This window comes from Coprococcus eutactus (assembly GCF_001404675.1).
GTDB classification, from domain to species: Bacteria; Bacillota; Clostridia; order Lachnospirales; family Lachnospiraceae; genus Coprococcus; species Coprococcus aceti.
The window spans coordinates 1-115343 of the sequence record NZ_CYXU01000003.1; the positions used below are offsets into that span (position 1 = coordinate 1).

The window sequence follows — 115343 nt, forward strand, 5'->3', positions numbered from 1 at the left end:
TCAAACTCTCATTAAAAAGTTTGTAAATCCTATGTCAGAAATCATACTAGCTTGTATTTTTCCTAACCATCTTTACTGTTATTGGTTTGTTAGATCTTTGATATCATCTCTGATCCGACGTTCTTGAAATTCTTTTTTTGGAATTTCAGGGTTGTCATGTTGTTAATTTTTCAAGGTTCTTTATGTTTTCGCCTCTCAGCGACAACTTCTATATGTTATCACATCTGAAGTTCTTTGTCAACAACTTTTTTATCTTTTTTCAAGACCTTTTCGGTTGCTGATGTCTGACCTCTTCGGCGACAACTTCTAAATATTACCACACCGAAGTGTGTATGTCAACAACTTTTTCAGGTAATTTATAATCATGTCTCAGTGACATATCATGTTGTATACCTATAAAAGCTGTCGTCTGCTGCCTACTCATGCGACAGCTTTTATAAGATACCACCACTGCAATCTTATGTCAAGGACTTTTTTTATTTATCTGACAATTGTGTGCAATTGTTCTAAACAGCCTCCCCTACATATGACAATCTACCTATTCTTCCTCTGGATATGTAAATCGCCATGATCTTCTGAACTCTGTCATCATATCCATGACATCCTTTGTATATTCCAGATACATATCTCCATCACCGGATATCGCACTCTCCATGTCCTGAAGCTCATACGCAAGGGCATCCGCATTTTCTCCAGCTGCAACAGTCTCAGTTTTGCCTGTATCTGTGTATGTGACCTTCGCCTCCCACGCTCTTGGATACTCCATCACCTCTATATATCCGTTTTCACATGATACCATTCCACGTTTCGGCTGCTTCGAGTGAAGGGACAGCATAACGGTTGCCATCTGTCCTTCCTTATTCATAAGCAAAAGTCCTGCCTGCTCATCCACTCCAGTAGGCGCAGGCTTAACCTGTGAAAGAAGCTTGTCTGGCTTTGAGTCCATGAACCACCTTATAAACGACAGGGCATACACACCTATATCCAGCATTGCCCCTCCCGCAAGGTTTCTGTTGAAGAATCGATTGTTCATATCATAGTCTTTGAAGCTTCCAAAATTCATGGTTATGAGATTGACTTTGCCAAGTGCACCCGAGTCCAGTAGCTCCTTAAGTTTTCTGTAAATAGGCATATGATAAATAGTCATCGCCTCTCCTATGATCACATTGTGCTGCTCCGCCAGTTCCAGCATCTCTTCAAGCTCACCGCTGTTCAATGTTATTGACTTCTCCACAAGTATATGTTTTCCATTCTCTATCGCTCTTCTCATAAACTGTATGTGTGTATTGTGTGGAGTCGTTATATATATCACGTCCACTTCCGGATCCGTGAACATCTCATTGTAGTCTGAATAAACCTTACCTATGCCATACTTCTCAGCAAATGCCACCGCTTTGTCATACGTCCTGTTACCAACCGCATAAATGTTCCTGCCATTCTTTTTGAGTGCCACTGCCATCTCATTTGCAATAACTCCTGTTCCGAGAACTGCCCATTTGATATCCTTCATATCTGTTTCCTCCATATATAATTATGTATTTGGATTGTATATACACTTTTATTCGACAGTATTCCTCTCAGAGAACCTTCCATATCATCCACAGATATATGTCCAGATATCTCTCCGTCATCCTTGGCATCCACGAGTTCTCTCGCCAGCGATATCTTGAGATGGTGAAATCCCTTCAGCTCTATTCGTTTGCAGAATCTCGACACCGAGGCCTCGCTGACACCGCACTCCTTTGCCAGCTCCCCGACTGTCATATCCACAACCTTCTTGGGATTCCTAACGATATAATCGCCTATTTTCTTTTCTGTATCAAAGAATGAATCCATAGATGCGCATATCTGATTTATAACTGATCCCTCTATATTTTCCTATTTCCTTTCTTCTTTCGAAAATAATCCATCATATAGTGTCTTCTATACAATGCCACTAATAGTTTTCTTAGTTAAATTTGTTTTCATATTTGTTGCAGACTTTAAATCTATTTTCATGCCATTTACAACTCTACCATTCTTCTCCCATCCAGTCAAACAAATGTATTTTCGCTTGAAACTCATTTATCAAATAAAAACAGAGTATCTGGAACCCCTATCACGATACTCTGTTTTGAATGACTTTCTTCTATATAAATATCTATTCGTTTTATTCGCCATGTGCAATATTTCTTGCTACGTATACACCGCTTGCAGATGCGTGCGAAAGGGAGTGTGTTATTCCGCTGCCATCTCCTATGATATACAGCCCCTTGTATCTTGTCTCAAGCTTATCATCTACTTCAACCTCCATGTTGTAGAATTTGACCTCAACTCCATACAACAGTGTATCTTCATTTGCCGTTCCTGGGGCTATCTTATCAAGAGCGTAGATCATCTCGATTATTCCATCCAGAATTCTCTTTGGAAGGACAAGGCTCAGATCTCCCGGTGTGGCATTGAGCGTAGGTGTGATGAACGCTTCCTCTATCCTGCTCTGGGTGGAGCGCTGTCCCCTTATGAGGTCGCCAAATCTCTGCACTATTACTCCGCCGCCCAGCATGTTGCTGAGTTTCGCTATGCTCTCGCCGTACCCGTTGGAGTCCTTGAACGGCTCTGAGAAATGCTTTGCCACAAGGAGCGCAAAGTTTGTATTATCCGTCTGTTTTGCAGGATCCTCATAACTGTGGCCATTTACCGTTATGATTCCATTAGTATTCTCAGTAACCACGGCGCCCCTTGGGTTCATGCAGAAAGTTCGCACCTTGTCTCCATACTTCTCCGTTCTGTATACTATCTTGCTCTCATAGAGCTCATCCGTCAAATGTGCAAATATGGCTGCAGGAAGCTCCACTCTGACTCCTATATCCACTCTGTTGGATTTTGTGGGTACATTTAGGTCTTTGCAGACAGCCTCCATCCATTTGCTGCCGCTTCTTCCCACGGATATGATACATTTGTCACAGAAAAATATACCTTTCTTGCAGCATACACTATATGTTCCATCCTCCATCTTTTCCACCGTTTGTATAGGAGTGTCAAAATAGAAATCCACCTTGTCCTGAAGATATGCATACAGATTCTCTAGAACTATATAGTTGATGTCCGTGCCAAGATGTCTGACCGAAGCATCAAGCAGATGAAGCCTGTTCTGCAGACACACTGTCTTGAATCTTGTGCCGGCAGTGGAATAAAGCTTCGTACCCTCTCCGCCGTACTCCATATTGATATCATCCACATACTTCATGAGGTCTATGGCCTCGTTCTTGCCGATGTACTCATACAGACTTCCGCCAAAGTCATTTGTAATATTGTACTTTCCATCGGAAAATGCACCTGCACCGCCAAATCCGCTCATGATCGAGCAGCTATCACATCCCACGCAGCTCTTGATCTTTGTGCCGTCTATCGGACATTTTCTTCTCTTAAGCTCATGTCCAGCCTCAAACACTGCAACCTTGAGATCCGGAGCCTGCTTTGTCAGCTCATATGCAGAAAATATTCCTCCTGGTCCTGCTCCAATAATTATCACGTCATACTTCATGCACTCGCCCTCCAATTTAATTTTATAATTTTTATAAACCTATAACGTCTCAGATATTTTTGCATAAAAATATAGTTGACCACGGCATTCATTGTTGTAGTCAACTATTATTGGTAGCTGGTAGATACGCCCAACCATATTATGGGCTTATACATATATAATTGTAATTCTTTCGTCATAAAAAATGATTGCACTATTCATATTTACTATATCTCACGCAAAATATCTGTGCTCATGTGGATGCCACAAACTGATCGTCCACATTGCATCCTTAAAAATTATAGCATATTACATTTAGTTTGCGCAAGCGCCCCGTCGCAATGCTCATTATATATATCATAACGATGCTATGATTGCCGCGATGAATGTTCCAAGCAGGATTAATATGCTTATTACCAAAAGCACTTTCATAAGTGTTCTTTTTCGCTTCCTCATGTTTTCTAAAACTCCGGTTGAATAGAACACCGCAACCAGCAACGCACCTATAGCAACTCCCATAAGCGTCCCCATCAAATAATCATAGACTGGAAGATTGTTATCTCTGCTGATCACCATCATCGTCAATCCTGCAATCAGTGAAATCAACCCCACTATGCTAAATATGCGCAACCTCATCAACAATGTATTCTTCTCAGTTTCTGCATAATCCGCTACAAGCTGCAATCTCTCTTTCTCTTCCTTATTCATGTCCTCACCCTTCCTTTCTCCATCAATGATATCCCTGATATCAACATCATAGAAATCTGCCAGCTCCACCAGAATACTGAGATCCGGCATGTTTGCTGCCCGTTTCCCACCTTGATACGCTACGATTGGTTACTCCAAACCGCTCTGCAAGTTGTTCCTGCGTAAGCTGTTTTTCCTTTCTCAGTTCTCTTAGGAATGAACCGGTCTTTTTCTGATCCATATCTGTTGCCTCCTTTCTATTGAACATCAGCCCATTTTAAGTTGCCTTCGGCAAGGGCTGATGCTACATGTCAAGCTTTTGCTAAAAACTTGACACATTCATTGACAGAATAGTGTTTTTCGGGTGTTTTTTACAAGACATGATGCGGGAATTGGCTATTTTCAGCTAAATATGAGGTCAAAACCCATTTTCAAGCAGAAAAAAAGACCTCCGAGGGCGAACCCTCGAAGGTCTGAAAATCCTTTATTTATGCGGTTTATCAAAGATTACTCGATGATAGATGCAACTCTTCCTGAACCTACAGTTCTACCACCCTCACGTTTTATTCATGTGTCAAATGTCGTCAAATATGTCCATTTTCCGTGGGTTTTGTCCATATATCACACGCATTTTACACCCATTCCATGAGGTTTTCAATTTTTTAGGGTCAATATAGGGTCAAAGGCGCTAAATAGATGGGGCTTTAGTCGTCAACATCATGACCGTAATACTCCTCCCAGCTTCCAGCACCCGACTCAATCACCGGGTCATTCAAAAAACATATCTCATCGTCTTTTGCTTTCTTGCTGAGAACTTCCGCAACCAGTTCTTCGTCTTCTATATAAATATCATTATAGAAGTTATACAGGGAAGCGTAAACACCATTTGCTTTTGCAAGAAAAGCGTTTTGGGAAATCAAATCTTCTGCTGCCTTCGCCTGACTATTAAGCTTCTCAAGTTCTCCCGGAAGATGAGAGAATATTATATCCGTAACATCATCTATATCAAGCTCTGGAATAACGAACTCCTTCATTTTCTGTCTCAGATCATTGAAGCTAAATGAATTATAGGCAATATAGTTAAACACAAGCTTCTCCATGCGCTTGTTGTCCTCTTCTTCCATCTCACGTAAAGCATAATCCATATCGTCTTCCGACATTTCTGTATCTGCTTCACAGCAGCCCGTACCCTCATAAATATTTAAATAAAACCTGTGAAGCATATTAAATACGTGCGCTGCCTGTTCTAAACCCATCGCCTTATCAAGAGGGCTTGCCTTTTCATCATCAGGACTTGTTATAAGCTCTTCTATTTCAGATGGTAAAATGGAATATATGATCTCGGTGATCGCATCCAACTCCATCTCCGGCAAGTCGCCGCTTTCCATCTTTTCACGAATTTCTTTATAGTCAAGCCCTATGTATGCTACATACTCAAACAACTTCCGCTCGGCGGTATACTCTTTTTCTTTACTCATCGCAGGTATCTCCTTTCACAGTTTTTCTTAAAATACCTCTTACCTGTGTTTTACCGACTGGAATACACATAAGATAGATATTATCCTGCGTCAGATCCATGAAATCTCTGACATCGTACATGTATGTTAAAATCTCTGACTTTGACATCATGTCGCCGGTTCTGTAACGTTTCCCCTTATCTTCACAGTAAAACAGTGAGTCTTCTTCCTCATCTAAGATATCAAGCAAGTCATCAATAAAGACGGAGCGGTTTAATGGCTTTTCGCTTGGGTAGTTTTTCCTAAGAAAACCCTTGTACACCTCGAAAAGCCATGAGAACGGAACAATATCCCAGACAAGTACAGGTTCAATCTCCTTCCAAAGCTCACGGATCGGATCATTCAACGTCTTGATATCATCAAGCTCACGAAGACAGATATCAGGGATATGGTAGTCCTCGTCACAGTCCACACACATAAGAGCATGATTTAAGATGTATCTTAACACACGCTCATCCACAAGCACTGTAGACTTTAAATATTTGTTTTCTTTTCCGACAAAGCTTCTAAGAAATGGGATTGACAGTATTCTTCTGTAGGCAGATCCTGTTGTGTCTTCAAGCTTCAAGTTATCATTTAAGCAAAAGATACAGCGACCAGAAAATCTAAAATCAAAACTATCTCTGTACTTATATTCAATTCTGATGATATCGCCTGTTGCAAGGAGCTTCGCACGTTCCAAACCTTCAAGCTTCTTATTCTTTGATACCCTGTTCTCATCGGACAAAATAACAAGCTTGTTGAAAATGGCGGGGCCTATGTATTTATCCTCTGATAACTCACGGAGAGATATGGAACTTGTCCGCCGTTCTCCGCACAGACTGCGAATTGCTCTAAGGAGTGAGCCTTTACCATTTGCACCTGTATTTGAAACGAAAAATATCAATTTATCAAAGTGTGCAAATGGGCGGCATACAGAAGATATGACTTCCCACAAAAGGTCGTAGAGTTCTTTTCTGTCATCTGCGATCTCCATAAGCCACTTATCAAAATTGAAGATGAACTTTCCATCTTCTGTATCAAATTCAAACTCAGGATTAACAGCAGTTGCATCAAATGGCACAGACATTTTCCCAAGAAAAACATATTTGTCCGGGTCAAATGGATAAAGTTTCTTTGTGGAATAATCGAAGACGCCATTTGCCACAGGCACAAGGTGCTTATCCATAGTAAGGTGAGCAATCGGAGCTTTAAGCTTGATTGAAATAATTACCTCTTTAATATCGCTCTGCTTGGCAAGGTAATTGAGCTTTCTCACAGCATCCGCAATCAGATCATCAGCAGGAACATACAAGCCGTAATCTCTGCTGCTTTTGTCGTTATCGTATATGGCTAACATCGTCTCAGAGTCGCCGTCAGGGTTACAATCAATATTCACAACATTGAACATGTGTACAATTACATCCGCCATGACGGCATTATCGAGACGATCTGGAGCCTTATAAGCCGTATGGTAAATATGATTGTGGTTATAAATTTTGTTTTTAATAAAAGCAACAAGCTCCTCTTCCACATCCTCAAGCGGAGTGGTAAGTGAAACATGTCTGAGATATTCCGCAGTTGTCTCCCTTAAAATAGCATTTCTAGTCATCATAATATCCGCCGCCTTTCTTTACTACTGATAAATACCAGTCTTCATCCCATTCCGAGTCGTCCATCTCATAAAAGCTTATGATCTTAAACAACCTGTCAATCTGCCTGTCAAGAAGATTTATCTTCTCGTCTTTCTTACGTGAACTGCTTAAGATATTGCGCGTACGTTCACGCTCTCTTATAAGGCACTTTTCAATAATACCTTCTGCGCTCTTTTTGCTGACATTTGCAACAACCCCAACATGGGACTCTTTGTTAAAATGTGTCATATCTACGATGCCAGTTGTGACAAAGTTTAAAACAAGTTCATCAATCAGCATCTGTTCTGTTTCATTGTCTAACATTTTATTCTCTCCTTTTTTTCTGGCTTTATATAAACCAGTTATTTTTTATATCCGTTTCAGGCACCACCCCACGAGGTGCCTATTTGAAAATATCAAGGAGATAAAATAAGATGCTAACTATGGTAACTTATGAATATCTGGCAAATAACTCCCGGCAGTAAAATCAGATGGCAAAATATATCTTATAAGTCAAGCGACATTACGCTCGTCATCAGACGAGGCAGCGCTTGACCAGACCAAAGAGATACCACAATAAAAAAAGAGGTCTAGGTAATGACCACAGTCATCAACTAGACCTCGTAACTATAAAAAAAGGAAGCCGGACGCATCCAACTTCCTTAGGCATAGTCCGCAGACGTCCGCCGCAATTCTGTAATATATTATGCCATACCAAAAGCTTCTATACAACAGTTCTTTATGTTTAATTATAAACTTGTAATTTAAAAGCTTAATTACTATCTATACTGCTTGGCACGTGCAGCCGCTGCATTCGCCCGGTTTCTTGCAGTCTTAGCCTGATAGGAATTTCTATTGTAGGCTTCCTGTTTCCTTGCGTAATATTCAAGGTATGCGGCTTCTTTCTTAGCCTGTTTCTCTTCATAATAGTAATTGTTAGTGTTTTGATATTTTCCTGTACCCCAAAACCTGTCAATACTATCTGTCATACCTTCAACATTCCACTGCCGAAGCTTCTCCTTAACCATCCTGTCTATATCCTCTTGATCCTTCTTCTTCTGTTTCTTTCGCCACTCAATAAACCTTTTAAGATAGGACTTCTCATTTTTAGCTTCCACTTTCTTTGGTGGATTTCTCTTTGCTTCAAGTATGGCTATTGCCTGCCCTACTGAAGAAGCCTTCCCCCTTTTCAAAAGCTTTATTATCTGGTTTAAGGATGAGTTATCGTAATAGCTGATATAAAAGTTGCCAAGACATTTACTAATCACAGCCCAATATCCCTTTTTCGCACCTGAGCGCCAGATAAGTTTATATACCGGCTTCCTTGTAAGAAGAAAGAGAAATATAGTTCCAAAGATAATCGTATATGATATGCAGTCTTTTTCACCAAAGTAAGCATTAAGCCCAAACCAAAAAGCTGCCGGCGCAGATATCAGAAAAGCAAGCGATCCCAGCTCACCTTCTGCGAGCCAGTGGTTTAACCACAATCTAAAGAAATATAGTTTATGCTGCCTCTTAAACTCCTTCACCTTTTTCACCTGTGCGATCTGCGCATCATTTTTTCCTGCCATAAAAAACCTCCCTCTATAACCCATTATCATATGTACTACTTACCGTACATATAGTAAACTAATTTGTTATCTTTGTAAATATATCTCAGCAAACAAAACCCCTGACATCTGAGCTAGGTTGACTGTTTATGATACTGAAAAGTGTCAGTAGATCAGGGGAACTGACAAGTGAACTTTTCGATAAGGCATGCTTTAGAGTGTCGGCATCGATTGGTCGCATTGGGATGATACTCCTTTCTGGATGAGAAATGTGGTAAAAACGTTGATAATGTTATATAAATCAACTGATTTGTATGGAAATTAATGGTATTTTATATAAGCCTAGTAGATTTCCTTCAAAATAAATACAGGCATCACAATAATTGTTGTGATGCCTGTATGTCTATTTACTTTGTTTTACCACATTTTGAACAGTATGTTACAGACTTATATTCTGCATCATGATGAACTGTATGAGTCTTAGCCGGAATTGTCTTAGTTGTATATTCAGCATCATAGACAGGTGTGAGTGTACAATTACCTTTACATGGACCATTACCAAGGAAGTGAACTGCACAGTCGTGTTCTTTACACCATTCTATACCTTTTCCTGTGACGTCTTCACCAGTATCGTTCTGTATAGCACGATCTCCAACGTATACTTTTTCATCATAAGCATCCTTAACTAATACTTTTTCATCCCATGCGTCTTTCACCTTAACTTTCTGAGTCTTCTCAGGCTCATCGACGATGGTCTCATCCCAGGCAGCCTTAATAGTCTCAGTTACCCAGTTATGTGAGCAACCAGTCTTTTCAGTTGTTGGCTCCTCAGTTGGCTGTGGAGCAGGTGCCTCGGTTGTCTCTTTGGCTGGCTTATCTGTGTTAGGCTTAGGTTCCTCCGATACGTTTTCTGATGGCTTCTTATCTGTCTTACCGGCAGTTGCCTTATCAGTCTTGTCTGACTTTGCTACCTTATCAGAAGTCTTATCAGACTTAGATCTTGTGTTCTTATCCTTGGATGTGATAGTTACGTTATGGTCGTCACCTACAAGGTTCTTCCAATAGTCCTTATCTACATCCTTAGTGTTGATAGTTACCTTTGTTTCAGTGGTTGCATCAGTGCTTGATGCAGTGGTACCGTTAGTACCTACGTTTACGTTCTTGTGGTTGCAAGCAGCGAGTGAGATAGCACCGCCTACGAGCATGAGTGTGAGTGCTGCTGCAGTTAATATTTTCTTATTCATGATAGATCACCTTAATTTACCTTTCTGTGTTATTGCGACTTTTATGTAAGTCACGGATGAAGCTTAAAAATGTTATTAGTGACAGTTGAGTCTTTTTAGAATTTGCCTATAACACTGACTACATAATTAAATCCCTCCCCCATAAAAATATAGAAATTTTATATCTCTACCGAACATCCGACTGAGGATGTATAATAGAACCAAATTATATCTACGATAATTTATAGGGCACTCGTGAACAGATATTCAGTTGCTGTGCAACTATATATCTGCTCATGAGCAAGCGGAAAAAAACACCCTTAGTTTTTTTCCGTGCAGTAAGAGCTTTCACCGAAATGAAATGGAGATGAAAGTGTGTCTCAGACACAACACCGTCGGCTGTGCCGACCATATCAGACAATATATATATATATATATATTGTCTGATGTGTCAGTGTCTCTTATGCCCTTTATACTTTTTTCTCGAAAAATATAACTTTTTAACTCCAAATGGCGATATGCCTTATTTATCAATGCTTGCGTAGGGTGCAATTCGATGCCTAAAAGGGGGTGCAATTAAGGTAACCTTCGTTACCTTAGGGCTCATAAACCGCATCAATGCTAGTGCAGGTAGTAACCTGCTCAGGCATGTCGATGACACAGGGGTGCAAATGATAAAACCCCCGAAAAAAATAGCTTTTGTCACCCTATTTTCACTACATCATTGATGTACTATATTGTGGTATATTCATACTTTATGGAGCAGCCATAATTACAAGATCGACTAACTTTTCATACCAAAATCTTTAATACCTGCTACGTCAATGTAACCCAATATGCTATAAAGCATTGATAATATCACCCATTTCGAGACTCCAGAAAGTCCATTTTATAATTAAATAACCCATTTCGAGACTCCAGAAAGTCCATTTTATAATTAAATAACCCATTTCGTGACCAGTAAAAGTCCATATACCGGTTAAATAGCCCATTCGGAGACCAATATAAGTCCAATTACTAATTAAATAACCCATCTGGAGACCAATATAAGTCCCTTTCCATAGAATATAACCCACTTGGAGACCAGCAAAAGTCCAATTACTAATTAAATAACCCACTTGGAGACCAATATAAGTCCCTTTAATTTAGATATAGCCCATTTGTGGGTCAAATTAGGGCTATATAATTTTTATATCGACTTTGTTATATCATAGTTTCTTCAATATGTAAAGGTTGCCGTACGCACGTTATCTCTTACATTTTCATTTACCGTACACAATTATAGAATTTTGTTATATATAATTACGAAACGGAGGAGTAAACTTTGATATCATATAAACCTCTTTTTAACACCATGAAGCAGCGAGGAATAACCTCTTACCGTCTTGAAAAGCTGGGATTTTCAAGAACTAATTACTACAGTATCAAACACGGCAATCCAGTCAACACAACTACTATCGACTCCCTCTGTAGATTGCTTAATTGTAACGTGTATGATATCCTCGAATACATACCTGATGATAAGATAGACGAATATCAATAAAAGACCGGGAAGTTAATTTAATGAGACACGAGACACTCAATTTTTTAAACTTTTAAAATTTACATACATGTAAAAAATAAAAAAGTATATTTTTTGCGTGTCTCATGTCTCACCCTACTTTTCCCTTGTAAAAAAAAAAATGTGGACTGACCGAGCTTTACGCTCGGCACGTCCACATTTTTTCGGTTATATAATTATCTTTAATCTCTGTTTCTCTCTTATAAACTCTCTCCATACCTTAAGAGCAAAGGGTAAGGAGTCAGTAGGGGGGAGTGTCAAGGCTTTCGTCAGGAGCTTCCATATTATATAACTCCTAACTTCTATAATGAGTGTACAATCTTATCTGCAATGCCAAGCTTTACAGCTTCATCGGCATTTAAGAACCATTTACGATTAGTTATCTTGCCACGAACCGTTTTCTTACTTAACCCTGTTCGCTCAGATATAATGTTGAGTGCCGTTTCTTTATGGTTCTTTAGATCGTCGCAGATATAATCTATTCCCTCTATGCTCTCATCTGAGATACTACCACCTGAAAAACACGGCTCATGGAACATCACACGGCTATATGGCATGAGGCATCGCTCAGAACCGGCAAGGAACACCAAAGCAGCAGCACTGTACGCATATCCTGTCACAACTGTTCTGATTTTCAACGGAGTGTGAAGCAGATAATCATACAGGTTAAGTGATGTAAGGCTGCCACCGGGACTGCTTATGTAGATCGTCACATTAACATCAGTCTGATTGATGATACCTGAAAAGGTGTAATCTTCTTCGATAATTATAAGCTGACTAAGCAGGGAGTCCACTGTATCAGGTGTAATTCTCCCCTGAAGCCAGAGTTTTCTACCGTTAAACATGTAATCTTCCATCGTGACAAGTCTGCTTCCATCCTTGCCACCAATACCTATACTTGGGTCTCTAAACATATATATTTCCTCCTTAGAAATCTGATAATCTGTAGTGACAAACTGTGTCTTTCCTCTCTGAAATCTTTAGCCGGACAGAGACCGCTGTTGCTTTCGGACTGTAGACGCTGCAACTGCATCTTCGCTATATGCTATTGTCAAAGAGCATATTTCACGCTCTTTTCTTGCAAAAGAAAAGGCACCAGAGGGTACACTTCTAGCGTGAAATACTCTCTGATGCCTTAAAAAGGTCTTTATAAACTTGTAATCACTCCCATTTATGGGAATGGATTACAATATAGCACAGTTCAAAGGATGAAGTCAACACCTATTTGGTAATATTGGATATCTTATTACTCGAAGCGTCATACATGAAAACATCATCAGACAGATAGCTTCCAGAGTCCTGCAAGGTCTTGTTCGCAGATCTAACTATCTCTAACATACCTGTTTTATCAACAAAAGCGTCCTCCGGGATAAGGAAAAGCTCATGTATACTTGATGGCAGGATGTAAACTCTGTCACACCTATGATCTTCGCAGAACGCCTTTAACACATCATCATACAGAATAACAGACGCTCCGTTTATGCCTACGATATTTGTGATAATGTATACCTTGTCATCTATGTTGATCTTTTCAACTGCATCTTCGCCGCACATACGCTTTATCCAACTAGCAAGGCTCCTTACACTATACGGAAATTTCATTTGCGTATTACGCTTTGCTATTTCGTACACAGCTTCAAGCGGCATGCCTATGACTTCAAGCATCTCTTTCGTGAGCTTTGATGTGTAAATCCCTTTGTCACTTATACTTACAAACACATGCAGTACAGCGACAAGACCATCTGCTACAGGCACATAGACACAGTTAGATAAATACTGCTCATTGTTATCTGTGCCGGTCAGCTTTACAATGACTCTTTTCAAAAGCTCCGATTTATTTAAGAACACAAACGGATCAATATTTGCTGCCATCGCATCCTTTGTATTCTCATCGACTATCCTCTGGACTTCGACACTTACATCCTGTATGGACATGCGATTGTCCATGTAGCGTCTGTAGTAGTCGTTTAGGTAGACATTTGGCGATACACGGTTATTCTTAGTGCGGACTGTAACCCCTACAAGTATCTCATCGTGGTTCTTCACTACCTTCTGAACTTCTACATCGTCATACTTTCCAAGCAGGAGATCCCTCACTTCATTTGCAAAATCTGTCAACTCTTTCAGGTCGTTTGCCATTTTTACTTTACCTCTCTTTCGATTTTTGTTCTTCGATTGAGCATCACAAGATGCATAAAAGCCATTTGCAATTTATGCAACGGCTTTTAGAGGCAAAAAAAATGCATCAACAGATACTATCTGTCAATGCACTGTATAACGTTATTTTGCAGCATCAAGCATATTGGCTAATTCTCTCTGCTTGTTCGGATAGAGGTGTCCGTATGTATTCAGCGTGATCTTAATATCCTTATGACCTAATCTTTCCTTAATTCTCATCGCATCAACACCCCGATCTATCAGATATGATGCATGGGAATGCCGTAAGTCATGAATACGGATGCGCTTAACACCGGCTTTTTCAATATCACGCTTAAACTTATTTTCTACTGCCTTAGGTACGACAGGAAACAATCTCTCATTCCTCGGGTACTTGTACAGCCGGTTATAGTAGTCCTTTACCTCTTCCAGTAAGAAATCCGGCATACTGATTGATCGTATGGAGTTCTCAGTCTTAGGAGCAGTGATAATATCCTTTCTTTCAAGCCTGTAGTAAGTCTTAGTAATCCGAAGCTCCTTCCTGTCAAAGTCAAAATCTGATATTGTAAGCGCAAGAGCTTCACCAATTCGTATACCTGTCCAAAACAGCAATTCAAAAAGCACGTAATACTTATCAGACTTATCTACAACAGAGATAAACCTGTCATATTCTTCCTTTGTCCAGAAATCAATATGGTCTGCATCTGATTTTCCCATCTTCTCAACACTTACACAGGGATTTTTAAGACCATATATCTTTGCAGCGTGCGTATATAATGCTGTAAGCTGGTTCTGTACCATGCGAAGATATGTCTGTGAATAGCCTTTCTCTTCCATGGCATTCTGCCACTGAATGATATCCGATGATGTAACCTCATCAACTTTCTTGTTCTTGAAGTATGGAAGAATATGCTTGTCAATCATGTACTTTTTATTATAGACAGTACGTTCTTTAAGCTTGTTCTTCTTGTCTTCAAAGTATATTTTGACATATGCTTCAAATGAAATATGCATGCTTCTATTTTCTTTTGCAATGAAATCAGCCTGCCAGCGTAAAGCATCCCTTTTTGTCTTAAACCCCCGCTTAGTAGTCTGGTGTCTGTCACCTTGCCAGTCTTTGAAATAGAACTTACAAAACCAACTTGCGGTCTTGTCGTCCTTATACACACCCATTAAATCAACCCCTTTCAACAAACAAAGGTGTTAGCTAGGCTAACACCTTTGCTCAGAACTTATGCACAACTCATACCGTACCATCGCTCATTAAAATAAGCTCGTGATACTTTTCCGGGAATGGTGATGTAATTATTTGCTTCAAGCTCTGCATTCAGGCTTCTTATCATCTGATATGCTTTTGAGCGACTGATCCCAAGTAAGCCTATCAAATCATCAGCAGAATAATATATTTTCTCCATGCCATCACATCCTTTCCTTAAATTTATGTTGGGGCATTTATGCCGTTTGGTGTATGTTTTTTCCTCTCTGTATATATAATACCTTCTCCTCTATACACAGTCAAACGACCACAAAAGGCTGTAAATCTCCTCATAAACGAGTAGATTTTTCTTATCTCAAAAAAAAATCTGCTCATTTATGAGCAGAAAAAATAATTATAAAATTTTTATAAATTTTTATTTTTCGACGTTTTTCATTGCAGTAGTGGGCTTCGGCATCACCTGCTTTTGTGCCGGATACACATTCGGTAAAGATAGTAATAAACCACAAAAATAGCCGCCCACGTCTGGAAAACTAAGCGGCATTTTTGTCAAACTAATTTTCTTGGGCTAACCGTCTATCAGTAGCACATTTTTCTGTATTCAAATTAACACGCATCTACTGTATGTCAAAATATTTATCCCCTGTACCCTTAATATCCTATCTGTAAATCTCCTATCCTTAGATCTTCCCTCTGAGATTTTTATGTCATTTGTAGGGTCAGAGCTTATTTTTACTATTAATTAGGATTATTCTCAAACTTTTATTCATTTATTAATAAAAGTAAAGCCAGCATTTATCAACACCTTTTCTTATTGGTCAAAAATAAAGGGAATGTATTAATTATTTTACACGCCCTTTTTTATTCTTCCATATATTCCTTATTTATTACTTTTGCCAAATAAAGCCTTTGACTCTTATTTAATAGAACAACTGTATCACTACTATGAATCTCCGAATGATACTCATTCGTACTTGATGGCAAATATTTTACTACAGCATTCACATCTCGACAATTTTGCACACTCAAAGAGACTATACAACCTGAAAACGTCTTTTTCATTTTTTCTACTATTTCTTCCGGTTTTCTATAGAAACCTCTTTCAACTGAAAATCCATGGGGATCTGCAAATGCCGCTGGAGAAATTTTTCCATCTTTTTTCCAAAACAATCCTGGATGAGAAGGAGGATATACTGCACGATATAGCCTTTCTGAACCTTCAAATGTACTATCCATAAAAATCACTCACCACCTTGTTTATCCCCTCAATACTAGCGCTAACATTTATAAATCTTTCACATCCACAATCATCCACTATAAATACTTCTGCATTATCGCTTTCATTAAGTTCAATTTCCAAATGCGCCCCATCTGCCTTATCATATTCTAACTGTATAGATTCACACGCTGTAGGAAAAACCTCTGGTTGAATTTCTAAAAACATCACCAAATTTCTCACTTTAGTTATCAATCTATCTGAAAAAGCTTTTGCCCCATTTGCATTCCAATTATATTCCAGACTTGCAATTACTTCCAATTTCTTTAAATTTTCCAATTTTTCTTCACTTATTATCACCTTTTCTACACCTGAACTAGCACTTTTAGTACTACTATATCCAGTTACATCATAGGATATGCTAGGGGCTGCCATAAAAGATGCATATACATTTGTTTTCTCATCGTTTGAACAAATTATTGGTCTTGTACAGTCCTGAGTATTTCCTACAGAAACTGCTCCATTTCCAAAAACAATAATAGATGTCGCTATTACACCCCCAACAAGCGTACTACACACCTTACTTATATTTGTATCTGATAAATGCTTCACTGCCATCATTATCTATCACCTACTATAACTTGTATCTTATATTCACCTATTTGTTCACCATTTATCATTACCTTAGTTGAATATAATCCAACCTCACTTAATACTAAATTCCTCATATCTAAATTAAACTGCATAACTCCCAATTTATCCTGTTTAAATTGCTCCGCAGGCAACTGAAACTTAATATCGCCAGTATCATTCACTATCTGTCCATTAGGCGATATAAACTGTATTCGTACACAGTTTTCTTTCATCGCATCAAATCCTGCTATATTACAAGCAATCGCAAATGAATAGTTTCCCGGTACAGCTATCGGTGCAAGGACTTGTAACGGATTCACAATCTGATTTCTCGGTCCCTGTGGGGTCATTTCCGTCTGAATACTATCGCAATATGTAAATGAAGAAATATATACCATAGTACTTCTCCTTTCTATAATACATCTAAGTAGTTTTATTATACACGTCCTTTTTCATTTCTGCAAGCTATTAAGAACTGTGATATAAGTATACAACTAGCACTTGACCGGAATTTATTATACAATATTCTTTCCGCTTATTTCAAGATATAGAAAGGCTTCCCTGTTATTCATAAGTTCTTTAAATTTTAGATTTTTATGTCATTTGTAGGGTCAGAGCTTATTTTTTGCTCTAAAATAGGGTCAAAATAGGGTCAAAAACCATTTTCAGGCAGAAAAAAAGACCTCCGAGGGCGAACCCTCGAAGGTCTGAAAATCCTTTATTTATGCGGTTTATCAGCGATTACTCGATGATAGAAGCAACTCTTCCTGAACCTACAGTTCTACCACCCTCACGGATAGCGAATGTAAGACCCTGACTCATAGCGATTGGGTGGATGAGCTCGATTGTCATCTCTACGTTATCACCAGGCATGCACATCTCTGTACCAGCTGGAAGGTTACATACACCTGTAACGTCTGTTGTTCTGAAGTAGAACTGTGGACGATAGTTGTTGAAGAATGGTGTATGACGACCACCCTCGTCCTTTGTCAGAACGTAAACCTGTGCTGTGAACTTTGTATGACATGTAATTGAACCTGGCTTACAAAGAACCTGTCCTCTTACGATGTCCTCTCTCTTGATACCACGAAGAAGGGCACCGATGTTATCACCAGCCTGACCTTCGTCAAGGAGCTTTCTGAACATCTCGATACCTGTTACTGTTGTCTTCTGGATCTCTGGCTTGATACCAACGATCTCAACTTCATCATTGAGGTGAATTACACCAGCCTCTACTCTACCAGTAGCAACTGTACCACGACCTGTGATTGTGAATACGTCCTCTACAGGCATGATGAATGGCTTATCTGTATCTCTCTGTGGATCTGGAATATATGAATCAATTGTATCCATAAGCTCCATGATCTTGTCTCCCCAAGGTCCCATTGGATCCTCAAGAGCCTTAAGAGCTGAACCCTTAACGATAGGACAATCATTGAATCCGTACTCCTCGAGCTGCTCTGTAACTTCCATCTCAACGAGCTCGATAAGCTCCTCATCGTCTACCATATCACACTTGTTAAGGAATACAACGATGTAAGGAACACCAACCTGACGTGAAAGAAGGATATGCTCCTTTGTCTGAGCCATAACACCATCAGTAGCAGCAACAACAAGGATAGCACCATCCATCTGAGCTGCACCAGTGATCATGTTCTTAACGTAGTCAGCATGTCCTGGACAGTCAACGTGTGCGTAATGTCTCTTCTCTGTCTCGTACTCAACGTGAGCTGTAGAGATAGTGATACCTCTTTCTCTCTCCTCTGGAGCCTTATCAATGTTCTCGAAATCTGTAGCTGTGTTACCAGCAACTCTCTCTGAAAGAACCTTTGTGATAGCAGCTGTAAGAGTAGTCTTACCGTGATCTACGTGTCCGATTGTACCGATGTTACAATGTGGCTTACTTCTATTAAACTTTTCCTTTGCCATGATATAAAATCCTCCTTAAAAATTATACCCCACGCGGGTTACTCGGCTAAAAATCATTATATAGAAAATACTAGAGATTTTCAACCATTTTTTATCTCTTTATACCAGCAGGCTAACGATATGTAATCTTTAACCTGCCAGCATATATAATTTTTTATTTATATGACCTGAAAGACCAGGAAAATGTCTTTCGTCAAATATCTTACTTAGAATGCTCTGCGATAACCTTCTCCTGAATGCTCTTTGGACACTGAGCGTACTTCTCAAAGAACATTGAGTAGTTACCACGACCCTGTGTTGATGAACGAAGCTCTGTTGAGTATCCGAACATCTCTGCAAGTGGAACGAATGCTCTGACGATCTTACCACCGCCGATATCATCCATACCCTCGATCTGGCCTCTCTTAGCATTTAAGCTTCCGATTACATCACCGAGGTACTCCTCAGGCATTGTAACCTCAACCTTCATGATAGGCTCAAGAAGAACTGGGTCAGCCTTAGCCATAGCCTCCTTGAATGCCATAGAACCAGCGATGTGGAATGCCATCTCTGATGAATCGACCTCATGGTATGATCCATCGTATACGTTAGCATAAACACCAAGTACTGGGTAGCCGCCAAGGATACCAGCCTTAGCTGCCTCTTCGATACCCTCTCCAACTGCTGGGATGTACTCCTTAGGAATAGCACCACCGACAACTGTTGACTCGAACTTGAATGTCTCCTCACCGTTAGGATCCATAGGCTCGAACTTAACCTTACAATGACCGTACTGTCCACGACCACCTGACTGCTTAGCATACTTGCTGTCGATATCAACTGGCTTTGTGAATGTCTCCTTGTAAGCAACCTGAGGTGCACCAACGTTTGCCTCAACCTTGAACTCACGGAGAAGACGATCAACGATAACCTCAAGGTGAAGCTCACCCATTCCGGCAATGATTGTCTGTCCTGTCTCTTTGTCTGTATGAGCCTTGAATGTAGGATCCTCCTCAGCAAGCTTTGCGAGTGCCTCACCCATCTTACCCTGATCATTCTTGGTCTTAGGCTCGATAGCAAGCTCGATAACTGGCTCTGGGAATTCCATTGACTCAAGGATAACTGGATGCTGCTCATCACAGATTGTGTCACCTGTAGTTGTAAGCTTGAAACCTACAGCAGCTGCGATATCTCCTGAGTAAACCTTATCAATCTCTTTACGAGCGTTGGCATGCATCTGTACGATACGTCCTACACGCTCCTTCTTATCCTTTGTTGCATTCAGTACATATGAACCTGAGTTCAGTGTACCTGAGTAAACTCTGAAGAATGCAAGCTTTCCAACGAATGGATCTGTCATGATCTTGAATGCAAGAGCTGAGAATGGCTCATCATCTGATGAATGACGAACAACCTCGTTACCGTCTGGATCAACACCTGTGATATCAGGGATATCTGTTGGTGCTGGCATGTACTCGATAACACCGTCAAGCATCTTCTGAACACCCTTGTTCTTGTAAGCTGAACCAAGGAATACAGGAACTGCCTCACATGCGATAGTTGCTCTACGAAGAACCTTCTTCATCTCATCGATTGATGGCTCCTCGCCCTCAAGGTACATCATCATTAAGTCGTCATCTAACTCGCAGATCTTCTCGACAAGGTTCTCATGCCACTTGTCTGCAAGCTCCTTAAGGTCATCAGGGATAGTTGTGATCTCGATGTCCTCGCCCTTATCATCTTTGTAGTAGTATGCTTCCATCTCGAACAGATCGATCAGACCGATGAAGTCTGACTCTTTTCCGATAGGGATCTGTACTGGAATTGCATTCTTGCCCAGACGATCAATGATTGTCTGAACTGAGTAGAAAAAGTCTGCACCCATTTTATCCATCTTGTTGATGAATGCCATACGAGGTACATTGTATGTGTCAGCCTGACGCCATACGTTCTCTGACTGAGGCTCTACACCAGCCTTAGCATCAAATACACCTACAGCTCCGTCAAGTACACGAAGTGAACGCTCAACCTCAACAGTGAAGTCAACGTGTCCCGGAGTATCGATGATGTTGATTCTGTGCTCTAACGCGCCAGCCTTTGGTTTGTGATGATCCTCAAGTGTCCAGTGACATGTTGTAGCAGCTGAAGTAATTGTTATACCTCTCTCCTGCTCCTGCTCCATCCAGTCCATGGTAGCTGTACCGTCATGAGTATCACCAATCTTATAGTTAACACCAGTATAGTATAAGATACGCTCTGTAAGAGTTGTCTTACCTGCATCGATATGAGCCATAATACCAATGTTTCTTGTTCTGTCCAATGGATATTCTCTTCCAGCCAACGGATTGTCCTCCTTTTGCTAATTTTCGTAACACATCTATTGTGTCCCATATACACATAAGCATGCATGCAAATGCATTCTCACACAGATAACTAGAATCTGTAGTGAGCGAATGCCTTGTTTGCCTCTGCCATCTTGTGCATGTCTTCTTTTCTCTTTACAGATGCACCTGTGTTGTTAGCTGCATCCATGATCTCCTTCGCAAGTCTCTCTTCCATAGTCTTCTCACTTCTTGCACGTGAGAAAGCTGTTAACCAACGAAGTCCGAGAGCCTGTCTTCTGTCAGGTCTTACATCGATAGGTACCTGATATGTTGCACCACCGATACGTCTAGCCTTAACCTCGAGGAGTGGCATGATGTTGTTCATAGCCTCTTCGAATACCTCTAATGCAGGCTTACCAGTCTCTTCTGCGATACGATCAAATGCACCGTAGACGATCTTCTGTGCTACACCCTTCTTACCATCTAACATAATGTTGTTGATAAGCTTTGTAACGACCTTATTGTTGTAAATTGGATCCGCTAATACGTCTCTCTTTGCGATATGTCCTTTACGTGGCACGGTTCTTCCCTCCTTAATTATTTATTAAATCTTCGGTACTCACATTCTCTATATAATTATGGAATGTGTTCGTGCTGTTATCTGTCTTAATTGTTTCTATCTGAATTATTATCTATATAAAAACATGACCTTACCAGCACAAATTAGAATTGTGTTCTAGCATGTTTTATTTTGCATCCTTAGGACGCTTTGCACCATACTTTGAACGAGCCTGACGTCTCTTTGCTACACCTGCTGTATCAAGAGTACCTCTGATGATATGGTATCTTGTACCAGGTAAGTCCTTTACTCTTCCACCACGGATAAGTACAACGCTATGCTCCTGAAGGTTATGACCCTCACCTGGGATATAACTTGTTACTTCGATTCCGTTTGAAAGACGTACTCTGGCGATCTTTCTAAGAGCTGAGTTAGGCTTCTTAGGAGTAGCTGTCTTAACTGCTGTACAAACTCCTCTCTTCTGTGGTGAGCTTGTCTCTACTGGCTTCTTCTTGAGTGAGTTGAAACTTCTCTGAAGAGCTGGTGCAGTTGACTTCTTCTCTACTGTCTGTCTTCCTTTTCTAACTAACTGGTTAAATGTTGGCATGTTTTCACCTCCTGTATATAAATTAAAAATGATAAAGCATGTTTTTACGCATGCTTTATCATTATATAGTCGAGTATTTTCTCTGTCAAGCATTTATTTGACAAATATTTTCTTAACGAACTCAAAGACTCTCTCTGTTTCCATTGCCAGTCTGGCTTGATCAAATTCTGTATAACCTTCATTTACAAGAAACGCCTGTCCCATTATATATTTGTGCATTTCCTCATTTATCTGATCTGCAACAATCTCATCACAGTGAAGTGTCTCAACTAACATCTTCTCTGTCCTGGTATCCTTAAACAGTCCATGTCCCGAGTCATTGTCTGCAACGAGCTGTCTGAACAACACCCTCTCACTGTCTGCAAACTCACAGACAATAGTGGTCTGGCTGACATAATCCGCATTCTCTTTCTTACACAGACTTGTCTTCAGGGAACCGTAAACCTCATTTATACGCTCTGTTGTAATCTCTATAACAGCTCCCATATCAACAAAATTCTCATATATTGGTTGTGTTGAACAGGAAATCTCTTTTGCCAGTTTTCTTGCTGTTATTGCGGCAATTCCTTCTCTTCTGGCAAGGTTATACGCCGCTTCTAATATACCTTCTTTATTGATTTTCTTTACAGCAGCCATATTATTCCATTTCTTTCTTACTAAATATTTCCAAAAAGAAATCCGGCATATCCTATTTCTCACAGGTATATCTGAATACCTTTATGAGAAATTGACATATCCCGGATTCCCCTTATATCCTTCATGTCGAGCAGCTTCGCAGCCACTACTTTTTTATATACATCCAAGCAAATGAGTGATTACTCTTCGTCAGCATCTCCGGCTGTATCGAGGGTCTCAAATACGATCTCCTCTGAATTTACATTCTCTAACTCTTCGTAATCATCTGTATCCTCATCTTCATCAAAGAAGTTAAGCTCTTCCATATCAGTGTCAAGCTTTACTGAACGATATCTCTTCATTCCTGTACCAGCAGGTATAAGCTTTCCGATGATAACGTTTTCCTTAAGTCCGATAAGTGGATCAACCTTACTCTTGATCGCAGCATCTGTAAGAACCTTTGTTGTCTCCTGGAATGATGCAGCCGACATAAATGAATCAGTTGCAAGTGATGCCTTTGTTATACCAAGCATTATCTGTGTTCCAGTTGCAGGCTCCTTGCCCTCTGCGATAAGCTTCTCATTTGTATCTTCAAACTCAAGCAGATCTGCCTGTGTTCCTGGAAGATAATCTGAATCTCCCGGCTCATCAATTATGATCTTCTTAAGCATCTGTCTTACGATGATCTCAATGTGCTTATCATTGATATCAACACCCTGAAGTCTGTAAACCTTCTGAACCTCACGGAGCATGTAATCCTGAACTGCACGAACACCCTTTATCTTAAGGATATCATGTGGATTAACTGATCCCTCTGTAAGCTCATCACCAGCCTCAAGTACCTGATCATCAAGAACTCTGATACGTGAACCATAAGGAATAAGATATGCCTTTGACTCACCTGTCTCATCGTTTGTTATGACAACCTCTCTCTTCTTCTTGTTGTCACGGAGCTGTACCTTTCCGCCAAACTCTGCAATGATCGCAAGTCCCTTTGGCTTTCTGGCCTCGAAAAGCTCCTCAACTCTTGGAAGACCCTGTGTGATATCGCCACCGGCAACACCACCTGTATGGAATGTTCTCATTGTAAGCTGTGTACCAGGCTCACCGATTGACTGTGCAGCGATAATTCCAACTGACTCACCAACCTGTACAGGCATTCCTGTTGCCATGTTCGCACCGTAGCACTTTGCACACACACCGAGGTGTGACTTACATGTGAGGACTGTTCTGATCTTAAGCTTTGCATCTGATCTTACAACTTCGTTTCCATCGTCATCCTTAACGGTGAATGGAACGCCGTTGGCATCGACACCCTTCTTAACAATGAGCTCAGCTCTCTTAGGAGTTACCATATGATTTATCTTGACAAGCATGTTGCCCTCTGCATCATATACAGACTCTGCAAGGTAACGTCCTGTGATTCTCTCCTGAAACTCCTCGATCATTTCCTTGCCCTCTCTGAAGGCCTCAATGACCATACCCGGAATTGAATCTCTTCCTATACTACAATCAGGCTCTCTGATTATAAGATCCTGTGATACATCTACAAGTCGTCTTGTCAGGTATCCTGAATCGGCTGTACGAAGAGCTGTATCTGACAGACCCTTACGAGCACCATGCGCTGAAATGAAATACTCCAGAACGTCAAGTCCCTCTCGGAAGTTAGACTTGATTGGGAGCTCAATGGTCTTACCTGTTGTATCTGCCATCAGTCCTCGCATACCTGCAAGCTGCTTGATCTGCTGATTAGAACCACGGGCTCCAGAATCAGCCATCATGAATATATTGTTATATTTATCAAGACCTGCGAACAGGAGATCCTGCAGATGCTTATCTGCCTTCTCCCAGATCTTAACTACTGCCTGATATCTCTCCTCGTCTGATACAAGACCACGTCTGAACTTCTTGGTGATTTGGTCAACGAGCTTCTGTGCATCCTCAAGGATATCCTTCTTCTCATCAGGCACCTTCATATCTGAAATAGATACTGATATAGCACTTCTTGTTGAATACTTATATCCTATTGCCTTGACATCATCAAGAACCTCTGCAGTCTTTGTTGCACCGTGTGTATTGATACACTTGTCAAGGATTGGCTTGAGCTGCTTCTTTCCTACATGGAAATCTATCTCAAGCTTCAGAGCGTTCTCACGAACAGTTCTGTCTACATATCCGAGATCCTGTGGAATGATCTCATTGAAGAGAAGCTTTCCAAGTGTTGTATCGATAACACCTGTAACTTCCTCGCCCTCGAACTCACCGGTTCTTCTTACATGGATCTTGGTGTGAAGTGTAATTCCACCATTCTCATATGCAAGTATTGCCTCATTCTTGGACTTAAAATATCTTCCCTCTCCGATCTCGCCTTCCTTTTCCATTGTCAGATAGTAGATACCAAGTACCATATCCTGTGAAGGAACGGCAACAGGCGCACCATCTGATGGCTTCAGCAGGTTGTTAGGTGAAAGCAGAAGGAATCTACACTCAGCCTGTGCCTCTACTGTAAGTGGAAGATGGACAGCCATCTGGTCTCCATCGAAATCGGCATTGAAGGCTGTACATACGAGTGGGTGAAGCTTTATAGCCTTACCGCCTACAAGCACTGGCTCAAATGCCTGGATTCCAAGTCTGTGAAGTGTAGGGGCACGGTTAAGCATAACCGGATGCTCCTTGATGACATCCTCAAGAATGTCCCAAACCTGTGGCTCAAGCTTCTCTACCATCTTCTTTGCCTGCTTGATATTGTTTGCCTTACCTGTAGCTGTAAGCTCCTTCATAACAAATGGCTTGAACAGCTCGATAGCCATCTCCTTAGGGAGACCGCACTGGTAAATCTTAAGCTCTGGTCCAACTACGATAACTGAACGTCCTGAGTAGTCAACTCGCTTACCAAGAAGGTTCTGACGGAAACGTCCCTGCTTACCTTTCAGCATCTCTGAAAGTGACTTCAGTGCTCTGTTACCAGGGCCTGTTACCGCACGTCCACGTCTACCGTTATCTATAAGTGCATCAACTGCCTCCTGAAGCATTCTCTTCTCATTTCTCACGATGATCTCAGGAGCACCGAGATCAAGGAGTCTGCGGAGACGATTATTCCTGTTGATAATTCTTCTGTACAGATCGTTGAGGTCTGATGTTGCAAATCTTCCACCTTCAAGCTGTACCATAGGTCTGATATCTGGTGGGATAACAGGTATTACATTCATGATCATCCACTCAGGTCTGTTCTCTGATGTTCTGAATGCCTCCATTACCTCAAGTCTCTTGATGATCCTTGTACGCTTCTGGCCGCTGCATGTCTCAAGCTCTTTCTTAAGCTCTGCGCTCTCGGCATCAAGGTCTATTGCCTTGAGAAGCTTCTGTATAGCCTCTGCGCCCATCTCTGCAACGAATGAACCGTAACCATACTCCTTCTCTGCCTCTCTGAACTCCTGCTCGTTGAGGATCTGCTTGTAAGCAAGCGGAGTATCCTTTGGATCTGTTACTATATATGATGAGAAGTACAGTACCTTCTCAAGCACTCTTGGTGATATATCAAGGATCAGTCCCATACGGCTAGGGATTCCCTTGAAGTACCATATATGTGATACAGGAGCAGCGAGCTCAATATGTCCCATACGCTCTCTACGAACGTTGGACTTTGTTACCTCAACTCCACACTTATCACACACGATTCCCTTGAATCTGATCTTCTTGTACTTACCACAATTACACTCCCAGTCCTTCTGTGGCCCAAATATTCTCTCACAGAACAGACCGTCCTTCTCAGGCTTAAGTGTTCTATAGTTGATAGTCTCAGGGCGCTTTACCTCACCATGTGACCATTCTCTTATCTTTTCAGGAGATGCAAGTCCGATTTTTATTGCGTCAAAGTTCAATGACTTTTCCTGTTCTGCATTGTCTACATTGTATTCTGGCATCTTACAAAGCTCCTTTCTTATTCTTCCTCATTATTATCCATATAATCTGAATCGCCGAGGTCTTCCATATCACTTATATCGTCGTTCTCATCAACCTCTGAGAATCCGCTTGCCTGAAGCTCATCTGCGTCATCGCCTCTGAACACCTCAGGTGCATCGCTCTCATCCATATCATCGTCTCTGTCTGATGATCTGTCGCTGAGAAGTCTCTTGATACTTGTGTTGTAATCATAAGCTTCCATGGTCTCGCTGAGATCAACTTCAACCATCTTCTTGTTGCCTTCCTCGTCCTCTTCCTCTCTTACGACTCTTACATCAAGTCCGAGAGCCTGGAACTCCTTGAGAAGTACCTTGAATGACTCAGGCACACCAGGTGCTGGTATATTGTCGCCCTTGATAATAGCCTCATATGTCTTAACACGTCCTACAACATCATCAGACTTAACTGTCAGAATCTCCTGCAGTGTGTATGAAGCACCATAAGCCTCAAGAGCCCAAACCTCCATCTCTCCGAAACGCTGTCCACCAAACTGAGCTTTACCACCCAGTGGCTGCTGTGTTACCAGTGAGTACGGACCGGTTGAACGAGCATGGATCTTATCATCAACCAGATGGTGCAGCTTGAGGTAATGCATGTAACCGATAGTTACAGGGGCATCAAAGTTCTCACCTGTTCTACCATCACGGAGCTGAACCTTACCTGTTCTGTTGATAGGCACGCCCTTCCACTCTGCTCTGTGGTCTCTGTTCGTGTAGAGGTAATCCATAACCTCAGGCTTTACTGTATCCTTGTACTTAGCCTCGAAGTCTTCCCATGTACCATTTGCATAGTCATTGGCCATCTCCAGTGTATCCATGATGTCAAACTCTGTAGCACCATTGAATACAGGAGTGGATACCTTGAATCCAAGAACCTGTGAAGCAAGTCCGAGATGGATCTCGAGGACCTGTCCGATGTTCATTCGTGAAGGAACGCCCAGTGGGTTAAGCACGATATCAAGAGGACGTCCGTTTGGAAGGAATGGCATATCCTCAACAGGGAGCACTCGTGAAACTACACCCTTGTTACCATGACGACCAGCCATCTTATCTCCGACCTGGATCTTTCTCTTCTGTGCTATATATACTCTGACCTTCTTGTCTACGCCTGCCGGAAGATCGTCTCCATCAGCACGTGTAAATACCTTTGCATCTATAACAATACCGAATGCTCCGTGTGGAACCTTCAGTGATGTATCTCTTACCTCTCTTGCCTTCTCACCGAAGATGGCACGAAGAAGTCTCTCCTCTGCTGTCAGCTCAGTCTCTCCCTTTGGAGTAACCTTTCCAACGAGGATATCACCGGCACGAACCTCTGCGCCGATTCTGATGATACCATTCTCATCAAGATCCTTGAGGACATCATTTGACAGACCTGCAAGATCTCTTGTGATCTCCTCCTTACCAAGCTTGGTATCACGAGCCTCACACTCGTATTTCTCTATATGAATTGATGTGTATACATCATCCTGTACAAGTCTCTCGCTGAGAAGAACCGCATCCTCGTAGTTGTAACCTTCCCATGTCATGAAACCGATCAGTGGGTTCTTACCAAGTGCGATCTCTCCGCCAGATGTTGAAGGGCCATCTGCGATAACCTCTCCAGCCTTTACGTGGTCACCCTTGAACACGATAGGTCTCTGGTTCATACAGTTACCCTGGTTGCTTCGTGCAAACTTGATGATGTGATATACATCCTTTGTTCCATCCTCATCTGCTCTTACACAGACCTCTGTGCTGTTTGAATATTCTACAACACCGTCTCTCTTGGCAACGACGCAGACACCTGAATCTACAGCAGCCTTTGCCTCCATACCTGTTCCAACCACTGCTGACTCTGTCATCATAAGAGGAACCGCCTGACGCTGCATGTTTGATCCCATGAGGGCACGGTTAGCATCATCGTTCTGAAGGAATGGGATCATCGATGTAGCAACTGAGAATACCATCTTAGGTGATACATCCATGAGATCAACCTTTGACTTAGGGAACTCGGTTGTATCAGCTCTGAATCTTCCTGATACATTGTTCTTGACAAAGTGTCCATTCTCATCTATAGGCTCATTAGCCTGTACTACTCTGTATCTGTCCTCCTCGTCTGCTGTAAGGTAAACAACCTCATCTGTAACAACAGGGTTAGAAGGATCTGTCTTATCAAGCTTTCTATATGGAGCCTCAACGAAACCATACTCGTTGATACGCGCATATGTAGCCAGTGAGTTGATAAGTCCGATGTTAGGACCCTCAGGGGTCTCGATAGGACACATTCTACCGTAATGTGTATAGTGTACATCTCGGACCTCGAATCCGGCTCTGTCTCGTGAAAGTCCACCAGGGCCAAGGGCTGAAAGTCTTCTCTTATGAGTCAGCTCTGACAGAGGGTTATTCTGATCCATAAACTGTGACAACTGTGAACTTCCGAAGAACTCCTTAACAGCAGCCGTTACAGGCTTGATATTGATAAGGGACTGAGGTGTGATAGACTCAGCATCCTGTGTTGTCATTCTCTCTCTTACAACTCTCTCAAGTCTTGAAAGACCGATTCTATACTGGTTCTGAAGAAGCTCTCCAACCGCTCTGATACGTCTGTTGCCCAGATGGTCGATGTCATCGTCATTACCAATGCCATACTCGAGGTGAATGTTGTAATTTATGGAAGCAAATATGTCTTCCTTTGTAATATGCTTTGGTACGAGGTCTGACATGTCTCTCTCTATGGCAGCCTTGAGCTTCTCTGTATCATCACCATACTCCTCGAGGAGTCCCTCGAGAACCGGATAATATACTCTCTCCACAATGCCAAGCTCAGCAGGATCAAAATCCACATAGTTGGCAATGTTGACCATCATATTAGAAAGAACCTTAACGTTTCTCTCCTCTGTCTGGATCATAACATAAGGAACTGCTGCATCCTGAATTGTGTCTGCAAGCTCCTCTGATACTGTTGTTCCAGCTTCAGCGATAACCTCTCCTGTGCTAGGATCGATAGCATCCTCAGCAAGGACATGTCCTGCTATACGAGCCTTGAGAGCAAGCTTCTTGTTGAACTTGTAACGTCCAACCTTTGCAAGATCGTATCTTCTCGCATCAAAGAACATAGCATTAATAAGGCTCTCTGCATTCTCAACTACTGAAGGCTCGTCTGGTCTGATCTTCTTGTAAAGCTCTACCACGCCCTCTGCATATGACTTTGCAGGATCCTTGTTAAGACTCTCCATGATCTTTGGCTCCTCGCCAAATAAATCTATGATCTCCTGATCTGTTCCAAGACCAAGTGCACGGATAAGAACAGTCACAGGTACCTTTCTGGTTCTATCCACACGAACATAGAATACATCGTTGGAATCTGTCTCATACTCCAGCCATGCACCTCTGTTAGGAATTACTGTACATGCATACAGCTTCTTACCAACCTTATCATGTGTTATATCATAGTAAATACCAGGTGAACGCACTAACTGGCTTACTATAACTCGCTCTGCACCATTGATAACGAATGTTCCTGTCTCTGTCATAAGAGGAAGATCACCCATGAATATCTCATGATCTGACATCTCCTTAGCATCTCCGACTCTGAGTCTGACCTTGACTCTGAGAGGCGCCGCATATGTTGCATCTCTCTCCTTGCATTCCTCGATACTGTACTTCAAGTCATCTTTACAGAACTGAAAATCTACGAACTCAAGACTATACTGTCCAGAGTAATCAGTGATAGGAGAAATATCCCTGAATGCTTCCTTCAGACCGTCAGTTAAGAACCAATTGTATGAATTCTTCTGAACCTCTATGAAGTTAGGCATCTCCAGGACGTCCTTCTGCTTAGCGTAGCTCATTCTGTAGCCTTTTCCAGACTTGACAGGACTAATTCTGTTCTTTTCCATCGACACATTCACCCCTTGGAATTTATTTTTATGCTTTTTAAGACAAACCTTAGTTTAAATAAGTGTTTTAAAGCCATTTATCACCATATTATGATGTGTATGCACACGAAGCCATAATAGTGACAGTTTACTATCCTAACAGCAAATGCAATATTTGTCAACTATATTTTGGAAATTTTTTAGATTTTTTTATTAATTGAGAAAAGATGTATAGAAAAACCGGCCCGGCGGGATGAGATCCATCTCCGCCAGGCCGAATAAAGTCTGATAATAAAATAAGGATCAAATTACTTTAATGTAACCTTAGCGCCCTCAGCCTCGAGCTTTGTCTTAGCTTCCTCAGCCTCTTCCTTAGTAGCGTCCTCCTTGATTACCTTTGGAGCACCATCTACAGCGTCCTTAGCTTCCTTAAGACCTAAGCCTGTAAGCTCACGAACAACCTTGATAACCTTAACCTTGTTAGGACCAACCTCTGTAAGCTCTACGTTGAATGAATCCTTCTCCTCGGCTGCTGCTGCACCGTCTGCACCTGCTGCTGCAACTACAACACCTGCTGCTGCTGATACGCCGAACTCCTCTTCACAAGCCTTAACTAAGTCGTTTAACTCTAATACTGATAAACCTTTGATTACTTCAATAATTTCCTGAGTTGTCATTATGTTTTTCCTCCATATAATATAATTTGTTATTTTGTAATGCATCCGCACATCATTCTCGTATCATGCGGATACCATTTGTCCATGATATAGACAGTTGAATATCTGACAGCATATGATCCCGGCAGTGCCGATATATACATCAGATGTTCTATCAGGCTTAATATTAAGCCTCCTTCTGCTCTGCGATCTGCTTGATAACACGAGCGAAGTTTGCGATAGGTGACTGGATACTTCCAAGGAACTTGGAAATAAGCGCGTCTCTTGAAGGGATCTTTGCAATAACCTGGATTCCTTCTGCATCGTAGAATGTACCTTCTACAACGCCGCCCTTAAGCTCAAGAGCTGGGGCATTCTTTGCGAAGTCTGCAAGAACTCTTGCAGCCGCTGTAGCGTCATCCTTGCAGATTGCAAGACCAGTCGGTCCCTCTAAACAACCCTTAAGGCCTTCGAACTCTGTTCCCTCGATAGCGAAGTTAACCATTGTGTTCTTGTATACCTTGTATACAACACCAGCTTCTCTTAAATTCTTACGGAGCTGTGTATCCTGCTCAACTGTAAGACCACGATAGTCTACAACTACTGCAGTAGCAGCGCCTTCAAGATTTGCCTTGATCTCTTCTACTATTGGCTTCTTTAACTCTACCTTTGCCATAATGCGCCTCCTTATTTTACTAATGACTGCACATTCCAAGATATAAAAAAACTCTCAAAGCCCTAAGACCTGAGAGTAGATTGTTAATTCAATAACGATATCTTTCCTCGGTAGGTGATATAACATCTTACGCCCTAAGGCACCTACTGTCTTCGGCAGTTCATCGTTGCTTAATGTAACACACTGCAAATGCAATGTCAACAATTTTTTTATTTTTTACCCGACCTGACTCAAATCCGTTTATTGCCAGGCTCACGCTCACGCGCCGATCGTCTCATCCACAGCATTTGCTATTGCGTCTGCTATGGCTTCAAAATTGTAATCATACAGGTAATTGTCGTAATCGTTGTTGATAAAGCCTGTTTCTATGAGCACTGCGGGCATTTCAGTCCGGCGCAGCACCGCCAGCCCCGGCCTCTCCTCAACATTTATATTTCGAAAGCCCAGCTTTTCAAGCTCGCTGTTGATTTCCTGTGCAAGATTGTATTTCACTCCGCTTTTATCGTAGACAAGGGTCTGCACTCCGCTGTACTTGTTGGCCTCCGGTGCAGAGTTGCGGTGAAGCGATATAAAATAATCTGCTCCGCTCTCATTTCCCTTCTGTGCTTTGCGGACCGGAGAATCGTATACATCCTCCGTTCTGGTGTATACCACATCATATCCCCTGCGGGTGAGTTCATCCCCAAGTGCCAGCGCCAGGTTCAGGTTATCGTTTTTCTCAAGCCTGCCCTCATACGATGCACCGTTGTCATATCCGCCGTGCCCGGCATCTATCATAATTTTTGTTGCCATATAAAACATCCAGCCCCGGTTGTTTATTCCATTTATAATATGTAACAACCGGGGCTGTGATAACACGTTTATTCAAGGTTTATCATTTGAACCAGAGATCCAGATCCACGTCTCCGGATATACCGTCAACGGTTCCGGACTCGGTGTACTGCCATCCTGTATATTTGTATGGGAAATTAGGAACATTTGCATAGTGTGCAAGCCACAGCTCGTAATCCCCAAGTCTGTCCATGTCAAGGCACTGTGCGAACATATTCCTGCTGGCATATATCATCGGCGTGTAGCCTGCCGCCTTTATCGTCTCACAGAAGCCGACTATGCCATCCGTTCTCTCATCATTCGATGCGTTGTCGCCTCTCGCCTCACTGTCGCCGATAAGCTCCGAGTCGATAACTATAGGATACTTGACGTTCATCTTGCCTATCTGTTTGAGGACAAAATTCGCTTCCTCTACACCCTCGTCATATGTTATCGCCTGGGTGAAGAAGTAAAGCCCTGTCGGTATTTTGTATTTGATGACGGCCGCCTTGCTGTCCTCAAAGCTTGAATCCAGCATCAGTCCGCCCTGCGTGTAGCCTCTGTAACCCACTCTGAGCATAACAAAATCTATGTCTTTGTTCTTCGCCAGAGTCTCCCAGTCTATGTCTGACTGGAATGTTGACAGATCCACACCCACCAGTGTGTCCTTTATATTGTCATCGCTGTAATGCATATATCCATCGTCGCCCGTGTAGAACTTCTCAACATCGAGATTGTTTCTCTCCACCTTGTCGCTGATCTTGTACAGCAGCGCATCAGGGCCGAGTTCTCCGACATTGATGTACGCTGTCGGTATATAGTTCCAGTAATTGTCATATATAAGACTGGTTATCTCCGTATCCTCGAGCGTATATCCCGATTCATAGGAAAGCCCCGGAGATGCCTTGGAGTTGGTAAATCCTCCCGATCTTCCTATAAATATTCCTATAACAATTCCAGCAATAAGACATACCGATCCAACCAGTATGCACCAGTTTCTGGTAAATTTCTTTATCTGTTGTGTGTCCATATCTCTACCTGTCTCTTCCTTCTTAGCTTAGTCCGCCTTAGTCCGCATACACTGATTACATATTATCAAGGAAATGTTCCGTGCCAAGCCGCAAATGTATGACCTTGTCATACTTCTTCTTTATGGCATGTCTGAACCTTCTCGCCTCACTGTGTGAGAACATTCTCTCAAGATCCGCTTCTCTGAGTATCGGTTCATCACAGAGTATCTTGTACTTGATGTTCCAGTCATACATAAGACTTGTACAGTTATCTATGCTCACCCGCAGCATCGTTCCTTTGTTTTTACCCATGAACACTCTTCTGTTCCATCTGTGTTTTGCAACCGAATTCTTGGCATCAAATACAACCTCAGCCCCCGGATACTTCTTCCATATCGCATCCAGGAACAACTTCAGCTTGTCCTTGTCAAAATATCTCATCATATCGTATACAACAAACAGGATCGCCACATCCTGAGGCTTCTGCACTTCATCAAGCCATTCGTAATCAAATATTGAACTTCCTATGTTGACCTCTCTGTCCCGGATCTCCATGTATTTTCTTCTTATATCTATGCGCTCTGGGAGATCAACATTGTACCACTTTATACGGCCGTTATCCACACGGGAAAACATGGTATCCAGTTCGCATCCGACATTGACGATAATTCCGTCCGCATATCTATTTATGAAGTTTCGAACTCTCTCGTCCACAGCGACCAGCCTCTCCATCATGACTGTCCTGTCGTAAAATGTGTATCTGGCATTCCTCTTCTTATGCTCGATGCCTAATTTGTCCGTGAGCTTTATGGCCTCGTTGTCCTCATATAACTTTGGATAACGCTCAGCCATCATCGCCCTGCACCAGATGTCATTCTCTATGTCAGCAGGTACAAAATCCGAATCTCCCTTGATGCATCCGGCGATCTTCTTCATGATGGTCTTGCACTCCGGTATGAGGGGATGCTCGAGATAATCGTGTGTCACCGCATAATACTGATAGTAATGCACCTTCATATTCGTCCTGCTCGCGTTATCATACAGCCTTCTGGCATAGCAGTTGAGCATGTCGTCATTTGTCGTGAATATATCCATCTCATCGCATATATCCGTTATGTCGTAATACACGGGACTTGTCATATCCGTCCTGCCTGCCGCATCCTTCACCCAGTAAGCAGAGAGGAAATGCTTTATCCCCGGCGTGTAGTAATATCTGTACATAAAACGGCTCTTGTCACTCATCTTCTGTTCAAGCTCCGTGTCCTCAAATTCCGTGTCAAGAACCGGGGAGCACAGTATGAGCTTGTCCGGTCTTCTCCTGCCCTTCTTCCACAACTGTATGGCAAGCGATAACGCCAGACAGCCTCCGGATGAATGTCCGAGAAGCACCAGACGCTGGACATCCTCCGAGTCACACAGCTTGTCATACGCACCCGTAAGCATATCCAGTGCCTCTGTCACCGAATGCTCCGGCGCAAGCGGGTATATCGGAACCACCGCCCCATAGCCGGTTCTCTCCACCGTGTCGAACACAAACTTCCATTCATTGTGTGTTATCCTCGACACAAATCCTCCGCCGTGTATATACATGAAGAACTCCGTCGCCCTGCCGTCTTTAGGCATCACATAAAAGCACAGTCCGCCCTTCTCAAACACCGATCTGACCTTAAACTTATCTTCATTATAAGAAGGCGGATTATAATCCTCTTTTTTGTGAAGCTTAACCGCTGTTTTATATATGTCAGAGGCTTTCATATGCCTGTCATCAAGCATGACGTGCCCCATCTTTTCTATTGCAATAGTTAAGTAATTCTGACTCTCCATTGTCCACCTTTCCAAATGTCCGGTCTACAACTCTCTTTCAGTTATTTTTGCACATGTCAATAATATAATCAAGAAATGATTTTATTTACTGTTGCAATATTGTCAATTTATGATATTATAATTGCGGTAAACAGGATGCATACAGCATAGAAAGGCAAATCTTATGAATATTACGATGTTAAAGAGTAAGATACACCGCGCAGTTGTAACTCAGGCTGAGCTCAATTACGTCGGCAGTATAACTGTAGATTCTGAGCTTTTAAAGGCCGCCGGAATCCTTGAGTATGAATTAGTACAGATTGTTGACATAGAAAATGGTAATCGTTTCGAGACATACACCATAGCAGGAGAGCCGGGATCAGGAGTTATGTGCCTCAACGGTGCTGCTGCCCGTCAGGTCCAGGTCGGAGATCACATCATTCTCATGTGCTACGCATCAATGACACCTGAGGAGGCAAAGGAGCACACACCTAAGGTCGTATTTGTAAATGATGACAACTCCATCTCACGTATTACCGATTACGAGAAGCACGGAGAGCTTTTCAGCTAGATCATATATAGAATAAAAAGAACTATTCGTTTTAACTAAAGACGAATAGTTCTTTTTTATATTCGGATATGACCGGTCTTATCTGTCGGCATCCTCAAGGATAAGTCTGCACATCTCCGGCACATTTACCTCATCCATAATTATGTCTGCTTTTATGTCTCTGTCGGCATCATCCACCGGGGATATATTGGAGTGTACATAACAGGTGTGGAGTCCGACCTGCTTCGCCGCCAGCACATCACATACCGCGTCATTTCCCACCATTATGGATCTGTTCGGATTGATATGATTTCTGTCCAGGAGCTGCTGATAGAACGCTGCATCCGGCTTCATTGCACCGAAATCCGAAGAGAGCGATATATCTGTAAAATATCCCTCTATGCCAAGTGACTGAACCTCAGGGAAGGTGAAAACTCTCTGTGCATTTGACAGGATGTATAATTTCTTTCCGGCCTGCTTGAGCTGTTCGAGCATATCCGTCACGCCGTCATACAGTCTTATATATCCTGTAGACGCCTTGCGGAACTCCTGAGCCGCAGCCACTGTCAGCTCTGCACAATCGGACGGTGTCTGATCTTTTTTCAACGTGAGCTGCTCAAATACCTCAAGTATCTGTATCTCAGGGAATTTGAACCTCTTCTTTGCCATGGCCTGTTCTGCGCGTCTGATCTGTCTCTTGTACCTTGATCTGAGTCCTGCCGGATTGTATTTCACTCCGTGCTGCGCATAGAACTCACACATATGTTTCCACACAGCGATGTCCTCCTCATCAGTGTGAATGTCTATCAATGTTCCATATAAGTCAAATATAATATTGTCGTACACGTCATACCTCCGGGTAATTCTTTATTTTTTAGCGATAGCAGGCTCTCGCACCGCCAATGTATTTTGCACGGGTTCTCGCCATAACCACATGTGCACTTCCAACCATGCTGTGCTCAGATCTGACCGGAACGGCCACCGGCGCAAGATGCATGCCTATGAGAGTATCTCCTATATCAATGCCTGCCTGTGCCTGTATAGCCTCGATAGCCACTGGCTCCTTCATATCTGCGTATGCCGCTGTGGCAAATGAACCGCCCGCCTTGAGCTGTGGCACAACATTGACTATCGGTATCCTGTTCGCCTTTGCATATTCCTTCTCAACTATTATTGCCCTGTTCAGATGTTCACAGCACTGCGCCGCCATGTAGACACCTGTGTCTTTGAGTTCATCGAGTATTGCTCCCGCTATACATTTGCCGATCTCCTCACTGGAGAATGAGCCTATCCTCATATTTGCAACTTCGCTGGATGAGCAGCCGACCACCAGCGCATCGCCGGGTTCAAGTCCCGCAACTGCAAGAAGATCCTTCACAGCGCCACGGACCTCATCTTCGATCTCCTTCAAATGGTCAAAGGCTTCTGTTGAAACGCCCTGTCCCGCAGGTCTGAGTCCTTCCTCAATGCTCGTAGGTTCAGCTTTCTCCGGCTCAGAAATATCCTGAACCTCCTCATATTCATCCTTATCTATGGACACCGGCACACCGGTCTTGCCGAGCACAGTCACGCCGCCGTACCATGTGCTGTCCACCTTGAGCACATCGCCCACTTCATATTCCATTGAGTATTCATCTTTCTTTTTTATTATCTTCACCATCTTTGCCATGTCACAGATCTCCTTTCCTGTACATTTGCATTTACATGCGCTTTATTATCTTATATAGAAGAGAGCCATACATAACTCTCATAACCTCTTCGTATTCGTCCCGTGTCACGTACTCTCCGTAGGTCATCATCTCATATGTAACACCGGCTTCTCTGACCTGGTAATCCAGGCAGGACAGGCCATTGCGCTCGTAGAACGCCTTTCTCCGGCACCTCTGGTCGTAATTCGGCGCATTCTCATCAAGGGGCTCGATATTCAGAAACAGCTTCTGATCCGGATACTCTGCTCTCACCTTTTTTAATATTGCAGAGCCGTATCCACCATCTCTTGCCGATTCATCTATCGCAAGGAACATGAGCGTTTTCACCCTGTCATCACCTATCACATATGTCAGTCCGACAAATCTGCCCGAGTCCACAACCGCACGAAACCTCGCCTTTCCCTGTCTGCATCTTCTGGTGAGCATCCACATAGGAGGTCTTTCTTCCCTTGGGAACGCAGTCACGAACAGGTGCTTTACCTGTTTTCTATAATCATCAATATCAACAAATTTTAATTCCATATTATAACCTTCTAAGCTCAGTCGTCCTATCTGTCAACATATTTTATCTGAACATCGCCCGATGCGGTATCGACAATGCACTTGTTTTCATTTGCCATATGGGGCTCAGGTATGTCCACCTCTCCGCTCTTGCTGTTCACAAGGAAACGTTTCTCCGACAAGAATGATATATCCACGTTACCACTCTCCGTCGCAAACCAGAGCATATGTCCATCGCACGCATCTACATTTATATCTCCTGAAGATGTCATGAACTGTCCAACCTTTGCCGCCTTTATATTATACCCCTCAAGCAAACCCTTGCCCGCGGATATTATGACATTGTCGCCGTGGACGTTCATTATCGAAAAGTCGCCGCTGCTGCCATTCACCTTCACACTGTCCGCATCCACAGAAGCCATGGTGACCTCACCGGAATCTGTGACGACATTTACATTTTCTGCGGTTATATTGGACAGATACGCTCCGCCATTCACCTCAGTTACTTCAAATGTCCCACAGGATATCTGCACACTGGACACCAGAGTTCCCGTCTTCGAGGTCATGGATATATCTCCATACTCTCCCTCCGGTATACTCACCACGACATAAGGATCGTCTCCAAAGCCCATGTCTGAGCCAAATGTCCTGTTGTCGGCACAGGTCATGACCAGTGCATCATCCTGCACCGTCACGGAATGTATGACGTCGGGCGAATCGAAATATGTGACGTGACATTTGTCATCGTCGGATTCCACCAGTTTCACATCCATGTCGTCTGCCACCTGTATGTTAATGTCCCGGAACTTCTCAGTTATGGTCATCTCTTTTTCTGTGTAAGAGTTTTTCGCTTTTGCCTTTTTTTCTTCTTTCATCGTCATACGCGCCTGTCTTCCAAGCCCAGCGGATATGATCACCGCAGTCAGCATGACTCCGACCACCAGAACAACTATGGCACGCATGATCCATTTTGCAACTTTCAAATGCATTTACCTCAATACAAATATGTTTTTCATCCAACCCATTATATATACAAAACGGATGTATTGCAAATCCTGCAATACATCCGCGTGTTGTAACTCTATAATTCTATATATCCAGTGCCTTGTGGTTCATTATTTCTTAACCACAATATTTTTTGCAGCACTCCATGTTGAATAATATGTCACCTTGCCGGTATCCTGTGCCCAGGCGGTCACTTCCGGCATATTCACCGAGGTCAGCATCATAGCCGCCGACAGTACAAATGCCATAAATCATTTCATCCTTCTCATAAGCCTCTCCTTTTATTCACATAATTTTTTTGACAACATTCTGGAAAAATTATACCGCCGATGGAACCAGGCCCCTCCACTATCTCTGCCTAAAATAGAAAAAATCCACAGGTCGGCTGACATTTGCCAGATATCCTGTGGATCCTTAGACTTCATTATCACTATACAATTATTTCCCCAGCGTGTTCGCCCTGTTGTCGATATTCTTCTGGAAGTTGATGACCTTATGGTCGTATGGCTCATCCATCAGCTTGGACTGGATCATGAAGTCCGCTGTGGCTTTGTTGTTCGCCATCGGTATGTCGTACACCTGAGCGATACGGAGCAGAGCCTTCACATCCGGATCGTGTGGTGCTGCCGTGAGCGGATCAGAGAAGAATACCACGAAATCTATCCTACCCTCCACTATCTTGGCACCGATCTGCTGGTCTCCTCCAAGCGGACCGCTGTTGTAGCCCTTCACCTGAAGGTTTGTCCTGTCTGTTATCATGCGGGCTGTAGTTCCCGTTCCACACAGCTCATGCTGGCTCAGTATGTTCCTGTTGTCCTCGCACCATCTGATGAGCTCTTCCTTCTTCGCATCATGGGCAATAAGAGCTATCCTTTTCTGCTTTGGTATGGTCATTGTGATGTAATCTGCACTCATGTCTGTACCTCCTGTTCCTGCTATTTGCGAGCATTACTCCCATACCCTTACTCTACCCAATCCATCCATCATTTTCAATATAAAACACTATAATATAGAAAAAATTTACTGCATTATTACATTTGCAATTTTGCCGAACTTTCCTCTGTTTTTTCTCCCATCTGTGTGGTATTCTCTTATAGGACGCTTTATAAATTTAAGTATTCTTACTTATTACATTATTTCATAAAGAGATACACAGACAAAACCATATGTCTGTTCAATTATAGTTTAAGGAGATTCACAAGATGAGAAAAATTGGCTTTGACAATGACAAATATCTGTCCATGCAGTCTGAGCATATCAGAGAGAGGATCGGACAGTTCGGAGACAAGCTGTATCTGGAATTTGGTGGAAAGTTATTCGACGACTATCACGCATCCAGAGTCCTTCCAGGATTCGCTCCGGACAGTAAGCTTCAGATGCTTCTCCAGCTTGCAGACCAGGCTGAGATGATCATATCTATAAATGCTGCCGACATAGAGCGCAACAAGATCAGACACGATCTCGGCATCACTTACGATCAGGATGTCATCAGACTTATAGGCGTATACAAAGAAAAGGGACTGTATGTGAGCAGTGTGGTAATCACCAGATACGCTGGACAGTCTTCTGCGGATGTTTTCCAGAAGAAGCTTGAAGCAATAGGGATCAAGGTTTACCACCACTATTCAATCGACGGATATCCAAACAACGTAGAAAAGATCGTCAGTGATGAGGGATACGGCAAGAACGAGTATGTTGAGACTACCAGACCTCTCGTCATCGTCACAGCACCTGGCCCTGGAAGCGGCAAGATGGCTACATGCCTCTCCCAGCTCTACCATGAGAATAAGCGCGGTGTGAAGGCTGGCTATGCAAAGTTTGAGACATTCCCTATCTGGAATATTCCTCTCAAGCACCCTGTAAACCTGGCATACGAGGCTGCAACTGCCGACCTCAACGATGTGAATATGATCGATCCGTTCCATCTGGAAGCATACGGTGAGACCACAGTCAACTACAACCGTGATATAGAGATCTACCCTGTCCTTGCGGCTATGTTCGAGGGAATCTACGGACACTGCCCATACAAGTCACCTACAGACATGGGTGTCAACATGGCAGGAAACTGCATCGTTGACGACGAGGCTTGTCAGGAGGCTTCAAAGCAGGAGATCATCAGAAGATATTATCAGTCCGTGAACAGATTTGTCAGAGACGAGGCTACAAAGGATGAGGTCTACAAGCAAGAACTCATCATGAAGCAGGCAAAGATCACCGTGGATGACCGCGCCGTTGTCCCTGTTGCTAACAAGCTTGCCGAGGAGACCGGTTCTGCTGCCGCTGCACTTGAGTTGCCAGACGGAACCATCGTCACAGGTTCTACCTCAGACCTTCTCGGACCTTCATCAGCAGTCCTCCTGAATGCCATCAAGATACTTGGCGGCATCGACAAGAAGACACACCTGATCTCAAGAACATTTATCGAGCCTATACAGAAGCTCAAGACTCAGTACCTTGGCAGCAAGAATCCAAGACTCCACACAGACGAGGTTCTCATCGCCCTGTCCATGTGTGCAGTATCAGATCCAAATGCCAAGCTTGCTCTGCAGCAGCTTCCAAAGCTTGCCGGATGCCAGCTTCACACATCTGCCATACTGTCGGCGGTTGATATGAACACATTCAAGAAGCTTGGAATCGAGTTCACGAACGAAGCGGTGTATGAGGGTAGGATGTAAGCGCATAATATTTTCGCATTTTTATGAAAAACGGCAGAAAGATACAAAATAATTTAAAATTGTATCTTTCTGCCGCTTTTTTGCTATTTAGCGATAATTTTGTGATATTTTGAACATCCAGCTACTCTTCAGATAAAAACAGTGTGTTATCTCTTCTCCTTATACATCATGAGATGTGCCACCATAAGAAGTGCACTGGATATCCAGATCGACTTGAACCCCAGATGCAGCGTGCACACGCCGCCAGCTCCGGCGCCAAGTGCGAATATGATGATGATTCCATAATAGTGCATGGCCTTTCTGAGTGCCCCAGGCTCTTTGTCCCTGAGGTATACCGACAGACTCTCCGTTCCGCTTCGGAGATTTCCTATACACATCGTGCTGGCATAGCCGTAGCCATTTACCTTTCTGAAAGTCTGAACCTGCATGGAGCAGGCAAATGACACAAGCATCGTGGCGAGCAGATTGAACCTCACCGGTATGAATCCAACCGCAAACAATATCACGATCTCCACCAGCACAACTATCTGTCTCCAATGTATGCGGGATGCATTCTTGTATCTATGGCTTATCCTCTCCGCCACCAGCACGCCAAGTGCAAATGCGATCAACGGAAAAAGGTATCTCAATGCAATCTTAAAATCTCCCATCATAAGATGCTGGCTCATGAGAACCACATTTCCTGTCTGGGCGTTGGAGAACACCTCATCTCTGGCATTGTATGTATATGCATCCTGAAATCCCCCCGAAAGCGCAAGTATCGCACTGAGCAGGAATGTTTCGGATGTCTGTCTGAGTTCTCTGTTCTTTCTTAGCATACGCATCGTCTCTTTTCTATCTATATTTAATATTTGCAGTCTGTCTCATGCAGTAGGTAGTTCCCTGATACAAACTGCAATCCAATTAAACAAGATAACACAAATTCTTTATTTTACAATATGTATTCTTTTATAAACATTCTGTTAAATATCCTTGGCTGTTATTGCATTTTTTACCATAACAAATTATTATACTTACACAACTTGACAAATGCTGGTTCTATGCTATTCTATAGTCATATGGAGAGTCCTACCAATTATATAAGTGGACATTCAGCAGAATAGCGTCACCTTTCAGGTGAACTATAAAAAGGACTATGTACGCATAGTCCTTTTACATTTTATAAGGAGGCATATTGAAACACGAATTAAAATTATATTGGATAGATATGAAATATATCCGCAATCTACACGCCAAAGATGACAGAATATACAACTCAAGTCCACAACTAGCTAAACATACTCGACCATATATCGGAATTATAGTCACTTGTAATGGTCAAAAATATTGTATACCATTAACATCCTTCAAACCAAAACACGAAAACATGTCTGATAGGATTGATTTTTCTCGAATTATTATAAATAGCAAAATCATCGCCGCTCTCAATTTCAGCAGAATGATTCCAGTTGAAACATCCCAATTATCAAGAATAGATACCAAAATAAGAAAGCACGATACCTCTGAAATTGCCAAAAGAAAGCAACTCTACAGGCAGGAGCTCCAATGGTGTAATGAAAATTACGACAAAATAGTCAACAAAGCCAACGTTCTTTACAACAAATACATGTCCGGCGAATATTTTAAACGAAGGCATGATTGCTTAAACTTCGCAGAATTAGAAAAGATATGCAAGCACTATAATTCACAATAAAAACCGCCACAGTCGGAAACCCATCCGGCTGCAGCGGTTTGCTATCCTTTATATTACAATTTACATTGCCTTCTTATATATCTCAGCGATCTCCTCCTGTGTGAATACCACAGGGTTGTTAGCTATGCTGGCTGCCGAAACCTTCATACAGTTCTCAGCCATCCAAGGAATATCCTTCTCCTCTATGCCGAGGTCTGAAAGCTTGACGTCAAGATCAAGATTCTTCAGAAGAGTTCTGATCTTCGGTGCCAGATCATCCGCCGTGATACCTCCAAATATTCTGGCGATCTTCGCGAACTTGAAGTGATCTTCCTTGTAGGATGCCTCGATGATAACTGGTGTCAGAGCTGCAAGTCCCTTGCCGTGAACTATATCCTTAAGTCCGCTGGCTGGATGCTCCATTCCGTGAGCCAATGTGACTCCGGCTGTGTTGATAACCATACCGCCTATGGTGCTGGCCAGTGTTATCTTCTCCCAGCTCTCCTGGGTTCCTCTGCCCTTATATACATCCACAAGATTGTGGGCGATAAGATCGATCGCATACAGTGCAAGCGCATCTGTAAATGGCTGCGAGATCTTTGATGTGTATGCCTCCATGCAGTGGCACAGTGCATCAAATCCAACTGCCGCAAGCACATGCTTTGGCATGGTCTTCATGCAATCCGGATCCACGATGGATACCTTTGCCACGATGGCATTGCATCTGAGCGACTTCTTGTCGCCATTTTCCGGATTGGTGAGAACCGCAAATCCATTTCCCTCTGAACCTGTTCCACAGGTTGTAGGAATAAGCACAAGCGGAAGTGCCGTATCGCTGACCCAAGCGAAAATACAACCTCAACCTGATATCCGGCGGAAAGGGAATGGAGAACATCGTAAGCTGGGTATACATATCAGAGGATATATCCACATCCACATTCTTGAACGGAGGGGAACCTGCGGACTTATTCTGAATACCGGCAGATATATATTTGAGGAGGACATAACCGATGAGATCGTCAGGCTGTGTCACCTATATTCGTTCCCGCTGTTCACCATGCCATGGGACACAAGGATATTTGATATAACCCACGACTACTACAACAGGATATTTGAAGACTCCAGGGATGATGGCAACATGACCGCAGCATTCCAGAATATTCTCATGGGGAATTCTCTGACCGACGAGCAGACTGACACACTAAGAGGCTCCGGATTCAACAATGGCTGCTACAACGTTCTGTCCATCGATACAGAAGCAACAGATGATTTCATGTATATCCTGCAGAAGGTCTGCAACAATACAGATCTTGTCTTTCATGCATTTGTATATGATGGCAGTCCGACAGTTATCCTGAGGTGCCCTTCCTCTGGATCCATCGCAGACAAATGCAGTGACATCGCAGAGCAGCTCGGTGGGGTCATAGAGTACGACAAAACCCATCACTCAGCTCTGACGGACACTCTGTACGAATATCTTAAGTGCAGCGGCAGTGTTCAGCACATCTCTGAGAAAATGTTCTGCCACAGGAATACGATAAATTACAGGCTTCGGATAATAAAAGAAGAGCTGGAATATGATCTCTCCAATGCGGAGGTCAGATTCCAGCTCATGGCTGCATATAAGCTCAGAGAGATACGAAAAGTATAACTCTCTCCAATTATATCTATTACATAAAATGTGCATACACCGATGCAAGTATAACCGTAAGTATTCCCGTAACTGCAATCGACAGACTGCTCATGGCTCCCTCAACCTCGCCGATCTCCATCGCCTTGGCAGTTCCGATGGCATGGGCTGATGATCCCAGGGCAAGTCCCTTTGATATAGGTTCTTTGATACGGAATATCTTGAACACGATCTCTCCGATTATATTGCCGATCACTCCGGTCACAACTATGACTGCAACCGTGATGGTCACATATCCGCCAAGCTCTTCCGAAACACCCATTCCGATAGCTGTGGTTATGGACTTCGGAAGAAGTGTCACATAATCTTTATGGGAAAGTCCCATGACCTTGCACAACACAAGGACTGTAGTCAGACTCGTTATAACTCCGGCAACTATACCGCCGAGCACAGCCTTATAATTGTGCTTTAAAAGCTCCCACTGCTCATAGAGTGGGATTGCAAGACACACTGTAGCCGGTGTGAGGAACCAGCTCAGATACTTTGCGCCTTCATTGTACACATCGTAATCCACATCAGCCACAACCAGCACCACTATAGTCACTATGATGGACACCAGCAGTGGGTTAAGTATAGCTATCTTAAGTTTCTTTTTAAGTACACTTCCAAACATATATGCCAGAAGGCTTATAGTCACCCCTGCAAATATGGACGATTCAAACAGATCACTCATTTTCAGTCTCCTTCTTCTTGTCTCTCCTTATTATAAGCTGTGATACCCAGCCTGAAGCAAGCATGACCGTGATGATGACGACCACCGTTATGACGCTGACTGGCACAAGCACAGGCTTAAGCGTTCCCCACGACGACATAAGGCCCACACCAGCTGGTATGAACATGACCGGCATGATCTCTATGAGAAACTTGCCCACACTCTTCACATCGTCCAGCTTGAGGATCTTGGTCTGTAGGCAGATAAACATGATAACCATACCATATATACTCGCCGGAATCGGTAGTGGAACTATGTACTTAAGTATCTCACCGATAAAGGATATGGCGAGGATTATAAGAAACTGCTTCAAATATTTCATCTTTTTTGTCTTCCTTCTATATATTTATCATGCACATATGGAGCAACGATTCACAACTTTGGTATACATGCCTGTATACAACCTCCACATATCGGGCCTTTTTCATAAAAAAGGAGGTTCGATACACAGATATAATTACTCTGTATATTCAAACCACCCTTTAACCCTTTGATTATTATATTCTCACTCTAATTTTATTCAATAGAATATTCTGCTTTTTCTAATTTTTGATAAATATAACAAATTTTTTAATTCAATCTGAAAATATTTCGTAAATATTTCTATTGACTATTATTTTTTGCAGGAATCTCATCCTATGAATTTTTCATGATCACTGTGTTCACAATATCCGCCGCATGCTCGCACACATCCATACAGTTCTCTATGCAGGCATATATGTTTTTCCACACGACCACAGTCCTAAGGTCACTCTCACCGTACAGTCTGTGCATATTCTCCACATACAATCTGTCTCCCTGCTCCTCAAGATCATTTACCCTGATTATGCTCTGCCCAATGGTCTTTGAACTTTTGAATCTCTTCAATTCTCCGATCACATCCTGCAGTGCCTTGATGCACTCGAGGAGCAGTTCTACCATCTGGGGTACATCCTCTCTGATAGTATCCACATTGCACATATAAATCTGTAGGAACACATCCTCAACAGCATCGGTAATATCATCCAGATAGTTAGACAGGGCAACCAGATCCTCCCGTTCAATCGGTGTTATGAACGCCTGACTGAGCACAGTCATCATCTTATGTTTCTTGCCATCGGCCTTCTGCTCAAGCTCATGCATACGATCAAGATTTTCCTTGATGGTGTCCACCGAAAAATCCACGACTACGTTCTTCAGAAACTCCGCAGCCTGATACGAGATCTCCACACATGTATTCAGATTTTTAAAATAAAACTCGTCCTTTTTCTTCTTCATAGTTTTTCTCCTTATAATAAAAACTCTGTGTTTGTAGGTGGTTGAAAAACTCATACGCTGCAATCGTGTAAGTGATTTTTGCATTACCAAATCAGGGGAATACGCAGCCGCCGGTCCTTAGGTGGAGCCTCAAGCGGCACCTTAGTACCGCTGCAGGCTAAGTTAAGTGGGAACGACCCCTGATTGGTATGTCAAAATATCACTTGCACTTCTCAGCCTGCATTTTCAACCACCTACAAACTACCCCAGCCACACGATCAGCAGCTTTGCCATGCCATATCCTATGACACCGCAGCCAGGGAATGTGAGCACCCAGGCGAGCACCATATCACGCACCACCTTGAGGTTAATCGCAGATGCCCTCTTCTCAGCACCCACGCCCATGATGGCTGTCGTCTTCACATGGGTGGTGCTGACCGGGATTCCACATACCGTCGAGAGCAGGATACAGAGTGCCGCCGACAGATCAGCCGCAAATCCCTGGTATTTCTCAAGCTTTACCATATCCATTCCAACAGACTTGATGATCTTCTTTCCTCCAATTGATGTTCCAAGTCCCATGACAACCGAGCAAAGTATCATCATCCATATTGGTATCATTACATTTTCTGCACTGCTCTGTCCATTTACGAGAAACAGCCCAAGCAGGAGAACTCCCAGGAACTTCTGACCGTCCTGGGCTCCGTGCATGAATGCCACCGCCGCCGAGCCGGCCACCTGTGCTTTTGAGAAGAAAGCATTTGTCTTTCTTCTGTCAAAGCGGTAACAGATAACCGCGAGCAGCTTGCACACCACAAATCCGACTGCGAATCCGAGAACGGTTGACAGCACAAGACCATATATTACTTTTATCCACTCTGAAGGATTTACACCGTCCAGTCCTCCCTGAAGTGCTATGGCTGCGCCCGTAAGTCCGGCTATCAGTGCATGGCTCTCACTTGTTGGTATGCCAAATGCCCATGCACCGATTGCCCATATTACGATCGCCGTCATTGCCGCACACAGAGCGATCATAGCTGAGTCTGTGTCACCGCCGAAATTCACCATGTTCTTGATAGTCATGGCTACCTTTGAATTGACAAGCGACATGATAAGCACCCCAAGGAAATTGCAGGCAGCCGCCATAATTATCGCCTTATCCACATCTATACATCTGGTAGACACACACGTCGCTATGGCATTTGGTGCATCCGTCCATCCATTTACCAGAATTACTCCAAGTGTCAGCAGGACGGCGATCAAAAGCGCCGGATGGCTCACAACCTGCTCTGCAAAATATGAAAATGTAATATTCTCCAGCATGTCTATCTCCTATTATCCTGTATGGCCTTAATGATCTGTATTATCGCAGTTGGTGCAAATGCAAGTCCTGCTATCTTCAGCACATCCGCTGCTCCAAGACTTACCACGCTGAACAGACTGTGAAGTCCCGGTATGAACAGGACCGCAGCCAGAAATGCCACTCCGGCTAAAAATGCATATACGCTGTATTTATTTGATCTAAATCCAAGCTTAAACATCGACTCCTCACTTCTGCAGTTAAAACCATGGAACAGTCTGGCAAGTGTCAGTGTTGCAAATGCCATGGTAGTGGCTTTTGCCGGACTTACCGGCAGTCCAAGATGGAATGCTGTCATGGTCGCTACAGCGATGAGAAGGCCCTCCGAGAGCATCTTTGCCATAAAGTCAGATGTCAGGATTCCCTTCTTAGGATCCCTCGGTTTTTCTGATAGCAGCGATGGGTCAGCCGGCTCCATTCCTATCGCGAGCGCAGGAAGAGAATCTGTGAGTAGGTTGATGAACAACAGATGTACCGGTGCAAACGGAACAGGCAGGGCGGCTATCGAGGTGTAAAGCACCGCCAGTATTCCAGCTGTGTTTCCTGACAGCAGGAACAGTATCGCATTCTTTATGTTCCTGTATACATTTCGTCCATTTGACACAGCCTTGATGATGGTTGCAAAGTTGTCATCTGAGAGGATCATGGCCGCCGCGTCCTTGGACACCTCCGTGCCGGTTATTCCCATGGCAACACCTATGTCTGCCTTCTTGAGTGCAGGGGCATCATTGACACCATCGCCTGTCATGGCTACTATATTGCCGTTCTTCTGCCATGCATCGACTATCCTTATCTTATTCTCCGGTGACACCCTGGCATATACAGATATCTTTGTTATGTCACGTGCAAGCTCCTCATCAGACAGAGCGTCAAGCTCCTCTCCCGTGAGTGCCATGTCCCCATCTTCGTATATTCCGATCTGCTTCGCTATGGCAACCGCTGTGATCTTGTGGTCTCCAGTTATCATGACCGGCTTTATGCCCGCACGCCTTGCATCGGCAACCGCTGCCATAGACTCCGGACGTGGTGGATCCACCATGGACACAAGTCCAAGAAATGTAAATCCATACTCTGTATCAACACCCAGTACCTCGTCACTTTCCTTATATGCAAATGACAGTACACGGAGGCCATTCTCTGAGAATGCCTTGTTCTGAGCCTTGATCTTCGCTTTTTCTTCATCTGTCATAGGCTTTACGCCATCGCTATATCTCACGCTCACGCATCTGTCAAGCAGCACATCCACAGCACCCTTGGTGAGTATGGTCGGAACCCCATGAAGCAGATACTTTGTACTCATAAGCTTTCTGTCCGAGTCGAACGGAACCTCCTCCATTCTGTCCATGCAGTCCCTGAGTACATCCTCCTTCAGACTCCATTTTACAGTCTCCGCAGGAACAGAGATACCTGTACCATCCGTCTCCATGCCTGGCATCATGTGGACCTGACGGAACATCTCAAGCAATGCATATTCCGTCGGATCTCCTATTCCTTTTCCATCCACTATGCTGGAATCATTGGTGAGAACCGCATCATATAGCAGATATCTGTGGAGCTGGTTATGGGAATCAAGCTCCTCCGGCTTGTAAAGTTTTCCATCCAGATATATCTCCTGCACGGTCATCTTGTTCTGTGTAAGTGTTCCGGTCTTGTCTGAGCAGATGACTGACACACATCCAAGGCTTTCAACCGCCTTGAGGTTCTTGATGATCGCATTCTCCTTCGCCATCTTCTGGGTGCCAAATGCCTGCACGATGGTAACTATCGAACCAAGAGCCTCAGGTATAGCTGCAACTGCAAGGGCGACTGCGAACATCATGGAATCAAGCACCGCCATCTTCCTGTATATACAGAGGACAAATACCAGCGCGCACACGATCATGATGAATGCCGCAAGCCTTGCACTGAACTTGTCAAGACTCTCCTGAAGCGGAGTCTTTCTCTCCTTTGCCGCATTCATAAGTCCTGCGATCTTACCGAGCTCCGTATCCATTCCTGTTCCGGTCACAAGCACCTCTGCTCGTCCGTATGTAACAAGACTTCCTGAATACACCATATTTGTCCTGTCTGCAAGAGGCACGGAACCTTCTATTATTGCATCATTCTTTTCCACATTTGTAGATTCTCCGGTGAGTGAACTCTCATTTACCTGGAGTGAGAAGTTCCTGAGTATCCTTCCATCGGCAACTATCATATCGCCCGCCTCGAGCAGCACGATATCACCCGGAACTATCTCGCGGGACGGAAGCTCCTGCTTCACACCATCTCTCATAACTTTTGCATTTGGGGATGAAAGCTGTTTCAAACTGTCAAGCGAACGCTCGGCTTTCACATGCTGCACCGTTCCAAGCACAGCATTCATGACGAGTACCGCCAAGATTACTATGGTACTCTCGATATTGTCAGAAAACATAGAAATGACCGCTGCTATGATCAGTATGATCACCAGCAGGTCACAAAACTGGCTGAGGAACACCTGTAATGTGCTCTTTCTCTTGCCTTCCTGGAGAACATTTTCTCCCTTTTCACTGCGGATCTCCTCTGCCCGCTCCGTCGACAGTCCGCGGCTGTCTGTCTTGAATTCTTTTAGTAATTCATCACCGGAACAGTTCCAAAAATTTTTCTCTGTCATACACACCAGACTCCTTTTCTTCTTAATCTCTGTAAACAGGTTGTGTGTGTCATGCAAAGAAAAAGGAACGAGACCTTCATTGCATGATAAACACACAATAAAAGTCTCGTTCCTTTCAAGTTCTATATACGCTACTATATATACTCCGAAAGCGTGCGTCCCGGTTCCCTGCACAGGTATGTCCCAGCCAGAAAACGTGATGACGAGATCGCACAACATCTTATAACCGATGTGAACTACTCCCTGATATTTCCGACATAATAACACGGGAACCCTTTGATTGTCAAAGGATTCCCGGCTAGTATTTGGTAAAGAATTTATAAACTTTTAATTCAACGCATCATATCCGCTCTCCTTTGTACGGATCTTAGTTGCAGTACGGATCTCGTAGCTGAATATCTTGCCGTCTCCAACCTCGCCTGTATATGCCGCCTTCTGGATAGCCTCGATGGTCTTCTTCTCCCATTCCTCAGATGACACAACTATCTCAAACTTGATCTTCGGCTGCATCACCACATCTACCTCCGTACCACGGACAAGCTTCTTATATCCTCTCTGTGCTCCGCATCCCATAACCTGAGATACTGTAATTCCATTTACATCTATGGCATTCAACGCTTCCTTGACGTCCTCAAAGACCTCCTCGCGCACGATAGCCTCAACCTTTATCATCATAATAGATCTCTCCTTCCTATATCTTTGCTGTCCTACGAATCAAGTCCATTGAATGTTGGATATGCACTCTCGCCGTGCTCTGAGATATCCAGACCTACCTTTTCTTCTCTGTCTGTTACACGGAGCGGTGTGAAAAGTCTCACAATTCCAAGACAGATAAGTGTTCCGACTACGGCAACTACGATCGTAACCACAATGCCAACAAGCTGCATCAGGAACAAATGTACATCTCCGAATACCAGACCATCCCAACGAGCTACACTGTTGATCGAGCTCTTTGCAAATAAACCTGTTGCGATACCTCCCCAGATACCGCCGATACCATGACATCCAAATGCATCAAGTGCATCGTCTATCTTCAGCTTACCCTTAAGGAATGATATTGTAAAGCAGCAGATCGGGCTGACAAGCGCACCGATGATGAATGATGACCAGATCGGCACAAATCCAGCGCCAGGTGTTATAGCCACAAGACCGACAACAAGACCTGTCGATGCACCGACCAGGGTAGGCTTTCCATCCTTTATCACATCTATTATCATCCATGAGAGCATTGCGCTGGCACTGGCAATTGCCGTTGTCATGAATGCATGTGCTGCAAGACCATTTGCGCCGAGGGCACTTCCGGCATTGAAACCGAACCATCCAAACCAAAGGATGAATGCACCGAGTGCTACAAATGGAATGTTGTGAACTCTGTATGCTGTGTTCTCATATCCCTTTCTTCTTCCAAGGATGATAGAGAATACAAGAGCGCTCACACCTGAACTTATATGTACTACATTTCCTCCCGCGAAATCAACTGAACCGATCTCTCCGAGGAAACCACCCTGGCCCCATACCATGTGAGCCATCGGATAATAAACGATGATCGACCAGAGCATGATGAAGAAGAACAACGCCTTGAACTTCACACGTCCGACCAGTGAACCGGTGATAAGCGCCGGTGTGATCATGGCGAACATCATCTGAAATGCAACGTATACAAGATGAGGTATATTGTCCGCATAAGGACCAGCCTCATCCATCTTTATCCCGTTAAGTGCAAACCACTTGAGATCTCCTATAACACCTCCGTGATTAGTGCCAAATGAGAGTGAGTAACCGAACAACACCCACATGACAACTGAAAGTCCCATGATGGCCGTACATGCCATGATGGTATTTACAACATTTTTCCTCCTGACGAGGCCTCCGTAGAAGAATGCAAGTCCGGGTGTCATGAAGAACACCAGAGCCGCACAGATCATAATAAAACCAGTATCTCCCGTATTCATAGTTTCTTCCTCCTTAATTATACTCATCTGGGGAACGCGATATCTCATTCTCCCATGGGGACGGAGGTACCTGTCCCCTCCGTCTCCATTGTCGAAACAAAAAAGGCGCCAAACGAATCTTTTCGATTCATTTGACGCCTTTGTCGTGATTTATAATAGCAGACTTCAGAAAATAATGCAAGGGGTAATTTTAAATTGTTTTTCGCAAGCTATTATGTTGTTTTTGTGAAGTTTCTTAACTAAATCTTTATCGTGCACTCAATTTAGACATATCAGATTTTTTACGGCTGCTATTTCTACGCCACCCCTGTAGACTCCATTCCAGTCTTGCCAGCTGCTGCCATACTTGCATTTGCCGTAACCGGGATATGTTCCTTATATGCAATTACAACATCCCGCATGGATGGCACTGACACACTCTCTGTCTGCCAGAACCGCTCTGTAACCACGGATATTGCATGTGTGATATGTCTGTAATCATTCTCGCATCCCAGAGCCTCACTGACATACCTGTCATGCATTTCTCTGAGATATTCCACTATGTCTCGCCCATCATCTATGCTTTCCATATTGACACCTACTGAAGATATCGTCTTATTCACATAGTCATGCAGCTCTGTCTCGTACTGGCAGTGTTCTCTAAGATTCCCAGGAAATATACTGTTGTGCGGATATGTGAATGAATCTGCCACGTAGTGAACAAGCTTTCCGAGAAGAAAGCTCTGTCTTATAGTTCCCATTCCGCCTTTTTCAAGTTTCTTTGTAAGTTTTTCCATATACTTTTGGACATTTTCATAGTTGTGTCCTCTAAGCTTCTCCTCGCCATGGATGCTGCCCCTGAAATAAGTCAACATATTGATATCCGGCTCTATGCTGCCAAATATGAACGCCGCCTTCTTCAGCTTAGATGCGCCGGCATCCATATGATCCATAATATATCTGCTCAGATTCATGTGGTCTGCTGTTCTCATATTTAACGCCTCCTGCCTGTTCTGCCATCAAGCACAGCTTGATAAGCTTCTCATGTACAAATGTATCCTCTATACCTTTTTCGTTGTATATAGTGTAAACGATAGATATAAAATCCACAGGAAGAAACTATAAATACTTTCTAAATAGACCGTAAAATATTCAGAAATTCATGGCAATTAAGAGAGTTCCAGCAGTGATGCATACCACGCCAACAGCCGCTTTCTTGGTCAGCTTTTCATGGAACACGATTCCTGAAAATGCAATGGTGATGAGCATGCTCAGCTTGTCTATCGGTACTACCACGCTTGCCGGTCCGTCCTGAAGTGCCCTGTAATAACACAGCCAGGATGCTCCCGTGGCTATTCCGGAGAGCGCAATAAACAGCAGCTCCTTCATCTCTATGCCATTTATCTCATGCTGTTTTCCTGACACAAACACCATAAGCCAAGCCATGACAAGAACCACCGTTGTCCTGATCGCCGTGCCCAGATTTGAGTTGATATCCGATATCCCTACCTTGCCGAGTATCGCTGTCAGACTGGCAAAAACAGCTGAGAGCACGGCGTACAACAGCCAGCTGCCATGCAAAAGTCCCATTCCCCGCTGTTTCTGTGCCACACTGCCACCGTCTGTTGACATATGTTCGACATCTTTCCCTGACAGCTCCTGATCATCTGCAGTTTTCTTTTTGGTGATCATAAGCATAGTGCCCACACCTATCATAACTATTGAGATACCCTTAACCCAGGTGATCCCCTCATGTAGGAATATAAGGGCAAGCAGAATCGTGAGCACGGTGCTTGATTTGTCTATGGGAACGACCTTGTTGATATCCCCTTTCTGCAGCGCCCTGAAATAACACAGCCAGGATGCGCCGGTTGCAAGGCCGGAGAGGACCAGAAAAAGCAAAGTCTTGCCGCTGATATATGTGTCTGCAGTCCAGGCTCCTGTGACAAGAACCATCAGCCAAGCAAACAGCAGAACCACAACTGTCCTTATGGCCGTCGCCACATCAGAATCCGTCTTTCTTATACCGCATTTTGCAAGTATCGCCGTGATTCCCGCAAAGAACGAAGAACCAGCAGCAAATAATATCCACATTTTACGCGCCTCCCATTTATATGTGACCGTAAGACACACTTACATTTATCATTTTGTATCATCTTTATAGCTAACAGGAAAATGATTAGAAAAAATTTTGATCTTTGATTAAGGTTGCGGGCGTAACAGTTACTGCAAAGTGATTTATTCTACAATGGCGGCGTCCGTCAGTCTGGAATAGTGAGCAGTATATTTCCGTAAAAACAGCAAAGCCGCCCGGTTTCGGACGGCAAATTGGCACAGGCTGTGTTTTATACTCCCCAAAGCAAAGCCAAGCACTTTTCTATTGCATATAAGTTCAAATCCTTGTTTTCTCGCTTTTCTCAGTCTACCCGCAGCATACGGTAACCGACGCCGATATGCGTCTGAATGTATTGCGGACTGTCCTTTTGCGACTCCAGCTTTTTGCGCAGGGTCGCCATAAACACCCGCAGAGAAGCAATATCTTTTTCCCAGCTGCTGCCCCAAATCTGCTGCGTGATATAGGTGTGCGTCAGCACCTTTCCGACATTATGAGAGAGCAGACACAAAAGCTTGTATTCAATCGGGGTCAGGTGCAATTCCTCCCCATTTAGATAAGCACAGCCGGCAGCATAATCAATTTTAAGCTTGCCGTTTTGGAAAACGGGTGAGTCGGCGTCGCCGCTTGCCTGAAGCAGCAGCAGCCGTCTTTGCGTGACCCGAAGGCGTGCCAAAAGCTCCTCTATGGAAAAGGGCTTTGTCAGATAGTCGTCCGCCCCGGCATCCAGCGCCGTGATTTTGTCTTTATCCTCGCTGCGCGCACTGATCACAATAATGGGCATATTTGACCATGAGCGGATGCTTTCGATCACCTGTGTGCCGTCGATATCCGGCAACCCCAGATCCAGCAGAACGATATCCGGGTTATGGGAGGTCGCTTCTATAATAGCGCTGTGTCCGTTCTCCGCGGTCAGGTAGCGGTAATCGTGCGCCTTTAATGTTGTTACGATCAGATTGCGGACGGGACGGTCGTCCTCCACAACGAGAACAAGGGGTTTATTCATTCAGAGTCACCTCGCTGAGCGGTAAAGTAAAGGTAAATATGCAGCCGTGCGGTACGTTATCCGTAAGCGTCAGCGTTCCGCCGTGCAGCTCTACGATAGATTTACACAGGGTAAGCCCGATCCCGAAGCTTCTGCGGCTGTCTGCAACGGTATTTTTCCCGGTGTAAAACATCTCAAAAATATGCGGTTTCATATCGTCTGCAATTCCGTTTCCGTTATCGGCGACTCGGATTACGGCATCCCCGCCCTGTTTTTCGGCACTTACGCAGATCTCGGAGCCTTGTTCGGTATATTTCAAAGCATTATCAATAAGGTTGACAATGACCTGCACGATAAGCTGTGCGTCCATACGGGCAAGGATCAAATCGTCGCACCTTACCGTCACCTTGTGTCCGACGGATTTTTTCTTCAAGTGCGAAACGGCTTCGTTGACCACTTCGTCTACAAGCTGGTCGGTAAGCTCCAGCTTCAGGCGTCCGTCATTCAGCCGTGTAACATACAGCAGATTTTCCACCACGCCGATCAGCCATTCGGAATCGTCATAAATATCTTTATAGATCTGCTGCTTGGTTGCTTCGTCCAGGCAGTTTCCGTTATGCAAAAGCGTGTCCGCATTACCCGAAACGGAGCAAAGCGGCGTGCGCAGATCGTGTGAGATCGACCGCAAAAGGTCGGCGCGCAGCTGCTCGCTTTTTGCAAGATCTGCCGCCCGTTCCTTTTCGGCGGCGTTGTGAGCATTATCCATTGCCAGCGCACATTCGTTCACAACCGAAAGTACGATGCTGCTCTCAAATGAATCGGGCTTTTCGGGTTTCATCGGTATCCCGATTACACCGTATACTCTGCCGCCTGCACGGATCGCAAGATAAAGACATTCGGATTTTCCAAACTGTGCTGTCGCTGCTCCTGCACGGCAACCGTTTTGAAGCACCCATTCTGCGGTCTGCCGCTCTGCATCGCTTAGCAGCTTTTCAGCGTGTGTATCCTTTTTTTCGGCATACAGCCGCCCGGACAACATTCCGTTTTCGCCTTTCGTATAGGCAACAATGCTTCGGTCAAGCAACCGCGAGAGCTGCATACAGGTCACGCTTAAAACATCATCGTTGCTTTTTGCTTTTTGCAGCAGACGATCAGTGTCGAACAGCACCTGCACACGGAACGCGGAGCGAGCCGAGAGCCTTGCATGATCTTTCAGCTTCGAGGCAAGCGTGCCGGTGAGAACGGAAGACGCCAGCATGACTGCAAAGGTAACGGGATAGCCTACGGCATATGTCTGAAAGGACAACCTGGGTTCGGTAAGGAAAAATCCGAACAATACAACACTTAGAAGTGAGCCTGCCATACTGCAAAGGTATCCTTTGGTCAAAACGGAGATCATCAGCACACCTAGGATGTATACCGTAACGATATTGGTATCGGGAAAGTCGAGATGGTCGAACAGAAACCCGATCGCCGTACATACGGCAAGCGCCAGGACGGTCACGGCAATATCCCGCAGCGACGGTATCTCTGCACCTAAGAACAGACGGCGTCTGTGCGGCTTTGTGTAGTTCAGTGCATCGGGAATAATATGAATGTCAACATCGGGGGCGGAGGAGATCAGCTTTTCAGTGAGAGTCGGTCTTCCGAACAGCCATCTGCGTCTGGCACTGCTTTGCCCGATCACAATTTTTGTGACATCGGAAAGCCTGACATATTCCGAGATCTGCAGCGGTACATCCTCGCCGTGCGTCATAACGATCTCAGCGCCGAGCCTTTGCGCGAGCTGTATGTTCTGGGAAAGTCGGGCCTGATCCTCATCATTTATGACCGTATCCGTCTGCACATAGATGGCGGTAAATCTTGCATGAAGGGTCTTAGCCATCTTTGCGGCGGTGTGTATGATCCTTGCATTGGACGGAGAAGAGGATAGGCAGACAAGGATATGCTCGTCTGTATCGAATTTTGACTGTTCGTTTTGTACTTTCATCGGTTTCACCGCCATTTTTATTTTATTATTATACAGTAAAACTGTAAAAAAATCTACCGCAGTCTAAAAATCATTCTTCTGCCCATCGGAAAGAATAATATCGACATTTCCGTGCGTTTCACGAAAACGGCGGATCTCACATAATATTTCACTTTCGGACAGCCCCTGCGGCAGCAGAATTTCGGAAGGCTCACGGGATTCGTTTTCCTTTAACAATGCTTTTCTGTTTTCTTCAAGAAATCGATCCAGCCTGCTCATAAGATAAAATCCGAAAGCAAATATGCCAAGCAGGCTGACGATCAGCAATAGTTCAGCCATCCTCACTCACCTCTGTTAAATGCGAAAACACTTTTGCAGTTCTTTGTAAGCACCGAGAACCAAAAGAGTGGTCTTGTTCGTAAGAACGGTTTCCGGTGAAACTGCCATATTGATTTTTCCGTTCTCCTTGGTCGCCATGATATTGATGCTGTATTTTCTGCGGATATCCAGCTCTCCGACGGTTTTTCCGATCCACCCCTCCGGAACCTCTACCTCAAAAATGGCATGAGCCTCATCGACCTCGATGTAATCCCGTATGTGATCGGCGGTGTACCGAATAGCAGCCCAATTTGCTACCTGTTTTTCTGGGTAAACGACCTCGTCCGCTCCGTTACGCAGAAGAAATTTCTCCTGCACATCACGCTCGGCACGGGATACAACTAATTTTGCGCCGAGTTCTTTCAGCAAAGAAGTGGTTTCCAGCGAATTTTGAAAATTTCCTCCTATGGTGACTATGCACACATCAAAGTTTCCGATTCCGAGCGACTTTAAAAATTCCGTGTTTGTGCTGTCACCTATCTGTGCGTTAGTAACGATCGGCAGAATTTTATTGACCCTTTCTTCGTTGCTGTCTACCGCCATCACCTCATGCCCGAGCTTATTCAGCTGCAAAGCGATATGCCTACCGAATCTGCCGAGACCTATCAACAATATGTTTTTCATAATATAGTAACTCCTTTATCCGACTGTGATATTTTCGAGCGGCAGCTTTGCACCGCTCTGATTTTTATTGGAGATCGCCGCGTAAATCAGGGTAAGTCCGCCGACTCTGCCGAGATACATCAAGACGATCAAAATAAGCTGAGAAAGAACACCGAGTTGCGGTGTGATCCCAAGGGTAAGCCCGACCGTTCCGACAGCGGACGCCGTTTCGTAAAGGCAGGTGCTAAGCGGCAGACCTTCTGCCGTGCTGATAACAATGCCGCCGACAAAAAACAGCAGGAAATACATTACGGCAACGGCTGCGGCGTTTTTCACTGCCGAACCGTCAATGCGCCTGCCGCAGACTTCGACATCGTCCTTTTTGCAACAGACGGAGAATGCACTCAGAATCAGAACGGCAAGCGTGGTCGTTTTCATACCGCCTGCCGTGGAGCCGGGCGATCCGCCGACGAGCATCAGCAGAATCATAATTGCCTTGGAGGAACCGGTCATAGCGGGAAGATCGGCGGTATTGAAACCGGCGGTTCTCGGTGTGACAGACTGAAAAAGCGACGCAAGAATCCTTTCGGCGAGCGGCAGCCCCGTAAAATCACAGAAGAAAAAGAATACTGCGGGAGCGATAATGAGGATTGCCGTTGTTACCAATATGACCTTACTTTGCATACGGTATTTTTTGAAATGCCACTTGTTTGTGTAAATATCATCCCAGGTCAAAAATCCAATACCGCCCACAATAATTAAAAGCATAATTGCAATGTTTATTGTAGGCTCTCCGATGTATCCCGTAAGAGACGGGTATTTGTTTTCTGCGGTGCCGAGTATGTCAAAGCCGGCGTTGCAAAAGGCGGAAATCGAATGAAATGCCGCCATCCAAATTCCCTTGATACCGAAGTTTCCGCAAAATGTCGGCAGCATGACGATCATTCCGATAAGCTCGATCAAAAAAGTTCCCCGTACAATAAAGCGGGTTAGGCGGACGATCCCGCCGACCTTCGGGGCAGAGATGGCGTCCTGCATGGTACTGCGCTGCATCAGCGATATTTTTCTGCCGGACAGCATGGCGAAAAATGCCGCAACTGTCACAACACCGAGCCCGCCTATCTGGATCATCAGCAGTATTACCGTCTGCCCGAAAGCGGACCAATAACTGCCCGTATCCTGCACGACCAGCCCCGTAACGCAAACGGCCGAGGTCGATGTGAACAGCGCCTCGTGAAACGGCGTAACAACTCCGGCAGTCGATGAAAACGGCAGCATCAATATCAGTGCTCCGAGCAGAATAACCCCGGCAAAGCCTAAAACGATCAGCTTAAAGGATGACAGTCGCTTTTTTCTATGTGTAATTTCAGACATATATACTTCTCCTATTTTTGTTTGTTTACAAAGAGTATATCATGAAATATAAAAAAACGGTGTAATGATCCGGTGTGCTGTATTAAGATTGCATTAAGGCTCTCGGCTTTGACAAAGACACCGCCGAAGGAGCCATATCAATTCTGACAGAACTCGGCATCATATCATGATCAGACATTTGAATAAAATATCCCCATATAATTTCTGGGAATAAATAATTTCAGAATTATATGGGGCATTTTATGTCTGTTCTATATTTCTACTAATAAATTATTCATATAAACATATCTATCATAGATAATCATATACTTTACAACAATCCCTTAACGTCCTCTGCGATCATCTCCGCATCAAGACGATTATCCTTAAGAACCTCTTCGACATCGTACCTGTCAAGGAATTCCTTCTTAAGACCATAATTCAGTACCTTCATATCCGAATCACCATAGAATCTTGCAATCTTCTCGCCAAATCCGCCGTCCAGTATACCATCCTCGATGGTGACGACAACCGAGTGATCTGCCTTGAGGCTTTCGAGAAGCTCCTCGTCAAGCCCTGTGATATAGTAAGGATTGATGACAGTGGCATCTATTCCAAGCTCACTCTTCATCTCGTCTGCAACGGCATTTGCCAGACTGTAGAAGGTTCCAAGGCCGAGTAGGGCAACCTTGCTTCCCTTCTGTGTCACCTCATATTTATTCAGATCTCCAAAGTTCTTCGTAACAGGTCTTCCACTTACCATCGCACCACCTGGAAGCTTGATGGCCACCGGATGCTCATTCTGCTCTATGCTCCAGTCAAGCATGGCAATATACTCTTCCTTTGTTGTCGGAGCAAGATATACAAGATTCGGGATATTTGAAAGCATCGGGATATCCTGAAAGCCCAGATGTGTCACATCGTTCATTCCATATACAGACCCTGCAAATGTCACTATAGTGGCTGCATTGTTGTTGATACAGAGATCCTGGGATATCTGGTCAAATGTTCTCTGCACAAATGAGCTATACACACCGAACACTGGCTTTCCGCCGCCTGCTGCAATTCCTGATGCAAGTGCCACCGCTGTCTCCTCTGCGATTCCCACGTCAACAAACTGCTTTCCGGCCTCACGTCTCTTATCCTCTGTAAATCCTATAACTGTCGGTGTTCCCGCTGTGATGGCAACGACCTTTGGATCCTTCTTCATCTTGTCAAGCAGGTAATCACAGGACACGCTTGAGTAGTCCTCCTCGTCACCTTCAAATAACGATCTTCCTGTCTCTATGTCAAACGGTCCGCTGTAGTGCCACTGCTCCTTGTGCTCCTCGGCTGGTGCATAACCCTTTCCCTTGAGGGTTCTGATGTGGACCACAACAGGCTTCTTTGAATCTTTTACCTTCTGGAATGTGTCTATGAGGGCTGCCACATCATTGCCTTCGTGCACGTAATAATAATCAAGTCCCATGGCGCGGAACAGATTGCACTCTGCTGTTCCCTTAGTATCTCTGAGTAATTTGAGATTTGTATAGAGTCCTCCGTGGTTCTCAGCTATGGACATATCGTTGTCATTTACAACTATGATGAGGTTGCCATCCAGTTCTTTAGCGTAGTCCAAGCCTTCAAGGGCCTCTCCTCCTGACAGGGAGCCATCACCTATCACCGCTATCACATTTCCCTCTGCGCCCTGAAGGTCCCTTGCCTTTGCAAGACCTGCAGCCAGACTGATGGATGTTGAGGTATGTCCAACCGTGAAGAAATCGTGCTCGCTCTCATGCGGGTTGCTGTAACCAGTCACATCATCATAGTGCTCCTCATAGAGGTATGCATCCTTTCTTCCAGTAAGCATCTTGTGCGGATAGCTCTGGTGTGACACGTCATACACAATCTTATCCTTAGGTGACTCAAATACATAGTGAAGTGCTATGGTTGCCTCAACCATACCAAAGTTCGGTCCAAAATGTCCGCCGTGCTTGCTGGCTCTGATGAGAAGTGCATGTCTCATCTCGTCTGCAAGTGTTCCCATCTCGTCTACTGTCAGTTTCTTTACATCCTGTGGTCCGTTGATATTTTCAATATACATTTTTTCTTTATCCTCCTGTTTTTACATAGTGCATTCGCCATCGGTAATTTTCCCGTCCCATACAAGCTTGCCGGTCTTCACGGCCTCCTCATATTTGGATATCTTGTAATGTAATCTATCCATGGTGGCTTCAATCTGTTTTCTCTGCTCCTCAAGTTTCTCATACTGCTCCTTAAGGAGATCCAGCCTCGCGCCAAATGTAGCATCTCCCATCTGGAACAGTTTTACATATTCAATAAGCGCCTCTATCGGAACACCAGCATTTCTCATGCATACAGTGTGTTCAACCCAATCGACATCCTTTTCCTGATAATCTCTGTTGCCACTGGCATTTCTCGCTACAGGAGGGATAAGCCCGACCCTCTCGTAATACCTGAGCGTATCAGCGGTGATATCAAACTTTTCACTTACCTCTTTGATAGTCATATTGCCACCTCTTTCCTAATTTCAAGAAAACCTTTCTATTTATAGCTATATGCACTCACACAATACCTATATGTTACATTGAATATATCACTTGGAGCTCACTCCAAGTCAACCCCCAATTTTCACCCCTTATGGGGACGGAGGTGCCTGACCCCATACAGGATATAAAAGAGGCGGGCAACGTAGTTACCGCTGTCCGCCTTTATATACATGAATATGTAAATTTTTATGCTACGCACTGATTCCAACTGTCGAGCAGATGTTTACTGCAATGATATCATCCACTGTTACACCAAAGATGGCGGCCAGAATGATCAGGTTGTCTACGGTTGGCATAGCCATACCCTTCTGCCACTTGTATATCGCATTTGGAGTGGCAAATCCAAATATATCCTGCAGATCCTTTACAGAAAAACCTGCATTCTGTCTAAGCTTCACAATATTTCTGCCTGTTCCTGTCATGTCAATTGTTGGTACATTACACATAATACTTCCCTCCCAAAATTCTCATCTCATCTGCATTGCTACAATTGTGACAGATTTCTTCTTCACAAAGACGAGTTAAAAAACACGCAAAAAACGCCCATCCACATGAATACTTCTATAATACTCACATGGATGGACGCTTTTTCGTACATCATGATTCCAATCTATAAATGCTGATAGATCTGGCTGATCTCAGTCTATCGAAACCTATCTGATCTGTTATGTATTTGCTCAGATCATTCAGGTCAGCATATTTGTATGATCATGTTCCGTACGCTCTCGCCCTGTACCATATGAGTACATATGTTCACGCAGCTTATCATCTGTATATAAAGTATTCCCTGCCACATCACTATTAAACTCTCGGGTTATGTATTTAGCGAAAACTATACTTAACATGATTCTTTCCTTTCCTGACTACCCTTCCGGGTTCCTTTTCCTAAGTCATTTTTTATTGGTGTGTCCTGATTTTCTTCTTTTATTTGACCACCTAAACTGTACTCTACCACAAATATAATTATTTGTCATTACACCGCTGGTATAAAATCATTTTATCCCCGGACCGACCTTTATCCCCGGCTGCTTCAAGCTCACTCACTATCCAGGTCATGATAACATCCACCAGATACTCCTGCTGTCTTGGACCAAGCTCCACTCCCGGGGCAAATGTATGCCACTTACGTATGCATTCCCGGCAGCATGTAGCCGTCGCATGCTGTGCCACAAATACCGGATGTCCCCGCATGGGAGTCTGCTTTCCGTCATTTGGTATGAATGCCGGAGCTTCCCTCTGCGCTATGAAATCCCGTGCATGCTGTCTTATGGTATCCAGCCCCTTTTCATGTATATAGTCGATATCTTTCTGTGTCAAATGAAATCCACTGCGAAATTTCGACCTTCCCAGACGTTCAAAAAGCCGGGCGTACCATTCTTCCTTTGTCAACCCTATCATCTCCATGTAATTCTATAACAGAAAGTCTCTACAACTCTTCATCATTTCTCACAGAAAAATTCTATCTCCTCGCCAAGCGGTCCTCGGCAGAACGCGATCCTTGCCGGAAACCTTGGATCCGACTGGATCTCTATGTCCTTTGGCTCTACAAACACCTCATATCCTGCCTTTCTCACTGCCGAAACACAGGCATCCACATCCTCTGTGGCAAATGCAAAATGTCTTATATTTCCCTGCGGAAGCGGTGACTCACCATCCTCAAACACCTCGATGATGCCATCTCCAGTGTCAAACATGATCCCGCCATCCCATTTTCTCGCAACTGAAAGTCCCAATATATCACCATAAAACTCTGCTACATTCTTATACTCTTCGCTGCTGCAGCACTTAAGTGCCACATGATGTATTCCTTTTATAAGCGCCATCGTATTGCCTCCTTATGAAAACTGATTCTAAAAGCTGATTGAACCTTTATGATTAATATATATCTAATCCGTGCATTTTCCAAGTTCATTGTTCACTATCTCACGAATCTCATATAAAAACCTCTCATATAAAAATTTGTTGAAAAAGTCCACAAAAAAGCTCTTGATACTCGTATATATATTGAGAGTTAATGATATACCAGTTACAATAAGTCATCGGGACGATACGATGGGCTTTACAATAAGGAGGTTTCAACTATGAAAAAACGAATGACAGCTTTACTACTCAGCGCCTGTATGTGTGCAGGTCTTGCCGGCTGCGGCACAAATACACCGGGGAATAATCCCGGTCACACCAAAACTGATTCGTCGGTCACTTCCCTCACTGACAACATCACTGTGACTCCGGTCAAAACGGATATAACATCATTTGACCAGCTAAAGAACGGAATCAATGAATTCTCTATGAATATGTATTCTGCACTTCCAGCTGACGAGAACATATTTTACTCGCCTTACAGCATTGCAAGTGCACTGTCCATGCTGGATGTAGGTGCCGGCGGTACAACAAAAAATGAGCTAGAAAACGCTCTCGGCATAACAGATCTTGACGAGTGGAATGCTGAAATGAAGACATATCTGTCAAAAGACTGGTCACAGAATACATTTGTCAACACAGCAAATTCAGTATGGATGAACAAGGATACATCCTGGTCAGCTGACATAGAAAAGGATTTCCTTACACCTGCCAAAGATTACTACTCAGGTGAGGTGTATGAAGCAGACTTCAACGGTCAGCCGGACAAAGTTGTACAGAATGTCAACAATTGGGTCAGCACAAACACTAACAAGATGATCCCTGAAATCTTAAAGGAGATTCCTGGTGGAACCGTGATGATGCTCATAAACGCAGTTTACTTCGAGGGGAAATGGGATACTCCTTTTACCGAGGATAAAACTTTTCAGAGCAGCTTCTACGGAACCGACAAGGAAAGCGTTGTTGATATGATGCATCTCTACGGTGAGCACTTCACATACATGGACAACGGTGAGATCAAAGGAATCACTCTTCCATACGACGGCGACAATGTTGTCATGAAGGTGTTCATGCCAACCGCCGATGACGGAGACATAAATGAACTCTTTGACAAACTAAGCAACGAAGAAAAACAGAAGCTCATCGACTCTCTGGATAATGCCAACAACGTAGAGATCGATACACTCCAGCTCCCAAAATTCACAGATGAGCAGAGCATTGACGGTCTCGATGAAATTCTTCAGAACATGGGAATAAGATCTGCATATTCAGACAGCGCAGACTTCTCCAAGATTGCCGACGGAATCGCAGTCTCATCTGTAAATCACAGGGCAAAGGTTATCGTGGACGAGAACGGAACCAAGGCCGCAGCAGAGACAGACATCATGGTCAAGGAAACAGCAATGATGCCAAGTGAAGAAACATATAACTTTATTGTGGACAAGCCATTTGTGTATGTGATTGAAGATCAGAGCACAGGAATGATCCTGTTCATGGGCAGGGTGAATTCGCTGTAATTTTTGATTATCGACACATACCAGGACTTGCTTCAGCAGCTTTTACTCGCAAAAAATGGAACATTTTCACTTTTCTTTGCGAATATCAAAAAAGCACACAAGATCTCAAAATCTTGTGTGCTTTTTTCTATAGGCCCGCTATTCCGACTTTCTCTCTGAATTCTCATTGGATTCTGTCGTGTCACCTGTTTCTCTGAGATTCTTCTCTCTTATATACTGAATAGCCTCTTTTACGGCTGCTTCCTCCTCATCCTTTGCTATCTTTCTTGCATAGGATACAGTCTTTACTAGGTTGGCTATGAGTATAATGGCAAGCGGAACAAGAATTATGGGTACAAATATAAGTGGGTTAGACACAAGCCTCACTATCTTGCCAAGTATGAGTGACGACCACACCACCCTGCCAAGTAGGTCTCTTGAGTCCACATCATAACGGTCCACCACATTATTGGCGTCGCCCTTTGTAATATACCTATAATTATTACCATCCGTCTCTATCGAGACAACTCTATGTGTATTTACCGCACCAGAAAGAGCCGGATCCGATGAATAAAATGATATGACATCATTCTCCTTTATGGCTGATGGATCTGTCTGCTTAACAATTGCCTAGTCTCCCCCATTTTTCAAATAATACAATATTGTATATCATAATGACGTATTATTATATGGGAAAATGTCAAGTATTCATGTATTAGTAATCTGTTTTTGTGCATATTGCAATATTGCATATGTGCACTATGTTCTACATTCTATCGTCTTGTGAAAATATCGGACCTACTGAGCGGTTGTCACACGGCACCAGTCAAGTACAGCCGAGTAAGAAGCCATCACACTCTCATGCATCTTGCAGATCATATCCACATCAAGTTCTTTAACCGCATTCTCCAGCTCCTGCGCCTCATCGCCCAGCTCCATGGCTCCGATCGTTCTGGATGTACTTTTTACCGTATGTATCAATATCCTGTAACCGTCCCAATCTTTTTCATCATAAGCCCTCTGTATCTCTGCGCGCTTGTCGTCAGCTGCATACATTGATATGATTTCTTTCAAAAAGTCTTCACTGCCCCCGCAGTATGTAAGACCTTTCTCGTGGTCAATGTGAACTTCTTTCCAGGATGTGTCTGAATTCTGTTTTTCCATAACACCTGCGGTGTCGTCTACGGTTCCGGCACCCATTGTTGGGCTTTCCCGATCTTCATCACATACCGTCGGATCCACCAGCTTATCCTCAGGTATATATATCATCAGGATATCTTCCAGCACCTCCGGCTGCACAGGCTTGCTGATATAATCCTTAAATCCTTCCGCCAGATACATCTCTCTTGCACCCATGACAGCATTTGCAGTCATGACTATATATGTACTCCTGCCACACAGGCTGTCGCGCATGAGCATAGCACGGTGAAATGTCTCCATGCCATCCATCTCAGGCATCATGTGATCCATAAGGATGATATCATACCTGTACTTTTTTATAAGCTCCAGACACTCGGCACCGCTGGCACAGGTCGAAACCTTCATACGTGTAGGCTTAAGCATCATCTTGATAACTTTCAGATTCATGACATTGTCATCTACAACAAGAACACTGACATCCGGGGCACACAATTTGCTCTTATACGTCTTTCTCTCCTTCATATACTGTCTGTACCTGTCCTTAAAATCGCCTATTCTCTCATCGGACAGACGTTCCTGGCTGATTTTTACCACAAATGTAGTTCCATGTCCATACTTACTATGGCAGGTTATACTTCCACCCATCATTTCCACAAGGTGATATGTGATGGCCAGCCCGAGTCCTGTCCCCTCTATAGATCGGTTATTCGACAGATCAAGCCGCTCAAAATCTTTGAAAAGTCTCTCCTGATCTTCCTCTTTTATTCCGATTCCAGTATCACGAACAGCCATGACCAGTTCCACATTACGGGGATCTGCACCATGATCCTCCATATGGACGGTCACTCTGATCGAACCTTTCTTCGTATACTTCACAGCATTTCCAATAAGATTTATCAGGATCCGGCATATTCTGGCGGAATCGCCTTTCAGATCATTGTACAAAATCTCCTGAACCTCGGCATCAAGCTCCAGATTCTTCTGTCTTGCTCTGGACTCCATAACAGACAACACATTGCTGAGCAGCTGGCTGAAATGATATTCCTCATTGACTATCTCCATCCTGCCCGATTCTATCATGGAGAAATCCAGCACATCCCTAACCAGATCTACCAGGATATCACTTGAGCTCTGTATATCCCTGGCACATTTCATGGTTTGTTCCTCGTGTGTCTCTCTCATTATTATCTCATTCATCCCCACTATGGTATTTAGCGGAGTCCTGATCTCATGGGACATATGCGCAAGGAACTCGGATTTGGCATGGTTCGCCACATCAGCATCATCCTTCGCCCTGGTAAGCTCCTCATTTATCTGCTCTATCTCCTCTAGTTTACACTTGTATACGGCATTCTGGAATCTCACTATGGATCCGATAACTATGCCGAATATTATAAGGCTCTGGAGCATGTCTACATACACACTTCTCTCATTTGCCAATGGGATCACCAGTTCTGGGTATTTATACGAGACTATGTAACATGCAACCACCATTATGATCTGGACAGCCAGCATGACATAGCAAAACACGCCATCTATCAGAAGGAATGAGAATATCATGCCTAAGCCAAACCAGAAACCCATACCGCTGTACGCTCCGCCCGAGGTGAAGAACATCATCGGAAATGCCATCAAAGTTATAACAAAAACGATCACTATAGCACTCTGTCTCACCATCTTTTTTGCATTTGCAAGGTAAATGCATATGCCGAGCACAGCCAACGCGCTCAATATGGCAACATCTTGTATAAGTGGAGTTTTGATGATCAGGCTCGCTATAAAGCTGATGATTCCGCCAACGGTGCCTCCACCTGTAATTATATTAAATAGAAGCAGCTGCATGTCCGTATCATTGTTGAGCATCTTCTTCCAAGGTACAGCCTTTGAACTTTTTTTATCTGATTTCTCATTTACTATCTTCCCCAAAGTGTCCCCCCATCTGTATTTAACCGATAACTCCGTACAAGGTCTCAAGGAAAACTATTGGAAGGAACGGCTTCGTAATATAATCCTCAACCCCCATCTGTCTCGCTCTCTCTATCAGCTTATAATCCTTATAAGCTGTTACGAATATGACCGGTACGTCTGTGATCTTTCGTATCTCTTCCAGCGTCTGGAATCCATCCATGTCTGGCATCTCGATATCGAGCAATACTAGGTCTATCTGCTGATTTCCCACTATGTCTATGGCCTGCTTTCCGCTCTCAGCCGCAATGACCTTGTAGAGAGGCTCGTTTTTGCAGATATTCTCTATAAGTCTGATATTTATCTTCTCGTCATCTACAACAAGGATATTGCTGACCATCTTCTCGACCTGTCTCATGTTGTAGTCTTCATCCTCATCAATCATACTGAGCATGACTTCTGCAATGTCCGGATCAAACTGACTGCCCTTGCCCTTCTCCATCTCATCGCGCACTATCTTCTGTGGCAGGGCGTATCTGTAGCTTCGGTTGGATGTCATGGCATCATAGCTGTCCGCCACCGCTATGATCCTTGCACACCTCGGTATATTTTCTCCCTTCAGCCCACTTGGATATCCTGTTCCATCGTACCTCTCGTGGTGATACTTTGCGCCCACCGCCAGTTCCGGAAATGCATTTATATTCTTGAGAATATGGTATCCATTTACACAATGAAGCTTTATCATGGAGAATTCTTCATCCGTAAGTCTTCCCGGCTTGTTGATTATGTTGTCCGGAATACGTATCTTGCCCATATCATGAAGCAGTGCTATCTGATATATCTCGTCCTGCTCCCTGATTGTTCCGCCCATCCGCTTCACCAGCTCACGGCTGTATCTGGCAACACGCACGGAGTGGCCTTTTGTGTATTTGTCCTTTGCATCTATCGTCTTGGCAAATGCCTGCATGACCATATTATTCAGGTCTGTGAGTTCGTTATTTGTCTCATCGAGCTGGCTCATGATTGCATCCGTACTATTCTTGGATCTGGTACAGAAGAACACTATAATTATATATAAAACTATTCCAACGCCTATATCGTAGCCTATCAGGTTTCTTATTCCGTGGTACAGCTTCTCATTTGTGATGACCATGACCACATACCATTCATCAACTATGGAACAGCTGAAAACCGTCACCTTCTTGTCATCAACAACCGCTTGAAATGGTTCGCCGTCATTGTCCGTTATGCCCTTCATGAGTGCAGACATTTCACCCTGAGTATAGTCCTGTCCTACATCTTTCTTGTCTGAATGGGTTATCACCAAGCCTGACTTGTCGCAGACGAATGCATATCCCTGACCATTTAATTTGATATTTTCCGTCTCAGCCTGTATTTGATCCAGAGTTACATCCAGAGATATTACGCTCACACCATCATAGAGTAACTGGCTGACTGACATCAGAATATCACCTGTCTGCGCATCGATGTACGGCTGGCCCAGGGTTGGCTGGCCGTCTGCCGCCACTGCTGCCTTGTACCATGCCCGCTCCTGAGGAACATAATCATCGTCGGGAACCCAGCCTATACCATCCAGGTATTCGCCGTTTATAAAGCCATATACGCCTGTGAATGCAGCATCTATATCCTGGAGATAATAATCTGATTCATTTGTGAGAAAGTTCAGTATATCCTGCTCCGGCCTGCCTTCTCTCATCATATGCTCCACAGTGATCTTCGTAACTTCCACCGCATCCACGGCTCGATTCAGATACGAATTCATATATTCCTGCTCCTGCTTAACAGTCTCTGCCGCCAAAGCCAGAGTATCATTCACTGACTTCTTATAAAATGTCATGATCGTACACAACGACAGTACCACAATTGCCACAAAACTCACTATCAGCGTCAGTATATACTGCCTCTTGCTTGCATTCTTCATACCGAATCCCCCATCTCACGTACATTATTCCGGTCCCAGATCAGCTCAAGTTTATACTTACATATAAATATAATTGTAACACACTACCACCATTAATCAAATATTTAATGGGGACGGAGGTCCGTCCCCAGAGATAAATGACACCCGTTAGAGCGCGCCCATGGCGCGCAAACAAAAACAACCTCCTGGCGGTTTCCCACCAGAAGGTCGTCAATCCCTACCCCGAATAGGCAGGCCATTGCATACATGTTGTCAAATGTAGGAAGGCATTCGCCCCTCTGCCACTTGTAGATCGATACAGGTTCATTGAACCCGAGAAATGCCTGCAATGCTTTTACGGTGATTCCTTTCTGCTCTCTCACTTCTTTGATCCTCTTGCCTGTTGCACAAAGGTCGATCATTGGAAAATTGTTCTGTGTCATAAATGATACCTCCCATTGTAAATGCTATAAACTATCTGACTACCAATATCTCCAATAGTCTTATAACTGGGTCAATATCCCGAACACTAATAATAAAATATGTCAGAAGGAATCTACAGATACTATAACACAAATAAACCACAGGTTAAAAGTAAACCTGTGGTTTAAAATTTTTTATTCAGTTTTCCCGTTCTGCTTCGCAAGCTTGTACTGGGTCATCTTCCTCTTGGAAGCTATGCGCTTATGCTTCTTTGCCTCAGCCCGCTCCGCAGACCGGTCAGGAAGAATGCCACAGGCCTCAAGGGCTCTCGGCCATGGCCCAAGGTAGGATTTTATCCAGCCAACCTGCTCCGGTGTAAAGTCTGACTTTTTCGGATATCTTCCAAGTGAAATATATGCGTCCAGAAGCATCTGACAACATTCTTCACGTGTATAGCCAGCTCTCTTGTTCTCCATACCTCTTTCCTCCGGATCATCTCTGCGTTTCTATGGCCTGAGAATTATTTTACTTTGACAGACTTCACTGAGCTGCCAAGTCCCATGTATCTCTTGCCATTTATTGTTTTGTAAGCTCTTACTCTCACATAGTATCTCTTGTTCTTTGCTAGATTCTTGATAGTTGCACTGCCATACTTTGCGCTCACATACTTTGTCTTTGCAGACTTAAAGCTCTTGTTTGTAGCATATGTTATCTGATATCCGGTAGCACCGCTTACCTTCTTGTAGGTCACCTTAAGACTTCTGCTGCTGTTTGATGCAAGCTTTGTTATTGATGACTTTGCAGGGGTAACTATCAGAGTTACGATTCCGCTTGCCTTGTTGTAATTGCTGTTGCCTGAGACAGTGATCTTTATCTGTACTCTGCCCGGCTTCTTGGTTCTCACAAGACCTGACTTGCTGTTTACTATCGCAATATTCTTGTTTGTTGATGAGTAAGTTACAGTTCCCTTACCAGCAGCCTTAACAGTTATATATCTATTGTATACATATAATGTGTTGCCTGTCACTGTCTGGTCTGCCTTATTGATCTTGAAGGTCTGCTCAACACTGCCTGTATAATCGTTCTTACCTGTTATAGTTACCTTGGCTGTTCCGGCGTTCACGTTATTTGCATACGATGCTGTATAATCAGCCGCCTCAAGCTTCTTACCGTCAACTGTTACTGTAACCTCAGGCTTCTGTGCCTTGCCTGTATATGTCACATCTGCAACTTCTATAACTGTGTTGTCCTTTGTGAGTGTAACCTTTGTATCCGGCTCCTCTGGCTCTACAGGAACCTCCTTGACTGTTATCTTGATAACGATCTGTCCAGCCTCGTAGTTCTCTGTTCCCTCAGATGAAACTGTGATCTCAGTCTCACCGACAGCCTTGACTGTCACACGTCCTGTCTCAGGATCTACCTCTGCCACCTCTGGTGCAGATGATGCAAATGTAAGTGTACCCTGTCCTGTAACCTTGAGATCAAATGGCTCTGCATTTTCAAGAACCTCGATCTCAGTCTTTTCTGTAGTTATCGTCTTTGTAGACTTCTTTATCTCGAACTCGCCCTGAATTGTACCAGAGAACTTACCAGTTCCCTTTACTGTACAAGTACCCTTTCCGGCATTTACGTTATCACTGTATGTAACCTCATAGCTGCTTGGATCAAGCTTCTTGTCATTTACATATACGGTAACTTCCGGTGTGAGCTCCTCTCCAGTGTACTCTGCGTCTGCTATCTCAAGCTTTGTATTGTCCTCAGTGAGTGCTGTCACTGCCATGATCTTGTACCATGCAGTTCTTCCACCTCTTGATGTGATCCTGCACACAACATCATTTGTCAGGTTGATCTTGGCTGAAAGTCCGTCAACCACAACATAATGGCCATCCGCAGTTGTCTTGTATGTCATGTCAAGCTTTACAAGATCTGCGCTCTCCGGCAATACAACACCGACCTCAAATGGATCAGCCTTTGTTCCTGTTCCATTCAGAACCTCTCCATTTGCCTTGTATGTGTAGATAGAATTCCAATTCTCATCGGTTTCTGTCTCTGTGGTAAATGTTATCTCTGTTCCATCTATTGTCATGGACTCAAATGTAGGAAGTCCTGAGAATGATGCTGCTACATCTGCTCCTGTGAGCTCATAGTGAAGCTCGATAGTGTCGTTATCCTTTGCATCCAGTGAACCAAGCCCACCGTTGTCAAAGTCGTCTCCGTTGTATGACAGCATCCATCCTGACATTGAGTAGTCAGCAACTGATGCAAGTCCGTTTACAGATACGATATATGGGCCATAAGCTGACTCCTGAATATCGTAGGCTATTCCGGCATTATCCAGTGCACGCTTTACAGCGTCAACCGCGGAAGCTGCCTCAACCTTTGTGTTCTCAAGGATAACTCCATCCTTTGATGCACCATTTATTCCGGCTGCACTTGCTGTGTAGTCATATACACCTATGTTGAAGATAGTAACTCCGTCAATTACAGTTCTTACCTTCTTGTATGTCTCTACAAATTCTCCATCTTCTGCTGTCAGAGGAACATTTGCCATGATCTCTGCTGCAGGTGCCACGTTCAAGATGGCCTCTCCGTCATTGATCTTGGTAACTGTGTCAACTGTGAGCTTCTTGACTGCCTCTATATTAGCAGCCGATACATATGAAGCCTGATCCTCTGTGATGCTCTCATCTGCTGCGGCTGTGCATGAATATGCAGATCCTGATATTGTCAGATCCTCTGAATAGCCTGCAAATACGCCTGTTGTGGCTGTGTCGCTGCCATTTACAGTTCCTGCGCTGTAGCAGTCTGTGATCTCCACGCCTGCGTCATTTGACGTATTACCCTTGAAAACACCTGCAATACCGCCTGCATTTGTCTGGCCTGTGATCGTTCCTGCATTGTAGCATGAAATGATCTTGCATCCAGGATCCTGCGGATAGTATTCATTGTGGCTTCCGAGTATTCCACCAACATTTGTCTTGGCTGTGATGTCACCATAGTTTGTCGAATTCTGTACGCAGATATTTCGGCTGCTCATAGATCCTATGATTCCGCCGACGGTACCACCGTTTTCTGCCTTAATAGTTCCATGATTTACACAGTTCTCAATCACTGTGTTGCTTATTTTGTTCGTGTTACAGTATCCTACCAGACCACCTATCGAAGCTGATGTATTTGTGCCTGTGTAAGTGATATTTACTTTAGATGTACAACCTGCTACTCTTGCCGGTGCATCTGTGGTTCCCTGATACAGGTATCCCACAACCGCTCCTGCTGCAGTCTTGGTGCTCATGATGATAGTTCCCTCTACTGTGAGGCTGCTGATCCTTGCACCCGCCTGTCCAAATATTCCTGAGTAGCCTATATCATTCTGATACAGATTGCTGATAGTATGTCCCTGGCCGTCAAATGAACCCATGTATATGGCACCCGATGTACCTATTGGTGTCCAGCTATATCCTGCAAGGTTGATATCCGCTGTGAGCACTGCATTAATGTCGACCTTCTTATTGACATTTACCTCATTTTCAAACCAGTACAGCTCTGCACCTGTGCTGATCTGGTATACTCCGTCAACCTGTTCGGGCTCGGTCTTGCTCTCGCCATCCCAAGCAGTTGCACTTGACGCTGTGAGGCTGATGGTCTGTGACATCTCGCCGGAAGTATCCTCCGGGATCTCAAATGTTCCCTCGGCATACATGTATCCGGCACACTTCATAGTGTAATTGTACTGTCTGCCTGCAAGACCATTGAAGCTGCCGTCCTTTACTGTTACGGGATTTCCTTCAGTATCCTTTATGCTTACCTTATATCCTTCTACTGCTTCGTTTGTAGCACCATCCACTACATCAAGCTTTACCTGGACAAAGTCTGTCTTTGCCAGCTTAAATGACATATCCGGGAGACTTCCAAGGTATGCCACACGTACGCTTGCTGCCATCTGTACAGGCTTTCCTGTTGCATGGCGGACCTCTCTGTGTGAACCGTATGGCGAACCGAATCCGCCCTCATACAGAACTCCGCTCAGCGTGTACTCGTCACCTGCAAAATACTGAGGTATCTTGACTGTAACTGTCTGGGCAGCAGGATATGATGCAAATGCATACTGGTTGCTTGCTCCTGAGAATTCATTTCCCTCACCATCTGACAGTTTTATAGTTCCGGCCATGTTGTAAATTCCTGCAAGCTTGTTGGCCGGAATATACAGACCGTCGTATGCCTTCTTGCCATCCTCTGTACGCTTACCATATGAAACCTCTATGGTATCACCGGCTCTGAGTTCATCTGCTGAGATCTCGTCACCATCAGCGTTCTTATATGTGTATGATACCGGGACTTCCTTTGCACGTACTACCTGATATGTGCTAACTCCGTCCTTTGTCACCTTTATTATGTTTGATCCCTCTGTGAGACCGCTTACAGTGTAGCTTCCATCATCATTCTTCTTGACATCTGCTGTTGTAAATCCACTGTATGTAAGCTTGTTTCCCGTGATCTGTGGATGAAGAACTGATACTGCCACTCCATCCTCCGGTGTAAATGTGTACTCTGCACCGGCTGCTCCCTCAAGATAATACAGAACATCGATCTGTGCATCCAGATTGTCTACAGCAGTCTTAGCAGTCTCTGTGTTGCGTCCTGCATTTAATGTCATATTTGTCTGAATGTCTGAGCCGTCATTTCCTACAGTGAATACGACTACACCTGTGTTTTCAGGCCAGATCGCACTGAAGAATGAACCGCCCATACCAGGCTTGTTGATCTCTGCATCATAGGTTACGAGAAGTATCGCTGTTCCCTCTGACTTTGCCTCGATCTCTGCTATCTCTGAATGCTCGCCAGGTACAACGCTGATCACATCACTTGATGGGTTACCATTCTCATCGATAACTGTGTAGTGATAATCAGGCTCTGCTGATTTTGCATTCATGATACCCTCTATTGCCTGCCAGTTACGGAAGCACTCAAGGTGATACTTGTCACCCTTCTGCATTGACACGTAGCCCTTCTCATTTGAAGTCATATAGATATCAGCTACATCTGAGCTATTGGCTGACATGTCATGTACAACTGTGCCAGGGCCATATGTGCTGTCGCCGATGTACATATCCTCGGCTGTTACCTTGTACTCAGCATCTGTGGTTGTGGAGAACCAGTTCCAGTATGTCACTCCCTCTCCACCAGTTACACGGTAGTAATATGTGATACCACTTCCAAGCTTATACTTGTATGTGTCATATCCGGCATCCTTGCTGTCTATCTTGATGCCAGCCTCATCCTTATATATATAGTATGTTGAAAGTGTACCAACTCTGAGCTCAGTTCCCTCTGGAACTGTGAACTCTACTGTCTTTGCCGCTGCAAGAGCTACTGAATAACCGTAGCTTCTGTTGGATGTAAGTGTGTTTGACACAGTCTTAGAGATATAGTCATCTGCTCTATCTCCAACCGGATCATATGTCACTGACACCATATCAGCATAGTAGAACAGTCCTGCATACTTTGCCCAGGCGCCATCTGACCCCTCCCTGGTCTTTACAAACTCTGCATGTCTGTCCACATTGTCAGGAGACATAACCTTACCTGTGACGGTATAGTCAACGTCTTCCTTCCAATATTTTTTGTTGCCATCTACAGTGTCATAACCTGTACATGCTATATCTGTGATACTGTATATGCTGTATGACTGCTGTGGATCGTCTGTGACTACGAGATCTATAGATCCCATATCTGTCTTCTCGTCACCGCTCTTCTGATATGCTGACAGACGGTATGTACCCGGCTCAAGCTCAAGGGTATACTTGCTGCCATCAGGCTCTCCAACTTCAATCTCATTGCCCTCTGAATCAGCCAGAGTCATGTAAGGAGCAGAATAATTCATGGTTACAGATACTGTATTTCTCTTGTCGCCCCTGATCTTCTTCTCAACTGCCTGAACCTCATCTGCAGTTGCAGTGAGATCTGTCATGACCGCCTGAACCTCTTCACGTAGAGCCTCGTCCTTAGCTATCTCATCTGCATGCTCTGCATAGAGCACATAGAGCTCTGTCTTGTCCTGAGTCTCATAGTATGCATACTCAGAGTCAAATGTATTCTTATCCGGATTGTAGCCATATCCCAGATCTGCGCCATAATCTGCGAGTGTGAACTGCCAACGGATAACGTGTGTATTGTCTACTCCGGCTGCAGAATCTACCTGATATTCTCCTGCGCCGACATTTCCCATTATATTGTCAACTGTGTTCATCCAGCCAGACATGCTGAAATAGTCAAACTGGCCAAGATCTTTTCCAGTCTTGTCCTTAAGCTCAAGTGCCTTTCCATTCTTCTTCTGATAAGCATCCTTAAGCTCCTGTGGAACATTTGCAGCTCCCTTATCAATGCCCTTTACGTTGGCAAGATAATAACTGGAACTGTTGTATTTGTCTGTTCCTGAAGGTTCTGTTTCAAGTCCCTCTTTCTTGAAAAACGCGTAAGTTGCCTGTGATACGGTAAGCTTAGACAGGTCGATGTCTATGCCTTCCTCTTTCCAGACTTCACCGATCTCTTTGTAGGACATTCTCTCTGGCTCGATATAGAATCCCTGGCCAAGAGTAAATCCCTCAAGAGACAGCACAACGTACTCAGTGCTGTAATCAACTTCGCCATCACTCTCTGCGGCAGCAGCCTGAACATAGCCCCAGCTTGCATTTGAAGCAAATGGTGCCACTAAAACTGCGCATGCCAATAAGAATGAAAGCATCAATGTCCTGATTCGTTTCATCTCCTATTTTCCTTTCTTTATTTAATTGTAGGTTATAAAGCAGGGAATATGTATTCTGCTTTTCCCACGCCCAAAAGCTAACAGATGAACTGTCATGTCATCCGCATCCGGGTACTCCGCATATCCCGGCTGTCTGTGTCTGTCAGACGCCGTCACGCGGCCGGAAATCTCATAAAATCTGCGGGCATTCTGACTGAAAGACACAAGTCTTAACACAGTAATGGCGGTTGCACCGGAATCTCACCGAATTTCCCCCTGATCGAATGCTTTTCAGGACGGCATCCGAGCAGATTTTCACTATGAAATCACAGGGTTTATAGTAATTGTGAATCGGGAAATTGTCAACTCCAAGCCATGATAACATCAAAAAAAGATTATCAGGGAGGATGAAGTTCGACTCTACAGGATCATAGATATATCACTGAACCGTACACTCGGTCAGAGAATGTTCGGTCTCGGAACTATCAAATGCTGCTCAGCAGACAAGACTCTCGGAGATTTTGAGATCAAAAACATCAAGAAATCGAAGGGTGTCAAAGAGATGCTATCAGAGATGGTTGAGGAAGAGAGAAACCGTAAGAAAGTCACAAGCCGGGTATCCCTATTTTATAGAGATATCCGGCTTTTCTTCTGGCTCTTATTCTGATTACTTTTTAGTTACGGAAGCCAGCTTATTCTGACCTCTTTGAGCTGTCCTGTTGTATCGTCAAACTCAAATGTATAGCCGCTGCTTCCCATATAAACCTCAGAATCTACACTGTACTTGACTATCTTGCCATCTACTTCTGCATTCTCGCTGCACTTTTCAAGCAACTGATCCTTGGTGATAGTTGTTGGAAATGAGAAGTTCACCTGCTTTGCACCATCAAGCATCATCTCACTGATCTCTGCATTCATGCTGGCATCATAATCCGGGTTTGGCACAAAAAGGTGTGAATATCTTACATATGAGAGAACGCAATCCTCTGCCTTCTGCTCACTGTCAGTAAAATTGCCAAACATAAACTGCATCGTTACGTAGTCATTGATGTCTGCTGTGTATCTGTCAGTTTCGTAATTTTTATTTACATTGTTTCCACTGTTATTGAGTGAATTCTGCTCAAATGGTATTCCGCCATCTATAAGATCCTTCAAGGTGGACTCACCTAAAGTGAATTTCTTTCCATTATATACAAATGACCTATTGTCAAGATCTGCGTAATTCTCGCTGAGTCCCGATGCCAATGTGAAATCCTCATATACAGGCATCGTAAATTCTGTGGATTCCTCACTGTCATCACTGTAATCGGTTTCATCTGCATATGAATCATCAGATTCAGTATCACCTGTATCCTCAGCCTCAGATTCCTCCTCCGTTGCCATTCCCGTTTCGGTTACCTGCTCTGTTGACTCCGTCTCTCTGGTGGATTTGCCATCATTTCCACATCCAACTATAGAAATTCCCATCACCACCGTGATAAGTCCTGCAATCAACATTTTCCTGTTCCTCATATAATAATCCTCCTTAAAACCTAGTGGCTTTATTATTGAGAATGTCACTATATTTTATCAAGCCGTAATCGGTTGCAACCAGGCAACTATGGGTAGCAAACCGGAATTATAGGGATTTTCGTCACTTTTTTGCAATCTATAGTGCTTATTTCTCCGTAATGTTCATGAAACTATAATAAGTGTCTCTGTCCATGGCATCCGAATTATCATCGGCAAATCCGCTGACTGTATATATGTTCCCATCCTTCAGATCAGCATATGCATTAAAATAGTATGTGATATTTCTCTTGCCGTCCTTTATATATAAGGTCGAATATGTGTAGTAATAAAATGTCACACCATTTACCTCACACTGACCTTCCTCTGTTACCTTTGATATTCCGGCCCCGGTCTTTCTGTCTGCCATATCAGATGCTGTCATCCAACTATACGGTACGATCGAAGTCACAACCGTGATCTTATCACCGTCTGAATAGTATGTCTTACCTGACAAATCCTCATTCTGAAGGCTGTAATTTTCAGGGATTTCATATGACACGGTAGTATCTCCATTCACGACACTGTCCACCACTCCCGTCTCCATAGCTTCGTCCTCCTGCCAGTATGAGCCTGTCATATCATTTGTCTCATCTGTGGGAACGGCCCCCGCAACAATGGCCACAGCTTCATCGGCAGCCTTCTCATATACCTCAGCTCTCTCCGACCCGCTCAGCGCATCTATATCTATCTCATCAAATCTTATCGAAGTAAAGAAACGCTGCCCTTCCCCGGCATCACATATAAGCTGATAAAAATATGATCTGTCGAACTTCGCACCTCGTTCATTTGCAAGACTCGCTATGTATCTGATATATTCCTTCCCCTGTATCTCGAACTTCTCAGGCTCCAGCTCCATCACATAACCTGCGTCCTCAATATTTTTCTTGCGTTGCTCTCTGTTGTCCCAGAAATCCGCCATCGTCTTATCCTCCACATCGATCTGTATCAGATAATCATCACAGCTTCTTATATTAAGGCAGCCACTCTCATGTATGATTGCCAGTCCTACCGGATTCACAGAGAAGGCATATCCCTTGAACACTATATGCCAAGGCTCTGTCTCATCGTCAGCTATTTTATTTCCATCCTGTTCAGTTTCACTTTTTTCTTCCGTCTTCCGCGCACTGTTCAGATCAATAACGCCCATAAACTCAAGAGCGACAAATGCAGCTCCCGCCAGTATACATGCTATTACGATCGCGCAGACAATTTTTTTACATTTTTTCATCGGCTGTCTTATCCTCAAGTATGATCTGAAGTGTATCTTCTTTCTTCATCCTTCTTATCTCAAGCCCAATGAGGATCAGAAGAATAATAAACACCAGCATGACAAATGATGCGGCAACTATGGTTGATGTCTTGTAATTCAGAAACAGACCATCACCGTCCACCCCTGTGTACAACTGTATGTAATCTCCATCCCGTACCCCCGGTACATCAAGCCACACAGTATCCATGATCTTTCGGCCATTGTCATCCAAATATGCCAGATCAGCTTTTGTATACTGCTGATACACCTTCTCCACGCGCACATTTCCGTTCTTATCTGAATGGCTGATCCACTCGTTCCTCACAAACAGCACCGCCACCACAATTACACAGAAAACGCATATGGCTGCCATCACGCAAAATAATATTTTCAATCTGGCAAGCCTGCCTTTTCCCCTGAGATTCTTCAGATGGACAGCATTATTCGCTGAAGTTCCATCCCCGGACACCTCTTCCGGCGCCTCCGGCTCATCACCCTTTCCATATATAAGTTCTCCAACCTGTACATCCAGAATCTCACATATACACACAAGCCTGTCCAGATCAGGATACGCCTTATCCCTCTCCCACTTGGACACAGCCTGTCTGCTGACTCCCATCTTTTCCGCAAATTCCTCCTGATTCAGACCGGCTTTCTTCCGGTACTCCTGAATCCTGGATCCTATAAGCAGCATTTGTTTTCCTCCTTATCTCCATCTGTTATACTGTTTTTTTCAAACAATTAATCCATGCTTTTGCCAAAGTTATATGCCCCTCTTTTGTAGGGTGTGATCCGTCTAATGTTTCATAACGTAAATTCTGTGATGCCAGATCTGCAACTTCAATTCCCGCAATTTCTGCAGCAATTTTTATTGCCGCATTGTATTCATATATCGATACACCAGCCCATTTATGTGGAAATTTCCAACTATTATCGCCTTTCATATAACTTTCCATCAATGTCCCGCATATAATTCTGCTTTTCGGATAATTCATCTTTATCTTTTGCAACATATTATAATAGGACGAGAAAAATGAAGGGCTTCCCAACTTATCATTTGTAATATGAACACCGTTTCCAAAATCATTAAACCCTAAATATATTAGAATCATATCAGGTGTGTACTGCTCTGTATGCAAATTTGATGTACGCTGATCACAATTTCCACTAGGGAATTTTTCACCTGTAACCTTACTTCCAGAATAAGAATTATTAACACAAATGTAGGCGTTAATGAACTGGTTTACCTTTGCCCACCATGTATCATATACCGATGTCATGTCATTTCTTAAAGAGTTGTACTCATCATAAAACACCTTATATCCAATCGGATTATATCCTGAATATGTACTTATAGAATCACCCAAAATAGATACAAATTTTACTTTATTTTTCATTGAAGTCCCCTCTACTTTCCTCTCTTCTTCAAAGTTTCTCGACGTTCTATTTTCATATACTTAACTCATCCACTATACTTGAATTAGATGCTCTTAATCAATCTATTCCCGAATATTCGGATTGACATTCAACTTTTATTATAGTATTATCATCACATAAAGAAATGGGGTTTTTGTCGTGTACAGCCTTATGGCTCAATCGGGTTGCTCGTTTCTTTTTTTATGTCTAAAATATCATATAAATATAATTGCAATAAAACAACTACATTATAACATTCATATTGTTAATAAGTTCTTTTAGAGAATTGGCAATTGGCTTATCTTCCACGTCTCCATCTATATCCATATTTTTCTTCAAATACAGACAAATCTGTTTCATCTTTCCTCTTAACAAGAAATACACCCTTATCAATTTCCTTTTTAATACCATCACAAATAGTACTAAAATCTTCATTTGAGTACTATTTAGGATATTGCTTCGTTTTTTCAAAATAATTTTGAATAGTTTCTCTCATGTCTACATACCTCAATTTAATAAATCTTGTAACAGTAAAAGGTGTCAGGTGTTACAGATCCGCCATGAGAAGCCATTTCCAGATTGGTATGACCTCTATATCTATACCGTCATATTCAAGATTTGTCTTGCGTGCAAGACAAAAACATAATTAAATTGTTCTCTATTAAAGATAATATATATAGTTGCGCCTGTAAAGTATCCCCCCATATCCGCAATTAGCATTCGCAACATCGTGCAAACCTCACCACTAAAAAACACCCCACAGCCACCGAAGCAACCATGAGGTGCAAATCATCTCAGCACATACCATTCTTCACCAAATTCTTCATAAATTTGAACCGCTGACGGATCATCAAGTCTCTCTGTAATACCTGTTTCTGATTCAAGGAAAACAAACTCTTCATTGTCATCTATAACCCGAATTCCATATAATTGCTTTAACGGATAATCCATGATAGTTGTCCCTTCCGTTTTACGCTCTGAATCAATATTAACATGATACAAATATTCCTTTTCAATCGATTCGAACGGTGCCTGTCCATACAATCCGTAAATATGTTTTTTCCCTTTTGTATCAATAAAATAGCCTTCGACATATGGCTCAGAATAAGAAGATACCGGCATGATAAATACTATTTTCTGTTTCTCCAAAAGATTATCAACATCATACTCAAAACGCCCTCCCGGCATAATGCAATCCACTACTTAGTTAGTCTATTCTTAACCTAATCCGCCCTGCGCATTTTCACGATGGTTTCTACGTGCATCGGTTGTCGAAGAAGAACACAATTCTTCAGTAGTGTCTGATGAAGAAGAATACATATTTTCTTCCTGTTCTTTCACATTTTTCATCTGCACATTATCGTTTAATTTCATCTCATCACTAACATTCAAAATTTGTGTCTGATTAGCCATAATCAAGCCCTCCTTATGAATGTTTTTATATCAGGGCACCTGTCCCTACCATATAGAAACAAGTGCCTTGTTACCTTAGTATACCACAATCTACGCCGGCTGTATTGCACTTTTTTCAGCCTTAAACCACTCCTTCGCATTAGGAACAACACTGTTCCCATTCCCTTTCATAACAAAAGTCAGCTTGTAAGGATCTACTGTGCCATCTTCGTTTGTCTCTCCCACGATGACCTTTTCCACAATACTTTCAAATACTACTCTGTCAAACTCATCCAGAATATCACCATCAGCAAGTGCTTTCTTAAGAGAAGCCATTCTCTTGCCCACATCCTTCTGATTGGAAACATTATTCTGAAGGAGTTCTATAGAGTCCTTCGACTTCTGAATTTTCACGGTAAGCTCTTCATACTTTTCATCATATGCCTCTTTGGTAAGACCATCATCAAGGTATATATCCGTAAGTTTCTTTCTTCGCTGCTCCAGATTATCAAGAGTTTTCTGCTCTTTTTTGAGTCTTGCAATATCATCATTATTCGCACCAATGCTTTCAATCGTTCCAATCACAGAATCAATTACATCATCAAAGCTTCCTGCCAACAGCTTATATGCCTCAAGGAAAGCATTTTCCAATATAGATTCATGAACGGATTTACTATTAGGGCAGTTATGCTTACCTCTATTGGCTGCATTTCTGCAATACCAGACCGGTGTTTCATACTTGGAGCTGCTATGAAGGGTACGTCTGGTCAGCTTCGTACCACAGAAACCGCACTCACACATACTGGAAAATGCATACTTTTTCGTATACTTTTCTCTCTTTCCATCTGCCTTTTTATCTGACTGATGGTTGCGGGATAAGCGAATTTCTTTTGCCTGTTCCCACACCTCTCTGCTTACAATAGGCTCATGATGGTCACGAACATAATACTGCTCCTCTTCACCAAAATTCTCGATTCGCCTCTTGGAAATCGGATCAGTGGTAATGGTTTTCTGCAAAAGCAAATCACCTTTATACTTCTCATTCTTGATAATGCCCCTCACACCACTGTCCGTCCATTTTGCCACACCTTTTTTATTGAGTTTCCCCAGTGCCTCCAGACGCTTTGCTATGGTATAAGTTCCATATCCTTGCAAATACAGTTCAAAAATCAATCGCACGGTTTCTGCCTCTGCTTCATTAACTGTAATTGTCTTATCCTCCGGATGATAATCATAACCAAGACAACCGTTAAAGCCCATCAGTTCTCCACGCTTCATCTTCATCTTAATGCCCAGCTTCACATTTTTTGATGTGGATTCCACTTCATTCTGAGCCAGCGTTCCCATAAGTGTAAGCATCATTTCTCCCTGTTCCGTCAAGGTATTGATATTCTCTTTTTCAAAAATCACTGCAATACCTCTTTCCTTTAAAAGGCGCACATACTGCAGGATATCAACCGTATTTCTGGAAAATCGTGATACTGATTTTGTCATAATCACATCAATCTTTCCATCCATACAATCCTGTATCATCCTCTGGAACTGCTCACGCTTGTCCACCTTTGTTCCAGTAATGGCTTCATCTGCATAAATACCCACCATAACCCAGTCCCGGTTTTCTGATATCTTGTCCTGATAATACTGCTTTTGGGACTGGAAACTCTCAAGCTGCTCGTCACCATCCGTACTTACACGGACATATGCCGCAACTCTCTGTCTTGTAATAACAAGTGGTTTACCCTCATAATCTCTCTTGCGGAGTATAGGACCCTCCACCGCCTTGATAACTTCTACTTCTGCCATAAAAATCCTCCTTCTTAAACCCGTGCTTGGTTTATCCTTCATACCAAGCATACTAAAAAATGAAAATATGAACGAACATACAAAAGGAGCCTGCATATACATTTTCATGCATATACAGACTCCGCCATCTCCCCAATACTGATTATGGTTGCTAAGCAACCTTATTTCCTGCATTGGATTTGAAATATTCCGACTCCAGAATATGATACGAACTCATAATCTTATTCTTTGCCAGAATATATTCATTCTCTGAAATCAATCCAAGACGAACCAGTTTTCTAATCACTGCCATCTTCTTGCTGAATTCCAGACATTTCTTTGCATCTAACTGACACCATTCCATAGCAAAACCTCCCTTCATAATTCCTACTGTTTCGTTCCAAGTCTGCACGCATGCTCCAAAATTCTTATAAAAAGTCGTAGAACATATGTTTGTTTTATGTTATAATTCTTCTATAAGAATCAGCTAGCGCACAAAGTAATCTTTTTAATTTCAAAAAGATTACCCTTTCACTAATAGGAGAAACAGAAGTGGTTTTGCGGAAGTGTTTTTGAAACTTTTTGAAAATAATGCAATGAGGAATGATATAAATTGAAACCAGACTACGAAGAATCAATAGAAAATGAAGACAATATAGCCTCTGATGAGCTCCTGTATATGGAAGAAATGGAACAGGCACGAATCATTGAGCAGGCTGCACTTGCAGAAATAGAATTAGAAATGGCTGCTTACCCTGAACCGGATGCTGATGTACCGGAGGAAGAAGCTACAGAAGCAGCCTCACGCACAATGTTAAAACGGGAGCTTCGTGCACAGGCTCTTTTAAGACTGGAAGATGGTGCGAGAACCGAAGAAGATTTTAAGGAAGTCATAAAGCAGTGGGATCACTTAGATGATAACCGGGAACGAAAGGAACGCTATCACGAAATAGGCAGGGAAATGAACCGGTTAACAGAGGATGCTCCAAAGAATCCGGTGGTAATCCCCTATCCAATCCACCACACCTACTGGCGGCAGATGATGAAAGGTGATTTTCTGGATGTAATATTTGACTGCCCCTTTGAAATGCATGAATTTCTTACGGATGAGGATTATTCCAAGATTATTTATGACTTGAAAGACAGTTACAAAGAGCTTATCTATTATCTGTATATTCGAGATTACAGCACTCTTTATGTTGGAAATCTGTTGGGACAGACTGACCGTAATATCAGAGGTGTGAGAAATACCATCTTAGGTCAGATAACCAAAAAGGTAATTGCGGTGCTTTTAGAACGACAAGAATTTGATATCCCTCTATGGACAACAGAACAGGAATTTATGGAAAAGTACAAAGAGAAAATACCTGACATACAAAGAAAAGCTAAAAAAGAAAAGGAAAAGATTATCCGTGAAATCGGTGTGCTGGCAAGAAAGGTATTAAAGCAGTACCAGAAAAGCATAACAAATCAGACCAACTGCTAATCTATTATAAGAAAAGCCACAGAATAGAAATAAAGTAATTACATTTCCCTTTATCTGTGCTATGATAGTAATAGTTTTGAATTTTATTCAATTACTTTTATATAGAAACGAGGAAGTATATGATGAATTTATTTGCAAACTCCAGTTCCAACTGGGTAAAATATGATAAATACGAATGGAAAAAGGCAGACAATGGAACTCTCTATATCACTCCCACAGAGGATGCAAAGCCATCCCTTTACAATCCGGTTAAAGAATATCAGGATATGGTTCTGGCTGCCATTAACATAGGCACTCTTGCCATGAAGGAAGAACCGAAAGAATCCCTTCAGGCTTCTATTATTGATTTTGCCTGCAATTATGGTTTGCTCGGACTTATGACCGCATTACCTACCACACCGGAGTTTATTACATATGAAGCAGTATATTTACCAAAGAACCATTTTATCAGGGAAGAAAGTCTTAGCACAGAAAAGTACCTGTCCTACTTTTTTCCTTTTGATAATATTGATTTTGTAAAGCATGGTGTTGAATCTTCATGGAGTACTGACAGTTCGGAAATGATTGCATTGATTATGGCGATGAAGAACAAACCGCAGGCAGTTCTTATGAGCTTTCAGAAAGAATATGCAGAACGCTATGACTGGCTTGTGACAGTATTCAGAGATTGGGCATTTACCTTTTTCTCAAGTTTTCTGTATTATCAGGATTATGACCGGTTAGATGAAAACGAAAGAAATCTGTACCGACAGGGAATGGCTGTATTTGGCGGTATTGCACCAACTTATCACATAGAACTGCTGGACAAACCTACTATTGTGTGGGAATTCCACTCATTACTGCTTGGTATCCAAATGATGTTTTCATTTATGCTTACCGATGATAACTCTACTCTGAAAGTATGCAAGCACTGTGGCAGTGCCTTTGTAGCAACCAGAAGCAATATGGAATTCTGCTCTCCTCAATGCAAGAACCAGTACAATGTGTATAAGAGCAGGGCGAAGAAAAAGGAGGATTAAGTCTATGAATAACTCAAATATCATTATGTACACAACCGAAGACGGACTGACCAAGATAGAGACAACTTTTGAAGATGATACAGTATGGCTGTCACTTGACCAGATGGCTGAATTGTTTCAGCGTGATAAATCAACCATATCCCGCCACATCAAAAAAATCTTTGAAGAAGGGGAATTACAGCGAAATTCAGTTGTTGCAAATTTTGCAACAACTGCCGCAGACGGTAAAATCTACAATGTAGATCACTATAACCTTGATGTCATCATCTCCGTTGGATACCGTGTAAAATCCCATCGTGGTACACAGTTTCGTATCTGGGCTATGGGAATTTTAAAGGAATATATGAAAAAAGGATTTGCTCTGGATGATGATCGCTTAAAACGATTGGGTGGCGGCAATTACTTTGATGAACTGCTTGCCCGTATCAGAGACATCCGTTCTTCTGAAAAAGTATTTTGGAGAAAAGTGTTAGAAATCTATGCGACCAGTATCGATTATGATCCTCATGCTGAAGCCTCTGTCCAATTTTTCAAGCAAGTTCAGAACAAAATGCACTGGGCAGCCCACAAACACACCGCTGCTGAAGTAATCTATCAGCGTGCTGATGCAGAAAAGGAAAATATGGGACTTACTTCATGGAGTGGTGATACCATACATCGTTCTGATGTGGAAGTTGCCAAAAACTATCTCTCGGAAGCAGAACTGGATGCCCTAAACAAAATCGTTACTGCGTACCTTGACATTGCCGAAGTCCATGCCCTTAATCAGGAGCCTATGTATATGAAGGACTGGCTGGAAACCATTGACGATTACTTGAAAATGACCAGAAGGGATATACTTACCACCAGCGGTCATGTCAGCCATAAACAGGCTATCGAAAAGGCTCATGCTGAATATGATAAATATAAAAACCGACTGGAGGATAGCCTTTCTCCGGTGGAGAGAGATTTTATTAAAAACATTGGAACCTTGGAAATGATTGCGGATTCGCAATCATAATTCGAAAGGTGGATTGCCCCACACTCATTTTAGGGCAATCCATCTCATTTCTCTGTATCCTTTCAATTTTCCACGATTTATCAACCTCAAATAAATGCGTGCTTATTTAATCATACTTTAAACGAATCTATCCACTTCTGGGCTTCTATTCCTGGATCATAATCTTCAAGTGCACTCAATTCTTCCCCATATCTATAATTTGAATCAAATGCACCGGAAGCAACATTATATACATACCTAAATTCTTGAGGCATAGGCATATCGTATTCTTTACATATATCTTCAAGTTCAGGTATAATTTCATCCTCTATCACATCAAATATCTCTAATATATCTTTATCCGATATACCCGCTTCAAGATTACCAAGTATTGAGCCTTTTACTCCGAAGGCACATGTTTCCATTGCTGACCATTCATCCGATTGAATGAAAACATATATTGTATCTACATTATCACCTATAACCTCTAAAAACATTGATATTATTTCTGATTGTTTTTCTGTAAATGCATCTTCAAAAATCATAATTGCCCCTTCAGCAAATTTAGAATTTCAGCTTTCCCTTACCAAGTAAGACAAAGTCTGTTCCCTTTGTCATCATATTCTGTATTCCAATAATGCGGAGCATTCACTTTCGTATAAATTAAAGCCTACTCCCATATTATTTTTGTCCTGCCTATACTTTTTTCCGGTGCAAAATAGAATTTTACAAAATCGCCTTCCTTTACGTTGTGTTCTTCCTGTTCTGATTTTGTTATTGCTACATCTGCAATTGTAATTTTATTATATTCATTATTTTGCAGTACCTCGTTAAACCATAATAGCCTTATGTCTATTTTATTTCCTTTATCCTTCATTTTCGCTACCATTGCTTTTTGTACCCATGCATTTTTCTCAACAAAATTCACTTCTGTTGACATTAAAATATTTCTCTGCTCCTCTGTTAATTTAGAAACCATATCTATGCGTTCTTTACTGTCTTTTCCTGCCACTATAAAAACTACGGCAATAAAAATAACTACTACAACTGCTACAATTAAGTATGGCATAAAACATTCCTCCTGCTTAATTCCATTTCCAAGCTTTAATAACCTGAATAAAGGAAATTTCATTTTCCCTTATTTTAACACATCAATTACAGATATTCTATCCTCAAAACTTGTAAATTTTATCTTTTCATAAAATTCTGCTTCATCGAATCCGAACAAATTCTCTGAATTCTCATATTCTTCATCCGTCGGTTCTATGATGAATGCAGGAGTCAATGACACCCCTTTTAGGAATTCATCTTTTATTCTAAGCATAGTCACGCACCCTTTTTTGTCATTCTTACCTAACTCCATTGCTTCCCTTAATCACAATCAACATTCAATCTAAATTTTCCACAATGAATACATCTGAACAAATATCCAGCCAGGGAACCGCCCTTTTCTAACATTTCATTATCAAAGTCCATTCCCTCTACTTTTTTGTATTCTTCAATAATACTTACTAAATTCATCTCTTTTAATTCCGCATATCCTACATCACCTAAATACTCACAATAGTCATCGCAACATGCCAACCAATATTCGCCTTGCCAAGAACAATATCCCGGTGTTCGCCTAAACAATTCAGTCCTTTTCTCCTCATCTGATATTTCCTCTGCGTATTGGATAAATTCACCATCATACTTTTCTGCTGCCTTACCATTTGCCACACATTCCATGCAAATACAATCCACTTCTCCACTGCAGTACATAGTTGACACATACACATCTGTTTTGTTGCCACAACACTGGCATACATTATTATCGAACTGAACTGCATCTAAAACTTTTTCTTTATCGTAAACATTAGGATGATATTTAAATTTGGGTAATTTCAAAGAATTATCATTCATTTTTGTATCCTCTTCATCTTCACAACTACATCAACTCCGGACAGTTCTCTACATACTCAGAAAACAGACCCCCACCAATCTCATAATCTCTTAATGCAACTTCCTTGCTACTCATAACCTCAGGGTTCAGTTCGTCAGGCAGAATACAAAGCAGACATTCTTCATCCGACATCGGTAAGTCATATTTGGAAATGCCGTACTTTTCATTAAAAACCCTGCCATTTACCACATAAATTTTCAGATGCTCATTCATAAGCAAGCGCTTCTGATTTAATGTTTCACTATAAAATCGGTTATATAAAAAATCAAGCATCTCGTCACTTGGCTTTGAAAAGTAGCAAAGTGCAGTCTGGGAATTGAGCAAATCAAGAAATGCTATATCCTTCACATAAATAAGCTCACACCGTTTTGCACCATCTGGTACTTTGTAAAATGTGCGCTTTACGTGGTTTTTCCACAGACAGTAAATCCAGACATCGACATAAAACAATAAAAATGCCAAAAAAGGTAAACCGAAGTATGTCAGGACACACGTACCACCAATAAACAAAACGATCATAGTTATAATAACAGCCACACCTTTTGCCGAGCCATATATATGTATATACCATTCTTCGATGTATTTGTACCGATAGGATTCTTCTATCTCTGCAGGGTCTTTCATTTTTTTCCTGCATTTAATTACAAAAGGCGACAGAGTTATAATCGCAAAGGCAAGCATTGCCGAAAGTACAATAAATGCATAGCTTACCTGCTCATTTTCCAAATTAAACCAAACATACAGACAATCAACCGCCAATATGAAAAAACCAATGTATTGCCAAAATAAATACGGATGCTTTTTTATGAATTTCATTCTATACTTAAATTCCCTTTCCACTCCAATATACCTATTACAACTTATCCCACACCCAATCGGGTGCTGAATAATGAATATTCAAATTGATAGATTTAACCCCCTGTAACTATGTCGTCCAAATATCTTCCAAACACCATATGCTCATACGAAAACTGCTCCGTATTTTCTGCATTGATATTCAGATCGCCCATAGCGATACATAAAATCTGCGTATCATCATTTACTTTGCAGGCAAATCGCTGATTCCACAGCTTTCCTGTAAGGTAATACAGTTTAAGTTTGCCTTCCGGCAATGCATTCATGCCGATTAACCAGTTGTACAGAATATTGAAAAATTCTTCATCCGGAATAGCTTCCATTCCAATAGTAAGTGCAGATTCCTCGTACAGTTGATTCAGAATCTCTACCTGTTTAACATCTATCTTTTCTATATTTTCCGCTCCCACAGGCACCGAATACAGCAGCTTCATAATACGTTTTTTCCTTAGCAAAGCATATGTAACAGCTGCTCCAAAGCATAAAAAAATTACAAGGAGCATGATAACTCCTGCTTTTACGTTCGCTCCCATCAAGCCAAATGCAGCTATAGTCAAAATGAGACACAAAAAAAATATTGTTCCAAATATCACATCAAAACGTTTCTGATTTTTGTTGTTTCTGTTTCTTGTGTTATAGGCTCTAAACAGGGCATCTTTTATACTCTTGTTAATTGTGTTCATAATCTCACTTACTACTTTCTATCATTATTCTGTTCAAAAAAACTCACCAATTCTTACACAAATAAACGGCTTTCCAATACCATTTGGACATTTCTGTGCTTCAAAAAAGCAATCTATACTTTTGCGAATTTCCTGTGCAAGTTATTTTCTAAAGCCGATTGTTGTACAGATTGCCAAGGCTGTTATCTATCTCATATCCGCACACACCATTTTGCCCTTAGAATCCACATCTACATCAATCTCATGTCCGCCAAATACATAGCCATCATCATATCCTATAGTATAGGAACCATTTTGATTCACAAAGATGTATTTCATGCGTTCTTTTAATGCGTTTGCAAATTCTTCCGGTGTAGAAAAATGAATTTCACATTCATCTTCATAGTCTTCCAAGCACTCCAAAGCAGCGTCATACAATGCTTCATCAGCTGCAATATATTCTCTAAATGCTTCATCTCTTGACACAATATGCTCCACAAAATCTCTTGCAACAGCCAAAGGCTTTTTCCAGGTTGCTTTACTGCTCCACTCTACCTCAATATAAATCGTAATATCATTACCTAAAAAATGATACGTTCCTTCAAACAGCCCTTCTGATTTCTCTAACACCAATTTCCCCAAAACATCATCTTCTAAAACAATCGGTGCCAGATATTTTTCCTGCTTTTTATCAAGCTTTGTTCCGGATACATTTTCTTCTAATACCTCTTTTACATACAAAAATGCAAGTTCCCCAAAGGTACTATACTGTAATCTTCCCAAAACCTTATAAATCACACCATCTTTAAATCTGTTAAAATATTCGCTGTTTTCATTCTGTGCCTCATACTCCTGATTTGATATAGGCCATGTCATAATCTTTATCTTCTTTACCACACAATCAGCATTTATATCATATATTGCAACAGCAGAACATGTAATAATATGATACTTTTCATTCTTGCTCAAACGTGAAGAACCACCGTTTCCAACAAGGACATAATACAAGCTCTCCTCGCCATCAAATTTATTATCTTTCTGATAGATTCCATTCATATCCATACACATTCCTCCTACTTAATTCCCTTACCAAGCAAGGCAAAGTCTATTCTCTTTGTCATCATATTCTGCATTCCAATAATGCGGGTCATTTACTTCCATATAAGTTATACCCGGGATATCCGTCCTAACCTTCGTCTTTAGTGTCTTATTTAGAAAAATAAATGTTGTTTCATCACTATCACTGAAACGACCTCTATAGGTTTCACGTATTGTATTTCCAGCCTCAAGCTCTGCCAGCAAAATATCATATAGTTTACTATGAGATTTTTTAAATCTCCGGATATTATTCCATTCATAAAGAAGCTTCTTAAGATCTTCGGTACTTACGCAAAGAGGCTCGTAATCGTCAACCAAATAACATGTTATAACGGTAATTTCCTTTTCTATGTCCGCAGAAAAAACATTTCCAGCCGTATTATATATTTCAGCTTCACCGTCAATCACTATGTCTACACTTCTTTCCATCAAATCCGGAAAATCAATAAGACAGCCAAGCAGTGCTTCATACTCATTCGAAAGAGCAGGGCGAATTATTTTGTTTCCATCATCAAAGGTTTGCACATCATATGTATGTTGAATCAATTTCTTCTTTCTCCTATCACATTTCTTTGGCACAGGCTCAATATATAAACTTCAAAATGTCACGTGCTACATACTTTCTTTAATTTCTCCATACCAGCTCATCAATTCTGACACAGGGGATATTCCACTTTTGGTATAGTCATCATAACGATAGGACGCATCAAATTTATGAGTTGCAACATCAAACTCCAGCTTATATTCATTCGGACATTTTTGTTGGTACATATCACACAACTCAACTAGCTTACTAATATCTTTTGTTCCAATTGATAAAAATTCATCAGAGGCTTCATCATCAGCAAAATTACCGGCAGGTATGACCCTATCTCCTTTGACAAAAATAGCATTGAACATTTTCTGTGATGCATCCTGATAAATATAGATATATATTTTATCAACGCATCCGCCCGTATATTCCATACACAGAGAAACAAATTCTGACTGTAAATCAGTGAACGCATCTTCAAAAACCATATCAACATCTCCTTCATTAGCCGCAAAGCCTGTACATCTTATCTTTTCATTAAATTCTGCTTCATCGAATCTGAACAAATTCTCTGAAATTTCATATTCTTCATCCATCGGTTCTATGATGAATGCAGGAGTCAATGAGACTCCTTTTAGGAATTTTTCATATACCATTCTGTTATCCAAATCAAGATGTTCAGATTGTAAAAAATCATTTATAAGCTCCGATGTATTCGAACCGTATTCATCTCTCTGGTAATCTTCTATAAACTCCTCAAAACCATCAAATACTTTTTTCGTAATTGGAATATATTTGTACCATAATAGTATATTTATAAAATCATCTACAGAAGCTGCGATATATCCGGCTCCACCTTCCGAATCAATCATGGAAACATATTGATTATCCACCAATACACATACTCCACCATCACCATCACTGGCAAATGGAATAAGTTCATAATTCTGTTTACAGCCACCCTCCATTAGAGATTCCAAGTCATCCTGTAATTCGTTAGGTTTCCATATTTCCAATCCACATTTCCAATATATTTCATCCTTAAGCTCGGTGCTATTATTTATCCTGTCCAAGTAGTAAAATAGTTTTTCTTTCTGTGTCATTTTTCAATCCTCCTTTTCTGCTGCAAAATCTACTGCTTAAATGCGAAAGTTTCTTATTTTTTAGACTTCAAATGAGCAGAGTACAACATATCCAAAAACAAAGAAAATGAATCCGCAATCTAAATTATAGCAAATCCGATGCTATATATTTTGAATCGCAAAGCTTTCTCCTATTCCATCCTTTTGCGTATTTCCCTTGCATTTTCCATATCCTGAACCAATTAATATAAGCCATTTTTCATGGGAATAGACAGCCTCTTGGAAATCCGGATACCTCGCATAATCGTCTCTTTTATTTTGTTGAGAATAAACTCAACCTCTTCAGTAGGCTTGTGACAAAAAATAACTTTTATATTTGGAGTCTTGCCACTTCCACCGAAGTCTTCGTATATCTGCCCCGATGCAATATAGTCTAAATAATCGTTTACTTTGTCCTGAAGAACCTCTAAGTGCGCTTTTAATATCTCTGAATCCCATGGAATGTGATCACTAATGCATACTGTAACTTTGTCATCGTCTTCATGACCAAAATCTACAACATTTCTATCCAATACAGACATCTTTATCAACCACCACCTACTTTTTTATTGCCAACCTATTCATTGAAGGTAAATATCATTATCCACAATATACTTCAAATTACACCGATTTAGCATCCACGTCTTATTCCTTGCTCCATTTTGATATTGAACAATCTGCTCTTTTACCTCATCTGACAGTCCAACATATATTTGATGTGCTTTATCCTTAATTGCTTCCTGTCCTAAATGTTCTGCTATAAAATCAAGATGTACATCATACTTTTCAAACCCTTCAAAGAAGAGATATTGTACAGCCGAATGATAATTATTTTCAAATCTATGTACTAAGTCCATTGCTGTCTCTTGAAATCGTTTTTCTAATATATTCCTTGTTTCAAGCAACCTGCTTTCCGTTGATATATCATACCAATATCCATTCTCTGGCTGGTAACTCATAGATGCCACAACATTATCGACTGGTAATTTTCCATACGTTTTATAGATAAGTCTCAACTCTGCATTTATCTCGATGCTTTGACCGGATTCATTCCATTTTGAAGAAAAGAAATTAATTTCAAACACAATATCTTTCACGGTCTTCTTTAACACACCACTTTTAAGATACTTGAAACCAGTTATCTCCGACAGCTCCTGAATTAATCTTGTTTTTGCTTCTGCAACATTTAACATATCTTCCATCTTCTTCTCCTTAGTATTTTAACACCAACATTAAGACAGTTCTATTACAACTATCTATAAAATACTCGTATATCAATTCAGACAACGCATCCCTGCCAAGCTTAATAATCCGGCATTCATTTTCTTTCATTTCAACCATCTAGTCACAGTACATTTTCGTCTACATGTTTTTTTAATGCTTCTGAAAAATCCTCTAATAGATTTATCCAGTCGCCATATTCAATGCCGGCAATATGTAAATCTCCCCATGCCCGAATATGACAGTTACATACCATTCTACGTATAAGTTTCTCATCACACACATGCATATGCTCATATTGTTTCAGAAAATCATCTACTTCCTTCCATTGAGCATGATTACTCTCCTTTAACAAATCTCTTATTCGCATTGCCATAGTTTTTAGATTTGATTCCACATTTGCCTCCTCTGAACCTAACCATTCTCCGTAAAACCATATATATGATTTTTCATACCAATCTTCATCATGAAGCTCTTCCATATATCCTATCTCTGGTAACTTTGTCACGATTGCATTATCCTTCAAATAGTAATATTCACTTTTATCTGCCAGATCCAGGTATTTTTTCAAGTTCGACTAATACATTAACTAAGATATTATTTTAATCAATTTTTATAAAATATTTTTCATTACTATATTTGTCGTTATCCGATTCGATATACAAAAAAATTTCATCTTCGGATTCCCATTCAACCTTAAAGTATACTGTTTCATTATATCCTGGTTTATTTGTTTCGAAAACCAATGTATCATCTTTAAAAATATATGGACGACTTACATAGTCATATCGTAGAGTTATAGAATAGTTACCACTAGGTGAATATATAACTTCATCTCTACTTGTTTCATATTCAATTTCACTTGTCGTACATCCGGTTAATACAAATAATACTAATATACATAACACAGCGTTTTTTTCACCAGTTCTACCTCCAGTTCTGAGCTATAATTATATTTCGTACGGTCCATATACTATATTCTCATCCCACATCTTAGCAAACACACACTCCCTTAAAAGGATCCTTGTCCATATATTTCGCCTTCTTTAATTTCTCCATTCTCTACTATCATCTCCACATTTTCAAACACGTTCATAAACACATGCTTTGCTTTTTCTAAAAGCCTATGGCACAGCTTCGGTTCCTCAAACAGAAAGCTTACACGCAATTCTATCCTTCTAACATTTGGATACTTTTCCTCATATTGTCCTGAATCTATGTACCAAATATATGTATTGAGTTTCTCCTGCAATAACAATAAATGTCGATTTATATCTGACCAGTCCATTCCATCTGCAAGAAGAAGTATCAAGCTGGAAGTATCCTGTTCATATGCCATGCCATCAATGGTGTCTGTGTTTTCAATATTCAACTTCTCATCGTTATTATCTAACTCCATAGCTTCTCCTATTCCATCCTTTTGCGTATTTCCCTTGCATTATCCTTCAAATAATAATATTCGCTTTCATCCGCCAAATCCAGGTACTTTTCCAGCTCGGTTGAATGAATCATATGCAGTACATGAAGCACCATTATTTTCTGATGCTCATGCCCAAAAGCATCATCCTTATATTTATCTCTCCATCAAAATTCTATTGCGTGCTCTTCTGCTTTGTCCGGATGGATATATGCTAATGACTTTAGTGCCATACGCTGTGTATACTCATCATCAACCTGCAGGAAATCGAAGATTAAAGCTTTTATTTCATCCTTGCCATGATAATCCTTTAGACTCTCTTCAAACTGCCACTTTGCATTTATATATTCAGTAAACAGCACCTTTTCACACAGTAAAGCATACCAATCAGGATATTTTAATAACACCTCTATAATACGACTGCATTCATTATCTCTAGCAATTCCAAACAAGATATCATCAAGCATTTGCTCCGTAGCCTCATCGCAGGATGTATATTCTATTATTTCGAGAATAACCTTATACATATCATCAAATTTATCTAATCCGATTCCCCATTCCCCGTTATCATTTCTTTCGCTCCAGTTGGGATATTTTTTATCTGCTTCTTTGACAAATTGGGCAACTGCTCTATGTAGTTTTCTTTCATAATCAGCAGACATAATGTACCCCTTTCATTTACCGATAACTTTTCATAAATGACCTGCTATTGCACGTTTCATAATGTTCACATCATTTTTACAGCAGATCTATCATATACAAAATTATACTAGGTAAGATTTCTTTCTTCCTAAATCTGTCACAAGGTAAGGATTATCCTTTTTCATGGCATCAACAAGCGGCTTAACTTTAGTCGGATCTGCCTTAAGCATTTCATACTCTTCACTGGTTATACCTACGAATTGTAGGAAATCAACGCGACCATATATTGTATCAATTCCCGGCACCTCTGTATCCTCTACTGCAAGGATGGCTGTAATCAGTGAGTCTGCACCTACTTTTATAGGGGTTCCCATATTTGACATAAAATGTCCGGGCTCAAACCAGCTTTCCTTTGTATAGGTGTATCTTCCAAGATTTCCAAGGAAATTTATCGCCCACATACAATCATCATCATTATCCGCTTTCAGTTTAAAAGTCATCTCGTACCCCCAGCGACTATATTTTCCACCAAAAGCTTCCTCATCAGCATAAAGCTCTGTCATGCCAAAGGTTACAATATGCCGGTGTCCATGTGGCGACTTGTAAATTGAATATCCATCAATATATTCCGAACCGCCAAACATTGCTCTTGCCTCAATATTAGTTCCATAATGATTTGGCTCCTGACCAGGATAACATTTAGCAAATGCTTCCTCAATGGCATCCCATCCAGGTGCATATTCTTCATCCTTAACCTTCTCTCTGAATTCTTCTATAGTCATTTCTTTTTCCCCCCATACAATCATGAAACTTCAAATTAATTAAGCATGAATTTCCACATACTCATATTTATTATAACTTAATATCTGCTATTCACAATCTGAAATCCTATCAATTTACCATCCTCTAACAAGGGTTAGGAGCGATTATCTCGCTCCTCTGCTTCTATCTACAGTTCTGGCTTCCTCGACCTTATGACAACGATTGCGGTAATCATACTCTTCCCGAAACTCATCATAAATTTCCATCTTGTACTGAATACTTGCAAGCTTAGCACCCACATAACCCAAACGTTCTTTAAATGCTTTAAACTCTGCTTCAAAATCATCCGTAGGTGCGGGAAGGATTCTTGCACGCTCCTCCAAAGAAAGTTCAGTGTAATCAATCTGCTCAGATTTCTCTGCTTTTACTACAACATCCACGATTTGCTCCTCAGCCTTCGATTCCTGTGACACTGCATCCGTTTCATAAAAATCAGCAACAACTTCTTCCACACTTATATCATTTATCTCAACCACAGATTCTTCATTCTCCGCAACCACTTCGTCAATAACAGGAGTCTCCGTATATGATGAAACAGCCTCTTCTCTCTTAGCCTGCTTTTCCTGCATTGCTTCAAATTCCACTCTGGTCATAATCGGTGTAGAAATCATTTCTGCTTGTAGCTGTTTTCCAGTCCACTATTTCCTGACCTTCCAGATAGTCCAGATAAGCATTATTCCACTCTTTTCTGTCCATTTCATCCAGATAAAGATTGAATCTACGGCTATTGCGTTCAGCCACACGATTTCTTATGGCTGATATCCCTTCCCTCTTTTTCAGTTCTTCTGCCTGTTTTCGCTTCTTCTCCTGCTCTGACTGAATCAATGCCTCAATCTCTGCTTCCATCTGCTTCATGGCAAGGTCTTTTGCTTCCCTTTCTGCAACAAAACCTCTAATCCTGTCCGCAAGCTCTGCCTTTCCGTACCCTTCTCCCAGCTTATTACCTCGGATTCCTTTCTTCATATCCGGCATGGCAAAAGTCACAGTTTTATTCGTAACTCTAATCGTCCAGTGGTAAATTGCACGCAGATACTCTATCAGCTGTTCAAATGAATTTACCGTCGGCAGAATCTTGTCAATGGTATTTCTTATAAGTTCCCGGTCGGAAGTAACTCCCACACCGTCTGATGCATTCTTATCCATAAGGCGTTTTTCCACCCAGTAATTATCCTTATGCTTTCTGGCAAGTAAATCCGCCTGCCCCAATCCCAGACGGATACACTTATCCATTACCCACTTTTTTGCATGATACATCATCTTACCAGTGCTTTTATGCTTACAGCACTGCTTCCACTCGCATGGTTTATCGTGCCATATGCTTTTCCTGCCGGGGAATTTCCGCACGGAATTAATAACCATGTGAATGTGCATATTCCGGCTGTTATTATGACCGTCTGGATGCACTGCAACTACTGCCTGATGCCCCGGAGCAAACTCTGCAAGCCACTTCTTTCCAAACTCCATTGCCTGTTCCATTGTAATATCATCCTCCGGTTCAAAGCTGATAATATAATGATGTGCCTTTACATCATTCACAGAATTGTTCTTTCCATAAAATCTGTTGGTTTCAATACACTCTGCACCAAAACTGTCCACATCACAATTCACGCCATCAATCAGATAGTTTTCACGCTCCATAATCCTGCCCTTTCCATCCAGAATGGGCTTATTAGTATATTCATCAAACTGACAGGTCAGATACTCCACTGCATCAGAATAAAATCTGTTCTTTACTGAAATATGCTTCAATATCGCCATTAGCTCTCACCATCCTTTCCGCTTTTACGCCTGCGTTTTTTACCACAAGCCACATCTTCCAATGCCGGCAGAATCTTAAACTTCAAATCAAGCAGCTCCCTTACGGCTTCCTTTACTTCATAATAAACGCTGCAAAAATCGCCACCACCATTCAAATGCTTTGCTATCTGATTCAGATTCGAGCCAATCTTTCCAAGCTGCATGGAATACTCCCTTAAAAGACCGGTATCTCCATAGCAAGGCAGTTTCCTGCCCAAAGCACATCGTCTCATATATTCTGAAGTGGTAAGCCCGGTTTTTCTCGCTTTTTCCTCAATCAGTTCCTTATCCTCTGCGGAAATACGCATAGACATTAAAGCCATATTCTCTTTCTTTTTATCTGTCTTTCCCATACAAAACCTCCAATCTGACAAAACAAAAAGCAGGCAATTTCTCACCTGCTTCTCATGTCCTAAAACTGTTATATTGTTAATTGCTACTCCTGTAGAAATAATAATGCTGCCGTATACGGCAGATGCTTTTCGCCGTCGCTTTCGCTCCTCCCTCTGGTCTACGCTCACTCCCCTATGGTCGCTCACGGATACACTCGCACGGCTCGTGAATATCTCCTACTGAAATTTCTAGCGGCTCGCAAGCTCACAGTAAACTGTTCGCTGTCGCGGCAGTCGCCAAATGAGAATGCAAGCATTCTCGCTTGGCTCGTTGCCCGCGCATATATCTGCTCGCCGGTTATATAGAAATCTGTCATACACCCGTCTTACAGAAAATCCACCAAACACGCTTTCCATATGAAATCCTGCTACAGCTCTGCGCATCATTTCTAAAAGAAATCCTATTTCCACTGATGCGTGCCGACCTAAGTCGGCACAAGCTCCGGATACGTCGCATAAGGTAGAGCAAGTTCCGCCCTGTATATACACGGGCAGGAACTTGTTGGGGATTTGGCATCCCCAAGCCCCAGCTTCTTTCGCCTTGCGGTCAAAAAAATAAAGCCTGCAAGCAGACTTTATTTTATGCCGAAGGCTTAGCCGGCTCCGTAAGAAACTCATATGACACTTTTTCCCATAGAAAAAGGTCTGTTCTACAAATAAGGCAAATGTGTATTACATCGCACCTTTTTGTAAGACAGTCCGTCATACGCTCTTTTCTTACGCTGTCCGTCTTAATCATCATCCATATCAAACAGATTACCCAGCTTACTCTTCGTGTCATTATCCATACCATTGAAATCATCTGTTTTCAACTCATCATCAGGCACCTGTGTCTCAGTCGTAGATGACACCATGTTGGGAACATTAGTTGACATACCATTCACTGGTACTTTCATACCGATAACAGTAGAATTCATATATCCTCCGGTTAAAGGCTGTGTCCCCTGCATCAAATTCATGGTACCCATATTCATCTGTTGCATCATGGCTCCCATCACTCCTGCAAAGGTATTATTTGCCACATTCTGTGATGTTTCCTGCACAACCTTTGCAAATTCCTCCGCTGCTTTATGAATTGCTTCGTCCATCCACTGGGTAGCTTCCTTTTCTTTGACACCTTTTTCCTCCTGCACCATAGCAGTAATTAATGCCTGCTTGATGAGCTCTGTCTGATTCATATATCCCGGCTGGCTGGATTTTTCTTCCAGCCATGCAAGGATTTTTCTGTCACTTGCACATTTCGGATTTAGCCGAAAGGATATTGAATTTCCCATAGGTACCTCCTATCCCAGATTATCAGCAAGATAACGATAACCAATTGCATTTGCCTTCACATCCGTTACATACTGGATATTTCTACCCTTTGTTCTACCAAAACGCTTCATCACACATGCACCACCGCCCACATACACAATATTCTCATGGGCAAGGTCTACCTTAATCTCACGAAGCTTTGCTTCCACATCGTCAGCATACTGCTGCAATCCCTTTTCAATAAATGGAATAAAATCAGCATTTACATTGGACTGTTTTCCACGGATAACATCAATAATATCATCCTCCGGAATTTCACAGCGAAGTGTAGGTAAGGCATCCTTTTTAATACGCTCAATGGTGGTAATCAGTCCCAGCTCATAGGTGTAAGCGTCCTTATCCATAGGAATTTTATCTCTGACACTAAGCACATCCAGTGTCCAAGAACCCAAATCCACACATCTGAGTCTGTCCATATCTCCCATACGGTTTGCAATAGCCGCATAACACTGGGCATAAATCTTAACCTTATCCATATAAAAAGAATAATGCACTCCCTCAAAGTTAAAAGAAATGCGTTCCTTATGCCATAGATAATCACGAAACTCCTTACGCTCCGCACCAAACAGGGTAAGTGGCACACCTGCATACAGTTCCACATGCTCTGCCTGTGCCTTACCCTGATACTTAAGCTCCTTGGCAATCCCTGCCAAGGTCAGCAAAAAGTAATTCTCATTCTCGGTCTTAGTTGCCTGCTTTCCAAGTCTGCCCTGACCCACAATATACTTCTTACCCTTATATTCCAAAAGTCCGTGATTGGTCAGTGGCGTATATTCTACAGGCACCACCGAAGTTTCCATAAAAGTATGCTCGCCCTTAATGGAACTCCAGCCGTGATCCAGTGCAATCCTAACAGGTGCCTCAAATGTTTCAGTCATAAATAAATTCTCTCTCATAAAATCCTCTCTTTCTCCCGTTCTTCCGGTCTGCAAATAATTGTTGTTCTGTTCCTTGTTAGTGATACTGGTATACAATCTCTCCATAAATAACCTCCTCCGCAAGCTGTTTAGCCTGCTCTCTTAATTTCCACATTTCCATTGTGGAGTTAGTGTCTTTCGGTTTATGTGATGCCAAATACCTATTCATAATTGAATCCAACATCTCATAAACCTGCTCATTTACTTCCTGTGCCTTACGATGAAGCTGCCCCATACGGATATGGTGGCGGTATCGGTCTATATGATTTTCTTTCATATAAGAAATCCAAATCAGACCATATTTTCCCACATCAGTGATTGTGACGGATAAAGTATTATCCGAACACTCACTAATATTGGGATACAAAATGCCATCCACCGTTCTGTATGTTCCGCCCATAGCTTCAAATATAGATAATTCATTGCTCATCTTAACGACCTCCTATCTTACTTTACCCCGGCTGGTACCAATACCCTTTGTTTTATCAAGTTGCTGTTTTTCATGCCATTCCTTTAAAAGCTGTTCAATCAACGCTGTTTTCTGCTTATGTGTATATCCTTCCGGAAAATACTTCTCCACAGCATCTGCACGCAATTTAATCTGTTCTCTCTGGTTTGGCTTTTCCTGCTCTAATATGAGAAACATTACATCCATATCCAGCTCTCCATACTGACTCATTCGCTTTATACGATTAGCCTGAGATAATGACGGTGTGCATTGCTCCATATCCATAACTTCATAAAGTTCATACTGCTGTTCCTCTGTCAGATAGGAAAGTTCCACCGCAATGGTAAAAGCAATCTTTCCATCATCTACCATATCAAGAAGCTTAGGGATGAGATTGGTAAGACGAATATAACGTGATATTTGCCTTTGACTTTCTCCTGTCTGCATTGCCAATGATTGATTACTTCTTATAATTGCATCTTCGACGCTTTTATCTTGCAACAACATCCATTTTCCATCAGCATCATATCCACCAGCCAATGAATGCGTTTGTAATGTAGGATTTTCTAACTTTTCGCCAACTTGGCAAAAAGTTAAATCAGTCCTCGCCCCCTGCCTCTTCATCGCATCAAGCTTCATCTTATAAGCAAATGCCTTTTCACTTGGTTTCAAATGTTCTCTTTGCAGGTTACTGTCTACCATAGCTATAACTGCCTGATTATCATCAAGTTCTCTGATTACCACAGGCATTACATCAAGACCTGCCCATTTACTGGCAGCCTTTCTTCTATGCCCGGCAATCAGCTCATAGCCGCCTTCTGCTCTCGGTCTTGCCAATGCTGGAACAATGACACCCTCTTTTTCAATACTCTGCATCAGCTCAAAAAGTGCCATATCATTTTCTACCTTAAAGGGATGCCCCTCAAAGTCGTGTAAATCCGCAATGGGAACCATCTTTATATCCGTTTCAGCCATTGCATTGTGGTCTTGTTGCGAACAAGAATACAATTCTTCCTTTTTCTTCATAAATTCAATTACCTCCTAAAAAATACTGTTTGCCAGATAATCTCTGTCAAAACAAAACGAGCCGCTTATTTTCAAAATCACTTGAAAATAAGCGGCTCAAACCTCTTTGTTACCTTATTGAATTGTTAGTTATTATTGATGAAATATGAACGATAGATTTTTGTGTTTCCGAACTACACCTTCACAACCACTTGGACATTTACTCCGTTGGAAATTGCCTTTTTCTTCTCTTTTCGGTCACTTTGTGAAAACAGGACATGTCGCTCAAAGTGCCTAAATTCAAGGAGTTTCAGGTATTTTTCCTTTGGAGCAATGTCACGCACTCTACATGAACAGTACCCGGAAACTGATCGACGGCACAAGCCTTGGTCACAAAATATCCATGCTCCTGCAAAGTCTCCAGATCCCTTGCAAGCGATGTTGGCTTGCAGCTTATATACACAAGCTCCTTCACACCATAGTTGATGATCTTCAACAGGGCCTTCGGATTGATTCCGTCACGAGGTGGATCAAGCACTATGAAATCCGGTTTGTCCTCTATGTCATCTATTACCCTGAGTACATCTCCGGCGATGAACTCACAGTTGTCAAGGCCGTTAAGCTCCGCATTCACACGGGCGGCCTCCACGGCTTCCTCAACTATCTCCACGCCGATGACCTTCTTTGCGACAGGCGCAAGAAGCTGGGCTATCGTTCCGGTTCCGCTGTAGAGGTCGAATATGACTGCATCCTTTGTGTCACCCACATATGAACGTGCCCTGTCATAGAGTCTCTCCGCACTCTTTGTATTTGTCTGGAAGAAAGAGAACGGTGATATCTTGAACTGAAGTCCAAGGACAGTCTCATATATATACTCTGTTCCGTAGAGCAGATTTGTCCTGTCGCTGATGACTGCATCCGCCATGGAGTCATTTTCCGTGTGGAGAATTCCCGCGATCTTGCCCTCAAGTGGCAGCTCCAGCAGCCCCTTCACGTATGCATCAAGGTCGAGAGCCGCCAGATTCTGGGTGGTTGTCACCAGATTCACCAGCAGATCGCCATTTGTCGCCGAACGTCTGATAACCAGATGGCGCAGAAGCCCCTCGTGCTGCATCTTTTTGTAATATGGGAGTCCCGCCTCCTTGCAGAACTGGACAGTATATTTCACTATCTTGTTCAGATCATCATTCACTATATAACAGTCATCCATCTGAACTATGTCGTATGTGCTGTTCTTCTTGTGAAGTCCAAGCGCCAGCGGGCCGTCCTTGTACTCATCGCCAAATGAGAACTCCATCTTGTTCCTGTATCCCTTTGTCACAGGAGATGCAAGTATCCCCTGCCACTCATAAGGGTGAGCCTCGCTGTCTATCACACCGTCAAGCAGACCTTTGACAAGCTCCTCCTTCACCTTGAGCTGGTTCTCGTAGCTGAGCGTCTGGTAACTGCAGCCACCACACATTCCAAAATGCGAACAAACCGGCGAAGCATCCTCAAGCTCAGATTTCTCAAGAACCTCAAGGAGCCTTCCGTCCGCCTTGCCCTTCTTCAGCTTGGTTATACGGCAGCTCACCTTCTGTCCTTTTATTGCGCCCTTAACTGTAACTTTTCTGTCATCCATATGAAAGCTTCCCTTGTTCGGGAACTCATATGTGTCTATCACACCTTCAACTATATCGTGTTTCTTCATTCTATTTCCAATCCTTATTTATTTTTCTGGAACGGTCTGCCCTATCCCCACAGATCCTCAAAAAACTTCTTCCTCTTCTTCTCCTCCGGTATGGAACATCAGCCATTTAAAGCTGCCTTCGGCAGGGCTGATGCTACATGTCAAATTTTCTTCGAAAACTTGACACATTCGACTCTACCCTCGGCAGCTCATTCTGCGCAAAAAACGGCGTTCCGTGCTGGTCAAAATCAAGCAGCATATACGTTCCAATCCGGTTGTCCCTCGGCAGAGCCAGACTTCCCGGATTGACAATGTATGAATCCTTGTAGCACGTCAGGTCACGGCGGTGTGTATGTCCATACATCACGAAGTCATATCCCTCCAGATCTATGAGTTCCTCCAGATAGGAGATTCCGCTGTTCACACTGTACCTGTGTCCATGGGTTATAAATGCCCTCTTATCTCCAATGTTGAATTCGTCATATATCGGGAGCTCCGGGTTGTAATCGCAGTTGCCCCTCACCATGTGGATCTCACAGTCAAACAGGTCATGTATCAGCTTTTCATCTCCCTCAACATCTCCGAGATGTATCAGCATGTCCACGTCGCCAACTATATCGTGTATCTGTTTTAAGCAGCTACTCTTGCCATGAGTGTCACTTATTATCAGTACTTTCATCTATTCCTCCTAACGAGAATCCATCGATCCCACTGATCATTAACTGATTTATTCCTGATTCTCACTTACTCTCCCTGTGCGCTCTGATGACGTTCTTCATCAGTCTCAGTGCATTTCCCCTGTGACTGATCTTGTTCTTCTCCTCAGGATCAAGCTCCGCAGTGGTCTTGCCCAGCTCTGGAAGGTAAAATATAGGGTCATACCCGAAACCGTTCTCGCCGCGCTCCTCGTAGCCTATGATTCCCTCTATGGTTCCCCGCTCTGTGTACTCGCTTCCATCCGGGAACACTGCTGCTATAGCACACACGAATCTTGCTGTCCTCTCAGAATCTGGAACCCCGGCCAGCTTGTCTATTATGTACTGGTTCTTTATCCTGTACGATGTGTCCTCGCCTAGGAATCTTGCGCTGTATATTCCAGGCGCCTTGTCCATGTAATCGACCTCAAGTCCTGAGTCATCCGCAAGCACCAGGCATCCGCTCTCCTTGCTGATGGCTCTCGCCTTGATCAGAGCATTCTCCTCAAACGTCTGTCCGTCCTCCACTATGTCTATATCGATCCCAGCCTCTTTCATGGACTGTATCTCAAATCCGAGGTCAGCAAGTATCATGCGGACCTCCTTCATCTTTCCTTCATTTCCCGTTGCAAATATCAGCTTGTCCATAATAGTTCTCCTTTCCCACAGCTTACATACGCTTCCTGTTTATTCTGTCTTATCCGTAAATGCCTTGAGGCAGACGTTACATTTTCTCTCTTTTTCCGCACTGTACCACTGATTTCCATACAGACTTATATAGCCTTCTCCGTCGGAGATGTCAAAGCTGTCGGTCATGGAATCCGCATCATACTCTATGGCTATCGGGTATTTGCTGCCCGGCGTGGTTATATGTACTATGACCGCAAATTTCTTTTCATCCGGGAGCTTGACCACATCATCCAGGTTGACCGTGTAGTATCCTGCGTACTCCATCTCGCCTGACGCGACAAGCTTCTTATTTGCCAGATCGTCAGTGTCCTCAAAATTTGTAGCCACATATACTTCATATGTCGTCTTTGCATCAGTAGCATAGAATGACACAGCCTTGAGCTCCTCGCTCTTGCCTGCCGTGTAAACATTTGCAAAGTAGGCATCCTCCTGGTCAAATCCAAGGACTCCGACCCAGCCCAGCTTGTCCGACTGGTATATCTTATCGTAGTTGTCTGCACCCTCAAGTCTGGTGTACACAACGCTGGTCTCGCAAATATGTGCATCATAGTAGGATATATAGAAATATCCATCCTCGCCAAATTCGGTTCCCCAACTGTTCTTACAGATAAAAGCACCATCTTTCTTCGGCGCCTTGTTAAAGTTGTTCTTGCTGTAATTGTCATCCCATCCTACTATTACCACATCGTGGTTGATTCCCTCTGAACCATCATAATAGTACGCATGAGTCTCCTCGTTGTAATACTCCGAGCTGCTGTCGGCATCTATCATATCGCTGTATATCGCAGTCTCCACACCGCCCTTGGTGTACACTGCCTCTTTCACAGCCTTCAGATTCTTGTCGTCAATTATCTCCGCCTCCTGCAAATGCTTCACGGCCTTAAGCTTGGAGTTCGTCTTGTCATCCCCGTACGGATCATCCTTCTCGAGAACCGGTCCCTTCCAGGATGCAAGATATGCAATACTCATCCTGTACTGGCCACCCTCAAACTGTTCAACGCCAAATCCGTTGTTCATGGTCATGTTATCCACAGAGAACTGCAGCTTTTCATCCGGCATAAGAGTTGTCTCAAGCGCAGCCAGCGACGCAAATGCCCAGCATGTTCCCGAGTCTCCCTGGTCTCTGACCTCTGTGACCCTGCCCTCTTTTCTCATGTCGTAGGCGGCCGGCAGCTTACTGTCCTCACCGACCTTCTGCAGGGATACACGGCCTGTGTCATAATTGTACTCACATGTATAGTCAAGCGTGTCCGCTATATACTCTATAGGGACAAATGTCTCGTCATCCTTCTTTATCGGCGCATCCGCGATCTTCACGTCCTTGCCGTCCAGCTCTGCATCCTGGGAATCAAGCACCAGTCTGGCGACTCCTTCATTCCTCTTGATCACGATACTGCCATTCACATACTCTATGTATGTGCACTTCATCTTATCCTTGAGCATCTTCAGCGGCATCATAAGGTGAAGATTATTGCTTACATACGGCTTGTACTCGTCCTCTTCCACCTCACTGCCATTTACATACAGTGTGAGTCCCGCTTCATTGTAATCGCCCGCAAGCTTCTCAGACATGCCGGAAACTGCGTGTTGATCCTCCTCGTTCTTCTCCAGACGTCCCGACGGCTCCTTTGTTCCGTAATACGCCAGAGCACCTATGGCAAGGATCAGAATTATATATACAAATTTCTTCAAGCTTCTTCTCTCCTTCGTTTAGGCGGCTTCGGTCCCATAAACTGATAGAAATATGATTTTATCATTCCGTTGTATATCTTGCGGTTTCTGTCGGCCTTTCTGCCGATATACTTCTCCGCATCCGTATACGATGTGATGAGGAACATTGACCAGTCATCAAGATTCCTATAGCTCTCGCCGATGATCCTGTACAGCTCAGGCAGAGCCTCCTTCTCCTCAAGTCTCTCTCCGTAAGGTGGATTTGTGATTATAAATCCGTACTTCTTCGGATTCCTCAGATCCTTCACATCCCTCTGCTGAAAATGGATGTGCTGCTCCACTCCTGCTGCCCTGGCATTCTCCATGGCACACTTCACCATATCGCCATCCAGATCATATCCCTGTATGTTCATCTTCACATCGTGGTCTATGAGATCATGAGCCTCATCCACCGCATTGTACCATATCTTCTTGTCACAGATCTTGGACCACTCCTGGGCCGTGAACTCCCTGTCCATTCCCGGTGCGATGTGTGCTCCTATCATGGCAGCCTCTATCGGAAATGTTCCACTTCCGCAGAACGGATCTACAAGGACTCTGTCCCTGTGCCACGGCGTGAGCATGATCAGTGCGGACGCCAGCGTCTCCGATATAGGAGCCTTTCCAACCAGCTTTCTGTATCCCCTCTTGTGAAGTGACACACCTGACGTGTCAAGTGCTATGGTCACTATATCCTTGAATATAAATACTCTCACCGGATAGCTTGCGCCATCCTCCGTGAACCATGACACTCTGTATGTCTGCTTCAATCTCTCAACCATAGCCTTCTTGACTATGGACTGTATATCCGATGGACTGAAGAGTGCACTCTTGTTTGATGTCGCCTTGGACACCCAGAATTTTGCATCCCTTGTCAGATACTTCTCCCAGGCGATGGCCTTTGTTCCCTCGAACAGCTCGTCAAATGTGGCGGCCTTGAAGCTGCCACATTTGAGCATGATACGCTCGGCTGTCCTTATAAAAATATTTGCCCTTGCAATCGCACTCTCGTCTCCGGCAAATGTGATCCTTCCGTCCTCCACCTGGACTATCTCGTATCCAAGATCAAGTATTTCTTTTTTCAGTACCGACTCCAGTCCAAAATGACATGGAGCTATAAGTTCTACTCTACTCATTTCCTGCCCTTTCTGTGGGTTGTATATTTGTTCTATCGCTGTCTTGTGAGCGGGCCTCTGTACTGCGCCAGGCCTCCCACCGTGTTGATAACTCTGTATCCATCCTCGCTCATGATGAGCGCAGCCTTCATGCTGCTCACCCCATGAGCACAGTATACCAGCAGATATTTGCTTTTGGGAAGAGTATACTCCCCCGCTTCTATCAACTCAAATGGAATATTTACCGCCATGGGGATGTGTCCCTCCAGAAATTCATCGCGGTCCCTGACATCCACTATTATGCCGCCCCTTGCAACAGCTTCACGTATGATGTTGCGTATGGGAATACTTGTGAATCCCATTTTTCCACCTCCTTCATACCGACAGAAAAACCTCTTCTGTTATATGATATGAAGGAAATGTCTCATCGACACAATAAAAGCGAAGATCCCGGCAGGCGAAAAGCCAATTCCGTCTGTCGGGACCTTATAATTACTTCTTAAGCTGTGCAAGACGCTCGGCAACCTGCTCAGACATCTCAGTGTACTTGGCAAGCTTTGCCTTCTCCTCCTCAACCTTTGCGGCTGGGGCCTTGTCAACGAACTTTGGATTTGCAAGCATTCCTGATGCACGCTTGATCTCTCCGGCAAGCTTAGCAGCCTCCTTCTCAAGTCGCTCGATCTCCTTGTCGATATCCACAAGCTCCTCAAGAGGAATGTATACAGCGGCATCGTGGATCAGTGTTGATACTGCATTCTCATCGATTCCTGTCTTGTCCTCCTGAACGTGTACCTCGCTGGCATAACCCAGTGTGGCAAAGAAGCTCTTTGATGACTCAAATATATGTCTCACGTCCTCCTTTGCAGATACGACATATACCTTTGCCTTTCTGCTAGGTGGTACGTTCATTCCTGTACGAAGGTTTCTGATGGCACGGACTGCTGCCTTGATAGTGTCAACAGCGGCCTCGTCAGCCTCAAAGTTCCACTCGTCTGTGTACTCAGGCCACTTGGAGATCATGATCGACTCCTCCTCGTCCTGAATGTTGCAGAAGATCTCCTCTGTGATGAATGGCATGTATGGATGAAGAAGCTTAAGTGCCTGGATCAGAACTGTCTTAAGTGTCCAGAGTGCTGCTGCCTTTGTCTCATCCTCATCGTTGTAGAGACGAGGCTTAACCATCTCGATATACCAGTCACAGAACTCCTCCCAGATGAAGTCGTATACCTTGGATACAGCGATACCAAGCTCGAACTTCTCCATGTTGTCTGTCATCTCTTTTGCAAGTGTGTTGACCTTGGACAGGATCCAGCGGTCAGCTATTGTCAGGTCTGACAGCTTCACATTTGTGAAATCTGCCTTCTCCATATTCATCATGATGAAACGTGTTGCGTTCCAGATCTTATTTGCAAAGTTTCTGGAATTCTCAACTCTCTCCCAGTAGAAACGCATGTCGTTTCCAGGAGCATTTCCTGTTATAAGTGTCAGACGAAGGGCGTCTGCACCGTACTTATCTATAACCTCAAGCGGGTCAATACCATTTCCAAGTGACTTACTCATCTTACGTCCCTGGTCGTCTCTTACAAGTCCGTGGATCAGCACATGCTTGAACGGGCTCTTGCCTGTCTGCTCAAGTGCTGAGAATACCATACGGATTACCCAGAAGAATATGATGTCGTATCCGGTTACAAGCACGCTTGTAGGATAGAAGTATTCATACTCAGGTGTCTTATCCGGCCAGCCAAGTGTTGAAAATGGCCACAGTGCAGATGAGAACCATGTATCGAGCGTATCCTCATCCTGTGTGAGATGTGTGCATCCGCACTTTGGACATACTGTAGGTGTCTCACGGCTGACGATGGTCTCGCCGCACTCGTCACAGTACCATGCAGGGATTCTGTGTCCCCACCAAAGCTGTCTTGATATACACCAGTCACGGATATTCTCAAGCCAGTGGATGTATGTCTTGTCGAACTGCTCAGGCACAAATGAGAGCTCATCGGTCTTGATGATGTCAAGTGCTGCCTGTCCCATCTCCTTCATGCGGACGAACCACTGAGGCTTGATCATAGGCTCTACAGTTGTCTTACATCTGTCATGTGTTCCTACGTTGTGGCTGTGTGGAACTACCTTTACGAGAAGTCCCAGTGCGTCAAGGTCTGCCACCATCTGCTTTCTTGCCTCGTAGCGATCCATGCCTGCATACTTGCCTCCGAGCTCATTTATGGTTGCATCATCGTTCAGTATATTTATCTCCTCAAGATTGTGACGCTTTCCAACCTCGAAGTCGTTAGGGTCATGTGCAGGTGTGATCTTTACACATCCTGTTCCAAACTCCTTGTCAACATATGGATCTGCGATAACCGGGATCTGTCTGTCTGTAAGTGGCAGCTCCAGCATCTTTCCTACTATATCTGTGTATCTCTCATCGTCAGGATTTACTGCAACGGCTGTATCTCCGAGAAGTGTCTCCGGTCTTGTGGTTGCTATCTCCACAAATCTTCCAGGCTCTCCAACTACAGGATAGTTGATATGCCAGAAGAATCCGTCCTGCTCCTCATGTATAACCTCAGCATCTGATATGGAAGTCTTACATACAGGACACCAGTTGATGATCCTTGAGCCCTTGTAGATGTAGCCCTTCTCGTACAGTCTTACAAATACTTCCTTGACTGCCTTGGAACATCCCTCGTCCATGGTGAATCTCTCTCTGTCCCAGTCAGCGGATGAACCCATCTTCTTGAGCTGGCTCACGATACGGTTGCCGTACTCTTCCTTCCATGCCCATGCATGCTTTAAGAACTCCTCACGGCCGATCTCTTTCTTATCTATTCCCTGCTCCTTCAGCTTCTCTGTAACCTTAACCTCGGTTGCGATGGCTGCGTGGTCTGTACCAGGCTGCCACAGTGCTGAGTAGCCCTGCATTCTCTTGAATCTGATAAGTATATCCTGCATTGTATTGTCCAAGGCATGTCCCATGTGGAGCTGTCCTGTTACATTTGGAGGTGGCATTACGATAGTAAATGGCTTCTTGCTCCTGTCAACCTCTGCGTGAAAATACTTCTTCTCCTCCCACTTTCTGTAGAGTCTGTCCTCTATCTGGGAAGGATCATATGTCTTCTCTAACTCTTTCATCTCATTCTTCCTTTCTATTTTTCCTGATCTCTTACATGTTGATATATACTTTTACAAAATTTTTCACAAAAAAACCCGCTCTCCGGACATTCTGTCAGAAGGGCGAGTAAATATTCGCGTTACCACCTTGTTTTGTATCTCATCTTATCCTATAACGGGAACGCCCCGGCATGGCCTATCCTTATCATGATCTTTCAGCCATGCAGCTCAGAAGCTACCTTCACAAGTCTCTGTCAGGAACGGTCTCACAGCCCACGAACCATTCTCTCTGTCTGACTCCACATGCTACTCCTCTTCGTCACAGCATTTGCATATATCTTCTTTATTCATTGTGATAGTACAACATAGGCTGGCTGTACGTCAAGCACAAAGTCATCCTATCTGGTTTCTGAACTGATCCTTGAGTGCACTCAGGATGGAATTCATACGCCTGTCATAGTCCTCTATGTCGCCGTGCATTCTGTTGTACACAGCCTTCTGGACTTTGTTGTATAT

Annotated in this window: 111 protein-coding genes, 2 riboswitches and 2 other annotated features (1 of these 115 running past the window's edge); of the genes, 10 read left to right on the top strand and 101 right to left on the bottom strand. The window is 42.9% G+C overall.

The window, feature by feature from the left end:
- Positions 1–538 precede the first annotated feature (538 nt).
- The 10 genes from ARA78_RS07100 to ARA78_RS07140 form a co-directional block, all read right to left on the bottom strand.
- Positions 539–1510: a Gfo/Idh/MocA family protein gene (locus tag ARA78_RS07100; RefSeq protein ID WP_055271901.1), complete on the bottom strand. Its 972-nt coding sequence runs from the start codon at positions 1508–1510 to the stop codon at positions 539–541.
- Entirely contained in the window at positions 1507–1872 is a 366-nt protein-coding gene (locus ARA78_RS07105) for a MurR/RpiR family transcriptional regulator (protein ID WP_082419694.1), read from the bottom strand. Before ARA78_RS07105 ends, ARA78_RS07100 begins: the two co-directional genes overlap by 4 nt.
- A gap of 277 nt (positions 1873–2149) precedes the next feature.
- A complete protein-coding gene (locus tag ARA78_RS07110) occupies positions 2150–3523 on the bottom strand; it encodes an NAD(P)/FAD-dependent oxidoreductase (RefSeq protein WP_055271902.1) in 1374 nt (457 codons plus the stop codon).
- A gap of 77 nt (positions 3524–3600) precedes the next feature.
- Positions 3601–3698: riboswitch (purine riboswitch) on the bottom strand.
- Between the two features lie 161 nt (positions 3699–3859).
- Positions 3860–4279: a transcriptional regulator gene (locus tag ARA78_RS07115; RefSeq protein WP_242849685.1), complete on the bottom strand. Its 420-nt coding sequence runs from the start codon at positions 4277–4279 to the stop codon at positions 3860–3862.
- Complete coding sequence (locus ARA78_RS14260; RefSeq protein WP_242849686.1) at positions 4257–4430, bottom strand: helix-turn-helix domain-containing protein; 174 nt, start codon at positions 4428–4430, stop codon at positions 4257–4259. Before ARA78_RS14260 ends, ARA78_RS07115 begins: the two co-directional genes overlap by 23 nt.
- Before the next feature lie 463 nt (positions 4431–4893).
- Positions 4894–5667 carry a hypothetical protein gene (locus ARA78_RS07120; RefSeq protein ID WP_055271903.1) on the bottom strand — a complete coding sequence of 258 codons (774 nt, stop codon included), beginning with the start codon at positions 5665–5667 and terminating at the stop codon, positions 4894–4896.
- Positions 5660–7300: a DNA primase family protein gene (locus tag ARA78_RS07125; RefSeq protein WP_055280312.1), complete on the bottom strand. Its 1641-nt coding sequence runs from the start codon at positions 7298–7300 to the stop codon at positions 5660–5662. The genes ARA78_RS07120 and ARA78_RS07125 overlap by 8 nt, the downstream gene beginning before the upstream one ends.
- A complete protein-coding gene (locus ARA78_RS07130) occupies positions 7290–7643 on the bottom strand; it encodes a hypothetical protein (RefSeq protein ID WP_055271906.1) in 354 nt (117 codons plus the stop codon). The genes ARA78_RS07125 and ARA78_RS07130 overlap by 11 nt, the downstream gene beginning before the upstream one ends.
- 455 nt (positions 7644–8098) lie before the next feature.
- Positions 8099–8890, bottom strand: coding sequence for a hypothetical protein (locus tag ARA78_RS07135; RefSeq protein WP_055271907.1), 792 nt, complete (start codon positions 8888–8890; stop codon positions 8099–8101).
- Between the two features lie 386 nt (positions 8891–9276).
- A complete protein-coding gene (locus ARA78_RS07140; protein WP_055271908.1) occupies positions 9277–10113 on the bottom strand; it encodes a hypothetical protein in 837 nt (278 codons plus the stop codon).
- Positions 10114–11416: 1303 nt separating this feature from the next.
- Here ARA78_RS07140 and ARA78_RS13650 point away from each other — a divergent pair.
- Positions 11417–11635, top strand: coding sequence for a helix-turn-helix domain-containing protein (locus ARA78_RS13650; RefSeq protein ID WP_082419695.1), 219 nt, complete (start codon positions 11417–11419; stop codon positions 11633–11635).
- A 320-nt stretch (positions 11636–11955) separates the two neighbouring features.
- Here the strand turns inward: ARA78_RS13650 and ARA78_RS07150 are convergent, their stop codons facing one another.
- The 19 genes from ARA78_RS07150 to ARA78_RS07240 all read right to left on the bottom strand — a co-directional run bounded on the left by ARA78_RS07150 (position 11956) and on the right by ARA78_RS07240 (position 35686).
- Positions 11956–12567: an ATP-dependent Clp protease proteolytic subunit gene (locus ARA78_RS07150; RefSeq protein ID WP_055271910.1), complete on the bottom strand. Its 612-nt coding sequence runs from the start codon at positions 12565–12567 to the stop codon at positions 11956–11958.
- 307 nt (positions 12568–12874) lie between these two features.
- Complete coding sequence (locus tag ARA78_RS07155; RefSeq protein WP_055271911.1) at positions 12875–13792, bottom strand: DUF5688 family protein; 918 nt, start codon at positions 13790–13792, stop codon at positions 12875–12877.
- 141 nt (positions 13793–13933) lie between these two features.
- The gene (locus ARA78_RS07160) at positions 13934–14983 is read right to left on the bottom strand and encodes a site-specific integrase (RefSeq protein WP_055271912.1); all 1050 of its coding nucleotides are present in this window, start codon (positions 14981–14983) and stop codon (positions 13934–13936) included.
- A 59-nt stretch (positions 14984–15042) separates the two neighbouring features.
- On the bottom strand, positions 15043–15225 hold the full coding sequence (locus ARA78_RS07165; RefSeq protein WP_055271913.1) for a hypothetical protein: 183 nt from the start codon (positions 15223–15225) through the stop codon (positions 15043–15045).
- A 662-nt stretch (positions 15226–15887) separates the two neighbouring features.
- The gene (locus ARA78_RS07170; RefSeq protein WP_055271914.1) at positions 15888–16262 is read right to left on the bottom strand and encodes a hypothetical protein; all 375 of its coding nucleotides are present in this window, start codon (positions 16260–16262) and stop codon (positions 15888–15890) included.
- A complete protein-coding gene (locus ARA78_RS07175) occupies positions 16255–16863 on the bottom strand; it encodes a hypothetical protein (protein ID WP_055271915.1) in 609 nt (202 codons plus the stop codon). Before ARA78_RS07175 ends, ARA78_RS07170 begins: the two co-directional genes overlap by 8 nt.
- A complete protein-coding gene (locus ARA78_RS07180; protein WP_055271916.1) occupies positions 16863–17273 on the bottom strand; it encodes a DUF6941 family protein in 411 nt (136 codons plus the stop codon). The genes ARA78_RS07175 and ARA78_RS07180 overlap by 1 nt, the downstream gene beginning before the upstream one ends.
- Positions 17274–17616: 343 nt before the next feature.
- Complete coding sequence (gene tuf / locus ARA78_RS07185) at positions 17617–18804, bottom strand: elongation factor Tu (RefSeq protein WP_055147771.1); 1188 nt, start codon at positions 18802–18804, stop codon at positions 17617–17619.
- Positions 18805–19006: 202 nt separating this feature from the next.
- Complete coding sequence (fusA, locus tag ARA78_RS07190; RefSeq protein ID WP_071849530.1) at positions 19007–21124, bottom strand: elongation factor G; 2118 nt, start codon at positions 21122–21124, stop codon at positions 19007–19009.
- Between the two features lie 92 nt (positions 21125–21216).
- Entirely contained in the window at positions 21217–21687 is a 471-nt protein-coding gene (gene rpsG, locus ARA78_RS07195; RefSeq protein WP_004850607.1) for a 30S ribosomal protein S7, read from the bottom strand.
- 166 nt (positions 21688–21853) lie between these two features.
- Positions 21854–22273, bottom strand: a complete 420-nt coding sequence (gene rpsL, locus ARA78_RS07200) for a 30S ribosomal protein S12 (RefSeq protein ID WP_004850608.1) — start codon at positions 22271–22273, stop codon at positions 21854–21856.
- A gap of 93 nt (positions 22274–22366) precedes the next feature.
- Positions 22367–22909: a hypothetical protein gene (locus ARA78_RS07205; RefSeq protein ID WP_015534191.1), complete on the bottom strand. Its 543-nt coding sequence runs from the start codon at positions 22907–22909 to the stop codon at positions 22367–22369.
- A 179-nt stretch (positions 22910–23088) separates the two neighbouring features.
- Positions 23089–26811 (bottom strand): DNA-directed RNA polymerase subunit beta', encoded by a 3723-nt coding sequence (gene rpoC, locus ARA78_RS07210; protein ID WP_015534192.1) that lies wholly within the window; start codon positions 26809–26811, stop codon positions 23089–23091.
- 17 nt (positions 26812–26828) lie between these two features.
- Positions 26829–30731 carry a DNA-directed RNA polymerase subunit beta gene (locus tag ARA78_RS07215; RefSeq protein WP_055224423.1) on the bottom strand — a complete coding sequence of 1301 codons (3903 nt, stop codon included), beginning with the start codon at positions 30729–30731 and terminating at the stop codon, positions 26829–26831.
- 287 nt (positions 30732–31018) lie between these two features.
- Positions 31019–31387 carry a 50S ribosomal protein L7/L12 gene (gene rplL, locus ARA78_RS07220; protein ID WP_015534196.1) on the bottom strand — a complete coding sequence of 123 codons (369 nt, stop codon included), beginning with the start codon at positions 31385–31387 and terminating at the stop codon, positions 31019–31021.
- Between the two features lie 166 nt (positions 31388–31553).
- The gene (gene rplJ / locus ARA78_RS07225; protein ID WP_015534197.1) at positions 31554–32042 is read right to left on the bottom strand and encodes a 50S ribosomal protein L10; all 489 of its coding nucleotides are present in this window, start codon (positions 32040–32042) and stop codon (positions 31554–31556) included.
- Positions 32043–32078: 36 nt separating this feature from the next.
- Positions 32079–32216 (bottom strand) — a sequence feature (ribosomal protein L10 leader region).
- Between the two features lie 84 nt (positions 32217–32300).
- Complete coding sequence (locus ARA78_RS07230; RefSeq protein ID WP_015534198.1) at positions 32301–32834, bottom strand: N-acetylmuramoyl-L-alanine amidase family protein; 534 nt, start codon at positions 32832–32834, stop codon at positions 32301–32303.
- Between the two features lie 82 nt (positions 32835–32916).
- Positions 32917–33882, bottom strand: coding sequence for a glycoside hydrolase family 25 protein (locus ARA78_RS07235; protein WP_055147774.1), 966 nt, complete (start codon positions 33880–33882; stop codon positions 32917–32919).
- A gap of 55 nt (positions 33883–33937) precedes the next feature.
- Entirely contained in the window at positions 33938–35686 is a 1749-nt protein-coding gene (locus ARA78_RS07240; RefSeq protein WP_055147777.1) for an alpha/beta hydrolase fold domain-containing protein, read from the bottom strand.
- Between the two features lie 163 nt (positions 35687–35849).
- Here ARA78_RS07240 and panD point away from each other — a divergent pair, with 163 nt between their 5' ends.
- Positions 35850–36236, top strand: coding sequence for an aspartate 1-decarboxylase (gene panD, locus ARA78_RS07245; RefSeq protein WP_015534201.1), 387 nt, complete (start codon positions 35850–35852; stop codon positions 36234–36236).
- A 78-nt stretch (positions 36237–36314) separates the two neighbouring features.
- Here panD and ARA78_RS07250 read toward each other — a convergent pair whose 3' ends face one another.
- The 6 genes from ARA78_RS07250 to ARA78_RS07270 all read right to left on the bottom strand — a co-directional run bounded on the left by ARA78_RS07250 (position 36315) and on the right by ARA78_RS07270 (position 40345).
- Positions 36315–37061 (bottom strand): HAD family hydrolase, encoded by a 747-nt coding sequence (locus tag ARA78_RS07250; RefSeq protein WP_022216757.1) that lies wholly within the window; start codon positions 37059–37061, stop codon positions 36315–36317.
- A 28-nt stretch (positions 37062–37089) separates the two neighbouring features.
- Positions 37090–37626, bottom strand: coding sequence for a TIGR01440 family protein (locus ARA78_RS07255; RefSeq protein ID WP_117550523.1), 537 nt, complete (start codon positions 37624–37626; stop codon positions 37090–37092).
- Between the two features lie 289 nt (positions 37627–37915).
- Entirely contained in the window at positions 37916–38446 is a 531-nt protein-coding gene (locus ARA78_RS07260) for a GNAT family N-acetyltransferase (RefSeq protein WP_055147780.1), read from the bottom strand.
- Positions 38447–38472: 26 nt separating this feature from the next.
- Positions 38473–39414 (bottom strand): DUF4097 family beta strand repeat-containing protein, encoded by a 942-nt coding sequence (locus ARA78_RS07265; RefSeq protein WP_055147783.1) that lies wholly within the window; start codon positions 39412–39414, stop codon positions 38473–38475.
- Between the two features lie 126 nt (positions 39415–39540).
- Positions 39541–39678, bottom strand: coding sequence for a hypothetical protein (locus ARA78_RS13880; RefSeq protein WP_156329420.1), 138 nt, complete (start codon positions 39676–39678; stop codon positions 39541–39543).
- Between the two features lie 190 nt (positions 39679–39868).
- Entirely contained in the window at positions 39869–40345 is a 477-nt protein-coding gene (locus ARA78_RS07270) for a methylglyoxal synthase (RefSeq protein ID WP_055147786.1), read from the bottom strand.
- A gap of 287 nt (positions 40346–40632) precedes the next feature.
- Between ARA78_RS07270 and ARA78_RS07275 the strand changes: the two genes are divergently transcribed.
- A complete protein-coding gene (locus tag ARA78_RS07275; RefSeq protein WP_015534206.1) occupies positions 40633–42105 on the top strand; it encodes a DUF1846 domain-containing protein in 1473 nt (490 codons plus the stop codon).
- Positions 42106–42251: 146 nt separating this feature from the next.
- Here ARA78_RS07275 and ARA78_RS07280 read toward each other — a convergent pair whose 3' ends face one another.
- A complete protein-coding gene (locus ARA78_RS07280) occupies positions 42252–42923 on the bottom strand; it encodes a YoaK family protein (protein WP_055224431.1) in 672 nt (223 codons plus the stop codon).
- A gap of 356 nt (positions 42924–43279) precedes the next feature.
- On the opposite strand from ARA78_RS07280, the gene ARA78_RS13525 reads away from it, so the two are divergent.
- Entirely contained in the window at positions 43280–43798 is a 519-nt protein-coding gene (locus tag ARA78_RS13525; RefSeq protein ID WP_118649377.1) for a type III toxin-antitoxin system ToxN/AbiQ family toxin, read from the top strand.
- A gap of 60 nt (positions 43799–43858) precedes the next feature.
- On the opposite strand, the gene ARA78_RS07290 is transcribed toward ARA78_RS13525, so the two are convergent.
- Positions 43859–44629 carry an iron-containing alcohol dehydrogenase gene (locus ARA78_RS07290; protein WP_330375695.1) on the bottom strand — a complete coding sequence of 257 codons (771 nt, stop codon included), beginning with the start codon at positions 44627–44629 and terminating at the stop codon, positions 43859–43861.
- Positions 44630–44834: 205 nt separating this feature from the next.
- On the opposite strand from ARA78_RS07290, the gene ARA78_RS07295 reads away from it, so the two are divergent.
- Complete coding sequence (locus ARA78_RS07295) at positions 44835–45428, top strand: helix-turn-helix domain-containing protein (protein WP_015534209.1); 594 nt, start codon at positions 44835–44837, stop codon at positions 45426–45428.
- A gap of 19 nt (positions 45429–45447) precedes the next feature.
- On the opposite strand, the gene ARA78_RS07300 is transcribed toward ARA78_RS07295, so the two are convergent.
- The 19 genes from ARA78_RS07300 to ARA78_RS07390 all read right to left on the bottom strand — a co-directional run bounded on the left by ARA78_RS07300 (position 45448) and on the right by ARA78_RS07390 (position 65111).
- Positions 45448–46140 carry an LrgB family protein gene (locus tag ARA78_RS07300; RefSeq protein ID WP_004850650.1) on the bottom strand — a complete coding sequence of 231 codons (693 nt, stop codon included), beginning with the start codon at positions 46138–46140 and terminating at the stop codon, positions 45448–45450.
- Positions 46133–46501, bottom strand: coding sequence for a CidA/LrgA family protein (locus ARA78_RS07305; RefSeq protein ID WP_022216747.1), 369 nt, complete (start codon positions 46499–46501; stop codon positions 46133–46135). The genes ARA78_RS07300 and ARA78_RS07305 overlap by 8 nt, the downstream gene beginning before the upstream one ends.
- A gap of 314 nt (positions 46502–46815) precedes the next feature.
- Complete coding sequence (locus ARA78_RS07310) at positions 46816–47436, bottom strand: DUF47 domain-containing protein (RefSeq protein ID WP_015534211.1); 621 nt, start codon at positions 47434–47436, stop codon at positions 46816–46818.
- 240 nt (positions 47437–47676) lie between these two features.
- Positions 47677–48738, bottom strand: coding sequence for an inorganic phosphate transporter (locus tag ARA78_RS07315; RefSeq protein ID WP_015534212.1), 1062 nt, complete (start codon positions 48736–48738; stop codon positions 47677–47679).
- Positions 48739–48740: 2 nt separating this feature from the next.
- Complete coding sequence (locus ARA78_RS07320; RefSeq protein ID WP_055147798.1) at positions 48741–51407, bottom strand: cation-translocating P-type ATPase; 2667 nt, start codon at positions 51405–51407, stop codon at positions 48741–48743.
- A 327-nt stretch (positions 51408–51734) separates the two neighbouring features.
- Positions 51735–52082, bottom strand: coding sequence for a P-II family nitrogen regulator (locus ARA78_RS07325; RefSeq protein ID WP_004850656.1), 348 nt, complete (start codon positions 52080–52082; stop codon positions 51735–51737).
- A 32-nt stretch (positions 52083–52114) separates the two neighbouring features.
- Positions 52115–53359: an ammonium transporter gene (locus tag ARA78_RS07330; RefSeq protein WP_022058952.1), complete on the bottom strand. Its 1245-nt coding sequence runs from the start codon at positions 53357–53359 to the stop codon at positions 52115–52117.
- A gap of 296 nt (positions 53360–53655) precedes the next feature.
- Positions 53656–54330 (bottom strand): zinc dependent phospholipase C family protein, encoded by a 675-nt coding sequence (locus ARA78_RS07335; RefSeq protein ID WP_055147801.1) that lies wholly within the window; start codon positions 54328–54330, stop codon positions 53656–53658.
- Positions 54331–54490: 160 nt separating this feature from the next.
- Entirely contained in the window at positions 54491–55432 is a 942-nt protein-coding gene (locus ARA78_RS07340) for an EamA family transporter (RefSeq protein ID WP_055147804.1), read from the bottom strand.
- A gap of 323 nt (positions 55433–55755) precedes the next feature.
- Positions 55756–56457, bottom strand: a complete 702-nt coding sequence (locus tag ARA78_RS07345) for a response regulator (RefSeq protein WP_015534217.1) — start codon at positions 56455–56457, stop codon at positions 55756–55758.
- Positions 56450–58426: an ATP-binding protein gene (locus ARA78_RS07350; protein ID WP_055280313.1), complete on the bottom strand. Its 1977-nt coding sequence runs from the start codon at positions 58424–58426 to the stop codon at positions 56450–56452. Before ARA78_RS07350 ends, ARA78_RS07345 begins: the two co-directional genes overlap by 8 nt.
- Positions 58427–58489: 63 nt before the next feature.
- Complete coding sequence (locus tag ARA78_RS07355) at positions 58490–58744, bottom strand: hypothetical protein (RefSeq protein WP_015534219.1); 255 nt, start codon at positions 58742–58744, stop codon at positions 58490–58492.
- Positions 58745–58759: 15 nt separating this feature from the next.
- On the bottom strand, positions 58760–59407 hold the full coding sequence (locus ARA78_RS07360) for a potassium channel family protein (RefSeq protein ID WP_015534220.1): 648 nt from the start codon (positions 59405–59407) through the stop codon (positions 58760–58762).
- A 15-nt stretch (positions 59408–59422) separates the two neighbouring features.
- Entirely contained in the window at positions 59423–60760 is a 1338-nt protein-coding gene (locus ARA78_RS07365; RefSeq protein ID WP_055224440.1) for a TrkH family potassium uptake protein, read from the bottom strand.
- Between the two features lie 310 nt (positions 60761–61070).
- On the bottom strand, positions 61071–62822 hold the full coding sequence (locus ARA78_RS07370) for a 1-deoxy-D-xylulose-5-phosphate synthase (protein ID WP_055280314.1): 1752 nt from the start codon (positions 62820–62822) through the stop codon (positions 61071–61073).
- Between the two features lie 21 nt (positions 62823–62843).
- Entirely contained in the window at positions 62844–63248 is a 405-nt protein-coding gene (locus ARA78_RS07375) for a MerR family transcriptional regulator (protein WP_004850681.1), read from the bottom strand.
- Between the two features lie 231 nt (positions 63249–63479).
- The gene (locus ARA78_RS07380; protein ID WP_015534224.1) at positions 63480–63734 is read right to left on the bottom strand and encodes a helix-turn-helix domain-containing protein; all 255 of its coding nucleotides are present in this window, start codon (positions 63732–63734) and stop codon (positions 63480–63482) included.
- Positions 63735–64251: 517 nt separating this feature from the next.
- Positions 64252–64677 (bottom strand): DUF4186 domain-containing protein, encoded by a 426-nt coding sequence (locus ARA78_RS07385; RefSeq protein ID WP_055280315.1) that lies wholly within the window; start codon positions 64675–64677, stop codon positions 64252–64254.
- Between the two features lie 50 nt (positions 64678–64727).
- Complete coding sequence (locus ARA78_RS07390; protein ID WP_015534226.1) at positions 64728–65111, bottom strand: VOC family protein; 384 nt, start codon at positions 65109–65111, stop codon at positions 64728–64730.
- 258 nt (positions 65112–65369) lie between these two features.
- Between ARA78_RS07390 and ARA78_RS07395 the strand changes: the two genes are divergently transcribed.
- Complete coding sequence (locus tag ARA78_RS07395; RefSeq protein WP_055280316.1) at positions 65370–66665, top strand: serpin family protein; 1296 nt, start codon at positions 65370–65372, stop codon at positions 66663–66665.
- 138 nt (positions 66666–66803) lie between these two features.
- On the opposite strand, the gene ARA78_RS07400 is transcribed toward ARA78_RS07395, so the two are convergent.
- From ARA78_RS07400 to ARA78_RS07425, 6 genes are all read right to left on the bottom strand, one after another.
- A complete protein-coding gene (locus tag ARA78_RS07400; protein WP_055147822.1) occupies positions 66804–67109 on the bottom strand; it encodes a hypothetical protein in 306 nt (101 codons plus the stop codon).
- A gap of 333 nt (positions 67110–67442) precedes the next feature.
- Positions 67443–69710, bottom strand: coding sequence for an ATP-binding protein (locus ARA78_RS07405; RefSeq protein ID WP_055280317.1), 2268 nt, complete (start codon positions 69708–69710; stop codon positions 67443–67445).
- A 19-nt stretch (positions 69711–69729) separates the two neighbouring features.
- On the bottom strand, positions 69730–71631 hold the full coding sequence (locus tag ARA78_RS07410; RefSeq protein ID WP_055280318.1) for an HD domain-containing phosphohydrolase: 1902 nt from the start codon (positions 71629–71631) through the stop codon (positions 69730–69732).
- 104 nt (positions 71632–71735) lie between these two features.
- On the bottom strand, positions 71736–72053 hold the full coding sequence (locus tag ARA78_RS07415; protein ID WP_070097475.1) for a helix-turn-helix domain-containing protein: 318 nt from the start codon (positions 72051–72053) through the stop codon (positions 71736–71738).
- A 174-nt stretch (positions 72054–72227) separates the two neighbouring features.
- Positions 72228–72509 (bottom strand): homing endonuclease associated repeat-containing protein, encoded by a 282-nt coding sequence (locus ARA78_RS07420; RefSeq protein ID WP_055271920.1) that lies wholly within the window; start codon positions 72507–72509, stop codon positions 72228–72230.
- A gap of 44 nt (positions 72510–72553) precedes the next feature.
- Positions 72554–78796 (bottom strand): DUF4430 domain-containing protein, encoded by a 6243-nt coding sequence (locus ARA78_RS07425; protein WP_242849687.1) that lies wholly within the window; start codon positions 78794–78796, stop codon positions 72554–72556.
- Between the two features lie 161 nt (positions 78797–78957).
- A riboswitch (cobalamin riboswitch) is annotated at positions 78958–79103 on the bottom strand.
- Positions 79104–79172: 69 nt separating this feature from the next.
- On the opposite strand from ARA78_RS07425, the gene ARA78_RS14560 reads away from it, so the two are divergent.
- Positions 79173–79442, top strand: coding sequence for a PH domain-containing protein (locus ARA78_RS14560; protein ID WP_334291739.1), 270 nt, complete (start codon positions 79173–79175; stop codon positions 79440–79442).
- Positions 79443–79453: 11 nt separating this feature from the next.
- Here the strand turns inward: ARA78_RS14560 and ARA78_RS07435 are convergent, their stop codons facing one another.
- From ARA78_RS07435 to ARA78_RS07470, 8 genes are all read right to left on the bottom strand, one after another.
- Positions 79454–80287: a hypothetical protein gene (locus tag ARA78_RS07435; protein ID WP_055146363.1), complete on the bottom strand. Its 834-nt coding sequence runs from the start codon at positions 80285–80287 to the stop codon at positions 79454–79456.
- 145 nt (positions 80288–80432) lie between these two features.
- Positions 80433–81554 carry a hypothetical protein gene (locus ARA78_RS07440; RefSeq protein ID WP_022215799.1) on the bottom strand — a complete coding sequence of 374 codons (1122 nt, stop codon included), beginning with the start codon at positions 81552–81554 and terminating at the stop codon, positions 80433–80435.
- Entirely contained in the window at positions 81541–82269 is a 729-nt protein-coding gene (locus ARA78_RS07445) for an XRE family transcriptional regulator (protein WP_022215800.1), read from the bottom strand. Before ARA78_RS07445 ends, ARA78_RS07440 begins: the two co-directional genes overlap by 14 nt.
- 25 nt (positions 82270–82294) lie before the next feature.
- Entirely contained in the window at positions 82295–82972 is a 678-nt protein-coding gene (locus ARA78_RS07450; RefSeq protein ID WP_055271922.1) for a GDSL-type esterase/lipase family protein, read from the bottom strand.
- 808 nt (positions 82973–83780) lie between these two features.
- Positions 83781–84179 (bottom strand): hypothetical protein, encoded by a 399-nt coding sequence (locus tag ARA78_RS07455; RefSeq protein ID WP_055146351.1) that lies wholly within the window; start codon positions 84177–84179, stop codon positions 83781–83783.
- Positions 84180–84209: 30 nt separating this feature from the next.
- A complete protein-coding gene (locus ARA78_RS07460; protein WP_055271923.1) occupies positions 84210–84404 on the bottom strand; it encodes a hypothetical protein in 195 nt (64 codons plus the stop codon).
- Between the two features lie 90 nt (positions 84405–84494).
- Entirely contained in the window at positions 84495–86186 is a 1692-nt protein-coding gene (locus ARA78_RS07465) for a recombinase family protein (RefSeq protein ID WP_022215853.1), read from the bottom strand.
- 151 nt (positions 86187–86337) lie between these two features.
- Entirely contained in the window at positions 86338–86529 is a 192-nt protein-coding gene (locus tag ARA78_RS07470; protein WP_022215854.1) for a hypothetical protein, read from the bottom strand.
- Positions 86530–86778: 249 nt separating this feature from the next.
- On the opposite strand from ARA78_RS07470, the gene ARA78_RS07475 reads away from it, so the two are divergent.
- From ARA78_RS07475 to ARA78_RS07485, 3 genes are all read left to right on the top strand, one after another.
- Positions 86779–87651 carry a hypothetical protein gene (locus ARA78_RS07475; RefSeq protein ID WP_022215855.1) on the top strand — a complete coding sequence of 291 codons (873 nt, stop codon included), beginning with the start codon at positions 86779–86781 and terminating at the stop codon, positions 87649–87651.
- Positions 87652–87770: 119 nt separating this feature from the next.
- Entirely contained in the window at positions 87771–88670 is a 900-nt protein-coding gene (locus ARA78_RS07480) for a hypothetical protein (RefSeq protein ID WP_055271924.1), read from the top strand.
- Between the two features lie 4 nt (positions 88671–88674).
- Positions 88675–89670, top strand: a complete 996-nt coding sequence (locus ARA78_RS07485) for a virulence RhuM family protein (RefSeq protein ID WP_022215857.1) — start codon at positions 88675–88677, stop codon at positions 89668–89670.
- A 110-nt stretch (positions 89671–89780) separates the two neighbouring features.
- Here the strand turns inward: ARA78_RS07485 and ARA78_RS07490 are convergent, their stop codons facing one another.
- From ARA78_RS07490 to ARA78_RS07640, 31 genes are all read right to left on the bottom strand, one after another.
- Positions 89781–90194 carry a hypothetical protein gene (locus ARA78_RS07490; protein WP_022215858.1) on the bottom strand — a complete coding sequence of 138 codons (414 nt, stop codon included), beginning with the start codon at positions 90192–90194 and terminating at the stop codon, positions 89781–89783.
- A gap of 125 nt (positions 90195–90319) precedes the next feature.
- Positions 90320–90718, bottom strand: coding sequence for a hypothetical protein (locus ARA78_RS07495; protein ID WP_022215859.1), 399 nt, complete (start codon positions 90716–90718; stop codon positions 90320–90322).
- 69 nt (positions 90719–90787) lie between these two features.
- On the bottom strand, positions 90788–90973 hold the full coding sequence (locus tag ARA78_RS07500; RefSeq protein ID WP_156329424.1) for a hypothetical protein: 186 nt from the start codon (positions 90971–90973) through the stop codon (positions 90788–90790).
- A 47-nt stretch (positions 90974–91020) separates the two neighbouring features.
- Positions 91021–91551, bottom strand: coding sequence for a CbrC family protein (locus ARA78_RS07505; protein ID WP_022215861.1), 531 nt, complete (start codon positions 91549–91551; stop codon positions 91021–91023).
- 25 nt (positions 91552–91576) lie between these two features.
- A complete protein-coding gene (locus ARA78_RS07510; RefSeq protein WP_172674903.1) occupies positions 91577–92431 on the bottom strand; it encodes a hypothetical protein in 855 nt (284 codons plus the stop codon).
- 71 nt (positions 92432–92502) lie between these two features.
- Positions 92503–93129 carry a hypothetical protein gene (locus ARA78_RS14035; protein WP_021938294.1) on the bottom strand — a complete coding sequence of 209 codons (627 nt, stop codon included), beginning with the start codon at positions 93127–93129 and terminating at the stop codon, positions 92503–92505.
- A gap of 186 nt (positions 93130–93315) precedes the next feature.
- The gene (locus ARA78_RS07520) at positions 93316–94170 is read right to left on the bottom strand and encodes a DUF2262 domain-containing protein (RefSeq protein ID WP_055271925.1); all 855 of its coding nucleotides are present in this window, start codon (positions 94168–94170) and stop codon (positions 93316–93318) included.
- Positions 94171–94194: 24 nt separating this feature from the next.
- Positions 94195–94752, bottom strand: a complete 558-nt coding sequence (locus tag ARA78_RS07525) for a hypothetical protein (protein ID WP_022215865.1) — start codon at positions 94750–94752, stop codon at positions 94195–94197.
- 66 nt (positions 94753–94818) lie between these two features.
- Positions 94819–95841, bottom strand: coding sequence for a hypothetical protein (locus ARA78_RS07530; RefSeq protein WP_021938297.1), 1023 nt, complete (start codon positions 95839–95841; stop codon positions 94819–94821).
- 221 nt (positions 95842–96062) lie between these two features.
- Entirely contained in the window at positions 96063–96392 is a 330-nt protein-coding gene (locus tag ARA78_RS07535; protein ID WP_207641796.1) for a DUF6572 domain-containing protein, read from the bottom strand.
- Between the two features lie 48 nt (positions 96393–96440).
- Complete coding sequence (locus ARA78_RS07540) at positions 96441–97061, bottom strand: hypothetical protein (RefSeq protein WP_022215867.1); 621 nt, start codon at positions 97059–97061, stop codon at positions 96441–96443.
- Positions 97062–97204: 143 nt separating this feature from the next.
- A complete protein-coding gene (locus ARA78_RS07545) occupies positions 97205–97606 on the bottom strand; it encodes a hypothetical protein (RefSeq protein ID WP_172674905.1) in 402 nt (133 codons plus the stop codon).
- 76 nt (positions 97607–97682) lie between these two features.
- Positions 97683–97988: a hypothetical protein gene (locus ARA78_RS14095; RefSeq protein WP_055145169.1), complete on the bottom strand. Its 306-nt coding sequence runs from the start codon at positions 97986–97988 to the stop codon at positions 97683–97685.
- A 104-nt stretch (positions 97989–98092) separates the two neighbouring features.
- The gene (locus tag ARA78_RS07555; RefSeq protein ID WP_022215869.1) at positions 98093–98479 is read right to left on the bottom strand and encodes a DUF6572 domain-containing protein; all 387 of its coding nucleotides are present in this window, start codon (positions 98477–98479) and stop codon (positions 98093–98095) included.
- Positions 98480–98664: 185 nt separating this feature from the next.
- Entirely contained in the window at positions 98665–99159 is a 495-nt protein-coding gene (locus tag ARA78_RS07560) for a hypothetical protein (protein ID WP_055145163.1), read from the bottom strand.
- Between the two features lie 102 nt (positions 99160–99261).
- Complete coding sequence (locus ARA78_RS07565) at positions 99262–99921, bottom strand: suppressor of fused domain protein (RefSeq protein ID WP_055271927.1); 660 nt, start codon at positions 99919–99921, stop codon at positions 99262–99264.
- A 144-nt stretch (positions 99922–100065) separates the two neighbouring features.
- Positions 100066–100545 carry a hypothetical protein gene (locus ARA78_RS07570; RefSeq protein WP_172674906.1) on the bottom strand — a complete coding sequence of 160 codons (480 nt, stop codon included), beginning with the start codon at positions 100543–100545 and terminating at the stop codon, positions 100066–100068.
- The gene (locus ARA78_RS07575; RefSeq protein ID WP_055280320.1) at positions 100535–101719 is read right to left on the bottom strand and encodes a relaxase/mobilization nuclease domain-containing protein; all 1185 of its coding nucleotides are present in this window, start codon (positions 101717–101719) and stop codon (positions 100535–100537) included. The genes ARA78_RS07570 and ARA78_RS07575 overlap by 11 nt, the downstream gene beginning before the upstream one ends.
- Positions 101719–102111, bottom strand: a complete 393-nt coding sequence (locus tag ARA78_RS07580) for a plasmid mobilization protein (protein WP_055145155.1) — start codon at positions 102109–102111, stop codon at positions 101719–101721. The genes ARA78_RS07575 and ARA78_RS07580 overlap by 1 nt, the downstream gene beginning before the upstream one ends.
- Before the next feature lie 770 nt (positions 102112–102881).
- Positions 102882–103424 carry a hypothetical protein gene (locus tag ARA78_RS07585; RefSeq protein WP_055271929.1) on the bottom strand — a complete coding sequence of 181 codons (543 nt, stop codon included), beginning with the start codon at positions 103422–103424 and terminating at the stop codon, positions 102882–102884.
- Positions 103425–103433: 9 nt separating this feature from the next.
- Entirely contained in the window at positions 103434–104447 is a 1014-nt protein-coding gene (locus ARA78_RS07590) for a ParM/StbA family protein (protein ID WP_055145149.1), read from the bottom strand.
- A complete protein-coding gene (locus ARA78_RS07595) occupies positions 104419–104811 on the bottom strand; it encodes a TnpV protein (RefSeq protein WP_022216209.1) in 393 nt (130 codons plus the stop codon). Before ARA78_RS07595 ends, ARA78_RS07590 begins: the two co-directional genes overlap by 29 nt.
- Positions 104812–104823: 12 nt before the next feature.
- Positions 104824–105804, bottom strand: a complete 981-nt coding sequence (locus ARA78_RS07600) for a ParB/RepB/Spo0J family partition protein (protein ID WP_055145747.1) — start codon at positions 105802–105804, stop codon at positions 104824–104826.
- A 340-nt stretch (positions 105805–106144) separates the two neighbouring features.
- Positions 106145–107524 (bottom strand): 23S rRNA (uracil(1939)-C(5))-methyltransferase RlmD, encoded by a 1380-nt coding sequence (rlmD, locus tag ARA78_RS07605; protein ID WP_055271931.1) that lies wholly within the window; start codon positions 107522–107524, stop codon positions 106145–106147.
- A gap of 133 nt (positions 107525–107657) precedes the next feature.
- Positions 107658–108182 (bottom strand): metallophosphoesterase, encoded by a 525-nt coding sequence (locus ARA78_RS07610; protein ID WP_055271932.1) that lies wholly within the window; start codon positions 108180–108182, stop codon positions 107658–107660.
- Positions 108183–108243: 61 nt separating this feature from the next.
- Complete coding sequence (locus ARA78_RS07615) at positions 108244–108846, bottom strand: XTP/dITP diphosphatase (RefSeq protein ID WP_055271933.1); 603 nt, start codon at positions 108844–108846, stop codon at positions 108244–108246.
- Between the two features lie 39 nt (positions 108847–108885).
- Entirely contained in the window at positions 108886–110580 is a 1695-nt protein-coding gene (locus tag ARA78_RS07620; RefSeq protein ID WP_022217549.1) for a lectin like domain-containing protein, read from the bottom strand.
- On the bottom strand, positions 110577–111734 hold the full coding sequence (locus ARA78_RS07625) for a THUMP domain-containing class I SAM-dependent RNA methyltransferase (RefSeq protein ID WP_055271934.1): 1158 nt from the start codon (positions 111732–111734) through the stop codon (positions 110577–110579). The genes ARA78_RS07620 and ARA78_RS07625 overlap by 4 nt, the downstream gene beginning before the upstream one ends.
- A gap of 32 nt (positions 111735–111766) precedes the next feature.
- Complete coding sequence (locus ARA78_RS07630) at positions 111767–112075, bottom strand: rhodanese-like domain-containing protein (protein ID WP_022217548.1); 309 nt, start codon at positions 112073–112075, stop codon at positions 111767–111769.
- A gap of 130 nt (positions 112076–112205) precedes the next feature.
- Positions 112206–114848, bottom strand: coding sequence for a valine--tRNA ligase (locus ARA78_RS07635; RefSeq protein WP_022217547.1), 2643 nt, complete (start codon positions 114846–114848; stop codon positions 112206–112208).
- A gap of 95 nt (positions 114849–114943) precedes the next feature.
- Positions 114944–115159: a binding site (T-box leader), on the bottom strand.
- Between the two features lie 61 nt (positions 115160–115220).
- Positions 115221–115343 carry the 3' portion of a hypothetical protein gene (locus tag ARA78_RS07640; protein ID WP_015534255.1) on the bottom strand. Its footprint extends 714 nt past the window's final position, so the window shows 123 of its 837 coding nt (coding positions 715–837); its start codon lies beyond the right edge, outside the window; the stop codon is at positions 115221–115223.

What these genes read in the sequence shown, in the direction of transcription:
- ARA78_RS07100 (WP_055271901.1), bottom strand. Translation starts at nt 1,510, where the DNA reads ATGAAGGATATCAAATGGGCAGTTCTCGGAACAGGAGTTATTGCAAAT.
- ARA78_RS07110 (WP_055271902.1), bottom strand. Translation starts at nt 3,523, where the DNA reads ATGAAGTATGACGTGATAATTATTGGAGCAGGACCAGGAGGAATATTT.
- ARA78_RS14260 (WP_242849686.1), bottom strand. Translation starts at nt 4,430, where the DNA reads ATGGATCAGAAAAAGACCGGTTCATTCCTAAGAGAACTGAGAAAGGAA.
- ARA78_RS07120 (WP_055271903.1), bottom strand. Translation starts at nt 5,667, where the DNA reads ATGAGTAAAGAAAAAGAGTATACCGCCGAGCGGAAGTTGTTTGAGTAT.
- ARA78_RS07125 (WP_055280312.1), bottom strand. Translation starts at nt 7,300, where the DNA reads ATGATGACTAGAAATGCTATTTTAAGGGAGACAACTGCGGAATATCTC.
- ARA78_RS07130 (WP_055271906.1), bottom strand. Translation starts at nt 7,643, where the DNA reads ATGTTAGACAATGAAACAGAACAGATGCTGATTGATGAACTTGTTTTA.
- ARA78_RS07135 (WP_055271907.1), bottom strand. Translation starts at nt 8,890, where the DNA reads ATGGCAGGAAAAAATGATGCGCAGATCGCACAGGTGAAAAAGGTGAAG.
- ARA78_RS07140 (WP_055271908.1), bottom strand. Translation starts at nt 10,113, where the DNA reads ATGAATAAGAAAATATTAACTGCAGCAGCACTCACACTCATGCTCGTA.
- ARA78_RS07150 (WP_055271910.1), bottom strand. Translation starts at nt 12,567, where the DNA reads ATGTTTAGAGACCCAAGTATAGGTATTGGTGGCAAGGATGGAAGCAGA.
- ARA78_RS07155 (WP_055271911.1), bottom strand. Translation starts at nt 13,792, where the DNA reads ATGGCAAACGACCTGAAAGAGTTGACAGATTTTGCAAATGAAGTGAGG.
- ARA78_RS07160 (WP_055271912.1), bottom strand. Translation starts at nt 14,983, where the DNA reads ATGGGTGTGTATAAGGACGACAAGACCGCAAGTTGGTTTTGTAAGTTC.
- ARA78_RS07165 (WP_055271913.1), bottom strand. Translation starts at nt 15,225, where the DNA reads ATGGAGAAAATATATTATTCTGCTGATGATTTGATAGGCTTACTTGGG.
- ARA78_RS07170 (WP_055271914.1), bottom strand. Translation starts at nt 16,262, where the DNA reads ATGGATAGTACATTTGAAGGTTCAGAAAGGCTATATCGTGCAGTATAT.
- ARA78_RS07175 (WP_055271915.1), bottom strand. Translation starts at nt 16,863, where the DNA reads ATGATGGCAGTGAAGCATTTATCAGATACAAATATAAGTAAGGTGTGT.
- ARA78_RS07180 (WP_055271916.1), bottom strand. Translation starts at nt 17,273, where the DNA reads ATGGTATATATTTCTTCATTTACATATTGCGATAGTATTCAGACGGAA.
- tuf (WP_055147771.1), bottom strand. Translation starts at nt 18,804, where the DNA reads ATGGCAAAGGAAAAGTTTAATAGAAGTAAGCCACATTGTAACATCGGT.
- rpsL (WP_004850608.1), bottom strand. Translation starts at nt 22,273, where the DNA reads ATGCCAACATTTAACCAGTTAGTTAGAAAAGGAAGACAGACAGTAGAG.
- ARA78_RS07205 (WP_015534191.1), bottom strand. Translation starts at nt 22,909, where the DNA reads ATGGCTGCTGTAAAGAAAATCAATAAAGAAGGTATATTAGAAGCGGCG.
- rpoC (WP_015534192.1), bottom strand. Translation starts at nt 26,811, where the DNA reads ATGCCAGAATACAATGTAGACAATGCAGAACAGGAAAAGTCATTGAAC.
- ARA78_RS07215 (WP_055224423.1), bottom strand. Translation starts at nt 30,731, where the DNA reads ATGGAAAAGAACAGAATTAGTCCTGTCAAGTCTGGAAAAGGCTACAGA.
- rplL (WP_015534196.1), bottom strand. Translation starts at nt 31,387, where the DNA reads ATGACAACTCAGGAAATTATTGAAGTAATCAAAGGTTTATCAGTATTA.
- rplJ (WP_015534197.1), bottom strand. Translation starts at nt 32,042, where the DNA reads ATGGCAAAGGTAGAGTTAAAGAAGCCAATAGTAGAAGAGATCAAGGCA.
- ARA78_RS07230 (WP_015534198.1), bottom strand. Translation starts at nt 32,834, where the DNA reads ATGGCAACAAAAATTATGATAGATGCCGGGCACGGCGGATATGACAAC.
- ARA78_RS07235 (WP_055147774.1), bottom strand. Translation starts at nt 33,882, where the DNA reads ATGGACACACAACAGATAAAGAAATTTACCAGAAACTGGTGCATACTG.
- ARA78_RS07240 (WP_055147777.1), bottom strand. Translation starts at nt 35,686, where the DNA reads ATGGAGAGTCAGAATTACTTAACTATTGCAATAGAAAAGATGGGGCAC.
- panD (WP_015534201.1), top strand. Translation starts at nt 35,850, where the DNA reads ATGAATATTACGATGTTAAAGAGTAAGATACACCGCGCAGTTGTAACT.
- ARA78_RS07260 (WP_055147780.1), bottom strand. Translation starts at nt 38,446, where the DNA reads ATGGAATTAAAATTTGTTGATATTGATGATTATAGAAAACAGGTAAAG.
- ARA78_RS07265 (WP_055147783.1), bottom strand. Translation starts at nt 39,414, where the DNA reads ATGCATTTGAAAGTTGCAAAATGGATCATGCGTGCCATAGTTGTTCTG.
- ARA78_RS13880 (WP_156329420.1), bottom strand. Translation starts at nt 39,678, where the DNA reads ATGGCATTTGTACTGTCGGCGGCTATGATGCTGACCTCGGTGAATATG.
- ARA78_RS07270 (WP_055147786.1), bottom strand. Translation starts at nt 40,345, where the DNA reads ATGAGTGCAGATTACATCACAATGACCATACCAAAGCAGAAAAGGATA.
- ARA78_RS07275 (WP_015534206.1), top strand. Translation starts at nt 40,633, where the DNA reads ATGAGAAAAATTGGCTTTGACAATGACAAATATCTGTCCATGCAGTCT.
- ARA78_RS07280 (WP_055224431.1), bottom strand. Translation starts at nt 42,923, where the DNA reads ATGCTAAGAAAGAACAGAGAACTCAGACAGACATCCGAAACATTCCTG.
- ARA78_RS07295 (WP_015534209.1), top strand. Translation starts at nt 44,835, where the DNA reads ATGCCATGGGACACAAGGATATTTGATATAACCCACGACTACTACAAC.
- ARA78_RS07300 (WP_004850650.1), bottom strand. Translation starts at nt 46,140, where the DNA reads ATGAGTGATCTGTTTGAATCGTCCATATTTGCAGGGGTGACTATAAGC.
- ARA78_RS07305 (WP_022216747.1), bottom strand. Translation starts at nt 46,501, where the DNA reads ATGAAATATTTGAAGCAGTTTCTTATAATCCTCGCCATATCCTTTATC.
- ARA78_RS07310 (WP_015534211.1), bottom strand. Translation starts at nt 47,436, where the DNA reads ATGAAGAAGAAAAAGGACGAGTTTTATTTTAAAAATCTGAATACATGT.
- ARA78_RS07315 (WP_015534212.1), bottom strand. Translation starts at nt 48,738, where the DNA reads ATGCTGGAGAATATTACATTTTCATATTTTGCAGAGCAGGTTGTGAGC.
- ARA78_RS07320 (WP_055147798.1), bottom strand. Translation starts at nt 51,407, where the DNA reads ATGACAGAGAAAAATTTTTGGAACTGTTCCGGTGATGAATTACTAAAA.
- ARA78_RS07325 (WP_004850656.1), bottom strand. Translation starts at nt 52,082, where the DNA reads ATGATGATAAAGGTTGAGGCTATCGTGCGCGAGGAGGTCTTTGAGGAC.
- ARA78_RS07330 (WP_022058952.1), bottom strand. Translation starts at nt 53,359, where the DNA reads ATGAATACGGGAGATACTGGTTTTATTATGATCTGTGCGGCTCTGGTG.
- ARA78_RS07335 (WP_055147801.1), bottom strand. Translation starts at nt 54,330, where the DNA reads ATGAGAACAGCAGACCACATGAATCTGAGCAGATATATTATGGATCAT.
- ARA78_RS07340 (WP_055147804.1), bottom strand. Translation starts at nt 55,432, where the DNA reads ATGTGGATATTATTTGCTGCTGGTTCTTCGTTCTTTGCGGGAATCACG.
- ARA78_RS07345 (WP_015534217.1), bottom strand. Translation starts at nt 56,457, where the DNA reads ATGAATAAACCCCTTGTTCTCGTTGTGGAGGACGACCGTCCCGTCCGC.
- ARA78_RS07350 (WP_055280313.1), bottom strand. Translation starts at nt 58,426, where the DNA reads ATGAAAGTACAAAACGAACAGTCAAAATTCGATACAGACGAGCATATC.
- ARA78_RS07355 (WP_015534219.1), bottom strand. Translation starts at nt 58,744, where the DNA reads ATGGCTGAACTATTGCTGATCGTCAGCCTGCTTGGCATATTTGCTTTC.
- ARA78_RS07360 (WP_015534220.1), bottom strand. Translation starts at nt 59,407, where the DNA reads ATGAAAAACATATTGTTGATAGGTCTCGGCAGATTCGGTAGGCATATC.
- ARA78_RS07365 (WP_055224440.1), bottom strand. Translation starts at nt 60,760, where the DNA reads ATGTCTGAAATTACACATAGAAAAAAGCGACTGTCATCCTTTAAGCTG.
- ARA78_RS07370 (WP_055280314.1), bottom strand. Translation starts at nt 62,822, where the DNA reads ATGTATATTGAAAATATCAACGGACCACAGGATGTAAAGAAACTGACA.
- ARA78_RS07375 (WP_004850681.1), bottom strand. Translation starts at nt 63,248, where the DNA reads ATGACTATCAAAGAGGTAAGTGAAAAGTTTGATATCACCGCTGATACG.
- ARA78_RS07380 (WP_015534224.1), bottom strand. Translation starts at nt 63,734, where the DNA reads ATGTGTAATGTACCAACAATTGACATGACAGGAACAGGCAGAAATATT.
- ARA78_RS07390 (WP_015534226.1), bottom strand. Translation starts at nt 65,111, where the DNA reads ATGGCGCTTATAAAAGGAATACATCATGTGGCACTTAAGTGCTGCAGC.
- ARA78_RS07395 (WP_055280316.1), top strand. Translation starts at nt 65,370, where the DNA reads ATGAAAAAACGAATGACAGCTTTACTACTCAGCGCCTGTATGTGTGCA.
- ARA78_RS07410 (WP_055280318.1), bottom strand. Translation starts at nt 71,631, where the DNA reads ATGAAGAATGCAAGCAAGAGGCAGTATATACTGACGCTGATAGTGAGT.
- ARA78_RS07415 (WP_070097475.1), bottom strand. Translation starts at nt 72,053, where the DNA reads ATGACACAGAACAATTTTCCAATGATCGACCTTTGTGCAACAGGCAAG.
- ARA78_RS07420 (WP_055271920.1), bottom strand. Translation starts at nt 72,509, where the DNA reads ATGGAGAACAAGAGAGCTGGCTATACACGTGAAGAATGTTGTCAGATG.
- ARA78_RS07425 (WP_242849687.1), bottom strand. Translation starts at nt 78,796, where the DNA reads ATGAAACGAATCAGGACATTGATGCTTTCATTCTTATTGGCATGCGCA.
- ARA78_RS07435 (WP_055146363.1), bottom strand. Translation starts at nt 80,287, where the DNA reads ATGAGGAACAGGAAAATGTTGATTGCAGGACTTATCACGGTGGTGATG.
- ARA78_RS07440 (WP_022215799.1), bottom strand. Translation starts at nt 81,554, where the DNA reads ATGAAAAAATGTAAAAAAATTGTCTGCGCGATCGTAATAGCATGTATA.
- ARA78_RS07445 (WP_022215800.1), bottom strand. Translation starts at nt 82,269, where the DNA reads ATGCTGCTTATAGGATCCAGGATTCAGGAGTACCGGAAGAAAGCCGGT.
- ARA78_RS07450 (WP_055271922.1), bottom strand. Translation starts at nt 82,972, where the DNA reads ATGAAAAATAAAGTAAAATTTGTATCTATTTTGGGTGATTCTATAAGT.
- ARA78_RS07455 (WP_055146351.1), bottom strand. Translation starts at nt 84,179, where the DNA reads ATGCCGGGAGGGCGTTTTGAGTATGATGTTGATAATCTTTTGGAGAAA.
- ARA78_RS07460 (WP_055271923.1), bottom strand. Translation starts at nt 84,404, where the DNA reads ATGGCTAATCAGACACAAATTTTGAATGTTAGTGATGAGATGAAATTA.
- ARA78_RS07465 (WP_022215853.1), bottom strand. Translation starts at nt 86,186, where the DNA reads ATGGCAGAAGTAGAAGTTATCAAGGCGGTGGAGGGTCCTATACTCCGC.
- ARA78_RS07470 (WP_022215854.1), bottom strand. Translation starts at nt 86,529, where the DNA reads ATGGAATGGTGTCAGTTAGATGCAAAGAAATGTCTGGAATTCAGCAAG.
- ARA78_RS07480 (WP_055271924.1), top strand. Translation starts at nt 87,771, where the DNA reads ATGATGAATTTATTTGCAAACTCCAGTTCCAACTGGGTAAAATATGAT.
- ARA78_RS07485 (WP_022215857.1), top strand. Translation starts at nt 88,675, where the DNA reads ATGAATAACTCAAATATCATTATGTACACAACCGAAGACGGACTGACC.
- ARA78_RS07490 (WP_022215858.1), bottom strand. Translation starts at nt 90,194, where the DNA reads ATGATTTTTGAAGATGCATTTACAGAAAAACAATCAGAAATAATATCA.
- ARA78_RS07495 (WP_022215859.1), bottom strand. Translation starts at nt 90,718, where the DNA reads ATGCCATACTTAATTGTAGCAGTTGTAGTAGTTATTTTTATTGCCGTA.
- ARA78_RS07500 (WP_156329424.1), bottom strand. Translation starts at nt 90,973, where the DNA reads ATGCTTAGAATAAAAGATGAATTCCTAAAAGGGGTGTCATTGACTCCT.
- ARA78_RS07505 (WP_022215861.1), bottom strand. Translation starts at nt 91,551, where the DNA reads ATGAATGATAATTCTTTGAAATTACCCAAATTTAAATATCATCCTAAT.
- ARA78_RS14035 (WP_021938294.1), bottom strand. Translation starts at nt 93,129, where the DNA reads ATGAACACAATTAACAAGAGTATAAAAGATGCCCTGTTTAGAGCCTAT.
- ARA78_RS07520 (WP_055271925.1), bottom strand. Translation starts at nt 94,170, where the DNA reads ATGGATATGAATGGAATCTATCAGAAAGATAATAAATTTGATGGCGAG.
- ARA78_RS07530 (WP_021938297.1), bottom strand. Translation starts at nt 95,841, where the DNA reads ATGACACAGAAAGAAAAACTATTTTACTACTTGGACAGGATAAATAAT.
- ARA78_RS07540 (WP_022215867.1), bottom strand. Translation starts at nt 97,061, where the DNA reads ATGGAAGATATGTTAAATGTTGCAGAAGCAAAAACAAGATTAATTCAG.
- ARA78_RS07555 (WP_022215869.1), bottom strand. Translation starts at nt 98,479, where the DNA reads ATGGAGTTAGATAATAACGATGAGAAGTTGAATATTGAAAACACAGAC.
- ARA78_RS07560 (WP_055145163.1), bottom strand. Translation starts at nt 99,159, where the DNA reads ATGTCTGCTGATTATGAAAGAAAACTACATAGAGCAGTTGCCCAATTT.
- ARA78_RS07565 (WP_055271927.1), bottom strand. Translation starts at nt 99,921, where the DNA reads ATGACTATAGAAGAATTCAGAGAGAAGGTTAAGGATGAAGAATATGCA.
- ARA78_RS07575 (WP_055280320.1), bottom strand. Translation starts at nt 101,719, where the DNA reads ATGGCGATATTGAAGCATATTTCAGTAAAGAACAGATTTTATTCTGAT.
- ARA78_RS07580 (WP_055145155.1), bottom strand. Translation starts at nt 102,111, where the DNA reads ATGGGAAAGACAGATAAAAAGAAAGAGAATATGGCTTTAATGTCTATG.
- ARA78_RS07585 (WP_055271929.1), bottom strand. Translation starts at nt 103,424, where the DNA reads ATGGGAAATTCAATATCCTTTCGGCTAAATCCGAAATGTGCAAGTGAC.
- ARA78_RS07590 (WP_055145149.1), bottom strand. Translation starts at nt 104,447, where the DNA reads ATGGAGAGATTGTATACCAGTATCACTAACAAGGAACAGAACAACAAT.
- ARA78_RS07595 (WP_022216209.1), bottom strand. Translation starts at nt 104,811, where the DNA reads ATGAGCAATGAATTATCTATATTTGAAGCTATGGGCGGAACATACAGA.
- ARA78_RS07600 (WP_055145747.1), bottom strand. Translation starts at nt 105,804, where the DNA reads ATGGCTGAAACGGATATAAAGATGGTTCCCATTGCGGATTTACACGAC.
- rlmD (WP_055271931.1), bottom strand. Translation starts at nt 107,524, where the DNA reads ATGAAGAAACACGATATAGTTGAAGGTGTGATAGACACATATGAGTTC.
- ARA78_RS07610 (WP_055271932.1), bottom strand. Translation starts at nt 108,182, where the DNA reads ATGAAAGTACTGATAATAAGTGACACTCATGGCAAGAGTAGCTGCTTA.
- ARA78_RS07615 (WP_055271933.1), bottom strand. Translation starts at nt 108,846, where the DNA reads ATGGACAAGCTGATATTTGCAACGGGAAATGAAGGAAAGATGAAGGAG.
- ARA78_RS07625 (WP_055271934.1), bottom strand. Translation starts at nt 111,734, where the DNA reads ATGAGTAGAGTAGAACTTATAGCTCCATGTCATTTTGGACTGGAGTCG.
- ARA78_RS07630 (WP_022217548.1), bottom strand. Translation starts at nt 112,075, where the DNA reads ATGGGATTCACAAGTATTCCCATACGCAACATCATACGTGAAGCTGTT.
- ARA78_RS07635 (WP_022217547.1), bottom strand. Translation starts at nt 114,848, where the DNA reads ATGAAAGAGTTAGAGAAGACATATGATCCTTCCCAGATAGAGGACAGA.